At 70.0% G+C, this 96,595-nt stretch carries 93 protein-coding genes (1 of these 93 cut by a window edge); 34 read left to right on the forward strand and 59 right to left on the reverse strand.

The window, feature by feature from the left end; translation table 11 throughout:
• A protein-coding gene (gene aroC / locus AC5Y7V_RS20910; protein ID WP_499881943.1) for a chorismate synthase crosses the window boundary here: on the reverse strand, positions 1 to 933 show its 5' portion. Its footprint begins 273 nt before the window's first position; the window shows 933 of its 1,206 coding nt (coding positions 1–933); its start codon is at positions 931 to 933; the stop codon falls past the left edge of the window.
• 144 nt (positions 934 to 1,077) lie between these two features.
• On the opposite strand from aroC, the gene AC5Y7V_RS20915 reads away from it, so the two are divergent.
• Entirely contained in the window at positions 1,078 to 1,932 is an 855-nt protein-coding gene (locus tag AC5Y7V_RS20915) for a type IV toxin-antitoxin system AbiEi family antitoxin (RefSeq protein ID WP_499881944.1), read from the forward strand.
• 50 nt (positions 1,933 to 1,982) lie between these two features.
• Here AC5Y7V_RS20915 and AC5Y7V_RS20920 read toward each other — a convergent pair whose 3' ends face one another.
• The 6 genes from AC5Y7V_RS20920 to AC5Y7V_RS20945 form a co-directional block, all read right to left on the reverse strand.
• Positions 1,983 to 2,399: an A24 family peptidase gene (locus tag AC5Y7V_RS20920; RefSeq protein ID WP_499881945.1), complete on the reverse strand. Its 417-nt coding sequence runs from the start codon at positions 2,397 to 2,399 to the stop codon at positions 1,983 to 1,985.
• Positions 2,400 to 2,409: 10 nt separating this feature from the next.
• Complete coding sequence (locus AC5Y7V_RS20925; RefSeq protein WP_499881946.1) at positions 2,410 to 3,219, reverse strand: shikimate dehydrogenase; 810 nt, start codon at positions 3,217 to 3,219, stop codon at positions 2,410 to 2,412.
• Complete coding sequence (locus AC5Y7V_RS20930) at positions 3,194 to 4,441, reverse strand: endolytic transglycosylase MltG (protein WP_499881947.1); 1,248 nt, start codon at positions 4,439 to 4,441, stop codon at positions 3,194 to 3,196. Before AC5Y7V_RS20930 ends, AC5Y7V_RS20925 begins: the two co-directional genes overlap by 26 nt.
• Positions 4,434 to 4,937 (reverse strand): Holliday junction resolvase RuvX, encoded by a 504-nt coding sequence (gene ruvX / locus AC5Y7V_RS20935; RefSeq protein WP_499881948.1) that lies wholly within the window; start codon positions 4,935 to 4,937, stop codon positions 4,434 to 4,436. The genes AC5Y7V_RS20930 and ruvX overlap by 8 nt, the downstream gene beginning before the upstream one ends.
• Positions 4,938 to 7,631 carry an alanine--tRNA ligase gene (gene alaS, locus AC5Y7V_RS20940; RefSeq protein WP_499881949.1) on the reverse strand — a complete coding sequence of 898 codons (2,694 nt, stop codon included), beginning with the start codon at positions 7,629 to 7,631 and terminating at the stop codon, positions 4,938 to 4,940.
• Between the two features lie 62 nt (positions 7,632 to 7,693).
• Entirely contained in the window at positions 7,694 to 8,083 is a 390-nt protein-coding gene (locus AC5Y7V_RS20945) for a secondary thiamine-phosphate synthase enzyme YjbQ (RefSeq protein WP_193376520.1), read from the reverse strand.
• Positions 8,084 to 8,252: 169 nt separating this feature from the next.
• Between AC5Y7V_RS20945 and AC5Y7V_RS20950 the strand changes: the two genes are divergently transcribed.
• Entirely contained in the window at positions 8,253 to 8,873 is a 621-nt protein-coding gene (locus tag AC5Y7V_RS20950) for a hypothetical protein (protein WP_499881950.1), read from the forward strand.
• A gap of 115 nt (positions 8,874 to 8,988) precedes the next feature.
• Positions 8,989 to 9,612: a hypothetical protein gene (locus AC5Y7V_RS20955; protein ID WP_499881951.1), complete on the forward strand. Its 624-nt coding sequence runs from the start codon at positions 8,989 to 8,991 to the stop codon at positions 9,610 to 9,612.
• On the opposite strand, the gene AC5Y7V_RS20960 is transcribed toward AC5Y7V_RS20955, so the two are convergent.
• Together AC5Y7V_RS20960 and AC5Y7V_RS20965 are read right to left on the reverse strand one after the other, a co-directional pair.
• On the reverse strand, positions 9,609 to 9,944 hold the full coding sequence (locus AC5Y7V_RS20960; RefSeq protein ID WP_499881952.1) for a YciI family protein: 336 nt from the start codon (positions 9,942 to 9,944) through the stop codon (positions 9,609 to 9,611). The two genes, AC5Y7V_RS20955 and AC5Y7V_RS20960, sit on opposite strands and share 4 nt — an antisense overlap.
• Complete coding sequence (locus AC5Y7V_RS20965) at positions 9,941 to 11,290, reverse strand: replication-associated recombination protein A (protein WP_499881953.1); 1,350 nt, start codon at positions 11,288 to 11,290, stop codon at positions 9,941 to 9,943. Before AC5Y7V_RS20965 ends, AC5Y7V_RS20960 begins: the two co-directional genes overlap by 4 nt.
• Positions 11,291 to 11,428: 138 nt before the next feature.
• Here AC5Y7V_RS20965 and AC5Y7V_RS20970 point away from each other — a divergent pair, with 138 nt between their 5' ends.
• The 3 genes from AC5Y7V_RS20970 to AC5Y7V_RS20980 all read left to right on the forward strand — a co-directional run bounded on the left by AC5Y7V_RS20970 (position 11,429) and on the right by AC5Y7V_RS20980 (position 18,438).
• Positions 11,429 to 12,421, forward strand: coding sequence for a DUF7847 domain-containing protein (locus tag AC5Y7V_RS20970; protein WP_499881954.1), 993 nt, complete (start codon positions 11,429 to 11,431; stop codon positions 12,419 to 12,421).
• 62 nt (positions 12,422 to 12,483) lie between these two features.
• Complete coding sequence (locus tag AC5Y7V_RS20975; protein WP_499881955.1) at positions 12,484 to 15,807, forward strand: transglutaminase family protein; 3,324 nt, start codon at positions 12,484 to 12,486, stop codon at positions 15,805 to 15,807.
• Positions 15,808 to 18,438, forward strand: a complete 2,631-nt coding sequence (locus tag AC5Y7V_RS20980) for a circularly permuted type 2 ATP-grasp protein (RefSeq protein ID WP_499881956.1) — start codon at positions 15,808 to 15,810, stop codon at positions 18,436 to 18,438.
• A gap of 10 nt (positions 18,439 to 18,448) precedes the next feature.
• On the opposite strand, the gene AC5Y7V_RS20985 is transcribed toward AC5Y7V_RS20980, so the two are convergent.
• From AC5Y7V_RS20985 to AC5Y7V_RS20995, 3 genes are all read right to left on the reverse strand, one after another.
• Positions 18,449 to 19,147 carry a hypothetical protein gene (locus tag AC5Y7V_RS20985; protein ID WP_499881957.1) on the reverse strand — a complete coding sequence of 233 codons (699 nt, stop codon included), beginning with the start codon at positions 19,145 to 19,147 and terminating at the stop codon, positions 18,449 to 18,451.
• A gap of 167 nt (positions 19,148 to 19,314) precedes the next feature.
• Positions 19,315 to 20,370, reverse strand: coding sequence for a zinc-binding metallopeptidase family protein (locus tag AC5Y7V_RS20990; protein ID WP_499881958.1), 1,056 nt, complete (start codon positions 20,368 to 20,370; stop codon positions 19,315 to 19,317).
• A complete protein-coding gene (locus AC5Y7V_RS20995) occupies positions 20,363 to 21,295 on the reverse strand; it encodes a transglutaminase family protein (RefSeq protein WP_499881959.1) in 933 nt (310 codons plus the stop codon). The genes AC5Y7V_RS20990 and AC5Y7V_RS20995 overlap by 8 nt, the downstream gene beginning before the upstream one ends.
• Before the next feature lie 71 nt (positions 21,296 to 21,366).
• On the opposite strand from AC5Y7V_RS20995, the gene AC5Y7V_RS21000 reads away from it, so the two are divergent.
• Entirely contained in the window at positions 21,367 to 21,756 is a 390-nt protein-coding gene (locus tag AC5Y7V_RS21000; RefSeq protein ID WP_499881960.1) for an MmcQ/YjbR family DNA-binding protein, read from the forward strand.
• On the opposite strand, the gene AC5Y7V_RS21005 is transcribed toward AC5Y7V_RS21000, so the two are convergent.
• Genes AC5Y7V_RS21005 through aspS form a run of 3 tightly spaced genes read right to left on the reverse strand, consistent with a single transcriptional unit; the run spans position 21,751 to position 24,976 of the window.
• A complete protein-coding gene (locus tag AC5Y7V_RS21005) occupies positions 21,751 to 22,782 on the reverse strand; it encodes an FUSC family protein (RefSeq protein WP_499882037.1) in 1,032 nt (343 codons plus the stop codon). The genes AC5Y7V_RS21000 and AC5Y7V_RS21005 overlap by 6 nt on opposite strands.
• Positions 22,761 to 23,204, reverse strand: a complete 444-nt coding sequence (locus AC5Y7V_RS21010) for a nitroreductase family deazaflavin-dependent oxidoreductase (protein ID WP_499881961.1) — start codon at positions 23,202 to 23,204, stop codon at positions 22,761 to 22,763. Before AC5Y7V_RS21010 ends, AC5Y7V_RS21005 begins: the two co-directional genes overlap by 22 nt.
• A complete protein-coding gene (gene aspS / locus AC5Y7V_RS21015; RefSeq protein ID WP_499881962.1) occupies positions 23,201 to 24,976 on the reverse strand; it encodes an aspartate--tRNA ligase in 1,776 nt (591 codons plus the stop codon). Before aspS ends, AC5Y7V_RS21010 begins: the two co-directional genes overlap by 4 nt.
• A 49-nt stretch (positions 24,977 to 25,025) precedes the next feature.
• Here aspS and AC5Y7V_RS21020 point away from each other — a divergent pair, with 49 nt between their 5' ends.
• The 5 genes from AC5Y7V_RS21020 to AC5Y7V_RS21040 are packed head-to-tail and all read left to right on the forward strand — an operon-like array spanning position 25,026 to position 29,922.
• Entirely contained in the window at positions 25,026 to 26,003 is a 978-nt protein-coding gene (locus tag AC5Y7V_RS21020) for an alpha/beta hydrolase (protein ID WP_499881963.1), read from the forward strand.
• A 13-nt stretch (positions 26,004 to 26,016) separates the two neighbouring features.
• Positions 26,017 to 26,904, forward strand: a complete 888-nt coding sequence (locus tag AC5Y7V_RS21025; RefSeq protein WP_499882038.1) for an oxidoreductase — start codon at positions 26,017 to 26,019, stop codon at positions 26,902 to 26,904.
• 9 nt (positions 26,905 to 26,913) lie between these two features.
• Positions 26,914 to 27,417, forward strand: coding sequence for an SRPBCC family protein (locus tag AC5Y7V_RS21030; RefSeq protein ID WP_499881964.1), 504 nt, complete (start codon positions 26,914 to 26,916; stop codon positions 27,415 to 27,417).
• A gap of 9 nt (positions 27,418 to 27,426) precedes the next feature.
• On the forward strand, positions 27,427 to 28,302 hold the full coding sequence (gene ypfJ, locus AC5Y7V_RS21035; protein WP_499881965.1) for a KPN_02809 family neutral zinc metallopeptidase: 876 nt from the start codon (positions 27,427 to 27,429) through the stop codon (positions 28,300 to 28,302).
• 6 nt (positions 28,303 to 28,308) lie between these two features.
• Positions 28,309 to 29,922 (forward strand): MFS transporter, encoded by a 1,614-nt coding sequence (locus AC5Y7V_RS21040; RefSeq protein ID WP_499881966.1) that lies wholly within the window; start codon positions 28,309 to 28,311, stop codon positions 29,920 to 29,922.
• Between the two features lie 15 nt (positions 29,923 to 29,937).
• Here the strand turns inward: AC5Y7V_RS21040 and AC5Y7V_RS21045 are convergent, their stop codons facing one another.
• Complete coding sequence (locus AC5Y7V_RS21045; RefSeq protein WP_499881967.1) at positions 29,938 to 30,366, reverse strand: Rv2576c family protein; 429 nt, start codon at positions 30,364 to 30,366, stop codon at positions 29,938 to 29,940.
• 48 nt (positions 30,367 to 30,414) lie between these two features.
• Between AC5Y7V_RS21045 and AC5Y7V_RS21050 the strand changes: the two genes are divergently transcribed.
• Positions 30,415 to 31,980: a purple acid phosphatase family protein gene (locus AC5Y7V_RS21050; protein ID WP_499881968.1), complete on the forward strand. Its 1,566-nt coding sequence runs from the start codon at positions 30,415 to 30,417 to the stop codon at positions 31,978 to 31,980.
• 1 nt (position 31,981) lies between these two features.
• On the opposite strand, the gene AC5Y7V_RS21055 is transcribed toward AC5Y7V_RS21050, so the two are convergent.
• Positions 31,982 to 32,986, reverse strand: a complete 1,005-nt coding sequence (locus AC5Y7V_RS21055) for an Rv2578c family radical SAM protein (RefSeq protein ID WP_499881969.1) — start codon at positions 32,984 to 32,986, stop codon at positions 31,982 to 31,984.
• A 52-nt stretch (positions 32,987 to 33,038) separates the two neighbouring features.
• Between AC5Y7V_RS21055 and AC5Y7V_RS21060 the strand changes: the two genes are divergently transcribed.
• Positions 33,039 to 33,911, forward strand: coding sequence for a haloalkane dehalogenase (locus AC5Y7V_RS21060; RefSeq protein WP_499881970.1), 873 nt, complete (start codon positions 33,039 to 33,041; stop codon positions 33,909 to 33,911).
• On the opposite strand, the gene AC5Y7V_RS21065 is transcribed toward AC5Y7V_RS21060, so the two are convergent.
• Together AC5Y7V_RS21065 and AC5Y7V_RS21070 are read right to left on the reverse strand one after the other, a co-directional pair.
• Positions 33,908 to 34,624 (reverse strand): maleylpyruvate isomerase mycothiol-dependent enzyme family protein, encoded by a 717-nt coding sequence (locus tag AC5Y7V_RS21065; RefSeq protein ID WP_499881971.1) that lies wholly within the window; start codon positions 34,622 to 34,624, stop codon positions 33,908 to 33,910. The two genes, AC5Y7V_RS21060 and AC5Y7V_RS21065, sit on opposite strands and share 4 nt — an antisense overlap.
• A 38-nt stretch (positions 34,625 to 34,662) precedes the next feature.
• Positions 34,663 to 36,180, reverse strand: coding sequence for an HNH endonuclease signature motif containing protein (locus AC5Y7V_RS21070; protein WP_499881972.1), 1,518 nt, complete (start codon positions 36,178 to 36,180; stop codon positions 34,663 to 34,665).
• 117 nt (positions 36,181 to 36,297) lie between these two features.
• On the opposite strand from AC5Y7V_RS21070, the gene AC5Y7V_RS21075 reads away from it, so the two are divergent.
• Complete coding sequence (locus AC5Y7V_RS21075) at positions 36,298 to 36,714, forward strand: DUF6636 domain-containing protein (protein ID WP_499881973.1); 417 nt, start codon at positions 36,298 to 36,300, stop codon at positions 36,712 to 36,714.
• 36 nt (positions 36,715 to 36,750) lie between these two features.
• Positions 36,751 to 37,197, forward strand: a complete 447-nt coding sequence (locus tag AC5Y7V_RS21080) for a DUF6636 domain-containing protein (RefSeq protein ID WP_499881974.1) — start codon at positions 36,751 to 36,753, stop codon at positions 37,195 to 37,197.
• 1 nt (position 37,198) lies between these two features.
• Here AC5Y7V_RS21080 and AC5Y7V_RS21085 read toward each other — a convergent pair whose 3' ends face one another.
• From AC5Y7V_RS21085 to AC5Y7V_RS21105, 5 genes are all read right to left on the reverse strand, one after another.
• Complete coding sequence (locus AC5Y7V_RS21085) at positions 37,199 to 37,675, reverse strand: hypothetical protein (protein ID WP_499881975.1); 477 nt, start codon at positions 37,673 to 37,675, stop codon at positions 37,199 to 37,201.
• An 8-nt stretch (positions 37,676 to 37,683) separates the two neighbouring features.
• Positions 37,684 to 37,992: a hypothetical protein gene (locus AC5Y7V_RS21090; protein WP_499881976.1), complete on the reverse strand. Its 309-nt coding sequence runs from the start codon at positions 37,990 to 37,992 to the stop codon at positions 37,684 to 37,686.
• A gap of 74 nt (positions 37,993 to 38,066) precedes the next feature.
• Positions 38,067 to 38,822 carry a hypothetical protein gene (locus AC5Y7V_RS21095; protein WP_499881977.1) on the reverse strand — a complete coding sequence of 252 codons (756 nt, stop codon included), beginning with the start codon at positions 38,820 to 38,822 and terminating at the stop codon, positions 38,067 to 38,069.
• A gap of 114 nt (positions 38,823 to 38,936) precedes the next feature.
• Positions 38,937 to 40,202: a histidine--tRNA ligase gene (hisS, locus tag AC5Y7V_RS21100; RefSeq protein WP_499881978.1), complete on the reverse strand. Its 1,266-nt coding sequence runs from the start codon at positions 40,200 to 40,202 to the stop codon at positions 38,937 to 38,939.
• Positions 40,199 to 40,861 (reverse strand): MBL fold metallo-hydrolase, encoded by a 663-nt coding sequence (locus AC5Y7V_RS21105; RefSeq protein WP_499881979.1) that lies wholly within the window; start codon positions 40,859 to 40,861, stop codon positions 40,199 to 40,201. Before AC5Y7V_RS21105 ends, hisS begins: the two co-directional genes overlap by 4 nt.
• 107 nt (positions 40,862 to 40,968) lie before the next feature.
• Between AC5Y7V_RS21105 and AC5Y7V_RS21110 the strand changes: the two genes are divergently transcribed.
• The 4 genes from AC5Y7V_RS21110 (at position 40,969) to AC5Y7V_RS21125 (ending at position 49,128) form a co-directional block, all read left to right on the forward strand.
• A complete protein-coding gene (locus AC5Y7V_RS21110; RefSeq protein WP_499881980.1) occupies positions 40,969 to 41,865 on the forward strand; it encodes a peptidylprolyl isomerase in 897 nt (298 codons plus the stop codon).
• Positions 41,866 to 41,943: 78 nt separating this feature from the next.
• Positions 41,944 to 43,728, forward strand: a complete 1,785-nt coding sequence (locus tag AC5Y7V_RS21115) for a protein kinase domain-containing protein (RefSeq protein WP_499881981.1) — start codon at positions 41,944 to 41,946, stop codon at positions 43,726 to 43,728.
• An 83-nt stretch (positions 43,729 to 43,811) separates the two neighbouring features.
• Positions 43,812 to 46,439 carry a helix-turn-helix transcriptional regulator gene (locus tag AC5Y7V_RS21120; RefSeq protein WP_499881982.1) on the forward strand — a complete coding sequence of 876 codons (2,628 nt, stop codon included), beginning with the start codon at positions 43,812 to 43,814 and terminating at the stop codon, positions 46,437 to 46,439.
• A gap of 106 nt (positions 46,440 to 46,545) precedes the next feature.
• Complete coding sequence (locus AC5Y7V_RS21125; protein WP_499881983.1) at positions 46,546 to 49,128, forward strand: PE family protein; 2,583 nt, start codon at positions 46,546 to 46,548, stop codon at positions 49,126 to 49,128.
• On the opposite strand, the gene AC5Y7V_RS21130 is transcribed toward AC5Y7V_RS21125, so the two are convergent.
• Complete coding sequence (locus AC5Y7V_RS21130) at positions 49,125 to 52,301, reverse strand: AAA family ATPase (protein ID WP_499881984.1); 3,177 nt, start codon at positions 52,299 to 52,301, stop codon at positions 49,125 to 49,127. The two genes, AC5Y7V_RS21125 and AC5Y7V_RS21130, sit on opposite strands and share 4 nt — an antisense overlap.
• A gap of 219 nt (positions 52,302 to 52,520) precedes the next feature.
• Here AC5Y7V_RS21130 and AC5Y7V_RS21135 point away from each other — a divergent pair, with 219 nt between their 5' ends.
• Positions 52,521 to 52,904 carry a hypothetical protein gene (locus tag AC5Y7V_RS21135; protein WP_499881985.1) on the forward strand — a complete coding sequence of 128 codons (384 nt, stop codon included), beginning with the start codon at positions 52,521 to 52,523 and terminating at the stop codon, positions 52,902 to 52,904.
• Between the two features lie 10 nt (positions 52,905 to 52,914).
• On the opposite strand, the gene AC5Y7V_RS21140 is transcribed toward AC5Y7V_RS21135, so the two are convergent.
• The 6 genes from AC5Y7V_RS21140 to yajC form a co-directional block, all read right to left on the reverse strand.
• Entirely contained in the window at positions 52,915 to 55,275 is a 2,361-nt protein-coding gene (locus tag AC5Y7V_RS21140) for a RelA/SpoT family protein (protein WP_499881986.1), read from the reverse strand.
• Between the two features lie 43 nt (positions 55,276 to 55,318).
• Positions 55,319 to 55,864, reverse strand: coding sequence for an adenine phosphoribosyltransferase (locus AC5Y7V_RS21145; RefSeq protein ID WP_499881987.1), 546 nt, complete (start codon positions 55,862 to 55,864; stop codon positions 55,319 to 55,321).
• Positions 55,846 to 57,504, reverse strand: coding sequence for an ABC transporter substrate-binding protein (locus AC5Y7V_RS21150; RefSeq protein WP_499881988.1), 1,659 nt, complete (start codon positions 57,502 to 57,504; stop codon positions 55,846 to 55,848). The genes AC5Y7V_RS21145 and AC5Y7V_RS21150 overlap by 19 nt, the downstream gene beginning before the upstream one ends.
• Before the next feature lie 5 nt (positions 57,505 to 57,509).
• Positions 57,510 to 58,751 (reverse strand): protein translocase subunit SecF, encoded by a 1,242-nt coding sequence (gene secF, locus AC5Y7V_RS21155; protein WP_499881989.1) that lies wholly within the window; start codon positions 58,749 to 58,751, stop codon positions 57,510 to 57,512.
• 3 nt (positions 58,752 to 58,754) lie between these two features.
• Positions 58,755 to 60,518 (reverse strand): protein translocase subunit SecD, encoded by a 1,764-nt coding sequence (gene secD / locus AC5Y7V_RS21160; RefSeq protein WP_499881990.1) that lies wholly within the window; start codon positions 60,516 to 60,518, stop codon positions 58,755 to 58,757.
• Positions 60,519 to 60,588: 70 nt separating this feature from the next.
• Positions 60,589 to 60,936, reverse strand: coding sequence for a preprotein translocase subunit YajC (gene yajC, locus AC5Y7V_RS21165; protein WP_499881991.1), 348 nt, complete (start codon positions 60,934 to 60,936; stop codon positions 60,589 to 60,591).
• Positions 60,937 to 61,097: 161 nt separating this feature from the next.
• Between yajC and gabT the strand changes: the two genes are divergently transcribed.
• The gene (gene gabT, locus AC5Y7V_RS21170) at positions 61,098 to 62,447 is read left to right on the forward strand and encodes a 4-aminobutyrate--2-oxoglutarate transaminase (RefSeq protein WP_499881992.1); all 1,350 of its coding nucleotides are present in this window, start codon (positions 61,098 to 61,100) and stop codon (positions 62,445 to 62,447) included.
• A gap of 128 nt (positions 62,448 to 62,575) precedes the next feature.
• On the forward strand, positions 62,576 to 66,052 hold the full coding sequence (gene car, locus AC5Y7V_RS21175) for a carboxylic acid reductase (RefSeq protein ID WP_499881993.1): 3,477 nt from the start codon (positions 62,576 to 62,578) through the stop codon (positions 66,050 to 66,052).
• A gap of 58 nt (positions 66,053 to 66,110) precedes the next feature.
• Here the strand turns inward: car and AC5Y7V_RS21180 are convergent, their stop codons facing one another.
• The 6 genes from AC5Y7V_RS21180 to ruvC all read right to left on the reverse strand — a co-directional run bounded on the left by AC5Y7V_RS21180 (position 66,111) and on the right by ruvC (position 70,331).
• Positions 66,111 to 66,785 carry a hypothetical protein gene (locus AC5Y7V_RS21180; RefSeq protein WP_499881994.1) on the reverse strand — a complete coding sequence of 225 codons (675 nt, stop codon included), beginning with the start codon at positions 66,783 to 66,785 and terminating at the stop codon, positions 66,111 to 66,113.
• A gap of 117 nt (positions 66,786 to 66,902) precedes the next feature.
• The gene (locus AC5Y7V_RS21185; protein WP_499881995.1) at positions 66,903 to 67,289 is read right to left on the reverse strand and encodes a DUF1304 domain-containing protein; all 387 of its coding nucleotides are present in this window, start codon (positions 67,287 to 67,289) and stop codon (positions 66,903 to 66,905) included.
• 112 nt (positions 67,290 to 67,401) lie between these two features.
• Positions 67,402 to 68,052, reverse strand: coding sequence for a hypothetical protein (locus AC5Y7V_RS21190; RefSeq protein ID WP_499881996.1), 651 nt, complete (start codon positions 68,050 to 68,052; stop codon positions 67,402 to 67,404).
• A 70-nt stretch (positions 68,053 to 68,122) separates the two neighbouring features.
• A complete protein-coding gene (gene ruvB / locus AC5Y7V_RS21195) occupies positions 68,123 to 69,178 on the reverse strand; it encodes a Holliday junction branch migration DNA helicase RuvB (RefSeq protein WP_499881997.1) in 1,056 nt (351 codons plus the stop codon).
• A complete protein-coding gene (gene ruvA / locus AC5Y7V_RS21200; protein WP_499881998.1) occupies positions 69,175 to 69,765 on the reverse strand; it encodes a Holliday junction branch migration protein RuvA in 591 nt (196 codons plus the stop codon). Before ruvA ends, ruvB begins: the two co-directional genes overlap by 4 nt.
• The gene (gene ruvC / locus AC5Y7V_RS21205) at positions 69,762 to 70,331 is read right to left on the reverse strand and encodes a crossover junction endodeoxyribonuclease RuvC (protein ID WP_499881999.1); all 570 of its coding nucleotides are present in this window, start codon (positions 70,329 to 70,331) and stop codon (positions 69,762 to 69,764) included. Before ruvC ends, ruvA begins: the two co-directional genes overlap by 4 nt.
• Before the next feature lie 154 nt (positions 70,332 to 70,485).
• On the opposite strand from ruvC, the gene AC5Y7V_RS21210 reads away from it, so the two are divergent.
• Genes AC5Y7V_RS21210 through AC5Y7V_RS21230 form a run of 5 tightly spaced genes read left to right on the forward strand, consistent with a single transcriptional unit; the run spans position 70,486 to position 74,064 of the window.
• Positions 70,486 to 71,097, forward strand: a complete 612-nt coding sequence (locus tag AC5Y7V_RS21210) for a DUF4178 domain-containing protein (RefSeq protein WP_499882000.1) — start codon at positions 70,486 to 70,488, stop codon at positions 71,095 to 71,097.
• Between the two features lie 10 nt (positions 71,098 to 71,107).
• Entirely contained in the window at positions 71,108 to 71,614 is a 507-nt protein-coding gene (locus AC5Y7V_RS21215; RefSeq protein ID WP_499882001.1) for a DUF2617 family protein, read from the forward strand.
• Positions 71,611 to 72,042 (forward strand): DUF4247 domain-containing protein, encoded by a 432-nt coding sequence (locus tag AC5Y7V_RS21220; RefSeq protein ID WP_499882002.1) that lies wholly within the window; start codon positions 71,611 to 71,613, stop codon positions 72,040 to 72,042. The genes AC5Y7V_RS21215 and AC5Y7V_RS21220 overlap by 4 nt, the downstream gene beginning before the upstream one ends.
• Before the next feature lie 22 nt (positions 72,043 to 72,064).
• Positions 72,065 to 72,520 carry a DUF350 domain-containing protein gene (locus tag AC5Y7V_RS21225; RefSeq protein ID WP_499882003.1) on the forward strand — a complete coding sequence of 152 codons (456 nt, stop codon included), beginning with the start codon at positions 72,065 to 72,067 and terminating at the stop codon, positions 72,518 to 72,520.
• A complete protein-coding gene (locus AC5Y7V_RS21230) occupies positions 72,517 to 74,064 on the forward strand; it encodes a polyamine aminopropyltransferase (RefSeq protein WP_499882004.1) in 1,548 nt (515 codons plus the stop codon). The genes AC5Y7V_RS21225 and AC5Y7V_RS21230 overlap by 4 nt, the downstream gene beginning before the upstream one ends.
• 51 nt (positions 74,065 to 74,115) lie before the next feature.
• On the opposite strand, the gene AC5Y7V_RS21235 is transcribed toward AC5Y7V_RS21230, so the two are convergent.
• The 5 genes from AC5Y7V_RS21235 to pdxS form a co-directional block, all read right to left on the reverse strand.
• On the reverse strand, positions 74,116 to 74,730 hold the full coding sequence (locus AC5Y7V_RS21235) for a class I SAM-dependent methyltransferase (RefSeq protein ID WP_499882005.1): 615 nt from the start codon (positions 74,728 to 74,730) through the stop codon (positions 74,116 to 74,118).
• Entirely contained in the window at positions 74,727 to 75,482 is a 756-nt protein-coding gene (locus AC5Y7V_RS21240; RefSeq protein ID WP_499882006.1) for a YebC/PmpR family DNA-binding transcriptional regulator, read from the reverse strand. Before AC5Y7V_RS21240 ends, AC5Y7V_RS21235 begins: the two co-directional genes overlap by 4 nt.
• Positions 75,483 to 75,705: 223 nt before the next feature.
• The gene (gene pdxT, locus AC5Y7V_RS21245) at positions 75,706 to 76,302 is read right to left on the reverse strand and encodes a pyridoxal 5'-phosphate synthase glutaminase subunit PdxT (RefSeq protein ID WP_499882007.1); all 597 of its coding nucleotides are present in this window, start codon (positions 76,300 to 76,302) and stop codon (positions 75,706 to 75,708) included.
• 7 nt (positions 76,303 to 76,309) lie between these two features.
• Complete coding sequence (gene tesB, locus AC5Y7V_RS21250) at positions 76,310 to 77,155, reverse strand: acyl-CoA thioesterase II (RefSeq protein WP_499882008.1); 846 nt, start codon at positions 77,153 to 77,155, stop codon at positions 76,310 to 76,312.
• 10 nt (positions 77,156 to 77,165) lie between these two features.
• Entirely contained in the window at positions 77,166 to 78,080 is a 915-nt protein-coding gene (gene pdxS, locus AC5Y7V_RS21255) for a pyridoxal 5'-phosphate synthase lyase subunit PdxS (protein WP_499882009.1), read from the reverse strand.
• A gap of 119 nt (positions 78,081 to 78,199) precedes the next feature.
• On the opposite strand from pdxS, the gene AC5Y7V_RS21260 reads away from it, so the two are divergent.
• On the forward strand, positions 78,200 to 79,861 hold the full coding sequence (locus AC5Y7V_RS21260) for a PE-PPE domain-containing protein (RefSeq protein ID WP_499882010.1): 1,662 nt from the start codon (positions 78,200 to 78,202) through the stop codon (positions 79,859 to 79,861).
• Between the two features lie 4 nt (positions 79,862 to 79,865).
• On the opposite strand, the gene AC5Y7V_RS21265 is transcribed toward AC5Y7V_RS21260, so the two are convergent.
• The 8 genes from AC5Y7V_RS21265 to AC5Y7V_RS21300 form a co-directional block, all read right to left on the reverse strand.
• Positions 79,866 to 80,906, reverse strand: coding sequence for an NUDIX hydrolase (locus AC5Y7V_RS21265; protein WP_499882039.1), 1,041 nt, complete (start codon positions 80,904 to 80,906; stop codon positions 79,866 to 79,868).
• Positions 80,906 to 82,030, reverse strand: a complete 1,125-nt coding sequence (locus tag AC5Y7V_RS21270) for a glycosyltransferase family 4 protein (protein ID WP_499882011.1) — start codon at positions 82,028 to 82,030, stop codon at positions 80,906 to 80,908. The genes AC5Y7V_RS21265 and AC5Y7V_RS21270 overlap by 1 nt, the downstream gene beginning before the upstream one ends.
• Positions 82,030 to 82,947 (reverse strand): phosphatidylinositol mannoside acyltransferase, encoded by a 918-nt coding sequence (locus tag AC5Y7V_RS21275; RefSeq protein WP_499882040.1) that lies wholly within the window; start codon positions 82,945 to 82,947, stop codon positions 82,030 to 82,032. Before AC5Y7V_RS21275 ends, AC5Y7V_RS21270 begins: the two co-directional genes overlap by 1 nt.
• A gap of 2 nt (positions 82,948 to 82,949) precedes the next feature.
• Positions 82,950 to 83,582 (reverse strand): phosphatidylinositol phosphate synthase, encoded by a 633-nt coding sequence (gene pgsA, locus AC5Y7V_RS21280; RefSeq protein WP_499882012.1) that lies wholly within the window; start codon positions 83,580 to 83,582, stop codon positions 82,950 to 82,952.
• 49 nt (positions 83,583 to 83,631) lie between these two features.
• Positions 83,632 to 84,192, reverse strand: coding sequence for an ATP adenylyltransferase (locus tag AC5Y7V_RS21285; protein WP_499882013.1), 561 nt, complete (start codon positions 84,190 to 84,192; stop codon positions 83,632 to 83,634).
• On the reverse strand, positions 84,185 to 86,239 hold the full coding sequence (thrS, locus tag AC5Y7V_RS21290; RefSeq protein ID WP_499882014.1) for a threonine--tRNA ligase: 2,055 nt from the start codon (positions 86,237 to 86,239) through the stop codon (positions 84,185 to 84,187). The genes AC5Y7V_RS21285 and thrS overlap by 8 nt, the downstream gene beginning before the upstream one ends.
• 61 nt (positions 86,240 to 86,300) lie before the next feature.
• Positions 86,301 to 86,924 carry a PaaI family thioesterase gene (locus tag AC5Y7V_RS21295; protein WP_499882015.1) on the reverse strand — a complete coding sequence of 208 codons (624 nt, stop codon included), beginning with the start codon at positions 86,922 to 86,924 and terminating at the stop codon, positions 86,301 to 86,303.
• A gap of 25 nt (positions 86,925 to 86,949) precedes the next feature.
• Entirely contained in the window at positions 86,950 to 87,825 is an 876-nt protein-coding gene (locus AC5Y7V_RS21300) for an aldo/keto reductase (RefSeq protein ID WP_499882016.1), read from the reverse strand.
• 23 nt (positions 87,826 to 87,848) lie between these two features.
• Here AC5Y7V_RS21300 and AC5Y7V_RS21305 point away from each other — a divergent pair, with 23 nt between their 5' ends.
• Positions 87,849 to 88,349 carry a DUF1990 domain-containing protein gene (locus AC5Y7V_RS21305; RefSeq protein WP_499882017.1) on the forward strand — a complete coding sequence of 167 codons (501 nt, stop codon included), beginning with the start codon at positions 87,849 to 87,851 and terminating at the stop codon, positions 88,347 to 88,349.
• Here the strand turns inward: AC5Y7V_RS21305 and AC5Y7V_RS21310 are convergent.
• Positions 88,331 to 88,783, reverse strand: a complete 453-nt coding sequence (locus AC5Y7V_RS21310; RefSeq protein ID WP_499882018.1) for an Rv2617c family stress response/phage resistance protein — start codon at positions 88,781 to 88,783, stop codon at positions 88,331 to 88,333. The two genes, AC5Y7V_RS21305 and AC5Y7V_RS21310, sit on opposite strands and share 19 nt — an antisense overlap.
• Before the next feature lie 91 nt (positions 88,784 to 88,874).
• Here AC5Y7V_RS21310 and AC5Y7V_RS21315 point away from each other — a divergent pair, with 91 nt between their 5' ends.
• On the forward strand, positions 88,875 to 89,579 hold the full coding sequence (locus AC5Y7V_RS21315; RefSeq protein WP_499882019.1) for a helix-turn-helix transcriptional regulator: 705 nt from the start codon (positions 88,875 to 88,877) through the stop codon (positions 89,577 to 89,579).
• Here AC5Y7V_RS21315 and AC5Y7V_RS21320 read toward each other — a convergent pair.
• Genes AC5Y7V_RS21320 through fdxA form a run of 5 tightly spaced genes read right to left on the reverse strand, consistent with a single transcriptional unit; the run spans position 89,554 to position 92,350 of the window.
• Positions 89,554 to 90,510, reverse strand: a complete 957-nt coding sequence (locus tag AC5Y7V_RS21320; protein WP_499882020.1) for an NAD(P)H-dependent flavin oxidoreductase — start codon at positions 90,508 to 90,510, stop codon at positions 89,554 to 89,556. The genes AC5Y7V_RS21315 and AC5Y7V_RS21320 overlap by 26 nt on opposite strands.
• 5 nt (positions 90,511 to 90,515) lie before the next feature.
• Complete coding sequence (locus tag AC5Y7V_RS21325) at positions 90,516 to 90,860, reverse strand: cupin domain-containing protein (protein WP_499882021.1); 345 nt, start codon at positions 90,858 to 90,860, stop codon at positions 90,516 to 90,518.
• A gap of 31 nt (positions 90,861 to 90,891) precedes the next feature.
• Positions 90,892 to 91,326, reverse strand: a complete 435-nt coding sequence (locus AC5Y7V_RS21330; protein WP_499882022.1) for a hypothetical protein — start codon at positions 91,324 to 91,326, stop codon at positions 90,892 to 90,894.
• Positions 91,323 to 91,997 carry a helix-turn-helix transcriptional regulator gene (locus tag AC5Y7V_RS21335; protein WP_499882023.1) on the reverse strand — a complete coding sequence of 225 codons (675 nt, stop codon included), beginning with the start codon at positions 91,995 to 91,997 and terminating at the stop codon, positions 91,323 to 91,325. The genes AC5Y7V_RS21330 and AC5Y7V_RS21335 overlap by 4 nt, the downstream gene beginning before the upstream one ends.
• Positions 91,994 to 92,350 (reverse strand): ferredoxin, encoded by a 357-nt coding sequence (gene fdxA, locus AC5Y7V_RS21340; RefSeq protein WP_499882024.1) that lies wholly within the window; start codon positions 92,348 to 92,350, stop codon positions 91,994 to 91,996. Before fdxA ends, AC5Y7V_RS21335 begins: the two co-directional genes overlap by 4 nt.
• 53 nt (positions 92,351 to 92,403) lie before the next feature.
• Between fdxA and AC5Y7V_RS21345 the strand changes: the two genes are divergently transcribed.
• Positions 92,404 to 92,646 (forward strand): DUF2249 domain-containing protein, encoded by a 243-nt coding sequence (locus AC5Y7V_RS21345; protein WP_499882025.1) that lies wholly within the window; start codon positions 92,404 to 92,406, stop codon positions 92,644 to 92,646.
• 78 nt (positions 92,647 to 92,724) lie between these two features.
• The gene (locus tag AC5Y7V_RS21350; protein ID WP_499882026.1) at positions 92,725 to 93,609 is read left to right on the forward strand and encodes a universal stress protein; all 885 of its coding nucleotides are present in this window, start codon (positions 92,725 to 92,727) and stop codon (positions 93,607 to 93,609) included.
• A gap of 5 nt (positions 93,610 to 93,614) precedes the next feature.
• Here the strand turns inward: AC5Y7V_RS21350 and AC5Y7V_RS21355 are convergent, their stop codons facing one another.
• The 3 genes from AC5Y7V_RS21355 to AC5Y7V_RS21365 are packed head-to-tail and all read right to left on the reverse strand — an operon-like array spanning position 93,615 to position 96,192.
• Positions 93,615 to 94,406 carry a universal stress protein gene (locus AC5Y7V_RS21355; protein ID WP_499882027.1) on the reverse strand — a complete coding sequence of 264 codons (792 nt, stop codon included), beginning with the start codon at positions 94,404 to 94,406 and terminating at the stop codon, positions 93,615 to 93,617.
• Between the two features lie 24 nt (positions 94,407 to 94,430).
• On the reverse strand, positions 94,431 to 95,582 hold the full coding sequence (locus AC5Y7V_RS21360) for a site-2 protease family protein (protein WP_499882028.1): 1,152 nt from the start codon (positions 95,580 to 95,582) through the stop codon (positions 94,431 to 94,433).
• 1 nt (position 95,583) lies between these two features.
• Positions 95,584 to 96,192 carry an SRPBCC family protein gene (locus tag AC5Y7V_RS21365; protein WP_499882029.1) on the reverse strand — a complete coding sequence of 203 codons (609 nt, stop codon included), beginning with the start codon at positions 96,190 to 96,192 and terminating at the stop codon, positions 95,584 to 95,586.
• Between the two features lie 211 nt (positions 96,193 to 96,403).
• On the opposite strand from AC5Y7V_RS21365, the gene AC5Y7V_RS21370 reads away from it, so the two are divergent.
• The coding region (locus AC5Y7V_RS21370; RefSeq protein WP_499882030.1) for a hypothetical protein at positions 96,404 to 96,595 on the forward strand (192 nt) is incomplete at its 3' end.

The following is a 96,595-nucleotide window of genomic DNA, read 5'->3' on the forward strand; positions in this document are numbered from 1 at the left end:
GCGCACCCGCAGCGGCTGGCCGTTGGTCATGCCGCCCTCCAGCCCGCCGGCGCGGTTGGTCGAGCGCACGACGCCGTCGGGCCCGGGGTACATCTCGTCGTGGGCGCGGCTGCCCCGGCGGCGGGCGGTCTCGAAGCCGTCGCCGATCTCGACGCCCTTGATCGCCTGGATGCCCATCACGGCGGCGGCGAGCTGGCTGTCCAGCCGGTTGTCGCCGCTGGTGAACGAGCCCAGCCCGACCGGCAGGCCCAGCGCCACCACCTCGACGACGCCGCCGAGGGTGTCGCCGTCCTTCTTGGCCGCCTCGATCTCGGCGATCATCGCTTCCTCGGCGGCCTTGTCGAACGCGCGGACCGGGCTGTCGTCGATCGCGGCCAGGTCCTCCGGGCAGGGCGGCGGACCGTCGTAGGGCTTGGACGGGCCGATCGCGATGACGTGCGAGAGCACCTCGACGCCGAGCGCTTGACGCAGGAACGAGCGGGCCACGGTCCCGGCCGCTACGCGGGCGGCGGTCTCGCGGGCGCTGGCCCGCTCCAGCACGGGCCGGGCGTCGTCGAAGCCGTACTTGAGCATGCCCGCGTAGTCGGCGTGGCCGGGCCGCGGCCGGGTCAGCGGTTCGTTGCGGGCGCTGTTCGTCAGTTCGGCCGGGTCCACGGGGTCGGTGGCCATCACGGTTTCCCACTTCGGCCACTCGGTGTTGCCGATCTCGATCGCGATCGGCCCGCCCAGGGTGACGCCGTGCCGGATCCCGGACAGGATGGTCACCGCGTCGCGCTCGAACTTCATCCGCGCGCCGCGGCCGTAGCCCAGGCGGCGGCGGGCCAGCTGATCGGCGATTTCGGTGGACGTGACGTCGACGCCGGCGACCATGCCGTCGACCACGGCCACCAGCGCGCGACCATGGGATTCTCCGGCGGTGATCCAGCGCAACACCCGGCCATTCTCCCATGTGGGCCGCCGCGAACTTAAATCCGAGAGGTCACGCCGAGATCGACGCTATCGTCAGGCCTCCTCGAACTTTTCCGCGCTGCTGTCGATCTGGATGGATGTGTCGGTGGACCGGTCCACCCTCTCGGCATGGGCGAAGTATTTGTCGGCAGCGAGGCCGTTTCTGCCGGCGCACTGAACGAGTACCAGTTGCGCCGGTGGTATCGAACGATCTTCCGCGACGTCTATGTATCGAAGTTCAACGAGGCGTCGCTGAATGACCGCACCCTTGGCGCCTGGTTGTGGTCGCGACGACAAGCGGTGATCGCTGGCATCGCGGCGTCCGCGCTACACGGTGCACGCTGGGTTGACGCCGATACGCCTATCGAACTGATCTCGAAAAGCGCGCGGCCTCAACGCGGGCTGATCGTCCGAAACGAGACCCTTGGGGCCGACGAAGTGACAACAAGTAAGCGCCTGCCAGTGACGTCCGTCGCCCGCACCGCATTCGACCTCGGCCGCCACCTGCCACGTCAGCAGGCGCTGGCGCGGCTCGATGCGCTCATGCGAGCCACCCCCTTCTCTCTCGAAGACGTTTCGGTCTTGCACAAGCGATACCGCGGCGCTCGCGGTCTCCGACAGCTAACGGAGCTGCTGCCGCTGGTGGACGGTGGCGCGGCATCGCCCAAGGAAAGCTGGTTGCGGTTGCTTCTCATCGACGGCGGACTGCCCAAACCAACGACGCAAATACCGGTCAACGACGGTTGGCGACCAGTCGGCGTGCTCGATATGGGCTGGGATGACTACATGGTCGCCGCGGAATACGACGGCGATCAACACCGCACCGACCGCAGGCAATACGTGTGGGACCAGCGGCGCCTGGCCAAACTTGCCGACCTAGGTTGGATCGTTATCCGCGTGATTGCCGAGGACCGGCGCGACGAAATCCTCAACCGCGTCTTTCAAGGGCTTACCCGGCGCGGCTACCGCCCAGATCGACGCTAGCGCGGGACCTACTCGCACTTTTGCGCGCTGGCGTCGATTTCGAAATGAGGTCACACGAAAGCCAGGCCCACCGCGCCCGCGGTGGCCAGGCACATCGACGGGCCGTGCGGCACGGTCCGCGCGCCGCGCCACCACGCGACCACGCCGGCCAGCGCCGTGAGCAGCGGTGCCGCCAGCGCCGCGAGGAACCACACGTCGGGCCCGAAACAGCCGGCCAGTCCGCCCAGCCCGACCGCCAGCTTGACGTCACCGGCCCCCATCGCCGCCGGGGCGACGAGGTGGACCGCCAGGTACGCTCCGCTCAGCGCCGCGGCGCCGGCCAGCGCGGGCAGCCCGCGGCCGGTCAGGGCGGCGGCCAGCAGGATGACAACCACCCCCGGCAGCGTCAGCAGGTTGGGCAGCCGGCGCCGCCGGATGTCGCAGACGCTCAACGCCGCCATCCACAGCAACACGATCCCGGCCGCCATGCGCGGCAGGCTAGCGCAGCGCCGCCTCCATCGCCGCTCGCGGCGCGGGCAGCCCGGTGAACTGTTCCACCTGGGAAAACGCCTGGTGCAGCAGCATCTGGAGGCCGTCGATCACCCGGCCGCCCGCCGCGGCCACCGCGGCGGCCAGCGGCGTGGGCCACGGGTCGTAGACGGCGTCCAGCAGCACCGGGATCGGGGCGAACGCGTCGGCGTACCGTGCGGCCACGTCCGCGGGGATGGTGCTGACCAGCACCTCCGCGCCGGCCACCTCGCCGGACAGCCGGGCGCTGTCCAGGCCGCAGAACCGGGTCTCGACGCCGACGCGGGCGCCGAGTTCCACCAGCCGGGCCGCCTTGTCCGCATCCCGCGCCACCACCGTCACCCCGGCGACGCCGAGCGCGGCCAGGCCCACGACGGCCGCCGGCGCGGTGCCCCCCGATCCACAGACCAGCGCCCATCCCGAGGCCGATCCGACGGCGCCGGACACCCCGTCGACGTCGGTGTTGTCGGCCCGCCACCCCGCCGGCGTGCGGACCAGGGTGTTGGCCGAGCCGACCAGGGCCGCGCGCTCGGTGCGCTCATCGGCGAAGCGCAGCGCGGCGAATTTGCCCGGCGCGGTCACCGACGCCCCGACCCATTCGGGCCCGAAACCGCCGACCACGCCGGGCAGTTCCTCGGCGCCGCACTCGATGCGGTCGTAGGTCCAGTCGTCCAGCCCCAGCGCCCGGTACGCGGCCAGGTGCAGTTGCGGGGAGCGCGAATGCGCGATCGGCGAACCGAGGACGGCCGCCTTTCTAGCGGGGCGTGCTGTCGAGGACACCGTTGTGCTTAGCCAGTTCGATGTTGGCCAAATGCTGCTTGTAATCCTGGGTGAACAGCGTCGTGCCCTGGGCATCGATGGTGACGAAGTACAGCCAGTCACCCGGCTCCGGATGCTCGGCCGCGCGTAGCGCGTCCACCCCGGGCGAACAGATCGCCGTGGCCGGCAGCCCCTGGGACACGTAGGTGTTCCACGGCGTCTTCTGGGCGCGGTCGGCGTCGCTGGTGGCGACCTCGCGGCGGTCCAGCGGATAGTTCACGGTCGAGTCGAATTCCAGCGTGTGGTGGGCGTGCAGGCGGTTGTAGATCACCTGCGCCACCTTCGGGAAGTCCTGTGTGTTGGACTCCTGCTGCACCAGCGACGCGACCACCAGGATGTCGTAGGGCGACAGCCCCCTGGCCTGCGCGGAATCCTGCAGGCCCGACTTCATGTACTCGGCGGCGCCCGCGCTGATCAGGCTCGTCAGGATGCTTTCGGCCGACGACGCGGGGTCGACGTTGAAGGTCCCCGGCGCGATCAGGCCCTCGATGCGGCGATGGTCCTTGCCCAGCTCGGTGACCGGCTCGACGGCCCACGGCGGCACCGCCAGCGTCGTGGGCGCGCTGTTGGACGCCGCGGCGCGCAGGTCGCCCACCGAGACGCAGCGCTTGTCGCCGTCGAGGTCCACGCAGGTGGCGCGGGAGATCAGCGAGAAGATGCCGGGGTTGACCACGTTGGTCTTCATGTCGGTGGTGTCGTCGAGCTGCCGGCCCTCGGGGATGACCAGTCGCCCCACCCGGTTGCTGGGGTCGGCCAGCCGCGCCACGGCGTTGGCCGCCGGGATCTCGGTGCGCATCCGGTAGTAGCCGGGCTGGATCGAGTTGATCGCGGCGTTGCCGTGCGCGGCGTTGACGAACGCGCGGACGGTGGCGACCACGCCCTGGCTGTGCAGCGTCTCGCCGACCATGGTGGTCGAGTCGCCGTCCTGCACGTGAATCACGATGTCGCGCTTGCCGTTTCCGCTGTAGTCGTCGCCGGATCCGAACACCGTGTTCCACAGCCGGGTGCCGACGAAGACGACGGTCACCATGACCACGACGGACAGCACCAGCGTGACCCGGCCAACGAAACGCTTGCGCCGCTTGCGCTGTGCTGCCCGGTTGCGGGCAACCCGGCTCGACCTCCGCCGCGGCGGCCCGACCGCCTCCGGCTCGGTGCGCTGGCCGCGGGCGCTGTCAACCATCGCTGACCCCCCCGCTGGCCGCGCGGCGCTGGTCGAGCCAGCTCTGCAGGATCGCCACCGCCGCGGCCTGGTCGATCACCGCGCGCTGCTGCCGGGCCCGCACCCCCGCGGCGCGCAGCGACCGCTGGGCGCTGACGGTGGTCAGCCGCTCGTCGGCCAGGCGCACCGGCGTCGGGGCGATCCGCCGGGCCAGCGCCTCGGCCAGCTCGATCGCGTCCACCGCCGACGGCCCGGTGCGGTCGGCCAGGGTGCGCGGCAACCCGACGATCACCTCGACGGCCTCCAGCTCCGCGGCCAGCTCGGCCAGCCGGCGCACGTGCTTGCCGGAACGGTCGCGGCGCACCGTCTCCACCGGGGTGGCCAGGATGCCGTCCGGGTCACTCGCGGCCACCCCGATGCGCACGCTGCCCACGTCGATGCCGAGCCTGCGTCCGCGCCCGGGGTCCTGGTCGGGATCGCCGGGCCGGTCGGGGAGGCGGTGCTGTGTCAAGACCACTCAACCGACCCGCGCGATCTCGGAACGCACCGCGTCGAGGGCCGCGTCGATGCCGGTCGGGTCCTTCCCCGAACCCTGCGCCAGGTCGGCCTTGCCGCCGCCGCGGCCGTCGACGGCCCCGGCGAGCGGTTTGATCAGCTCGTTGGCGCGAATGCCGAGCTCCTGGGCGGCGGCGTTGGCGGCGACCGCATACGGCACGCTGTTGCCCTCACCCTCGGAGATGAGCGCCACCACCGCCGGATCGCTGCCCAGCTTGCCCCGGATGTCGCCGACCAGCGAGCGCAGGTCGGCCGCCGTCATCCCGCTCGACATCCGTTGCGCCACCACACGCACGTTACCGATGCGCTCGGCGCCGGCGGCGGCGTTGGTCGCGGCGGCCCGCGCGCCGGCGAGCCGGGCGCGTTCGAGTTCCTTCTCGGCGGCCTTGAGGCGCTCCACCAGGTTGGCGACCCGCGCCGGCACCTCCTCGGACGGCACCTTCAGCGACGACGCCAGCCCGGCCATCAGCGCGCGCTCCTTGGCCAGGTGGCGGAACGACTCCAGCCCGACGTAGGCCTCCACCCGGCGGACCCCCGAGCCGATCGACGACTCGCCCAGGAGGGTCACCGGACCGATCTGCGCCGAGTTGTGCACGTGCGTCCCGCCGCACAGCTCCAGGGAGAACGGCCCGCCGATCTCGACCACCCGCACTTCGTCCGGATACGCCTCGCCGAAGAGCGCCATCGCCCCCATCGCCTTGGCCTTCTCCAGCTTCTCGGTGAAGGTGTGCACCTCGAAGTCGGCCTGCACGGCCTGGTTGGTCACCTCTTCGATCTGGGTGCGCTGGTCCTCGCTCAGCGGGCCTTGCCAGTTGAAGTCGAAACGCAGATACCCCGGCCGGTTCAGCGATCCCGCCTGAACGGCGTTGGGCCCCAGCACCTGTCGCAGCGCGGCGTGCACCATGTGGGTGCCCGAGTGGCCCTGCGTGGCGCCGCGGCGCCAATCCGGGTCCACGGCCGCGACGACGGTGTCGCCCTCCACGAACTCCCCCGACTCGACGTTGACCCGGTGCACCCAAAGAGTTTTGGCGATCTTCTGCACGTCGGTGACGGCCGCGCGAGCGCTCTCGTTCGCGCCGGTTCCGCTGATGCTGCCCTCGTCGGCGATCTGCCCGCCCGACTCGGCGTAGAGCGGGGTGCGGTCCAGCACCAACTCGACGCGCTCGGCCCCGTCGGCTCCGTGCGCGACGACCGGCACCCGCCTGCCGTCCACGAAGATACCCAAAATCCTTGCCTCGGAGGCCAACTCGTCGAAGCCGGTGAACTCGGTGGGCCCGGCGTCGACGAGCTCGCGGTAGGCGCTCAGGTCGGCATGCGCGTGCTTGCGCGCGGCGGCGTCGGCCTTGGCGCGCTGGCGCTGCTGCAGCATCAGCTCGTGAAAGCCCGCCTGGTCGACCTTCAAACCGGCCTCGTTCGCCATCTCGAGGGTGAGCTCGATCGGGAACCCGTAGGTGTCGTGCAGGGTGAACGCGTCGGATCCCGAGACCTGTTTGGCGCCCGATGATTTCGTCGCGCTGACCACCTCGTCGAACAATCTCGAACCCGACGACAGCGTCCGGTTGAAGGCCGTCTCCTCGGCCACGGCGATGCGCCGGATCCGGTCGAAGTCGGTGACGAGTTCGGGATACGACGGGCCCATCGAGTCGCGCACGGTGGCCATCAGGTCGCCGACGATCGGGTCCTCGATGCCCAGCAGCTTCGCCGACCGGATCACCCGGCGCAGCAGCCGGCGCAGCACGTAGCCGCGCCCGTCGTTGCCGGGGCTGACGCCGTCGCCGATCAGGATCGCCGCGGTGCGGCTGTGGTCGGCGATGACGCGGTAACGCACGTCGTCGTCGTGGTTGCCCACGTCATAGGGGCGCGGGGCGCGCGCCGCCACCACGTCGATGATCGGCCGCAGCAGGTCGGTTTCGTAGACGTTGTGCACGCCCTGCAGGACCAGCGCGATCCGCTCGACGCCCATGCCGGTGTCGATGTTCTTGCGCGGCAACGGCCCGAGGATGGCGTAGTCCTCCTTGGTGCTGCCCTCGCCGCGCTCGTTGGCCATGAACACCAGGTTCCAAACCTCGAGGTAGCGGTCCTCGTTGGCGACGGGTCCACCCTCGGGGCCGAACTCGGGCCCGCGGTCGTAGTAGATCTCCGACGACGGCCCGCACGGCCCGGGAATGCCCATCGACCAGTAGTTGTCGGCCATGCCGCGGCGCTGGATCCGCTCGGCCGGCAGGCCGGCGATCTCCTGCCACAGCTCGACGGCCTCGTCGTCGTCGTGAAACACGGTGGCCCAGAGCCTTTCGGGGTCCAGGCCGTACCCGCCGTCGGCGATGGGATCGGTCAGCAGCGACCAGGCCAGCTCGATCGCCCCGCGCTTGAAGTAGTCGCCGAAGGAGAAGTTGCCGGCCATCTGGAAGAAGGTGTTGTGCCGGGTGGTGATGCCCACCTCGTCGATATCGGGCGTGCGGATGCACTTTTGGATGCTGGTGGCCGTCGCGTACGGCGGCGTGCGCGCGCCCAGGAAGAACGGCACGAACTGGACCATCCCGGCGTTGACGAACAGCAGGTTGGGGTCGTCGAGGATGACCGATGCGCTCGGCACCTCGGTGTGGCCCGCCTTCACGAAGTGATCGAGGAATCGCTTCCTGATCTCGTGTGTCTGCACTTTTGGTCCGCTTCTTCCTTGTTGCGTTGGTTTGCTTCGATCGGGGTTCCCAGCCTAGACAGCTAGCCCTCCAGGAAGCTCAACCGCACCGACCGCCGCGGATTGTCCCGGTTGAGGTCGACCAGCACGATGCTTTGCCACGTGCCCAGCTGCGGGTCGCCGCTGGCGACCGGCACCGTCACCGACGGCGCGACGATCGCCGGCAGCACGTGGTCGGCGCCGTGGCCGGGCGACCCGTGCGCGTGCCGGTACCTCTCGTCGCGCGGCAGCAGGCGTTCCAGCGTGTCGACCAGGTCGTCGTCGGAGCCGGCGCCGGTCTCGATGATCGCGACCCCGGCCGTCGCGTGCGGGACGAACACGTTGCACAGGCCGTCCCCATAGCTGAAGCAGAACCGGCGCACCGCATCGGTCAGATCGACGATGCGGCGCTGGGCGGTGTCTACCTGCAGCACATCGGTATGCACCCGGTCCAGCCTACGGCGAGGCCGGCGTGACCGGCCAATCGTTTGTGAGGGCGGCCACACCCCCGGGGGGCATTGCCACCGTTAACCACCAGGAGGAAGGTAACTCCTGGACCGGTGGCGCCACCGGGGCGCTGCCCCGACAAAGAGGGGGTGGATCGTGTACGCACGCTCTACCACTATTCAGGCGCAAACCTCTTCCATCGACGGGGGTATCGCGCACGTTCGCGACGAGGTGATGCCCGCGCTGCAGGCGATGGCGGGCTGTGTCGGGGTGTCCCTCTTGGTCGACCGGCAGTCGGGCCGGTGCATTGCCACGAGTGCGTGGGAGACCGAGGACGCGATGCGCGCCAGCGCGGATCAGGTGACGCCGATCCGCGATCGGGCCGCGGAGATGTTCGGCGGCTCGGCAGAAACCAACGAGTGGGAGATCGCGGCGCTCCACCGCGACCACCACGCGCCCGACGGCGCGGGCGTCCGCGCGACCTGGGTCAAGGTGCCGCAGGATCAAATGGACAGCGGCATCGAGTACTTCAAGTCGTCCGTCCTGCCGCAGCTCGAGGACCTCGACGGGTTCTGCAGCGCCAGCCTGCTGGTCGACCGCGCATCCGGGCGGGGGGTGTCGTCGGTGACGTTCGACAGCCTCGACGCGATGGATCGCAACCGGGACCAGGCGACGGCCCTCAAGATCGCGTCGATCCGGGAGGCGGGCGTCGAGGAACTCGACGAGCGCGAGTTCGAGCTGGCGCTGGCGCACCTGCGCGTTCCCGAGATGGCCTGACCTGGGCCAGGTGGCTCCGCCGGGCCCATTGCCACGCCCAGTCCGCAGGAGGAAGGTAGTCGGTGGGACCGGTGGCGCCACCGGGGCGCTGCCCCGACATGAGGAGGGGTCGGTCGTGTACGCACGCTCAACCACCATCCAGGCGCAACCCTTGTCGGTCGACATCGGCATTGCCCACGTTCGCGATGTCGTCATGCCCGCCCTGCAGGAAATGGACGGGTATGTCGGGATGTCGCTGTTGGTTGACCGGCAGGACGGCACCTGCATCGCCACCAGCTCCTGGAACAGCCTGGAGAAGATGCGCGCCAGCGCCGAGCGGGTGGCACCCGTCCGCGACCGCGCCGCCATGATGTTCTCCGGCCAGGCGCGGGTCGAAGAATGGGACATCTCGCTGATGCGCCGCGATCACCGGTCGCATCAGGGGGCGTGCGTGCGGGCCACCTGGCTCAAAGTGGTGCCGGACCATCTCGAGCGGTCCCTCAACTTCTACCGAATGTATGTGCTGCCGGAGTTGGAGACGCTCGACGGCTTCTGCAGCGCCAGCCTGATGGTCGACCACCCGGCGTGCCGGCGGGCGGTGGCGTGCTCGAGCTTCGACAGCATGGAAGCGATGGCGCGCAACCGGGACCGGGCCAGTGAGCTGCGCAGCAGGCGCGCCCGGGACCTGGGGGCCGAGGTGCTCGACGTCGCCGAATTCGAGCTGGCGATCGCCCACCTGCGGGTGCCCGAGCTGGTCTAGGGCAAAGCGTCCCCGGGGAATCCGCGGCACTCGTGCACCTGGTAGGTGAACACCCCCGCCGCCACCCCGGGGTCGTCGGCCATGATCGCGGTGGTCTCCTCGACCGTGGCCGCGAACACCCCGATGCCGCACACGTCGGAGGAGTCCGTGACCGGCAGCACCACCGCCAGCACGCCGTCGTCGCGCAGGCCGAAGTTGCGCCGGCCGTGCTCCCAGATGATCGGCGGCGACGACTCGTCGCCGAACCTGGGGCCGCGCTTGAGGATGACGACGCTGTAGGTCTTGGCGGTGGGCAGCAGCCGGCCCATCTCCTCGTCGGTAAACGTTTTCATGGTCGTCCCCTCTTGCGGATGATCGCGCGCAGCCGGTCCAGTCGGCCGGCCATCTCGCGCTCGCCGCCGCGGCCGGTGGGCCGATAGTAGTCCACGCCCACCAGCTCGTCGGGCGGATATTGTTGGGCGACAACGCCATCCGGGGCGTCGTGCGAGTACTTGTAGCCCTGCGCGTTGCCCAGCGCCGCGGCGCCGGAGTAGTGCCCGTCGCGCAGGTGCGGCGGCACCAGCCCGGCCCGGCCGCCCCTGATGTCGTCCATCGCCGCCGCCAGCGCGGTGGTGACCGCGTTGGACTTCGGCGCGGTGGCCAGGTGGACGGTGGCGTGCGCCAGCGTCAGCTGGGCCTCCGGCATGCCGATCAGGGCCACGGTCTGGGCGGCGGCGACCGCGGTCTGCAGCGCGGTCGGGTCGGCCATCCCGATGTCCTCGCTGGCCAGGATCATCAGCCGGCGCGCGACGAACCGCGGGTCCTCGCCCGCGACCAGCATGCGGGCCAGGTAGTGCAGCGCGGCGTCGACGTCGGAGCCGCGCACCGACTTGATGAAGGCGCTGACGACGTCGTAGTGCTGGTCGCCGTCGCGGTCGTAGCGCACGGCGGCCTTGTCCAGCGACTGCTCGATGGTCTCGACGGTGACCAGGTCACTCGCCTCAGCAGCGACCTCCAGCGCGGTCAGGGCGCGGCGGGCGTCGCCGGCGGCCAGTTGCACCAGGAGGTCGACGGCCCCGGGCTCGACCTCGACCCGGCCGCCCAGGCCCCGCGGGTCGTCGATCGCGCGCCGGACCAGGGCGCGGATGTCGTCGGACGTCAGCGGCCGCAGCGCCAGGATCAGCGAGCGGGACAGCAGCGGCGCCACCACGGAGAACGACGGGTTCTCCGTCGTCGCCGCCACCAGCAGCACCACCCGGTTCTCGACGGCGGACAGCAGCGCGTCCTGCTGGGTCTTGGAGAACCGGTGCACCTCGTCGATGAACAGCACCGTCTGCTCGCCGGAAAGCAGCGCGTGCCGCGCCTTGTCGATCACCGCGCGGACGTCCTTGACGCCGGCCGACAGCGCGGACAACGCCTCGAACCGGCGGCCGGTCGATCCCGAGATCAGCGCGGCCAGCGTGGTCTTGCCGCTGCCCGGGGGGCCGTACAGGATCACCGACGCGACGCCGGAGCCCTCCACCAGGCGGCGCAGCGGCGATCCGGGCGCCAGCAGGTGGCCCTGGCCGACGACTTCGTCCAGCGACGCCGGCCGCATCCGCACGGCCAGCGGCGCACCCGCCGACACGCCGAAGCCCTGGTCGGTTGTCTGCGGGGCGCCGGGAAGGTCGAAGAGACCGTCGGACACGGTTTTAGGCATACCACGTCGGGGCGACGGCATGCGCCGGCGGAAAAGGCCTGAAAACAATCCAAGCGTCCTGGCGACTTATTTGCTAAGTTCCGGTTTGCCAGATTCCGTGCGCGTGGCCACAAGTTGAATCCAACAGCTAGGACGGACATGAGCCAGCCCCCCGAGTACCCCGGCACCCCCCAGAACCCTCCCGGCTACCCGCCACCGCCCGGTTACGGCGCACCCCCGCCACCACCGCCGCAGGGCCCGCCGCCCGGCTACGGCGCACCGCCGCCCGGTCCCCCGCCCGGGTACGGCGCACCCCCGCCACCGCCTCCCGGTTACGGCGCGCCGCCGGCCGGTTACGCGCCGCAGCCCGGCTACGGCGGGGCCCCCGGCGGTCCGCCGGCCTTCAGCATCGGTGAGGCGTTCAGCTGGGCCTGGGGCAAGTTCACCCAAAACGTCGCGCCCCTGGTCGTCTCCGCCCTGATCTACGCGGTGCTGATCGGCGTCGCCTACAGCGCGATCCTGTTCGGCGGCGGCATGGGCTCGACCACGACGACCACCAACGTCGACGGCTACACGACCGCCACGACGAGCATCGGCGCCGGCGGGATGATCGTCATGATCGTCGGCTACGTATTGATCTATGCGGTAAGCATTTTCGCCCAGGCCGCGTTCACGTCCGGATGCCTCGAGATCGCCGACGGCCGGTCGGTGAGCATCGGTTCGTTCTTCAAGCCGCGCAACCTCGGCAACGTGATCCTCGCCGGGATCATCATCGGGATTTTGACCTCGATCGGCTCGGTCTTGTGCTTCATCCCGGGCCTGATCGTGGCCTTCTTCGCGCAGTTCACCATCCCGTTCATCGTCGACCGGTCGCAGGGCGCCATCGACGGGCTGAAGTCCAGCGTCAGCACGGTCCAGGGGAACCTCGTCAACGCCCTGCTGGCGTGGCTGGTGCAGGCGGCGGCCGTCGTCGTCGGCTTCATCGCTTGTGGCCTGGGCATCCTGGTCGGCGGCCCGGTCGCCGCGCTCATCGGGATCTACGCCTACCGCAAGCTGTCCGGCGGCCAGGTCGTCCCGCTGGAGCAGCCGGGCGGTGGTTACCAGGCCGGGCCGCCCCCGGGCGCGCCGCCGCCGGGTCCCCAATACGGGTAGGCCGGGGCGCCAAGGCGGTTCGCCGCGCTGCGACCTTGTGGCGCTTGTGATGCAATCAGCGGGTGAGCATCAAAGTTGCGCTGGAGCACCGCACCAGCTACACCTTTGACCGACTGGTCCGGGTCTTCCCGCACGTGGTGCGGCTGCGCCCGGCCCCCCACTCCCGCACGGCGATCGAGGCGTATTCGCTGCGGGTCGACCCGGGCGAGCATTTCGTCAACTGGCAGCAGGATGCGGTCGGCAATTTCCTTGCCCGGCTGGTGTTTCCGAACCCCATGAGCCGGCTGACCATCACCGTCGGGCTCATCGCCGACCTCAAGGTGATCAACCCGTTCGACTTCTTCATCGAGGACTGGGCCGAGACGTGGCCCTCGGGTGGGTGGACCTACCCCAAGGAGCTGGCCGACGACCTCAAGCCGTACCTGCGGCCCGTCGACGAGGACGGTGAGGGGTCGGGCCCCGGCGAGCTGGTGCAGGCCTGGGTTGCCAACTTCCGGGTGCCGGACGGCACCCGCACCATCGACTTTCTGGTCGCGCTCAACCGCGCCATCAACGCCGACGTCGCGTACAGCCTGCGGATGGAACCCGGCGTGCAGACACCGGATTTCACGCTGCGCAACGGCGTGGGCTCGTGCCGCGACTCGGCGTGGCTGTTGGTGTCGATCCTGCGCCAGCTCGGGCTGGCCGCCCGGTTCGTGTCGGGCTACCTGGTGCAGCTGGCCTCCGACGTCGAGGCGCTCGACGGGCCGTCCGGGCCCGCCGCCGACTTCACCGACCTGCACGCGTGGACCGAGGTGTACATCCCCGGCGCGGGCTGGATCGGGCTGGACCCGACGTCGGGGCTGTTCGCCGGCGAGGGTCACATCCCGTTGGCCGCCACCCCGCACCCGGCGAGCGCGGCGCCCATCAGCGGCGGCACCGAGCCCTGCGAATCGATCCTGGAGTTCTCCAACACCGTCACCCGCGTCCACGAAGATCCGCGCGTCACGCTGCCCTACACTGACCAGGCCTGGCGGACCATCTGCGACGTGGGGCGGGGTGTCGACGAGCGGCTGGCGGCCGCCGACGTCCGGCTGACCGTGGGCGGGGAGCCGACCTTCGTTTCGGTCGACAACCAGGTCGACGAGGAGTGGACGACGGCCGCCGACGGCCCGCACAAGCGGCAGCGGGCCTCCGACCTGGTCGCCCGGCTGAAGTCGGTGTGGGCGCCGCAGGGGCTGATCCAGCGCGGGCAGGGCCGGTGGTATCCGGGAGAACCGTTGCCGCGCTGGCAGATTGCGCTCTACTGGCGCACCGACGGGCGGCCGCTGTGGAACGACGACGCGCTGCTGGCCGATCCCTGGGGCGCCGCGCCGGGCCAGGTCGGCAAGGAGGCGGCCTACGACGTGCTGGCCGAGGTCGCCGCCGGGTTCGGCCTGCCGGCCTCGCAGCTGCGGCCGGCCTACGAGGACCCGCTGGCGCGGCTGGCCGCCAAGGTGCGCAAGCCGCACGGGGATCCCGTCGAACCCGGTGACGACCTCGACGCGGACACCGACACCGCCGAGAACCGTGCCGCGCTGCTGGCGCGCCTCGACGAATCCACCACGGCCCCGGCCGCTTTCGTGCTGCCGCTGCACCGGCGTGAAGACCAGCTCGGCTGGGCCAGCGCGAACTGGCGGCTGCGCCGCGGGCGCATCGTGCTGCTCGAGGGCGACTCCCCGGCGGGCCTGCGGCTGCCGTTGGACTCCATCAACTGGCGGCCGCCCCGCGCCACGTTCGACGCCGATCCCCTGGCCGTCGCGCACGAACTGCCGGCGGAGCCCGAACAGGGCGACGCCGCAGTGGTCGATCCCGGCGGCGCGCCGCCGACCGCGATGGTCGCCGAGGTGCGCCGCGGGCAGCTGTACGTCTTCGTGCCGCCCACCGAGGCGCTCGAGCACTTCGTCGACCTCATCGCCCGGGTCGAGGCCGCGGCGGCCAAGGCCGACTGCCCGGTGGTGATCGAGGGCTACGGCCCGCCGCCGGACCCGCGGCTGACGTCGGTGACCATCACCCCCGACCCCGGGGTCATCGAGGTCAACGTGCCGCCCACCGCCAGCTTCGCCGAACAGACCCGGCTGCTGGAGTCGCTGTACGAACAGGCGCGGCTGGCCCGGCTGTCCACCGAGTCCTTCGACGTCGACGGCACGCACGGCGGCACCGGCGGCGGCAACCACATCACACTTGGCGGCGTCACGCCCGCGGACTCGCCGCTGCTGCGCCGCCCCGACCTGCTGGTTTCGCTGCTGACCTACTGGCAGCGGCACCCGGCGCTGTCCTACCTGTTCGCCGGGCGATTCGTCGGCACCACGTCGCAGGCGCCGCGCGTCGACGAGGGCCGCTCCGAGGCGCTCTACGAACTCGAGATCGCGTTCGCCGAGATCGCGCGCCTCTCCGCCGGCGGCACCCCCAAGCCCTGGGTGACCGACCGCGCGCTGCGCCACCTACTCACCGACATCACCGGCAACACGCATCGCGCCGAGTTCTGCATCGACAAGCTCTACAGCCCCGACAGCCCCCGCGGCCGGCTCGGCCTGCTGGAGCTGCGCGGCTTCGAGATGCCGCCGCACCTGCGCATGGCGATGGTGCAGTCGCTGCTGGTGCGCTCGCTGGTGGCGTGGTTCTGGGACGAACCGCTGCGCGCCCCGCTGATCCGGCACGGCGCCAACCTGCACGGGCGATACTTGTTGCCGCACTTCCTGATTCACGACATCGCCGACGTGGCCGCCGACCTGCGCGCGCACGGCGTGCCCTTCGAGACCAGCTGGCTGGACCCGTTCACCGAGTTCCGCTTCCCGCGCATCGGGACCGCCGTCTTCGACGGCGTTGAGATCGAGCTGCGCGGGGCGATCGAACCGTGGAACACCCTCGGCGAGGAGGCCACCGCGACGGGCACGGCCCGCTACGTCGACTCGTCGGTCGAGCGCATCCAGGTCCGCATCATCGGCGCCGACCGGCACCGCTACGTGGTGACGGCCAACGGCTACCCGGTGCCGCTGCTGGCCACCGACAACCCCGACATCCACGTGGGCGGCGTGCGGTTCAAGGCCTGGCAGCCGCCCAGCGCGCTGCACCCGACCATCAGCACCGACGTGCCGCTGCAGTTCGAGCTGGTCGACCTCACCACCGGGACGTCGCGCGGCGGCTGCACCTATCACGTCGCCCATCCCGGCGGCCGCGCCTACGACGAGCCCCCGGTCAACGCCGTCGAGGCCGAGTCGCGCCGCGCCCGCCGCTTCGAGGCGACCGGCTTCACCCCGGGCAAGCTGGACCTGGCCGCGATCAAGGAGCGGCAAGCCAGGATTCTCACCGACATCGGCGCGCCGGGCATCCTCGACCTGCGGCGCGTGCGTACCGTGCAGCAGTAAATGTCGTCCCTCGAAGTCCCCTCCGCCCACTACGACGCCGACCGGCTGCTGGCCGGATACCGGACCGCGCGGGCCCAGGAAGCGCTGTTCGACCTGCGGCACGGCCCCCGGGTCGGTTACGACGAGTTCGTCGACCGGGACGGCAACGTGCGGCCGGCGTGGTCCGAGCTCGCCGACGCGGTCGCCGAACGCGGCCGGGCCGGGCTGAACCGGCTGCGCTCGGTGGTGAACGGCCTGATCGACAACGACGGCATCACCTACACCGAGGTCGATCCCGACCACGGCGGGGTGGAGCCCCGGCCCTGGCTCCTGGACACCCTGCCGATCGTGCTGTCCGCGGCCGACTGGGACGTGCTGGAGGCCGGGCTGGTGCAGCGTTCGCGGCTGCTCGACGCCGTGCTCGCGGACCTCTACGGGCCCCGCGCGCTGCTCACCGAGGGCATCCTGCCGCCGCAACTGGTGTTCGGTCACCCCGGTTACGTGCGGCCCGCCAACGGCATCGAGGTGCCCGGACACCACCAGCTGTTCATGCACGCCTGCGACGTCAGCCGGGTGCCGGACGGCAGCTTCGCGGTCAACGCCGACTGGACGCAGGCGCCGTCCGGCGCGGGCTACGCGCTGGCCGACAGACGCGTTGTGGCGCACTCGATTCCGGACCTCTACGAACGGATCGCGCCGCGGCCGACGACCCCGTTCGCGCAGGCGCTGCGGCTCGCGCTCATCGACGCCGCCCCCGACGTCGCCCAGGACCCGGTGGTCGTGGTGCTGTCCCCCGGCATCTACTCGGAGACCGCGTTCGACCAGGCGTACCTGGCCACCCTGCTGGGCTTCCCGCTGGTGGAGTCCGCGGACCTGGTGGTGCGCGACGGCAAGCTGTGGATGCGCTCGCTGGGCACGCTCAAACGCGTCGACGTGGTGCTGCGCCGGGTCGACGCGGAGTACACCGACCCGCTGGACCTGCGGGCCGATTCGCACCTCGGCGTCGTCGGGCTGGTGGAGGCGCAGCACCGCGGGACGGTGACCGTGGTCAACACGCTGGGCAGCGGAATCCTGGAAAGCCCTGGGCTGCTTCGGTTTTTGCCGCAGCTGGCCGAGCGGCTGCTCGACGAGGCCCCGCTGCTCGCGACGGCGCCGGTCTACTGGGGCGGCGTCGCCGGCGAACGCTCACACCTGCTGGCCAACCTGTCGTCGCTGCTGATCAAGTCCACGGTCGGCGGGAAAACCCTTGTCGGACCGACGCTTTCGTCGGCGCAGCTGGCCGAGCTGGCCGCTTGCATCGAGCACATGCCGTGGCACTGGGTCGGCCAGGAGCTGCCGCAGTTCTCGTCGGCGCCCACCGATCACACCGGTGTGCTGTCGTCGGCCGGCGTCGGCATGCGGCTCTTCACGGTCGCCCAGCGCGGCGGCTACGCGCCGATGATCGGCGGCTCCGGTTACGTGCTGGCGCCCGGACCCGCCGCGTACACGTTGAAAACCGTTGCGGCGAAAGATGTCTGGGTGCGCCCGACGGAGCGGGCGCGGGCCGAGACGGTCACGCTCCCGTCGGCGCCGGAACCGGCGAAGACCGCGGCGGGCACCTGGGGGGTCAGCTCGCCGCGCGTGCTGTCCGACCTGTTCTGGATGGGGCGCTACGGCGAGCGGGCCGAGGAGATGGCCCGGCTACTCATCGTGGCCCGCGACCGCTTCCACGTCTACCGGCACCAGCAGCACACCGAGGAAAGCGAGTGCGTGCCGGTCCTGATGGCCGCGCTGGGCCGGATCACCGGCAGCGACACCAGCGCGGGCTACGGCGACACCGACGACCACGCGGAAATGATCGCCGTCGCCCCCTCGATGCTGTGGTCGCTGACCCTGGACCCGAATCAGCCCGGCTCGCTGGTGGGATCGGTGGACGGGCTGGCGCTGGCCGCCAGGTCGGTGCGCGACCAGTTGTCCAACGACACGTGGACGGTGCTGGCCGGGGTGGAGCGCGCGCTGGCGTTGCGATCCGATCCGCCGGACTCCCTGGCCGAGGCCGACGCCCTGCTCGCGTCGGCCCAGACCCACACGCTGGCCGGGATGCTGACGCTGGCCGGGGTGGCCGCCGAGTCGATGGTGCGCGACGTGGGCTGGACGATGATGGACATCGGCAAGCGCATCGAACGCGGCCTGTGGCTGACCGCCCTGCTGCGGGCCACGCTGACCGTCGTCCGCGGCGCGGCCGCCGAGCAGACCATCATCGAGGCGGCGCTGGTCGCGTGCGAGTCGTCGGTCATCTACCGGCGCCGCAACGTCGGCAAGGTCAGCGTCGCCGCGGTGGCCGAGCTGATGCTGTTCGACGCCAGCAACCCGCGCTCGCTGCTCTACCAGCTGGAGCGGCTGCGGATCGACCTCAAGGACCTGCCCAGCTCGTCGGGGTCGTCGCGCCCCGAGCGGTTGGTCGACGAGATCAGCACGCTGCTGCGCCGGTCGCACCCCGAGGAGCTCGAGGAGATCGCCGACGGCCGCCGCGCGCAGCTCGACGAACTGCTCGACGCGATCCACGCCGAGCTGCGCAACCTGGCCGAGGTCATCACCGAGACGCAGCTGCGGTTGCCGGGCGGGTTCCAGCCGCTGTGGGGCCCCGACGAACGCCGCGTGATGCCGGCCTAACCGTCCAGTTTCATTGGACCCCAACCGTTTCACGCGTGTCGACGGCCCGGATGGCGTTCCGTAGTACCAATCCCATGGCGATCAGGAAGACCGCATACGCGACGAACGCGAGCCAGAACACGAAGATCCCACGCCAGGCGAACGGTCCGCTGTGGAATAAGAAGGCAAGCACATCGGGCAGGAAAGAGAAGGCGATCCAAAAGTTCAGGTAGCCCACCCACCGGGGCAGGATGGCCCGGTGATCGCTCAGGATCGCGGTGCCGATCGCGATGTTCTGGATGATGAACGGCCCGATTGGCGTGATGAAGAGTAGCCAGGCCACATCGTTCAGCGTGATGGTCAGCTCCGGAGTGCGGTCGGGCCGAAACGGGATCACCGTCATCAACAACAGCGGCATCACAAGGAACACGCCGGTTGCCGCACCGCTGACCAGTTGCAGGAAAGTCAGTATCGGCGTCCGACCCTCCATCCGCGCCAGGAACACGCCGATCAGCGCAATGAGGGGGAGCACCAGGCAGATACCGAGTCCGGCGATGACCAGGCCCGCCGCGACGCGGGTGGTATGGCCGTAGAAGTCGACGACCTCTTGGGTTGTGCTGTTCGGACCGAGCGGCATGGGCAGGACGCCCGCTATGAGGAACCCGATGGAGACGATCAGCACCGTCGCAGGCCCGGACCAAGCGCACGCCAGCTGGATGCGCTTCGACATGGCTACTCCTCGGCGTAGGCGAACGAGCAAGAATTTAATAGCGATAAAATTCTGACACAGACCGGGTCGGACCTCAATAGTCCCACTCCCCCGACTGTCTGCATGAATGCGAGCAGCAACCGCACGGGCGAGCTATTGAACCTCGGATAAAATCGCCGAACGCGGGATCAACCCGCGACGGCCGCGGGCCCCCGCAACTCCGAGCTCACCTCGTCGATCACGTCGTGGACGAACTGCATCTTGTCCAGGACGGCGACCGGCAACACGAACGGGTACAGGTCGTCGTGGCCCATCGAGCGGTTCACCATGTTCAGCGACCACGACAGCGGCAGCCACAGCTCGATGATGTTGGGAAAGGCGCTGGGCCCCAGGTTCGGCCGGTCGAAGGTGGCCGACGCCGGCGCCAGGCCGCACCACGCCGATGTGTCCAGCGTGTCCCGGATGTGCAGGTAGTGGGCGAAGGTCTCGGCCCAGTCCTCGGCGGCGTGCATGGTCGCGTACGACGAGACAAAGCTCTCCTGCCAGCCCTCCGGCGCGCCGTCGCGGTAGTGCCGGTCGAGCGCCTCGGAGTAGTCGGCGTCGGGATCGCCGAAAAGCTCGTTGAATCGCGCCAGGTTGTCTTGCGACGGGGTGATCAGCCGGTAGAAGTAGTAGTGCCCGACCTCGTGGCGGAAGTGCCCGAGCAGGGTCCGGTACGGCTCGTCCATCTCGACCCGCAGCTGCTCGCGGTGCACGTCGTCGCCCTCGGCGAGATCCAGTGTGATGACGCCGTTTTCGTGGCCGGTGAAGACCTTCTCGTGCGCGCTGGACAGCAGGCGGAAGCCCAGCCCGTAGTCGGGGTCGCGGTCACGTCCGACGATCGGCAGCTTCAGCTCGTGCAGCTCGGCGATCAGCCGTCGCTTGGCCGCCTCGGCGCGCGCGAACGCGACCAGGCCGTCGGTGTCGTTGTCGTTGGGCCGCTCCACCGTCAGCGCGCACGACGTGCAGAGCCCGCCGCGGTCGCTCTTGGGGACCAACCAATTGCATTCCGCCAGATGTAGATTCGCACACAGCTGGTAGTCGTCAGCATCGACTGCGCCGGCGTGCTCGCTGTCGTCGCCCCTGGCGATCACCAGCAGGGCCATCTGATCGAGGGAGAATCCGAGTGCGCTGCCGCACGACAGGCATTCGGAGTTCTCGAACGCCAGGCGCTGGCCGCAGTTGGGGCAGTGGAAGTCACGCATGCAGCACGTCACCCCCAAAGGGCACGACGTCGACCGCGACGTCGATCACGCTGTGCTCGGAGTTGGTGTAGATGATGCCGCGCAGCGGTGGCACGTCGGCGTAGTCGCGCCCGCGGCCGACGATGATGTAGCGCTCGTCGACCAGCTGGTCGTTCGTCGGGTCGAGCCCCAGCCACTCGAACCGGCCGGGCTCCTGCGGGGTCCACACTCCCGCCCAGGCGTGCGTGGCGTCGATGCCGATCATCCGATCCTTCCCCGGTGGTGGGTCGGTGGCCAGATAGCCGGACACGTAGCTGGCCGCCAACCCGTTGGCGCGCAGGCAGGCGATCGCGAGCCTCGCAAAGTCCTGACATACCCCTTCCCGGGCCGCCAGAACCTCGTTGACCCCGGTGGAAATCGTCGTCGACCCGGATCGGTAGGTGAAGTCGGTGAAGATCCGCGACGCCAGGTCACGCATCACCTCGACCAGGGGGCGCCCCGGCTCGAAGCTGGGGGCGGCGTAGTCGCGGACCGCGTCGGTGATCTCGGGCGGGTCCAGGTCCAGGGTGAACTCGGTCGCCAGCGCTCCCCTGCGCCCGGCCGGCCGGGCCGCCTCCCACGGCTGCACCGCCGGCCCGCTGGTGTAGCGCTCCGGCGGCGGCGGATACACGTCGACGATGGAGTCGCCGGTGATCGTCAGCGACTGGTGCGGCTCGGTGACGTGGAAATAGGAGCTGACATTGCCGTAGCTGTCGCTGCTGGTGGAGCTGTCCGCGGGGGCCGGGTCGATGGTCAGCCGGTGCGCGATGCAGCGCTGCCGCGCGGAGTCCCTCGGCGTGAGGAAGGCCCGGCCATAAGAGCTGGTCACGACGTCGGAGTAGCGGTACTGGGTGCGGTGGGTGACCCGGTGCCGGCGGGCCTGATTTCCCTCCAAGGCTTCTGACACACGCTGATCCCATCACACCCCGTTTGCCGATCGCGAGCCAAGCGCGCCATATCGGGAGCACAATCGAAAGCGTGGCCACGTGGAACGACGTCGCCCGCATCGTTGGTGAGCTGGCACTTACCTCCGAGCCGTCACCGCACGAGTGGCGGGTCGGCAAGAAGTTGCTGGCGTGGGAACGGCCGCTGCGCCCGTCGGACCGCGAGGCACTGGCGGACAACGGGGTCGATCCGCCGGAGGGCGACATCCTCGGCGTCCGGGTTTCCGACGAGGGCGTCAAGTTCGCGTTGATCGCCGACGAGCCGGGCGTCTACTTCACCACCCCGCACTTCGACGGCTACCCGGCGGTGCTGCTGCGGCTGGAGCAGATCGCGCCGCGCGACCTGGCAGAGGTGATCACCGAGGCGTGGCTGACGCAGGCGCCCAAGAAACTGGTGCAGGAGTTCCTGGCCGACTCGCTATGACCTCAGGTCGATGACCCGCTGCAGGTCGTCGACGCAGGCCTGCACGGCGTCGGCGAGCACCACCTGGTCTCTCTCGCGGGCCCCCGCGTGCAACTGCGACGCGTGGTGGCGCGCCGCCGCGGTGTACGCGCAGGCCCCGGCGGGGTCGGAGTCGGCCAGCGCAGTGGCGGCCGCCAGCACCACGAGCGCGCTGTGCACGTCCTGCGGCGCCGCGACCCCGCCAACTCCCGGGGCGACGGCGCGCGCGAGCTCCAGCACCGAGCCGGCGAGCAGGGCCACGTGCACGGCCTGGTGATCGGCGGCCCGCACGGCACCGCGCAGGCCCCAGCGCCGCGGCGCGACCGCCACGACCTGACGGGCGGTGGTGCGCGCCTCGATGAGCCCGCCGAGCTGGGCGTGCACCCGGTCGACGGCAGCCAGCGGCCAGTCGGGCGGGGCCTCCCGGCGCCCGGCGGCCAGGTCCGCGGCGCGCGTCAGGATGCCCTGCAGCACGCCCAACACGCCGACGCGGGCGCTGCGCAGCAGCGTCAAGGGGTCCGCCGGGAACAGCAGCACGGCGAAGACGATCGCCAGGAGGCCGCCGATCAGCGCGTCGTAGGTGCGCTCGAAGCCGACGTTGCTGCGGTACAGGGCCAGCACCAGGATCGCGGAGATGGCGGTCTGGTTGGCGAACATCATCCCCTGTCCGATGAAGCCGTGACCGATGAACACCGCGATGCACAGCGCGAGGAACGCGGCGACCCCGATGGCCAGCGCACCCGGTCCGAGCAGACCCTGCACCGCGATGCCCACGCCGATGCCCAGAACCACGCCGAAGATCATCTGCACGGCGCGCATGGCGCGCAGCACGTTGCTGATCGACAGCGATACCGCGGCGGCGATCGGCGCGAAGAACGGCTGCGGGTGGCTCAGCAGGTCGTGCGCGATGTACCAGGACAGCCCCGCGGCCACCGACGTCTGCACGAGGTAGAACCACACCCCGCGCAGCCGCTTGAGGCCCGCGCTTACGCCGGCTGCAACTCGAATAGCGGAATCACCCTGCTGGTCTTGGACTGGTACTCGGCGAAGCCGGGCGCCGCGGCCGCGACCTTGTCGAAGAGCGCGTCGCGCTCGTCGCGCGGCAGCTCGTGGGCGGTCACGTCGAACGCGTCGATACCTGAGGGGGCGCCGATCTCCACGTGCGCCGCCGGGTTGGCCCGCAGGTTGTGCACCCAGGCCGGGCTGACGGGCGCACCGGCGAACGAGCCGATGATGATCAGCTTGCCGTCGATGCGGAAGTACGCCAGCGGCGAGATGCGGGGCTGCCCGGACTTGGCTCCCGTCGTGCGCAGCAGCAGCAGGTTGGCGCCCTCGAACTGGCCACCGACCTTGCCCTCGTTGGAACGGAACTCGTCGATGATGCTCGTGTTGAACGCGTTGATGGTGGCGGTGTCAGGGATTTCGGTCATGCCCGGTCAACCTTCTCCGGCTTGGCGTCTATTCCGGATTCCTTGCGCTGCTGCGCCGTGATCGGCGCCGGCGCGTCGGTGAGCGGGTCGACGCCGCCGCCGGTCTTGGGGAACGCGATCACCTCGCGGATCGAGTCGACCCCGGACAGCAGCGCATTGATCCGGTCCCAGCCGAACGCGATGCCGCCGTGCGGCGGCGCGCCAAACATGAACGCCTCCAACAGGAATCCGAACTTCTCCTCCGCCTCGGCCTTGTCCAGGCCCATCACGGCGAACACCCGTTCCTGGATGTCGCGACGGTGGATACGGATCGAGCCGCCGCCGATCTCGTTGCCGTTGCAGACGATGTCGTAGGCGTCGGCCAGCACGCCGCCGGGATCTTTGTCGACGGCGTCGGAGAATTCGGGCTTGGGCGAGGTGAACGCGTGGTGCACCGCGGTCCACGCCCCGGTGCCGACCGCGACGTCGCCGGCGGCGGTCGCGTCCTCGGCGGGCTCGAACAGCGGCGGGTCGACCACCCACACGAACGCCCACGCGTCCAGGTCGATGAGGCCGAGCCGCTTGGCGATCTCGCCGCGGGCCGCGCCCAGCAGCGCCCGGGACGACTTCGCCGGGCCCGCCGAGAAGAAGATGCAGTCCCCCGGGTTGGCGCCGACGTGGCCGGCCAGGCCGGCGCGTTCGGCGTCGGACAGGTTCTTGGCCACCGGGCCGCCCAGCTCGCCGTCCTCGCCGACCAGGACGTAGGCCAGCCCGCGGTGTCCGCGCTGCTTGGCCCACTCCTGCCAGCCGTCCAGGGTGCGCCGAGGCTGGGAGGCCCCGCCGGGCATCACGACCGCGCCGACGTAGGGCGCCTGGAAGACGCGAAACGTGGTGTCTTTGAAGAACTCCGCGCACTCGACGAGCTCCAGCCCGAACCGCATGTCGGGCTTGTCGGAGCCGAACCGGCGCATGGCGTCGGCGTAGCTGATCCGCGGGATCGGCGTCGGGATCTGCACACCGATCAGCTGCCACAGCGCGGCCAGGATCTCCTCGGAGACGGCGATGATGTCCTCGGCGTCGACGAAGCTCATCTCCATGTCGAGCTGGGTGAACTCGGGCTGACGGTCGGCGCGGAAATCCTCGTCGCGGTAGCAGCGGGCGATCTGGTAGTAGCGCTCCATCCCGGCCACCATCAGCAGCTGCTTGAACAGCTGCGGGCTCTGCGGCAGCGCGTAGAACGAGCCCGGGTGCAGGCGCGCCGGCACCAGGAAATCGCGCGCGCCCTCCGGCGTCGACCGGGTGATCGTCGGGGTCTCGATCTCGACGAAGTCGTGCCGCGCCAGCACCCCGCGCGCGGCGGCGTTGACCTTGGAGCGCAGCCGCATTGCCGCGGCCGGGCCGTCGCGCCGCAGGTCGAGGTAGCGGTACTTCAGCCGCAGCTCCTCGCCGGCAGGCTCGTCGAGCTGGAACGGCAGCGGCGCGCTCTCGCCTAGCACCGTCAGCGAGCTGACGTTGACCTCGATGTCGCCCGTGGCGATCTCCGGGTTGGCGTTGCCCTCCGGCCGGATCTCCACGACCCCGGTCAAAGCGACGCAGAACTCGGCGCGCAACCGGTGCGCCTGGGCCAGCACGTCCGCTTCGCGGAACACCACCTGCGCGACGCCCGACGCGTCCCGCAGGTCGATGAAGATGACACCGCCGTGATCGCGGCGGCGCGCCACCCAACCGGCCAACGTCACCTGCTGGCCGGCGTCGCTGCTCCTCAGCGCACCGGCGGCATGGCTGCGCAGCACGAATTACTCCCCTTTTGCCCGATTTGAACGACTGCCCAGTCTAGAGTGCATGAGCGACGTCGCCGCGGACGGATCAGGAGTGCACATGACCACGTATGCGTTCGATCCGGAAATCGCCGCCGTCGTCCCGCTGCTGCCCGATCTCCCAGGCGACGACCCGTTGGCCATCCGGACGGCGCTGTCGGAGATGATCGCCCAGTTTCCGCCGCCGGACACCACCGGGGTGCGGATCGAGGACCGTCAGATCCCGGGCCGCGACGGCGATCCCGCGGTGCCGATCCGCATCTACCAACCCGACCGGCGCAGCGCGCCGGCCGCGATCTACCACGTGCACGGCGGCGGCTTCATCGCCGGCGATCTCGAGACCGAACACGCCTCCAATGTCGCGCTGGCCCGCGAACTCGGCGTGGTCGTGGTGTCGGTCGACTACCGGCTCGCGCCGGAAACCCCGTTCCCCGGCGGCCTGGAAGACGTCTACGCCGGGCTGGTCTGGACGGCGGCGCACGCGGACGAACTGGGCGTCGACCCGCAGCGCATCGCGATTCAGGGCACCAGCGCCGGCGGCGGGCTGGGCGCCGCGCTGGCGCTGCTGGCGCGCGACCGCGGCGGGCCGCACATCGCCTTCCAGTTCCTGTCCGTGCCCGAACTCGACGACCGCCTGGCCACCGCGAGCATGGTCGCGTTCACCGACACCCCTTTTTGGAGTCGCCCGCGGGCGATCGTCAGCTGGGACTGCTACCTGGGACCCGGCCGCGCGGGCGCCGATGACGTGTCGATCTATGCCGCGCCGGCCCGCGCCACCGATCTGGCGGGCCTGCCGCCCGCCTACGTCTCGGTCATGCACTTCGACCCGCTGCGCGACGAGGGCGTCGCCTACGCGCTGGCCATGCTCGCCGCCGGCGTGAGCGTCGAATTGCATTTGTTCCCCGGCACTTTCCACGGCTCGATGCTGATCCAGGACGCGGCGATCTCGAAGCGCGAGCAGGCCGAAACCGTCGCGGTGCTGCGCCAGGCGCTCGCGCTCTAGTAATTTCGGAGCTATCGCCACCAACATCGCACTCGTCGGTCCCGGCGCCGTCGGCACGACGGTCGCCGCGCTGCTGCACAAGGCCGGGCATTCCGTGCTGGTGTGCGGCCGCACCCCCCGTGACGCCATCGAGCTGCGGCCCGACGGCGCCGAACCGATCGTGGTGCCCGGCCCGGTCTGCACGGATCCCGGCGCGGTCGACGGGCCCGTCGACGTGGTGATCCTGGCGGTCAAGGCCACCCAGAACGACGAGGCGGCCGGCTGGCTGGGCCGGCTGTGCGACGAGCACACCGTCGTCGTCGTGCTGCAGAACGGTGTCGAGCAGGTCGAGCAGGTGCAGCCGCACTGCCCGTCGTCGGCGGTGGTGCCGGGGATCGTCTGGTACGGCGCCGAGACGCAGCCACAGGGGTGGGTGCGGCTGCGAACCGAGCCGCGGCTGGTGCTGCCGTCCGGGCCCTCGGCGGAAACGGTGGCCGAGCTGCTGCGCGGCGCCGGCTGCCAGGTCGAGTGCGACCCCGACTTCGTCACCGCCGCCTGGCGCAAGCTGCTCGTCAACGCGCTGGCCGGGTTCATGGTGCTGACCGGTCGGCGGTCCGGGATGTTCCATCGCGACGACGTCGCCGCGCTGTCGCGCCGCTACGTGGCCGAATGCCTGGCCGTCGCCCGCGCCGAGGGCGCCCGGTTGCCCGACGACGTGGTCGACGAGCTCGTCGACATGTTCCGCAAGGCGCCGGAGGACATGGGCACCTCGATGCTGTTCGACCGGGAAAACCACCGGCGGTTCGAGTGGGACATCCGCAACGGCGTGATCGTCCGCAAGGCCCGCGACCACGACCTGACGACACCGATCAGCGACATCCTGGTGCCGCTGCTGGCGGCGGCGAGCGACGGGCCGGGTTAGGTTAGGGCCATGTTCCCGTGCGAGCGTGTCGACCTGGGCTTCGTAGATAACGCGCCGTTTCGTTTCCGCAACAGCGTCGACCTCGCGATCACGCCCGAGCAGCTGTTCGAGGTGCTCGGCGACGCCGAGTCCTGGCCGCGCTGGGCGCCGGTCATCACGAAGGTGACCTGGACCAGTCCCGAGCCGCGCGGCGTCGGCACCACCCGCATCGTCGAGATGCGCGGCGGCATCGTCGGCGACGAAGAGTTCCTCGCGTGGGAACCGTTCACCCGCATGGCATTCCGCTTCAACGAGTGCTCGACGAAGGCGGTCGCGGCGTTCGCCGAGGACTACCGGGTCGAGGTCATCCCCGGCGGCTGCCGGCTGACGTGGACCATGGCGCAGAAACCGGCCGGCCCCGCGCGGCTGGTGATGCCGCTGTTCGGGCCGCTGCTCAACCTGGGGCTCCGCCGGTTCCTGCGCAACCTGCGCGGCTACACCGACGCCCGGTTCCCCGTCACCCGGCAACCTTAGGAGCGTGCGATGACCTTCAACGAGGGCATGCAGATCGACACCAGCACCGCGTCGTCGTCCGGCGGCGGGATGGGGATGGCCATCGGGGGCGGTGGCCTGGGGCTGCTGATCCTGCTCGGGGCGTTGTTCTTCGGCATCGACCCGGGCCGCATCATGAACCAGCAGCAGACCAACACCGGCGGCTATTCAGCGCCCGGTTTCGACCTGAGCCAGTGCAAGACCGGGGCCGACGCCAACAAGTACGTGCAGTGCCGCGTGGTGGCCACCGGCAATTCCGTGGACGCCGTCTGGCATCAGCTGATGCGCAACTACACCCGCCCGCACGTGCGCCTGTTCACCGGGTCCGTGGACACCGGGTGCGGCCCGGCCACCACCGAGGTGGGACCGTTCTACTGCCCGGTGGACCAGACGGCCTACTTCGACACCGACTTCTTCCGGGAACTGGTCGACCGATTCGGTTCCAGCGGTGGGCCGTTCGCGCAGGAGTACGTCGTCGCGCACGAATACGGCCACCACGTGCAACAGCTGCAGGGCGTCCTGGGCCGCGCCCAGCAGGGGGCGCAGGGCGCCGGGGGCAACGGGGTGCGCACGGAGCTGCAGGCCGACTGCTACGCCGGCATCTGGGCCCACTACGCGTCGACCGTCAAGCAGCAGAGCACCGGCGTCCCATACCTGGAACCCCTGAGCGACAAGGACATTGCCGACGCCCTTTCGGCCGCCGCGTCGGTGGGTGACGACCGCATCCAGAAGCAGGCGACCGGACGCGTCAACCCGGAGTCGTGGACGCACGGCTCGTCGGCTGAGCGCCAGAAGTGGTTCACCATCGGCTACCAGACCGGTGATCCCAACCAGTGCAACACGTTCGCCGCGACCGATCTGGGCTGAGCGCACATGGTGGTCCAGGCTCAGGAGCTCGCCGACGATGGGCAGGCGTCGGCGTGGGCGCCGTTGCGCAATCGCATCTTTCGCAGCCTGTTCATCGCGCAGTTCGTCTCCAACATCGGGACCTGGATGCAGAGCGTGGCGGCGCAATGGTTCCTGATCGAGGACCACAGCAGCGCCACCGTCGTGGCGCTGGTCCAGACCGCCAGCCTGGGACCGACCCTGCTGCTGGGGCTGTTCGCCGGGGTGCTCGCCGACCTGTTCGACCGGCGGCGCCTGCTGATCGTGTTGCAGTCGTACGCGGTGGTGGTCGCGCTGGCCCTGGCAGCGGTGACCTACCTCGGCAGGCTCACCCCGACCGCGCTGTTGCTGTTCACCGTCGCGATCGGCCTGGCCTCCGCGCTGACCGCGCCGGCCTGGCAGGCGATTCAGCCCGAAGTCGTTACGCGCGAGGAGATCCCGTCGGCCGCGAGTTTGTCCAGCGTCTCGGCGAGCATCGGCCGGGTGATCGGGCCGGCGATCGGCGGCATCGTGGTGGCAATCGCCGGTCCGGCAGCGGTATTCGCGATCAACGCCGTGTCGTTCACCGGGATCATCTTCGCCCTGACCGCGTGGCAGCGGCCCACGCAACTCGCGCCGCTCGAACGGGAACGCCTCGGCCAGGCCATGGTGAGCGGATGGCTGTATGTCGTCAACAGCCCGATTTTCCGTCGGATCTTGCTGCGCACAGCCCTTTTCGTGTTTCCCGCCTCGGCCGTGCTGGCCCTGTTGCCGGTGGCCGCCGCGCGCAGCTGGCATATGGGAGCCAGCGGCTACGGTGTGACGCTGGGGGCCATCGGCATTGGCTCGGCGCTCGCCCTCGCGGTACCCCCGACGTGGCGCGAGAAGGTGCCGCCCAACGTGTTGCTCGCGGCGTGCGCCGCCGACTACGGTCTTGCGGCGCTCGCGGTGGCCCGGCTGTCGTTCATCGCGGCGGCGCCGTTACTGGTGTTGTCGGGGACCGCCTGGCTGCTCACGCTGACGACGTTGAACGCGGCGGCGCAGCTGCATCTGCCGCGCTGGGTGCGGGCGCGCGGGTTGGCGATGTACCTCCTGGTCTTCACCGGATCGCAGGCGATCGGCGCCTACCTCTGGGGTCTCATTGCCACGCGGGACGGGCTCGACGTGGCGCTGACCTGGTCGGCGGTACTCCTGGGGGTCGCCGCTCTCAGCGTCGCGGTGTTTCCGTTGCGGGCGGCAACCGGCAAGCTGAGCCGCGCCATCTCGACTTGTTGGGTGTCGCCGAGCATCATGTTCGAACCGCGTCCCAACGACGGGCCCGTGCTGATCACCGTCCGCTACCGGGTCTCGACGGAGAACCTCAACGCATTCGTCGACGCGATGAGCGCGGTCCGGCGCTCACGCCTGCGAACGGGTGGCCACAGCTGGCGGCTCTACCGAAACCTGGAAGAACCCGACATGGTCCTGGAGCGGTTCACCGTGCCGTCGTGGACCGAATTCGAACGCCAGCACACCGAGCGCTGGCTGGAGTCCGACCACGACGGCGCGGCCAAGGCGGCCAGCTACACCGTCGACGACACCCGGCGACACGAGTACTACCTGGCCCTGCGCGTGGCGCATTGAGCCGGCGCCGGTCGGCTAGCCGGGCCGGCAGGTGACCGTGGTGGTGGCGTCCGCGTGGGCGACGACCTGGCCGTCCACGGCGATCTCGCAGTGGAACTGGGCCGGGCCGTTGCCCGAATCCGGCCAGTGCAGCATGCCGCTGGCGGTGATGGTCGCGAACTGGTTCGGGTTCGCCAGCGTGGCGGTGTAGGTGACCGGCGCGCCCCCGCTGAGGGGCGCCTGGACGCTCGTCATGAACTTCGACGGGTCCGCGCTGTAGGCCGCCTGGCTGGGCGGATCGGAACTCACATAGCCGACCGTGGCGGTCAGGTTGTTCGGGCTCGTGACGGTGTAGGTCACCTGGTGGCCGTCCGCGTGTGAGATCGCGGGCGTGAAAGCCAGTCCTGCGGCCGCTGCAAGAGTTGCCGGCGCGACCGCGCTGATCACTTTTCGCACGTTCCTCATATCGAAAACGCTACCGGATTTGTTACTTGCGTCGGGTATGAAGCAGGCATGACCGACGTTCCGGGGATCAGCCGGCGCAGGCTGTTGACCACGAGCGCGGTCTCGGCCGCCCTGGGGGCGGGCATCGGGGGTGGGGCGGCGCTGCTGTGGTCGCAGGTGCGCGGCCCGGCCGTCTGGTATCAGCCGGACCGCGGCGGTGCTCCGCCGGTGACCGGCCTGCACCTACAGTTCGGCGCGAACGCCGCGACCGAGGTGGTGGTGTCATGGCACACCACCGAGGCCGTCCGCAATCCCCGCGTCATGCTGGGCACCCCGTCCTCCGGGTTCGGGCGCAGCGTCGCCGCCGAGACCCGCACCTACCGGGATGCCAAGTCCAACAACGAAGTTCGCGTCAACCACGCGCGCCTGACGGGCCTGATCCCCGACACCGACTACGTGTACGCCGCGGTGCACGACGGCGCCGAGCCGGGCGGTGGGACGGTACGCACCGCGCCGTCCGGACGAAAACCGCTGCGCTTCACCAGCTTTGGCGACCAGTCCACCCCGACGCTGGCCCGGCTGCCCGACGGCAGGTACGCCACCGACAACATCGGGTCGCCCGCGGCCGCGGACACCACGCTGGCGGTCGAGCGGCTCGGCCCGCTGTTCAACCTCGTCAACGGCGACCTGTGCTACGCCAACCTCGCCCAGGACCGCATCCGGACCTGGTCGAACTGGTTCGAGAACAACACGCGCTCGGCGCGGTTCCGGCCGTGGATGCCGGCCGCGGGCAACCACGAGAACGAATTGGGCAACGGGCCAATCGGTTACGGCGCGTACCAGACCTACTTCGCGGTGCCCGACTCGGGCTCCAGCCCGGAAACCCGCGGCCTGTGGTATTCGTTCACCGCCGGCTCGGTGCGGGTGATCAGCCTGAACAACGACGACGTGGCCTACCAGGACGGCGGCAACTTCTACGTGCACGGCTACTCCGGCGGGGAGCAAAGGCGCTGGCTCGCGGGCGAACTCGCCGCCGCGCGGCGCGACCCGGATGTCGACTGGATCGTCGTCTGCATGCATCAGACGGCGATCTCGACCGCCGACCGGACCAACGGCGCCGACCTGGGCATCCGCCAGGAGTGGCTGCCGCTGTTCGACCAGTACCAGGTCGATCTGGTGCTGTGCGGCCACGAACACCACTACGAGCGGTCGCATCCGCTGCGCGGGTCGCTGGGCACCGACACCCGGACGCCGATACCCGTCGAGACCCGCAACGACGTCATCGACTCGACCAAGGGCGCGGTGCACCTCGTCATCGGCGGCGGCGGCACCTCCGCGCCGTCCAACGGGATGTTCTTTCCCGAGCCGCGGTGCCGCGTGGTGACCGGCGTCGGCGCGTTCGATCCCGGAATCGGCCGCAAGGCGCCGATCTACGTGTTGGAGGACGCGCCGTGGTCGGCGTTTCGCGACCGCGACAACCCTTACGGCTTAGCGGCTTTCGACGTCGATCCGGGTCAGCCCGGGGGCAACACCTCGATCAAGGCGACGCACTACGCGCTGAGCGGGCCGTTCGGCGCGGTCACCGTGGTGGACCAGTTCACGCTCACCAAGCCGCGACGCGACCGGACTGCCTGACTCAAAACAGCGTCGGCTGTGGCGGTTCCGGGGTGGCTATTGCCGATGGGATCGGGCGGGGGGCGCCGCCCAGCCGGTGCTTGGCGATCAGCGGCGCGGCCCGTTCGCGCAGCATGTCGCGGTAGCTCGGCGGCAGATAGGCGCCGCGGCGGTACAGCTCGCGGTACCGGCCGACCAGCTCCGGGTGCGAGCGGGCCAGCCAGGACAGGAACCAGCCGCGCGTCGACCCGCGCAGGTGCAGCCCGAAGACGGTGACCCCGGTGGCGCCGGCCGCGGCGATCTGGCCGAGCAGGCCGTCGAGGTGCTCGACGGAATCCGTGAGGTGCGGCAGCACGGGCGCGACCATCACGTGGCACCCCAGGCCGGTGTCCCGGATGGCGGTGATCAGGCCCAGGCGGGCCTGCGGTGTCGGCGTTCCCGGCTCGACGTCGCGGTGCAGCTCCGGGTCGGCGACGGCCAGCGAGACGGAGACCGATACCGGAACCTGTTGTGCCGCATCGGCTATCAGCGGCAGGTCGCGCCTGAGCAGGGTGCCCTTGGTGAGGATCGACAGCGGCGTGCCGGATCCGGCGAGCGCGCCGATGATGCCCGGCATCAGCGCGTAGCGCCCCTCGGCGCGCTGGTAGGGGTCGGTGTTGGTGCCCAGCGCGACCGTCTCCCGCTGCCACGACCGCCGGCGCAGCTCGCGGTTGAGGACCTCGGCGACGTTGGTCTTGACCACCACCTGGGTGTCGAAGTCGGTGCCGCAGTCGAAGTCCAGGTATTCGTGGGTGGGGCGCGCGAAGCAGTAGCGGCAGGCGTGCGAGCAGCCGCGGTAGCCGTTGACGGTGTAGCGAAACGGCAGCGCAGACGCGTTGGGCACCTTGTTGAGCGCCGACTTGCACAGCACCTCGTGGAAGGTGATCCCCTCGAATTGCGGCGCGCGGACGCTTCGGACCAGGCCGATCCTGGCCAGCCCCGGGAGCGCCCCGTCGTCGAGCGCGACGGCCTGATTAGCCCAGCGCATACCCCCTATTCGAACTGTTGTTCGATCCGATGTCAAGTGACAGGATGGCGCCATGGAACCGCGATACCGGGAGATCGCCGGCAGGCGAATGGCCTACATCGACGAGGGCGAGGGCGACGCGATCGTCTTTGCGCACGGCAACCCGACGTCGTCCTATCTGTGGCGCAATGTCATGCCGCACCTGGAGGGGCTGGGCCGGCTGGTGGCGTGCGACCTGATCGGGATGGGCGCGTCGGACAAACTCAGCCCGTCGGGTCCCGACCGCTACAACTATGCCGAGCAACGAGAGTTCCTGTTCGCGCTCTGGGACGCGCTCGACCTGGGCGACCGCGTCGTGCTGGTGCTGCACGACTGGGGCTCGGCGCTGGGCTTCGACTGGGCCAACCAGCATCGCGATCGCGTGCAGGGGATCGCCTTCATGGAGGCGATCGTCACCCCGATGACATGGGCGGATTGGCATCCCAGTGTGCGCGGCGTCTTCCAGGGGTTCCGGTCGCCGGAGGGTGAGCGAATGGTGTTGGAGGAAAACATCTTTGTCGAAGCGGTGCTGCCCGGCGCTATTCTGCGGAAACTCGCCGACGAGGAGATGGACCATTACCGGCAGCCGTTCGTCAACCCCGGCGAGGACCGTCGGCCCACGCTGTCGTGGCCGCGCAACATCCCCATCGATGGCGAGCCGGCCGACGTTGTCGCCATCGTCGACGAGTACCGCGCCTGGCTCGAAACGGCCGACGTGCCAAAGCTGTTCGTCAACGCCAACCCCGGCGCCATCATCACCGGCCGCATCCGTGATTACGTCCGGACCTGGGCCAATCTCAGCGAAGTCACGGTCCCCGGCGCGCATTTCATCCAGGAAGACAGCCCCGACGAGATCGGTTCGGCCGTGGCGCAATTCGTGAGACGGCTACGGTCCGCCGCTACCTAGAGGGGCGGCAGTTCGGCGACTACCGCCGCCAAACGTGGATCCGATACTTCGATCCTTCGGAAGTAAGCCAGGAGGAACTCATCCGGTTCTACGTGGATCGCGTCGTCACCGGCGGCCGGGGGTCCCGAGGATGCGACGAATTCGACTGTGTCGTCTTGTCCCAGACGGATCCGGTGCCGGGTAGGGCTCTTGCTCTCAACCAGCCGATTCATCGACTCGGCAGGGCCACGAATCGCGATGGACGCCTCTGTCGCCGGTATCGCCCACTCGTTTCCGGTTGCAGCGGCGATGTCGTAGCCGTGGACGAGTAGCTCGCACAAGATCCATCGAGCCCCACCACCGCCAGAGATCGTTGATCCACCGTGGAAGGGATACTGACGGTCGAAGTCGACTTTGGCGTAGACGCGGTCGATCACCGTTCGCAGATTTGCCTCGAGCCTGTCGGCGATGTCGTTGATATCTCGGTCGGTGTACTCGGTGAGGCAGGTCTCGTTCAGCCCGGCAACCCCTTCGCCCGTGGCGGCGCGTCGACGATCGCCAAGCAGCCTGCCCAGCACCGTTACGACGTGCGCCGCAGTCTCCACGGCCGTCCAGGTGAGCCCAGGCACCGTTCGCGCGGCGCGATCCGGATCGAGCCCTCGGACCATCGACACGAACCGCTTCCCACTGTCGTCTAGCGCGGCGAGAATGTCGGCTTTGGTTGCGTCTTCCACTGACTAAGCGTAAGGCGGCCCGGCCGCACGACCCACCGTCAAAATGGGGGCGGATCGTCGTCGCCGTCGGCGGGTGGGGCGGGCAGGGTGTAGCTCCAGGCCTCGGCCCGGCGGGCGGTGCGGGCGTCGCGGTTGTGTCGGCGTTCGGCGGCCACCCGGTAGGCGCGGTCTTGGGCGCGGGTGCGCCGGCGTTTGGGCATCATCGCGGTGCGCTCGCCGCAGTAATCCGGGGCCGGGTCGGCCTCGGGCGTCGGGAAGACGCCGCCGACCCCGCGACACAAGCTGGGGAACAGCAGCGCGCTGCCCGGGGTCGTCACGTAGGTGTGCCCGGCCGGGGAAGTCAGGATCAGGGTGCCATCGGCCAGTTGCTGTTCGGCCCAGCCGAAGAAGGTCTTGATCAAATGATGAGTTCTGCAGTAGCACTTCAGATTTGACGCGTGCGTGGCCCCGCCCTGGGCATAGGGGATCGTATGATCCAGGTCGCAGCCGATGGCCGGGGCATCGCAGCCCGGCCAGCGGCACGTCAGATCCCGGCAGCGCACGAAATCGGCCAACGCCTTCGACGGCACATAGCCGTTTTCCGGGGGCGCGTCGCCGGGGTTTATCAGCGGCACCCGCTTGGCCGACTTGGCCAACTCGGCGAGCAGTTCGGGCGGAATCAGCCCATCGGCGCCCACCTCGGAACCCGGGGCCGAGCTGCGTCCATCGAGCGTGGCCTGCTCGGCGATCACATGAATCACCACCGGGGAGGCGGCCGGACGCTTCCCGGCCGCGCAATCCGGCCGTCCGCAGCGACACCCCAGCCGATCCGCCCCGGCGGCCAGCGCACCTAAGGCGTCGGCGCGGCGCTGCTCGCGGGTGCGCGGATCGTGCGCACACACCGTGGCCGCTAACGCATTCAGCCGCTTCTCCAACGCATGCGCATCCGGGGACAACAGCACCCCACCGAACTCCGCCCGGCCGTCCTGATCCGGGCCGACCCACACCTCCCGATCCCGCTGAGCCTTCGCGCGCCGACGCACCGCATCCCCATCGACCTTGGCGACAATCTTGTCCACCTGGGCACTTAGCCGGCCCCGGCTCATCGAGGGCCAGCGCGCCACATTGGCCGCCAACCGCGCATCCACGCCCGCCAACACCTCGCGATCCTCGATCAGATCCGTGCGGTACACGATCGTCCGAAACAGCCGGTAATCGATGTCGCCGCCGCGAAACACCTCAGCCACCAGGGGCAGGCGCTCGCGCATGGCACGGGCGTAGCGCACCCGGCTGGCCGCCAGCCCCTGGCTGATCCGCAACGCCGCCCCCACCTCGGCCGCCACCGCCTCCATCGTGTCGATCGCCCAATCCTCGGTGTCCGAACACCGCGAAAGCCGATAGCCGAACAACCGCCCGATCGCATCCAACTGCGCGGCCGCCTGACGGTTCTCGGTCCGCGCCGCCGAGCAGATCTCCTCGATCAACGCGGCAGACTCCGCCGTCTTCGACGGATAGCACCGCTCGATCTCTTCGTCGAACCGGGCAATCACCTCCGCACGAGCGGCTTCATCGAACATGTGTTCGAGTATAGCGCGACCCTGCGACAATCCGCCGACGCCTAGAAGGCCGCGCAAGAATCGCACAAGGATCAAGGACGCACCCCTATGACAATCACAAAGCTCGCCCTGGTCGCGATGACGGCGGTCGCGGCAGCCATCGGCCTTCCGGCCGCCGCACACGCGGATGAGGGCTACGACTTTCAGTCCCCGTCGGGCAACATCCACTGCAAGATGGGCTATGCCCAGGGGACCGACCCGGGAGTCGTTTGCACCATCGCGAACGCCACCTACGCGGAACAATGCCGATCGGGCGGCTTGGTCGCATGGCCGCAATTCGCGCTGTGGCAGGGCGGATCGCCGTCGTCGCCGAAGGACGCGCCGTGTGTTGTCGGTGCCAACAAAACGCAGATATCGCCCACGCTCGACTATGGGCAAAAGACGCGCTCGTTGGGCGCGATCAGTTGTGCCAGTGAGCAATCCGGCGTGACATGCACCGACAGCAGCACCGGTCATTTCTTCCAGGCGTCATCAGAGTCCTACCAGGTGGGCTGATCGAGTCCCCGGGGCACGTTTCAAAAAGGAGCAGCTATGAAAAGCAAAATGATCGCGGCCTTGTCGATCGCGAGTGCTGCGGCGGCGGTCGGCCTGGCCGCGACCGCACACGCCGACAACGATGAGATCGAATTTCAAACACCGTCGGGAAACATCGCGTGCACGATGTTGTTGGTGCCGGGCGCCAACGGCAATAACAATGTGCAGTGCGATCTTGCCGACCACACCTTTCAGACACCGGGAACGTGCAAAACGTCGGCAACCGGTGTTGCGGCGATTCTGAACACCTCAAGGCCCCTGCCAGACGTGGGCTGCGACGCATACGCGTCCCTACTTCCGTCCTCCTGGCCCGTACTCGACTATGGCCAGTCGCGAACGCTCGGCGTGCTCACCTGCGCTAGCGAACCCTCGGGGGTGACTTGCACCAACACCAAAACCGGGCACTTCTTCCGCCTCTCGCGCGACTCCTACCAGGTCGGCTGATTCAGGCGCCACAGAAGTGGCTGTAGCCATACTTCTGTGAGCACCAGATGTCACCTGCGTTGGCATCGGTCAGTTCGGCATCGTTGTGGGCCAAGTGGAGGACGGTGACACCGTCGGGGGCCACCACGAGCTCGGCCTTCCACGCGGTCTGCTCGTTGATGTCGCCGCCGAGTCCGTCGCCCCAGGCACCGATGCGCTGCTCCAGCCTGATGCCGAGACCCGGGCCGTCGCCCTGCGTCCAGCGCATCGTCCACCTCTCGCCGTCGCGGGCGCTGGACCCGAGCAGGATCGTCCCGGTGCCGTCGGGCGCGATCGTCAGCATGCTCAGGTGTCTCTGCCAGTCTCCGACGTAGTCGCCGCGTGCCGTCTGCATCGGCGTGTTATCCGCCGGATCGGCGTTGGCGACCGCGGCATGCGCAATCACGGCGGCGGCTGTCGCGGTGAGCGCCGCGATCGAGCGGGCAGCAAATTTGGGCATGGCGAATTTTACAACCCGGGTAAGCAGATGGGCGCCCCGTAGCACGGCGGCGGTCCGAGCGGCTGCCGGGGAGCGTCGCCCTCCCAGACGAACTGGCCGACGTTGCCCATGCCGCCGACGGGGACCCAGTACCAGTGGTGGCAGACGTTCATGTCCCACCGGACATCCGGCATCGGCAGCGGCTTCCCCGGACACCAGTCGTGCGGCACGGTGAAGTTGTCGGCGTGGGCGGTTCCTGGGGTCAACCCTAAACCAGCCACCGCGACGCCGCCCGAAAACAGCGCCGCCGCAACCACTTTCTTCAGGGCGGTAGCCATGACCGCAATGTAACGCCGGCCGCTTGCGAAATTCTTGCACCGGATCGATTCGCTGAGATCGGCGCCTACCCGGACTAGGTGGCCGCCTCGGCCGGCGAAGTTGAATCCAGGGCCTCGTAGCAGTGTTTCTCCGCGCGAATCGCCCGATAGAACTGGATGAACGTGACGACGAGAAACGGGACGTACGACCCGACGGGCAGCCAGAATCCGATGATGCCGTTCCAGGTCAACGGTCCGGAGAAGAAGAAAATGCACGCGAGCCCAGTCCCACCGATCGTTGCCATCCAGAGATTCAGATACAGGAACCAGCGGGGGAACACCTGCGGCCCCTGCCGCTGCGTCAGGCCGGCCATAGCGAGACAGAACAGCTGCATGCTGAAGGTCGGAAAGAACATCAGGAACTCGAGCCACGTCATGTCGTTGATGAGCTGAACCAGCTCGGGCGAGCGGTCGGGGCGGTAGAAGGCGCCGGCCCAGAAGATGAACGGCAGGATGAAGGCCACCGCATTCACGCAGCCGGCGCCGAACGCGAAGATGGCCCAGAGCGGAACGCGGCGACCCTGCTCCATACGAGAGATCTGCAGGGCGACCATCGCCGACCAGGGGACCAACAGGGTGCTGCCCAGCAGCCCCACGACGATTCCGAGCTTGACCCACACCAGCCTGGGGCCGAACTCCGCCATCAATTGGGCGCCGGACAGCTGGGGCGACGGCGGCGGAATGAAGCCCGACAACGGCATCAGTCCGACGAAGAACAACACCCCGAACGCGATGCCGCAGCCCCAGAGCGCCAGCTGAAGCTTTTCGTGGACGTACTGCGATGGCGTCATGACTTTGCGCGCCCCTCACGTCGACATGGAATTGAGATCGTTTGTATCATAAAAACCGATCTATGTGCAGGGCCCTCCGCCGATCACGTTGTCCGGCCTCGCCGCCGCGCTCCCCTAGTTCTGTCGCAGCCGCGAACGCACCTCGGCGACAACGGAATCCAGCGGCACCGACACCTGGTCGCCCGAGCCGAGGTCCTTCACCCCGACGGTCCCGGACTCGAGGTCCCGGTCGCCCGCCACCAACGCGATCCGCGCGCCGGAGCGGTCGGCGGCGCGCATCGCGCCCTTGAGCCCGCGGTCGCCGTAAGCCATGTCGACGCGGACGCCGGCGGCCCGCAGCTGCCCGGCGAGCACCGCCAGCGACAGCTTCGCCGGCTCCGAAAGCGGCACCGCGAACACGTCGCAGCGCGTGGTCTCCCCCACGGTCTTGCCCTCGGCGCGCAGCGCCAGCATCGTCCGGTCCACGCCCAACCCAAAGCCGATGCCCGACAGGTCTTGTCCGCCGAGCTGGCTCATCAGGCCGTCGTAGCGGCCGCCGCCGCCGATCCCGGACTGCGCGCCCAGACCGTCGTGCACGAACTCGAACGTGGTCTTCGTGTAGTAGTCCAGCCCGCGCACCATCCGCGGGTTGATCACGTACGGCACCCCGAGCGCGTCGAGGTGGGCCAGCACCGTGTCGAAGTGTTGCTTGGCGCCGTCGGACAGGTGGTCGAGCAGGACCGGCGCGCCGGCCGTCATGGCCCGCACCTCGGGCCGCTTGTCGTCGAGGACACGTAAGGGATTCAGTCGCGCGCGTCGCCGCGTCTCCTCGTCGAGGTCGAGGCCGAACAGGAACTCCTGCAACAGTTCCCGGTACTGCGGGCGGCAGCTCTCGTCGCCGAGGGAGGTGATCTCCAGCCGGAAGCCGTCGAGGCCCAGCGAGCGGAAGCCGCCGTCGGCGACGGCGATCACCTCGGCGTCCAGCGCCGGGTCGTCGACGCCGATCGCCTCGACGCCGACCTGCTGCAGCTGGCGATACCGGCCGGCTTGCGGACGCTCGTAGCGGAAGAACGGGCCCGCATAGCAAAGCTTCACCGGCAGCGCGCCGCGATCCAGGCCGTGCTCGATCACCGCGCGCACCACCCCGGCGGTCCCCTCCGGCCGCAGCGTCACCGAGCGATCGCCGCGGTCGGCGAACGTGTACATCTCCTTGGAGACGACGTCGGTGGATTCGCCGACTCCGCGGGCGAACAGCGCGGTGTCCTCGAAGATGGGCAGCTCGACGTCGCCGTAGCCGGCCCGGCGGGCCGCGGCCAGCAACCCGTCGCGCACCGCGACGAACTGCGCCGAATCGGGCGGCAGGTAGTCCGGCACACCCTTGGGGGCAGAGAACTCCGTCACCGGCTCAGGCCCTCGAGGAACGGATTGAACCGCCGCTCCGCGCCGATGGTGGTCGACGGGCCGTGCCCCGGCAGCACGACGGTCTTGTCGTCCAGCACCAACAGCTTGTCGATGATCGAGGTCAGCAGGTCGCGCCCGCTGCCGCCGAACAGGTCCGTGCGGCCCACCGACCGCTCGAACAGCGTGTCGCCGGTGAAAACGACGTCCTTGTCGGACGACACTCGGAAGACCACCGATCCGCGCGTGTGCCCGGGCGTGTGATCGACGTTGACGGTCACGCTGCCCAGGTCCAGCTTGTCGCCGTCGCGGTCCAGCTCCACCACCTGCTTGGGCTCGCGGAAGAACGCGCCAGTCACCAGCTGCGCCAGCTTCGGGCCGTAGCCGTGGATCGGGTCGGTCAGCATGAAGCGGTCTTCGGGGTGGATGTAGGTGGGGCAGCCGAAGGTGTCGGAAACCTTCTGCGCCGACCACATGTGGTCGATGTGCCCGTGGGTCAGCAGGACCGCGGCGGGGGTCAGCCGGTTCTCGTCCAGGATTCGGCGCAGCGCGCCCATCGCCCGCTGACCGGGATCGACGATGACGGCGTCGCTTCCGGGCCGGTCAGCCAGCACATAGCAGTTGCACTGCAACATGCCGGCGGGGAATCCAGTGATCAACACGGTTCCCAGTTTCCCACGGGACCCGATTGACACCGGTCACCGCGCCCACATTAGCCTGGGCTGGCAATCTCGGGCCCCGACCTATCAACCATGGAGGCATTCCGGCCGTGCCGACCAATGAACAGCGACGTGCCAACGCCAAGCGCAAACTCGAACGCCAGCTCGAGAAGCGCCAGAAGCAGGCCAAGAGGCGCCGGATCGTGGTGATCGCCGGGGGTTCGGTCGCGGCGGTGACCGTGATCGTCGCCGTGGTGATCGCAATCGTGAACACCAAGCACGAGAACAAGACCAACACCGCGGCGCCGACCAGCAGCACCGCCGCCAGTAGCTCCCCGGAGAGCACGACGCCCGGCCCGACGCCGGCCGTTCCGCCGCTGCCGCCGTTCAAGCCGTCGGCCAACCTGGGCGCCAACTGCCAATACCCGGCGTCGTCGGACGCGGCCGCCAAGCAGGTCAAGCCGCCACGCACCGGGAAGGTCCCGACGGACCCGGCCCAGGTGAGCGCGAGCATGTCGACCAGTCAGGGCAACATCGGGCTGATGCTGGCGAACAACGAATCACCTTGCACGGTAAACAGTTTCGCCAGCCTCATCGGCCAGAAGTACTTCGACGGCACCAAGTGCCACCGGCTGACCACCTCGGACTCGCTGGGCGTGCTGCAATGCGGCGACCCAAAGGGTGACGGCACCGGTGGCCCCGGCTACCAATTCGCCAACGAGTACCCGACCGATCAGTACCCGCCCAACGACCCCAAGGCGCAACAGCCGGTCGTCTATCCGCGCGGCACCCTGGCGATGGCCAACGCCGGACCCGGCACCAACGGCAGCCAGTTCTTCATGGTCTACAAGGACTCCCAGCTGCCGCCGCAGTACACCGTGTTCGGCACCATCCAGGCCGACGGGCTGGCCATCCTGGACAAGGTCGCCAAGGCCGGCGTCGCCGGCGGCGGCGAGGACGGGGCGCCGGCCAGCGAGGTCACCATCAAGTCGCTGCTGCTCGACTAAAGCCGCAAGGCCGCAACACCGGCCGCGGATTAGTGAGAATCACCAGACTCACTTGCTCCACCGTTTAGGGTTCGTGGGGTGAGTGTGGATCCGGAGACGTTCGGCCGCTACCAAATAATGGGGTTGCTGGGCCGGGGCGGCATGGGACGCGTGTACCGCGCCTACGATCCCGCCACCGATCGGGTCGTGGCACTCAAAGTGCTCCCGCCGCATCTGGCCGAGGACAATCAGTTCCAGCAAAGGTTCCGCCGCGAGGCACGCATCGCGGCCGGCCTCAACGATCCGCACATCGTGCCCATCCACGGCTACGGCGAGATCGACGGCCAGCTCTATGTCGACATGCGGCTGATCGAGGGGCGCGACCTAGCGGAGTACATCGTGCAAAGCGGTGGGCGCCTGTCCCCCGAGCGCACCGTCGCGGTGATCGAACAGGTTGCGGCGGCGCTGGATACGGCCCACTCGGTGGGCTTGATCCACCGTGACATCAAGCCGAAAAACATCCTGGTGACCGCCGCGCGAGATTTCGTCTACCTGATCGATTTCGGCCTCGCCCGCGCGCAGACCGACACCGAGCTCACCGGCACCGGCGCCACGATGGGCACCGTGGCGTACCTGGCGCCCGAACGGTTCAGGGGCACAACGGATCACCGCGCCGACGTGTATTCGTTGGCCTGCGTGCTCTACGAGTGCCTCACCGGTAGCCGGCCCTTCCCCGGCGACAGCCTCGAGGAGCAGCTCAACGCGCACGTGAACACGCCGCCACCGCGAGCGTCGATCATCGTGCCCGGCGTCCCGCCGGCCCTTGACGCGGTGATCGCGCGGGGCATGGCGAAGGACGTCAACGCTCGCTACCAGTCGGCGATGGAGCTCGCCGAGGCCGCCAGGGCAGCGCTGACCGCCACCGACGCGCCGCCCGTCATGCCACTCGTGGCGCCACTCGTCGCGCCGCCCTCCGCTGTGGAACCGGCGTCGCAGCCGCAGCCGGCGCCGCAGCCGCAACCGGTGCCGCAGCCGATCCCGGCGAAGAGCTTCAACAGGCGGCTGGCCCTGGGCATCGTCGGCGGGTCGCTCGTCGCGCTCGCGGCGGTGGTGGCCCTGGTCATTTCGCTGGTGACCCAGACCCACGGCTCGACGAACAACGCGGCCTCCCCCACCCCGAGCCGCGCCAGGGTCCCCGCCCGCCCGGGGTCGGCCCAGGGGCCGACGTCGGCGGCGGGCGCGACCGTGCCGCCCCTGCCGGCGTTCGCGGCCCCGCCCGACCTCGGCGCCAATTGCCAATACCCGCCGTCGCCGGATCCGGCGAGCAAGTCCGCAAACCTGCCGCCGACGGGCCGGGTCGCCACCGAACCGTCCCCGATCCACGCCGTCATCTCGACCAACTTCGGCGACATCGGCGTCCAGCTCGCCAACAACGAGTCCCCGTGCACGGTGAACAGCTTCGTCAGCCTGGCCAAGCAGGGCTTCTACGACAACACCGTGTGCGGGCGGATGATCGACGAGCCGGAGGGCGGGACCCTGCTGTTCGGCGGCCCCGACGCCGACGGCGGCGGCGGCGCCGGTTACGAATTCGCCGACGAATACCCCACCGACCAATACAAAGCCGATGACCCGGCGCTCAAGGCAACCGTGATCTATCCGCGCGGGACCCTCGCGACGGCCACCAACGGGCCCAACACCAACGGAAGCCAGTTCTTCGTGGTCTTCCGCGACGCCGAGATCGAGCCGACGTCCACCGTGTTCGGCTCCGTCGACGAGGCGGGCCTGGCCACCCTCGACAAGATCGCCAAGGTGGGGGTGGCCGGCAACCGCACCAGGGGCATGCCCACGAGCACCGTCACGATCACGTCCGTGCGCGTGGGCTAGACCACCCCCCGACTGGCTCTCCGGCGTTCCCATATTCGGCAAAGTCGCCCCATTCACTCTTCCGGCGCTCTTAGGCTTTGCGCGTGCGCTTGTCGTGGCCGCTGACCGGCCGCTCGGAGGAGACCGCAGACATCGAGGCCGCCATCTCGGCCCCGGACGCTTCCGGCATCATCGTTTACGGCGCGGCGGGCGTGGGCAAGAGCCGGCTCGCGCGTGAGGCGCTGGCCGCCGCCGAGTCGCGTGGATGCGAATGCCGCTGGGCCGCCGGGACATCTACGGCGCGCTCGATTCCGCTTGGCGCATTCTCGGCCTGGGCGCCCTCGGGTGTCACCGACACCATCCAGTTGTTGCAAGGGGTGATCGAGTCGCTGACTTCCGCATCCCGGGGCGCCACGGTGGTGTTGTGTGTCGACGACTCGCATTTCCTTGATGATCTGTCCGCATTCGTTGTGCACCAGATCGTGCAGCGCGGCGCGGCGAAAGCAATACTCACCGTCCTCGACGGTGAACCGATTCCCGCGGCGGTACAAGAAATCTGGAGGGTCGGTCAGCTCGAGCGGCTCGACCTGCGCCCGCTGTCGTTAGAAGACACCACCGCGCTCGTGTCGGCGACCCTGGGCGGACCACTGGATCCGGCTGCGGCTCAACGGCTGTGGAAGCTCACTCGCGGCAACCCTTTATATTTGCGCAACATCGTTGAGCAAGAGGTCGCCGACGGCCGGATCGTGCAGCAGCAAGGCTACTGGCGGTGGATCGGCGATCCGATAATGCCCCCGGGGCTGGTCGAATTGATCGAATCGCGCATCGGGGCCCTGCCGGCGCCGGTCGGCGATGTGATTGACGTCCTGGCCGTCGGGGAGCCGATCGAGCTGGCGGTGCTGGAGCGGCTGAGCGATCCTGCCGCTGTCGAGGAGGCCGACAGCCGCGGGCTCATCACGCTTGAGGCCGTCGCCGGAGGCATGGAAGCGCGCGTGGCGCATCCGCTCTACGGTGAGGTACGCCGCAGGCGAGGCGCGCCCACCCGGCTGCGGCGATTGCGCGGGCTGGTCGCCGCCGAGCTCGCCGCGGCCGCCGACCGCAACGACATTCAGGTCTTGGTGCGCCGCGCCGCATTGAGTCTCGACTCCGACCTCGCGCCGGACACAGATCTGCTGGTAAGGGCGGCCCACGGCGCGGTGTGGCTGGCGGATCTGCCCCTTGCCGATCGGCTTGCGGCGGCGGCCATCCGGGGCGGAGCGGGACCAGAACCGAACTTCGTTCGCGCGCACGCGCTTTCGTGGATGGGGCGTGGCGATGACGCCGAAGCGGTATTCGCCGGCATTCGCACCGGCGAGTTGACCGAAGTCGACCGTGCCAGATATGCCTTCCTACGGGCCAGCAACATGCTCTGGGCGCTGGGCGACCCGGCGCGCGCGAAAGACATCATCGACGAGGCATCCGACACCGCCTCGCCGCACGCCCGCGGCTACATCGACGCCTTCCTCACGGTGTACTGGTTTGCGACGGACCAACCGGAGCTGGCCGCGCAAGCGTCGAAAACGCTTGTGTTGGAAGACCTACCGGCCGTCGTCGGCGCCGAGATCGCCTGGGCGCTAGCCGCCATGGCCGCAGATGCGGGACGCACCACCGAGGCCGTGACAGTCGCGCAGAAGGGCTACGACCTTGCGACGCGCTTGTTCGACGCTCCGCACATGAGGTTCAACATCGGCGACGCCCATGTCGGCTCCCTACTGCTGTCGGGAGACGTCGCCGAAGCCCTGCGGGTGGCCGAGCGAGTGCGCCGCGAGGCTTCGGACCTTCCGGGAGCGGCCCAACTGCTCGGTGCGGCCGTGGCGGGCCGGGCCGCCCTGGGCGCCGGTCACCTACATTCGGCCTGTGCGTTGCTCGAGCATGCGGCGGTGGGACTGTCCGCCTCGCACGCTTCGGGCTGGGGATACCGCTATAACGTCGCGCGCGCGATGGCGCTCGCGATGTGCGGTTCGACCGCGGAGGCGGCCACCGCGCTCGCCGCCCTCGATGAACAGCGACGCCCCTTCCGATCGCTCGACTTTGAACGGAGCCTGGCGCGAGCGTGGGTGACCGCCAACCAGGGTGCCGTCAGCGCGGCCATCGCGATCGTGTTGTCGGCGGCCGAAAGATCCTCGGCCGAGGGCCGATTCGCCGAGGAGGCGGTCTGCCTGCAGACCGCTACTCAGTTCGGCGACTGTTCGGGCTTGCTCCGATTGCGCGAGCTCGAAACGCTCGTCGAGGGACCGCGCGCCCAGGTCGCCGCGAGGTTCTCGGCCGCGCTGAACGATGGCGACGCCGCCGGCTTGTCCGCGGCGTCAGAAGAATTCGAACGAATGGGTGACCTTGTTGCGGCCGTCGACGCCGCCGCCCAGGCTGCCCTCGCGTTTCGCAGCCGGGGCATGCGGGGATCGGCGCTCGCATGTGCGGCACGCGCGGGCGCACTGGCCGAAAGGTGTGGCGGTGCGTGGACTCCGGCGCTCCGTGAAGCCGACCTGCCCCTGCCGCTGACGGATCGCGAAAGGGAGATCGTCATGCTGATCGGTGAGGGGTTATCCAACCGCGAAGTCGCCGAGCGACTGACCCTTTCCGTGCGCACGGTCGAAAGTCACATCTACCGGGCCATGTCGAAGACCGGGAGCGGCAGCCGCGAGGAACTCGCATCGTTGTTGACGAGGCGCGGCGCGCACGAGGAAGTGCAGTAGTCAGCTGCTCGAAGTGCAGTAGTCGGTTACTGAGTGCCGCGACACGGCCCAGTCGCAGAGTTAAGCGATCGTGTTCCGACCGGGCGTGCTGGTAGGTGAAATCGACATGTCGTATGTTATCGCAGCGCCAGAGCTAATGACCTCGGCGGCAACGGATTTGGCAACACTCGGCTCGAACCTAAGTACGGCCCGCGCGGCCGCCGCCACCCAAACCACGAGCGTGCTGGCCGCCGCGGAGGATGAGGTGTCGGCGGCTATCGCCGTTGTGTTCTCCGCCCAAGGTCAACGGTTTCAGGCACTCGGTGCGCAGGCGGCCGCGTTTCACGAGCAGTTTGTCCAGGTGTTGAACGCGGGTGCGAGCTCCTATGTCAGCGCGGAGGCTGCGAATGTCGCCGCGTTCGGCGCCAATCCGGCGCAGACGGTTGAGCAGGATGTGCTCAACGCGATCAATGCACCCAGCCTGGCGCTGACTGGGCGCCCGCTGATCGGCAACGGCGCCAACGGGGCCCCGGGAACGGGACAGGACGGCGCCCCCGGCGGGTGGCTGCTCGGCATCGGCGGCGCCGGCGGCTCCGGCGCGCCCGGCCAAAACGGCGGTAATGGCGGCCCCTCCGGGCTGCTGGGCTTCGGCGGGCCCGGCGGGGCCGGCGGCCCGGGCACAGCGACCATGGCCGCCGGAGCCGGCGGGGCCGGCGGTAATTCCTTCGACCCGGGGTTCGGCTACGGCGGGGCCGGCGGCGCGGGTGGATTCAACGCGTTCGGGGCCGGCGGGCCCGGCGGACCTGGTGGCAACGGCGGCGGCGGCGGTCACGGTGGGGCCGGCGGCGCTGGTGGAAACGGCCTCACCGTTGGTGGGGCCGGCGGGGCCGGCGGGAACGGCGGGCTGTTTAGCGGGTTGATCGGTGCGGGCGGCGGGAACGGCGGGGCCGGCGGGTTCAGCGATGCCGGCGCCGGGGGTGCCGGCGGCGCTGGCGGCAATGCGGGTCTGCTCGCCGGTGGCGGTGGCGCCGGCGGCGCCGGCGGATCGAGCCACACCGGTACCGGCGGGGTGGGCGGGGCCGGCGGCAATGGCGCCCTGCTGTTGGGCGACGGCGGGGCAGGCGGGGCCGGCGGTACCAGCCAAACCGGGACCGGTGGCGGCGGCGGACACGGCGGCACCGGCTACCTAGTCGGCGACGGTGGCTTCGGCGGGACCGGCGGCGCCGGCGGCGCGCACGGCGGTAACGGCGGGGCCGGCGGCAACGCCGGCCTGCTTGGCCCAGGCGGGGCAGGCGGGGCCGGTGGCGCCAGCGACCTCGGCACCGGCGGGAACGGCGGAGCCGGCGGGATGTCTCTGGTGTTTAATGGCGGGCCGGGCGGCGCCGGCGGATCGAGCTTGAGTGGCGCCGGTGGGCCCGGCGGGGCCGGCGGCAACGCCCTAATGATCGGCAACGGCGGCAACGGCGGCAACGGCGGGTTCGGCACGGCGCTGGGCACCGCTGGCGCCGGTGGTGCAGGCGGGCTACTTCTGGGTGTCGACGGCTTCAACGCTCCGGCCAGCACTTCGCCCCTGCACAACCTGCAGCAGCAGGTGCTCCACGCAATCGACGCGCCCATCCAGGCAGTTACCGGGCGCCCGCTGTTCGCCAACGGCGCCCCCGGGGCGCCGGGCACCGGGGAGCCCGGCGCGCCAGGCGGGTGGCTGCTCGGCGACGGCGGTGCCGGCGGCTCGGGTGGGCCGGGTCTTCCCGGTGGTGACGGCGGTAATGGCGGGCTGTTGGCTGTGGGCGGCGCCGGCGGCGCCGGCGGAAACTCATCGACCGGCAACGGCGGGGCCGGCGGGGCCGGCGGGACCGCCGGGACCGGCAATGGCGGCGTTGGCGGCAATGGCGGGCTCACCACGGCAGCAAACGCGGTCGGCGGGGCCGGCGGGGCCGGCGGGAATAGCGGACTGACCGCGTACGGCGGGACCGGCGGGGCCGGCGGGGCCGCACTGGGCATCGGCGGGGCCGGCGGGGCTGGCGGGGCCGGCGGGACCGGTGGTCTGATCGGCGGGCTGATCACTGCGGGCGGAGGGGCCGGTGGCGTCGGCGGATACGGCACCGGCACCGGCGGTGCCGGCGGGCCCGGCGGCTACGCCAGCCCGCTCTTCGGCCATGCCGGCGCCGGCGGGGACGGCGGGGCCAGCGCGGCCGGCGCCGGCGGAGCCGGCGGAACCGGAGGGAACGCCGGCCTGGTGACAGGCGCCGGCGGAGACGGCGGGGCCGGGGGATTCGGCGCGACCGGCGGGGGCGCCGGCGGGACCGGCGGCAATGGGGCCCTGATCGGCAACGGCGGCGGCGCCGGCGGCGCCGGCGGAGACAGCTCTACCGGCACCGGCGGTGCCGGGGGGGCGGGCGGCGGCACCGGCATGCTTTTGGGGCCCGGCGGGGCCGGCGGGGCCGGCGGATTGAGCTCAACCGGCACCGGCGGGGCCGGCGGGGCCGGCGGCCAGGCCGGTCCACTACTCGTGGGCGGCGGCGGGGCCGGCGGCGCCGGCGGAGAGGGCCTAACGACCGGCGGCAACGGAGGCAACGGCGGCAACGCCGTAGCGATCCTCGGCGCCGGCGGCAACGGCGGCAACGCCGGGCTTGGCACGACCGCGGGCACCCCCGGCAGCGGCGGCACCATCGCGCTGCTCGGCGCACCCGGGCTGAACGGCTTGCCCTAGCCGCACATCTGCTGAGCCCAGGCGATGTGTCCTTCGTAGCCAAGCGATTCCGCCATGGCGCGATAGCGATCCCGGTAACCGCAGTAGGCGAAATCGTCGCCGCGAGCGCGGGCCAGCAGCGCGCGCAGCCGCAGCAGCAAGACGTCCCGTATCACCAAACCCTCGTCGGCCGGCGCCGACGCCAACCGTTCGATCGCGGTCTCAGCTTCGGCCACGTCCCCGTTGGCGGCGCGATCGAGCAGGGTCTCCACCAGAACACCGGTCGTTGGAATGCTATGCAGCAACAGTCGTCCTTCGCTAAACAGATGGTCGACGGCGGCACGCATCAGCGGTATGGCCTGATCGCGGTCCCCAGCCCGGGCCAGCTCGCGTGCCGAATAGACATTGACGAGCCAGAGGTCGCATAACGCCTGTCCCCGGGGTTGGCACAGGTCTTTGACGTCGGCCAAAAACTGCAGCCCGCGACTACGGTCGGCGGCCGTGGGGCGGTGTACCAGCGCTAGACCCAGCGTTATCTTGGCTTGGGACAACGCGAAGTCATCACCGGCGCGTTCCGCATTCTGCAGGGCATTCTCAATGTCACGCACTGCGCGATCGTCGGGGTTGAGCAGGCCGAAAATCGTGCCCGTGGAATAAGTCCAGCCGACGACCGTGGCGGCCGACATTGGATCGAATTCGGCAGCAATGGCCAGGCCGTCCCGCAGGTCGTCGCGCCACCCGAGCTGACCCAGGAACGACCGGGCCACACCACGCGCCGTAATCGCGATCGCTAGCGGCGCTCCGAAGAGGAAGTTGCCCTTAGTCGGGTCGCCGTCGGCCAGGTCGATCACTCGCTGCGACCAGCGGAGCGCGTCAACAAAGTCGACGGTCTCGGCCTTCGCATAGAGCAACGGCATAGACAGTCCCACCGCGAGGATCGGATCACCGATTGACTCGATCAACGTCCAGGCTTGCGACGCCGCCTGCGACGCTTCGCACACACGGTCCGCAAACGCGTAATCGATTATCAACCCGGCCATCCCGATGGCCAGCGACGCCTTATCCCCGGCGGCGTCGCACAACTCCCGCAATTCCTCGAACCGGGTTCCGGCCACACGTTCATAGACTCGGTAAGCGATCCCGCACAACATGGTGCGCGGAGCAATACGCATCGCTGTTCGGTTTGGGTCATCGGCCGGTAGCCCGTCGGCGATCTTCTGGGCGCGGTCCCAGCTCAGTCGCGCAGCGTTGACATCGCGGTAGGTCGCCCAGGTTGCCGCCCGCATGTGCCAGCCATAGGCGGCGTGCGAATCACCGGCGGCCTCTAGATGCGCCGCAATTAGGGCTGAATTTTCGTCAACCGCTGCGGGGTCGAGTGATTCGATCGCTGCCGCGACGCGCCGGTGCAACTCGGCACGGTCCGATTTGAGCTGTGATTCGTAGGCCACCGCACGGATCAGCGGGTGGCGGAAAGCGTACTCGGCGGTTGGGGTGAGCCGTACCTGATCGATGAGCTCCGCGCCTAGCGGCTCGTCGAGCACCGCATCGATGCCCAACGCGTCAAGCAGGTCCGCGCCGAAACGGGCGCCGATCACCGACGCCGCGTGCACGGTCCGCTTGGCCGGTGTGCTCAGGCGGTCGATGCGCGCCTCGATGGCCGTGTGCACTGTGGCCGGCACGCTCACCTCGGCCACATCGACCTGGCGCACGTAGCCACCGCGCTCGCCTGCCAACGCCCCGCTTTGGTCCAACTCGCGCACCATCTCCTCGGCGAAAAACGGGTTCCCGGCGGCCCGTTCCGCGAGCGCATCCGCCAGCTCGCCGACCGACGGATCCGAGCCCAGCAGCTCACCGATCAGCGCTGCCGTGTCCGAATCACCCAGGGGGGCAAGCGTGATCGTCTGCGCGGCGGGCACGCGGGTCAAGGCTCCCTGGTATTCGGGGCGGGCGGTGAGCAACACCATCGACGAGGTTTGCGGGATGACTGTGAGGAAGTCGGCCAGCATCGACTCGCTGACCGTGTCTATCCACTGGGCATCCTCGATGATCACCAGCGCCGGTCGGGTGCTGGCCAGCGACGCGGCGTTGATCAAGGCGGTCAACCGGCGGCGCCGCGCATCCGGGTCGATGGCGGGCAGCGGCACGTCGGGATCGGCGATGCCGAGGAGATCCTCAAGCAGCAGCAGATCCTGGGGGTCGGCGTCCGGGAGCTGCTCCCGCACCCGGGCGCGGGCGGCCTCGGCGCCGAGGTCGGCCACTCCCGTGCGCGAGCGCAGCAGCTGGGCCACCACCCGGAAGGGAACATCACCGGCGAGGGATTCGCAGTAGGTCCAAAACACCCCGACACCGCGACCGGCCGCCACGGCCGCGGTCTCGCGGGCCGTCCGGCTCTTGCCGATGCCCGGCGGCCCCACCACACCCACCACACCACCGTGGCCGCTGATCGCGCGGTCCACCAGCGCGCAAAGAGCCGCCATCTCTTGGCTGCGACCCACCAGCCTGGCCTCGGCGCGCCCGATCGGCCCATGCCGCGGACCGATTCCGATGAGCCGGCGCGTGCGAACCGGTTGGTCGATGCCCTTGACGTGCACCCACTCGGGTTCGGTCAGCGTGGCGGCATGCTCGACCAGCCGTGCTGTCGACTCCGACAGCATCACCCCACCCGGCGGCGCCACCGACTGCATCCGCTCGGCGAACCCGACCGGCTGGCCGGTCGCGGCGTACCTCGGCGACCCCGAGCCGACTTCACCGGCGATCACGCGCCCCGAATTCAGGCCCACCCGCAACCGCAGCGGCACGCCATCGCGGCGGGCCACCTCCTCAGCCAGCAGGTTCACCTCGTCCTGGATCGCCAGCGCGGCCAAACACGCCCGAAAAGCGTGATCTTCCAACGCAACTGGCGCCCCGAACAAGGCCATCAGCCCGTCACCGTAGTATTCGACCGTGCCGCCGTAGCGGCGCACGGCCGCGGCCGAGCGCTCGACGGCTTCGGTCATGATCTCTCGCCACCGCTCCATGTCCAGCGCGGTCGCGATGTCCATCGAGCGCACCATGTCGGCGAACAGCACCGTCACCTGCTTGTACTCCGCCGTTGTGCCGGGCACGGCGACCGGCGACCCGCACGCATTGCAAAACTTCGAATTCGGCGGCATTTCGATACCGCACGCACCGCAAGCCAATCCCGCCGCCGTCATGCCAGTACCACCTATCGCGGTCAAACCCCGATCCGCCAAGAATAGGGGCGTTTGGCGGCGAACAAAACGCTGAACTCCGCCCCGAGGCCCCGTTTGCAGAAATGGGTGATTCCGAATACCCGCATTCGCTGTCACGCTTGTGGTACCGCGGTGAGAACCCGAGCTCGCAAAAGGGAGGTACCACTCGTGAGGACGACGCGCGGAATTGCCGTATTCGCAATGCTCGCCGGTTTGGCGGTCGGTACAGCGGGCGCGGCCTGGGCCGACCAAACGATGATCGGCGTCTACAAAGCGAGTTGGAAGAGTTACACGCACACCCTGACATTCACTTCATGCGGCGACGGATGCGCCAATGTCGCCTGGGACAGCGGGTCCGACAGCCGGGCGACCCTGGCCAATGGCACCTGGACCATCGATGACCCGCTGATGCCCAACTCGGTCACCTGCCCGGACGGCAGTTCGGCCGCCGGAGCTGCCCACTATTCCTGGGACGCAAGCACTTTGCGCGGCGAGATGTGGAACAACTTACCGGCGGGGACGTGCGGGATACCGGAGGCCGGGGAATCCCACCACGACGTGTTCACCCTGACGAAGATCAGTTGACCCCGAAAACCTAAGCGGCGGAAGTCACCCGGTAGACGTCGTACACGCCCTCGACGTTGCGCACGACGTTGAGCAGGTGCCCGAGGTGCTTGGGGTCGCCCATCTCGAAGGTGAACCGGCTGATCGCCACGCGGTCACCCGAGGTGGTGACCGACGCCGACAGGATGTTGACCTTCTCGTCGGCCAGCACCCGCGTGATGTCCGACAGCAGCCGGTGCCGGTCGAGCGCCTCGACCTGGATGGCCACCAGAAACACCGACGACGCCGACGGCGCCCACAGCACCTCGATGATGCGTTCGGCCTGCTGTTGCAGCGACGCGGCGTTGGTGCAGTCGGTGCGGTGCACGCTGACCCCGCCGCCGCGGGTGACGAAGCCCATGATCTGGTCGCCGGGCACCGGCGTGCAGCACTTGGCCAGCTTGGTCAGCACGCCGGGCGCCCCGGGAACCGAGACGCCGACGTCGTCGCTGCTACGCGGGCGGCGCAGCATGGTGGTCGGCGTGGACCGCTCGGCGAGTTCCTCCTCGGCCTGGTCGATGCCGCCGAGCTCGGCCAGCAGCCGCTGCACGACGTGGCGGGCCGACACATGCCCCTCACCGATCGCGGTGTAGAGCGCGGACACGTCGGCGTAGTGCAGCTCGCGGGCCACCGCTGCCATCGACTCGCCGTTTACCAAGCGCTGCAACGGAAGTCCGCCGCGGCGCACCTCGCGCGCCATCGCGTCCTTGCCCGCCTCCAGCGCCTCCTCGCGGCGTTCTTTCGCGAACCATTGGCGGATCTTCGTCTTGGCGCGCGGGGACACCACGAACTGCTGCCAGTCCCGCGACGGCCCCGCGTTGGGCGCCTTGGACGTGAAAACCTCGACGACTTCCCCGTTTTCGAGCTTGCGTTCCAGCGCCACCAGCCGGCCGTTGACGCGGGCGCCGATGCAGCGGTGGCCGACCTCGGTGTGCACGGCGTAGGCGAAGTCCACCGGCGTCGACCCGGTCGGCAGCGTGATCACATCCCCCTTGGGGGTGAAGACGAAGAGCTCCTGGACCGCAAGGTCATAACGCAGCGACTCGAGGAACTCGCCGGGGTCGGCGGCCTCCCGCTGCCAGTCGAGCAGCTGGCGCATCCAGGCCATGTCGTCGATCTCGGCGGTGGCGTGCGGGTGCGGAAGCCCGTTGCGGCCCTTGGCCTCCTTGTAGCGCCAGTGCGCGGCGATGCCGTACTCGGCGGTGCGGTGCATGTCGCGGGTGCGGATCTGGATTTCCAGCGGCTTGCCCTCCGGCCCGACGACGGTGGTGTGCAGCGACTGGTACACTCCGTAGCGCGGCTGGGCGATGTAATCCTTGAACCGGCCCGCCATCGGCTGCCAAAGCGAGTGGACCACGCCGACCGCGGCGTAGCAGTCGCGGATCTCATCGCACAGGATGCGGATGCCGACCAGGTCGTGGATGTCGTCGAAGTCGCGGCCCTTGACGATCATCTTCTGATAGATCGACCAGTAGTGCTTGGGCCGGCCCTCGACCGTCGCCTTGATCTTCGACGCGTTCAGGGTGTTGACGATCTCGGTGCGGACCTTGGCCAGGTAGGTGTCGCGCGACGGAGCGCGCCCGGCGACCAGCCGCACGATCTCCTCGTACTTCTTGGGGTGCAGGATCGCGAACGACAGGTCTTCCAGTTCCCACTTGACGCTGGCCATACCCAGCCGATGTGCAAGTGGCGCAATGACTTCCAGTGTTTCGCGGGCCTTTCGGGCCTGCTTCTCCGGCGGCAGGAAGCGCATGGTGCGCATGTTGTGCAGTCGGTCGGCGACCTTGATCACCAGCACCCGCGGGTCGCGGGCCATGGCGGTGATCATCTTGCGGATGGTCTCGCCCTCGGCGGCGCTGCCCAGCACCACCCGGTCCAGCTTGGTCACGCCGTCGACGAGGTGGCCCACCTCCTCGCCGAATTCCTCGCTCAACGCCTCGATCGTGTAGCCGGTGTCCTCGACGGTGTCGTGCAGCAGCGCGGCCACCAAAGTGGTGGTGTCCATGCCCAATTCGGCCAGGATGTTCGCGACGGCCAGCGGGTGGGTGATGTAGGGGTCACCGGAGTGGCGCAGCTGGGTGGCGTGCCGCTCGTCGGCGACCTCGAACGCCCGCTGTAGCAGCTGCAGGTTCGCCTTGGGATAGATCTCCCGGTGCACCGCCACCAAGGGCTCGAGCACCGGGTTCAGCGTGCTGCGCTGGGCGGTCATGCGCCGCGCCAGCCGGGCCCGGACCCGGCGGGAGGCGCTGCTGGAGGTCTTCAGCGTCTCGGTCGGCGCCTCTGAGGGCTCGACGACCGGCGTCTCGTCGATGGGCGGCGCGACGGCCTGCGTCGTGCTCTGGTCGTCCGCCACGATTGTCACCTCCGAGGTCGAGGATATCGCTTATATCCCCGGGTTAGGCGCGGCTCAGGCTGTACACCGGCAGCGGCGCCACGGCCTCGCGGCCGCCCAGCGCGACGAGCTCCACCACCACCGCGGCCGCGGTCACGCGCCCCCCGGCGCGCCGCACCAGCCGGGCGGCCGCGCCGAGGGTGCCGCCGGTGGCGAGCACGTCGTCGATGACCACAACGTCTCGGCCGCGCAGTTCGATCCCGTCGGCCGGGATTTCCAGGGTCGCGCTGCCGTATTCCAGGTCGTAGCGCTCGGCGTGCACCGGCGGCGGCAGCTTGCCGGCCTTGCGGATCGCCAGCACGCCGGTGCCCAGTCGGCCGGCGACGGCCGCGGCGACCAGGAACCCGCGGGAGTCGATGCCGGCGACCAGGTCGGCGCCGGACGCGACGTCGGCCAGCGCGTCGACGACCGCGTTCATCCCGTCCCGGTCGGCGAACAACGGGGTGAGGTCCTTGAACTGCACGCCGGGCTGCGGGAAATCGGCGACGTCGCGGGTCAGCGACGCGATCAGGTCGGCCAACGGGACGCCCGTCACTCGACCAGCGCCCATCGATCCATGTTCCAGCCCGCCCCCCACCGCGTCGGATTCCTGCTCACGGCGTACATCTTCTTCGATGTCAGCAGCGTGCGCTGCTGCCGGTACAGCGGCAGGGTCGGCATGTCGGCCCACAGCAGGGGGGCCGCCTGCGCCAGCAGCCTGACCCGCTCGGCCGGGTCGGCCGACACCACCAGCGCGCTGATCGCCCCGTCGACCTGGGGATTGCTGTAGCCGGACAGGTTGTTGCCGTTGCCGCTGTGCAGGGCGTAGGCGTCCATGGCCGACGAGCCCGTCGACCCGCTGCCGGTGGCCCCGCCGGTGCTGGCCAGCAGCACGTCGATCTTGCCGTCGCGCAGCGCCTGGGGCCCGGAGGTGTCCAGCGGGACGCCGGTGACGGTGATGCCGGCCGCCTCGCAGGACTTGGTGATCGTCCCGACGGTGACCGCCAGCCGCGCGTTGGGCCCCTGGTAGCCGATCCGCACCGGCAGCGGCGCGCCGCCCAGCGCGTCGCGGGCGGCGGCGGGGTCGGCCTTGCCGAACGGGCCGGCTTCGGCGGCGCCCTCCCCGGCCGCGATCGCGTCCTCGGTGGCCGGCTGCAGGCGGGAATTGGCGATCGCCGCCCCGGCGTCGTGCGCGATCGTGTCGCGCGGCGTGCAGAACGCGAACGCGCGGCGGGCCTTTTGCTGCGCCAGCGGCCCCTGCGGCGCGAAGATCAGCTGCTCGATGCCGTCCGACGGCGAGTCGGCGCGTTCGTAGTTGTCCGGGGTGGCCAGCGCGCCGGAGGAACCGGCCGCGACGTCGACGACGTCGACGCTGCGGCCGTTGACCCGGTCCTGGATGTCAGGCCCCTGCGGCCACACCGTGATCCGCTTGGTGACCGGCTTGGGGCCCCACCACCGGTCGTTGGCGACGAGCACCACCGCGCCGCCGTCCAGGATTCGCTCGATCTTGTACGGCCCCGACGACGGGAAGCGCTTGACGTCGGCTCCGGGCTTGAGGTCCCAGCCGGTGTTCCACAGCTTGGCGATCTGCGCCACCAGCGGCCCGTTGTTGCTGAGCAGCGCCGCGGTGACGTCGACGTTGAGCTGGTCGGCGATCACGTGCGACGGCATCATCGAGGTCGCGGCGAACAGTTGGGCGTAGTCGACGACGGCGCGGTCGGGGGCGAAGGACACCCGGGCCTTCTTCTGGCCGGGGATGCACTCGACGTTGGCGATGTCGACGTAGCCGGCCTGGCTGGCGGCGTCGAAGCCGGGAAACCGGCCGGACTGGGCCGCCCACGCCAGCACCAGGTCGTCGCAGGTCACCGGCTTGCCGTCGCTGTAGACGGCGTTGTCGGCGATCTGGTAGTCCAGCACCAGCGGCGACCCGCCCACGACCGAGACGGAGCCGAAGTCGCGGTCGGCGACCACCTGGCCGTCGGGGCCGTGATACCCGAAGCCGGTGAGGGTGCGGGCGAAGGCCTGCGCTCCCGCCGACGCGGCGCCGACGACGGTGTTGGTGTTGTAGCTGGCCAGCGGGCCGTCGACCACGTAGTCGACGTTCGAGGCGGCGCTGCCCGAGCACCCCGTCAGCGCGAAGGCCACCAGCAGCGTCGCCGCCAACGCAGCCGCCGCGGTTCCCCTCAGGTTCCCCCGGCCGGCCCGCACCATCCGGCCTACCGCCGGCCCGCGTTTCGCTTGCCGGTCGGGCGCCGGGTCCCGGTGGGGCGCACCGGGCGCGCGCCGGGCGCCGGCTTGCTCGGGGCGGCCTTGGCGGGGGCCTCGGGGGCCTCCGCGGCCTCGGGCGCCTCCGAAGCCTCCTCTTCGGCCGTGGGCTCTTCGCCGGACGACTCGGAGATCTCGACCGCCGAGTCGTCGGAGCGGGTGCGCCGCTTGAGGACCCGGCGGGTGTGGGTGCGCACCAGCTCGGTGCGTTCGCGCAGGGTGACCAGCAGCGGGGTGGCGAAGAAGATCGACGAGTAGGTGCCGACCAGGATGCCGACCAGCTGGACCAGCGCCAGGTCCTTCAGCGTGCCGACGCCCAGCAGCCACACCGCCACGACCATCAGCGCCAGCACCGGCAGCACGCTGATCAGGCTGGTGTTGATCGAGCGCATGAACGTCTGGTTGATCGCCAGGTTGGCGTGCTCGGCGAAGGTGCGCCGGTTGGTGTGCTGGAAGTCGCGGGTGTTCTCCTCGACCTTGTCGAACACGATGACGGTGTCGTAGAGCGAGAAACCCAGAATGGTCAGCAGCCCGATGACGGTTGCCGGGCTGACCTCGAAGCCGACCAGTGAGTAGATGCCCGCGGTGACGGTCAGGTCGAAGACCATGGTGGTCAGCGCGGAGATCGCCATGTAGCGCTCGTAGCGGATCGTGATGTACAAGCTGACCAGCGTCAGGAACACCACGAGCGCGATCAGCGCCTTCTTGGTGATCTGGTCGCCCCAGGTCTCCGACACCGCCGAGTCGCTGATGGCCTGCTTGCTCGGCTTGCCGTCGGCGCCCTTCGGCTGGAAGGCGTCGAACAGGGCGTTGCGCAGCTTGGTGGTCTGGTCGTTGGTCAGGGTCTCCGAACGGATCTGCACCGTCGCCGAGGCGCCGTTGCCGACGATGACGACCGACTCCGCGTCCTTGCCGATGGTCTTCGCGAAGACCTCGGACACCTGCGCGGTCTGCGCGTTACCCCGCGGCATCGAGACGGTGGTGCCGCCCTTGAAGTCGATCCCGAAGATAAAGCCGCGCAGCACAATGCTGAGGACCGCGACCGCGACGATCGCGCCGCTGATCCCGTACCACAGCCGGCGCCGCCCGATGACCTCGAACGCGCCCGTGCCCGTGTAGAGCCGGGAGATGAAATTGTGGTGCGGCAGCTGGGCGCTGTCGGCCAGCGCGGTCGCGTCCTTGGCGGCGCTCATGCCCTATCCCCGTCCCGTCTTCACGTCCGCGGCCCGGCGTTCGCGCGCGACCTGCTGCACGGCGCCCAGGCCGTTGTAGGCCGGCTTGGCCAGCGTCGCCGACTGGGACGCCAGGTAGACCAGCGGCCAGGTCACCAGGAACACCACCACGGTGTCCAGCAGCGTGGTGAGGCCCAGGGTGAAGGCGAAGCCCCGCACCTGCCCGATCGCCAGGGCGTAGAGCACCGCGGCGGCCAGGAAGGTGACGGCGTTGCCCGACAGGATCGTCCGGCGCGCCCGCACCCAGCCCCGCGGCACCGCCGACCGGAACGAACGGCCCTCGCGGATCTCGTCTTTGATGCGTTCGAAGAACACCACGAACGAGTCGGCGGTGGTGCCGATGCCGATGATCAGGCCGGCGATGCCCGCCAGATCCAGGGTGTAGTTGATCTGGCGGCCCAGGATCACCAGGATCGCGAAAACCATTGCACCGGAAGCGGCTAGCGACAAGGCGGTGAGCAAACCCAACACCCGGTAGTAGAGCAACGAGTACAGCAGAACCAGGACCAGGCCGATCGCACCGGCGAGCAGACCGGCCCGCAGCGAGGTCAATCCCAGTGTCGCCGAAACGGTTTGGGCCTCCGAGGATTCGAAGGACAGCGGCAGCGACCCGTACTTCAGGACGTTGGCCAGCTGCTTGGCGGTGGAGGCGTTGAACGGCGGCTGGCCGCCGGAGATCTGGGTGCGCCCGCCGGGGATGGCCTCCTGGATCATCGGGGCGCTGACCACCTGGGAGTCCAGCGTGAACGCGGTCTGGGTGCCCACGTGGGCGGCGGTGAAGTCCGCCCAGGTGTTGGCCGCCGCCGGCTTGAACTGCAGGTCGACGACGTAGCCGATGCCGCGCTGGTTCTGGCTCGACGTGGCGTCCGCGATCTGGTCGCCGCTGATGATCGACGGCCCCAGCAGGTAGGCGACCTTGTGGTCGGTCGAGCAGGTCACCAGCGGCAGCGCCGGGTCGTCGTTGCCGGCCAGGATGTCGTCTTTATCGCATTGGGTCGCCTGGAACTGCAGCGCGAGGAACTGGATGCCCTGGCGGGTGCTCTGCCGCCACGTCTTCTCCTCGGAGATGCGCTCGGCCAGGTCCTTGCGCGGGTCCGGCGGCGCGGGCGCCTCCGGCGGCGGTGCGGGCGCCTCGGGCGCCGGTGCCGGTGCCGGGCTGGGCGGCGGGGGCGGGTCCTGCGGATAGGGCCGCGGTTGCGGGCGCGGCGCCGGCTGCCCAGGCGGCGCCGGCTGCGCCGGTTGCGCGGGCTGCTGGCCGGGCGCCGGCTGGGGCTGCGCCCCGCCGGGCTGGCCGGGCGCCGGCCCGCCCGGAGCACCCTGGGCAGGCGGCTTGGGCTGCGCGGGCTGCGCCGGCATCGAGTTGAGCACCGGCCGGATGTAGAGGCGAGCGGTTTGGCCCAGGTTGCGGGCCTCGTTGCCCTCGTTGCCGGGCACCGTGATGACCAGGTTGTCGCCGTCCACCACGACTTCCGAACCGGACACGCCCAGCCCGTTGACCCGCGCGCTGATGATCTGCTGCGCCTGCGCCAGCGCCTCCCGGCTGGGCCGGGAACCGTCGGGCGTGCGGGCGGTCAGCGTCACCCGGGTGCCGCCCCTCAGGTCGATGCCGAGCTTGGGCGCGGCCCGCTTGTCACCCGTGAGAAACACCGCAAGGTAGACGCCGACCAGCAGCAACAGAAACACCGACAGGTAGCGGACAGGGTGCACCGGCGCCGATGACGATGCCACTTTCCTCGTATCTCCTCGCGAATCGGTTTCTTGCCCCGGCCGAGCCTAGAAAAGCCTACGTGCCTGTCGCCTACCGGCCCGGGTCGGTCAGCCCGTCGGATTCCTCCAAGTCGTCGGCGCCGTCGTCGTCGCCGAACTCGTGGGCCCCGGTGGGCTCCTCGGGCAGGATCTTGTCGCGCACGGCCAGCTTCATCCACGTGGTGACTACGCCGGAGGCGATCTCCAGGTCGACGGTGTCGTCGGTGATGGCGACGACGGTGGCTTCCAGCCCGGACGTGGTGTGCACCCGGTCCCCGGGGCGCAACGAGTCGTGCAGGTCGATGGTGGCCTGCATCGCCTTCTTCTGCCGGCGCCCCTGCAAATAAATGAAGCCGACCATGATGAGCACGAACGGCAAAAACATGACCAAACTATTCATCGCGCCTTATCTCTCTTATGCGGCATTCCGGGGCTCGAAACGACCAGTAACGGCCAGTGTGCCAGCACCCCGGGTGGCCAATGACTGGCCCCGCTGAGTCGCGGTGAACCAGATAGGCTTGACGCGCGACGTGACACTCGCGCCGCGGTGAGGAGGACGTCGTGGCCAGCCTCGAGCAGACTCGCCAGCTGGTCACCGAAATCCCCGGTCCCACATCGCTGGAACTCAACAAGCGCCGGGCCGCGGCGGTGTCCCACGGCGTCAACGTCTCGCTGCCGGTCTACGTCACGCGCGCCGGCGGCGGCATCGTCGAGGACGTCGACGGCAACCGGCTCATCGACCTTGGCTCCGGCATCGCGGTCACCACGATCGGCAACTCGTCGCCGCGGGTGGTGGACGCGGTGCGCGCGCAGGTCGACGACTTCACGCACACCTGCTTCATGGTGACGCCGTACGAGGAGTACGTCGCCGTCGCCGAGGAGCTCAACCGGATCACCCCGGGCTCCGGCGAAAAGCGCTCGGTGTTGTTCAACTCCGGCGCCGAGGCGGTCGAGAACGCCGTCAAGACCGCGCGCGCCTACACCCGCAAGCCGGCCGTGGTGGCGTTCAACCACGCCTACCACGGGCGCACCAACCTGGCGATGGCGCTCACCGCCAAGTCCATGCCCTACAAGAGCGGCTTCGGGCCGTTCGCCCCGGAGATCTACCGCGCCCCGCTGTCCTATCCCTATCGGGACGGCCTGCTCGACAAGGAACTGGCCACCGACGGCGCGAAGGCCGCCGCGCGGACGATCCGGGTGATCGAGGGCCAGGTCGGCGCGGAGAGCCTGGCCGCCGTCCTGATCGAGCCGATCCAGGGCGAGGGCGGGTTCATCGTTCCGGCCGAGGGATTCCTGCCCACGTTGCTGGATTGGTGCCGCCGCAACGACGTGGTGTTCATCGCCGACGAGGTGCAAACCGGGTTCGCGCGCACCGGCGCGATGTTCGCCTGCGAGCACGAGGGCGCGGCCGGCCTGGAGCCCGACCTGATCTGCACGGCCAAGGGCATCGCCGACGGGCTGCCGCTGTCGGCGGTGACCGGCCGGGCCGAAATCGTGGACGCACCCCACGTCGGCGGTTTGGGCGGCACGTTCGGCGGCAACCCGATCGCTTGTGCTGCTGCACTGGCCACCATCGAGACCATCGAGAGCGACGGCCTGATCGAGCGGGCGCGGCAGTTGGAACGGCTGATCACCGAACCGCTGCTGCGGCTGCAGGCGTCCGACGACCGGATCGGTGACGTTCGTGGTCGCGGCGCGATGATCGCCGTGGAGCTGGTGAACTCGGGGACGTCGGACCCCGATCCCGAACTGACCCAAGCGCTTTCGAAGGCGGCCGCCGCGGCCGGGGTCATCGTGCTGACGTGCGGGATGTACGGCAACGTGATCCGGCTGCTGCCGCCGCTGACCATCAGCGACGAGCTGCTGACCGAGGGCCTCGACACCCTGACCGGTCTCCTCGCCGACCTCTAGCGCGTGTGCAAGGTCACACCGCCAACGGGATCATTGAGGAATACCGTTAGTTTTGCTAACGTTTTAGACATCAGCGCAACGTCGCGCGACCCAATCATTTAGTGCTTACGCGTTAAAAGGGAACCTTTATGTCGACTACCACCACCCAGGAACAATGGCTCGCCCGCCGCGTCGACGACCTCACCGCCAACGACGCACAGTTCGCCGCCGCCCGACCGGACCCGGCCGTCGCCGAGGCCCTTGAGCAGCCTGGACTGCGACTGCCGCAGATCATCCAGACCGTGCTCGAGGGTTACGCCGACCGCCCGGCCCTCGGGCAGCGCACCGTCGAGTTCGTCAAGGACGTCAAGACCGGGCGCACCTCGCTCGAGCTGCTCCCCCGCTACGAGACCGTCACCTACGGCGAGCTGCGCGACCGCGTCGGCGCGCTGACCCGCGCGCTGGCCCACGACTCGGTCCGGCCCGGCGACCGGGTGTGCGTGCTCGGCTTCAACAGCGTCGACTACGCCACCATCGACATCGCGCTCGGCATGATCGGCGCCGTGTCGGTGCCGCTGCAGACCAGCGCGGCGATCACCCAGCTGCAGCCGATCGTCACCGAGACCGAGCCCAGCGTGATCGCGGCCGGCGTGAACCAGCTGCCCGACGCCGTCGAGCTGATCCTGGGCGGGCAAGCGCCGGCCAAACTGGTCGTGTTCGACTACCACCCCGAGGCCGACGACGAGCGCGAGGCCGTCGAGGCCGCCCGCGCGCGGCTGGCCGACACCACCGTCACCGTCGAGGCCCTGGCCGACCTCCTGGTGCGCGGCAGCGAGCTGCCCGCGGCGCCGACGTCGGCACCCGCGGACACGGACCCGCTGGCCCTGTTGATCTACACCTCCGGCAGCACCGGCGCGCCCAAGGGCGCGATGTACCCGGCGAGCAACGTCGGGAAGATGTGGTGCCGGTCGGCCAGGAACTGGTTCGGACCCAGCGCCGCGTCGATCACCCTCAACTTCATGCCGATGAGCCACGTCATGGGGCGCGGCATCCTCTACGGCACCCTCGGCAACGGCGGCACCGCCTACTTCGCGGCCCGCAGCGACCTCTCGACGCTGCTGGAGGACCTCGAGCTGGTCCGGCCCACCGAGATGAACTTCGTGCCCCGGATCTGGGAGACGATCTACGCGGAGTACCAGCGCCGGGTCGACCGCGGGGACGGTGAGGCCGAGGTGATGGACGAGCTGCGCCAGTACCTGCTGGGCGGGCGATTCATCTTCGCGATGACCGGCTCGGCCCCCACCTCCCCGGAGCTGCGCGAGTGGGTCGAGTCACTGCTCGAGATGCATCTGCTGGACGGCTACGGCTCCACCGAGGCGGGGATGGTCCTGTTCGACGGCGAAGTGCAGCGCCCGCCGGTGATCGACTACAAGCTGGTCGACGTCCCGGACCTGGGCTACTTCGCCACCGACCGGCCGTACCCGCGCGGCGAGCTGCTGCTCAAGACCAACAACATGTTCCCCGGCTACTACAAGCGGCCCGAGGTCACCGCCGGCGTGTTCGACGAGGACGGCTACTACCGCACCGGCGACGTCGTCGCCGAGGTCGCCCCCGACAAGCTGGTCTACGTCGACCGCCGCAACAACGTGCTCAAGCTCGCGCAGGGCGAGTTTGTCACCGTCGCGAAGCTGGAGGCGGTTTTCGGCAACAGCCCGCTGGTGCGCCAGATCTACGTCTACGGCAACAGCGCCCACCCGTACCTGCTGGCCGTCGTGGTGCCGACCGAAGAAGCGTTGGTGGCCAACGATATTGAGACGTTGAAGCCGCTGATCGCCGACTCGCTGCAGAACGTCGCGAAGGACGCCGGCCTGCAGTCCTACGAGGTGCCGCGCGACTTCATCATCGAGACAACGCCTTTCACGCTGGAGAACGGTCTGCTGACCGGCATCCGCAAGCTGGCGTGGCCGAAGCTGAAGCAGCACTACGGCGAGCGGCTGGAACAGCTGTACACCGAGCTGGCCGAGGGCCAGGCCCACGAGCTCGGCGAGCTGCGCCGCAGCGGCGCCGACGCCCCGGTGCTGCAGACGGTCACCCGGGCCGCCGGGGCGCTGCTGGGCAGCGGGGCCGGCGACCTGTCGGCGGACGCGCACTTCACCGATCTGGGCGGAGACTCGTTGTCGGCGTTGACATTCGGCAACCTGCTGCACGAGATCTTCGACGTCGACGTGCCGGTCGGCGTGATCGTCAGCCCGGCCAACGACCTGGCGGCGATCGCCACCTACATCGAGGGCGAGCGCAAGGGCACCAAGCGGCCCAGCTTCGCCTCGGTGCACGGTCGCGACGCGACCGAGGTGCACGCCGCCGAGCTGACGCTGGACAAGTTCCTCGAGCCCTCGACGCTGACCGCGGCGCCCGAGCTGCCCAAGCCCACCTCCGAGGTGCGGACGGTCCTGCTGACCGGCGCGACCGGCTTCCTGGGCCGCTACCTGGCGCTGGAATGGCTCGAGCGGATGGACCTGGTCGACGGCAAGGTGATCGCCCTGGTGCGGGCCCGCTCCGACGAGGAGGCCCGCGCGCGGCTCGACCAGACCTTCGACAGCGGAGACCCCGAGCTGCTGGCCCACTACCGGGCGCTGGCGGCCGACCACCTGGAGGTCGTCGCCGGCGACAAGGGCGAGGCAGACCTCGGCCTGGACCGGCAGACCTGGCAGCGGCTGGCCGACACGGTCGACCTGATCGTCGACCCCGCGGCGCTGGTCAACCACGTGCTGCCGTACAGCGAGCTGTTCGGGCCCAACGCGCTGGGCACCGCCGAGCTGATCCGGCTGGCGCTGACCACGAGGCAGAAGCCGTACGTCTACGTGTCGACGATCGGTGTGGGCGACCAGATCGAGCCGGGCAAGTTCGTCGAGGACGCCGACATCCGGCAGATCAGCCCGACGCGGGCGATCAACGACGCCTACGCCAACGGCTACGGCAACAGCAAGTGGGCCGGCGAGGTGCTGCTGCGCGAGGCGCACGACCTGTGCGGCCTGCCCGTGGCGGTGTTCCGGTGCGACATGATCCTGGCCGACACCACCTACGCGGGCCAGCTGAACCTGCCGGACATGTTCACCAGGATGATGCTGAGCCTGGTCGCCACCGGCGTCGCGCCCGGTTCGTTCTACGAGCTGGACGCCGAGGGCAACCGGCAGCGCGCGCATTACGACGGACTGCCCGTCGAGTTCATCGCCGCGGCGATCGCCACCTTGGTGGAGACGGAAGGGTTCGAGACGTACCACGTGATGAACCCCTACGACGACGGCATCGGCCTCGACGAGTACGTCGACTGGCTCGTCGACGCCGGTTACCCGATCCAGCGCATCGCCGACCACGGCGAGTGGCTGCGCCGGTTCGAGGGGTCGATGCGGGCCTTGCCGGAACGGCAGCGCCAGTACTCGCTGCTGCCGTTGCTGCACAACTACCAGAAGCCGGAGAAGCCGATGCGCGGTTCGCTGGCTCCGACCGACCGGTTCCGCGCCGCCGTGCAGGAGGCGAAAATCGGCCCGGACAAAGACATTCCGCATGTCTCCGCGCCGATCATCGTCAAGTACGCCACCGATCTGCAGCTGCTCGGATTGCTGTAAACACCAATGCGATCGCCCAGCCCCCTTCGGGGCTGGGCGATTCGCTTTATCCGCAGACTCAGCCCTGAGGGTGGGGCCAGCGCAGGTACGCCGCGTTCGGCGACCCCGCTTCGCGCTGGCGGCGCCAGCCCCGCTCCATCCGCGGCTTGGTCACCGCGCCCGACGACACCGCGGGCGATTCGTCGAGCCCGGACATGTACGCCGGCTCCCCGACCGGCGCAGCCGCCTCCGACTCCACCGACCCCAAGGGTTCCACGTCGCGCGCCAGCCGGACCGCGGTGCGCGCCAGGACCACCCCGCCCACGAAGATGATCAGCGCGCCGAGGCCCGAGAAGTAGGAAACCTCGAGCGCGGCCCGCTTGCGTTCGGTCGCGGCGATCGGGTCGCCGGCGGACCCGATGCCCAGCAGCGGTGCGATCTGCCCGCCGACGACGAACCAGGCGCCGGACAGGACCGCGAGCCAGCCGCCCAGCATCGCGGCGATGCGGTTGCCGGCGACGATCAGCAGCAGTCCCCCCACCACCGTGGCGGCGCCCGGCAGCACCTCGAGCCAGCCGCGCGCGGTCGTCCAGGCCCAGTCGCGGTCGGGCGTGTAGGCGAAGTTGAAGTGGGGGCCGACGAACGGGATCAACGCACCCCAGGCGCCAAGGATCACCAGGATCAATCCGCTGATCGCGCCGCGCGAGCGCGGCATGGTCAACGCGCCTGGATGGTCCCTATCTGCGTATTTCATTCCATCTCCTCAATTGAAGCCGGGCCGATTTCCGGCCCCCCGGGAATACCCGACCCGGCCGCGATGTAACACCCCGCGGGCAGAAGGAGCGGCGTTGCGTGACCAGTGAGGCTGGTGTTACCAGGACAGGCCGAGGACCAGCAGCACGATGGCGATCACCGGCAATGTGCCCTGGATCACAGCGGCGCGCGCCTTGTCCCGCGCGGAGAACAGCAGCACGATCGCGGCGGCGGCCATGGATCCCACGCCGGCGAGAACGAGCGCGACGCCGACGGCCTTGTCGCCCATGATCACGGGGGGAATGCCGAGGATCGTGACGATCGCCAGGAACAGGTTGTAGAAGCCCTGGTTGAACGCGAGCAGCCGGGTGGTCTCGGCCTCCTCGGGCGTCGTGCCGAAGACGGCGCGGGTGCGCGCCGAGGTCCAGGTCAGCGACTCCATCGTGAAGATGTACACGTGCAGTAGGGCTGCCAGCCCCGCGAACACCAACCCGACGGTGAGCATCGCTCCTCCTCGCTAGTCGAAGACCCAAGAACCATACCGAGCCGCCGTCGCCCCGGCGCGCAAAAGCACCGGCGGCCCATTTGGAACTACCGGTGCTCTCGCGCGTCAGTCGCTAGACGCCGGCGTGGTGGTGCCGGCGGAACAAGCCGCCCCGGTGGAAGAAGCCACCGCGCGCCGGCTCGTCGCTCCGCACGTCGCGAGGTGATTCGTCGTGCACGGCCGGTTCCTGTGCCGGCGTGGCGGCCACAGGCGCCGGTTCGGCCACTGCGACGTCCCGGACGTCGCGCGCATGCCGGACCGCGACGCGCGCCAGGGCGGCGCCGCCGAGGAACACGATCAGCGCGCCCAGGCCGGTGAAGTAGGTGACCTCGAGCAGGGCCCGCTTCAGGTCCGTCGCCGCCACCGGCTGGCCGACGTCGCCGATGTTCAGCGTCGAGGCGAACGCCCGGCCGACCACGAACCAGGCGCCGGCGAACACCGCCAGCCAGCCACCGAGCATGGCGCTGGACCGGCTGCCCGCGACGAGCAGGATCAGGCCGCCCACCGCGGCGACAACGCCGGGCAATACCTCCAGCCAGCCTTTGGCGGCCGTCCACGTCCAGGCCGGGTCGACGGAATACGTCCACCTGATCAGGGGTCCGATGAACGGGGCCAGCGCCCCCCACGCACCCAAGAGGATCAGGAGCAGCCCGGACACCGCACCGCGGGTGCGTGGCATGTATGCCGTGCGTGGGCTTTCATAGTCAGGACCAGTGCGCCTCATCAGAATCTCCTCCGCCGAGCGGTTTGCTGATGCTGACCGGGTACCCGGGTCGGCGGTGGCGTAACCGGCGCTAGTCGAAGAGGCCCGGTTGCCCGAGGCCGGCCGCCCCGGCGGGCGGGGTCAGGCCGAGGTGCGTCCAGGCCTGGGCGGTGGCCACCCGGCCGCGCGGGGTGCGCGCGACCATGCCCGCCCGCACCAGGAAGGGCTCGCACACCTCCTCGACGGTCGCGGACTCCTCACCCACCGCCACCGCCAGCGTCGAAACCCCGACCGGGCCGCCGCCGAAGCCGCGGGTCAACGCCGACAGCACCGCCCGGTCCAGCCGGTCCAGGCCGAGCTCGTCGACGTCGTAGACCGCCAGCGCGGACTTGGCGACGTCGCGGGTGATGACGCCGTCCGCGCGCACCTCGGCGAAGTCGCGCACGCGGCGCAGCAGCCGGTTGGCGATCCGCGGGGTTCCGCGCGAGCGGCGCGCGATCTCGGTGCCCGCGTCGGCGCCCAGCTCGATGCCGAGGATCCCGGCGGACCGGGCCAGCACCCGCTCCAGCTCGGCGGGCTCGTAGAAGTCCATGTGCGCGGTGAATCCGAACCGGTCGCGCAGCGGGCCGGTCAGCGCGCCGGACCGGGTGGTGGCGCCGACCAGCGTGAAGGGCGCCACCTCCAGCGGAATCGACGTCGCCCCAGGCCCTTTGCCGACCACCACGTCGACCCGGAAGTCCTCCATGGCCAGGTAGAGCATCTCCTCGGCGGGCCGCGCGATGCGGTGGATCTCGTCGATGAACAGCACGTCGTGCTCGACCAGGTTGGACAGCATCGCGGCCAGGTCGCCGGCGCGTTCCAGCGCCGGGCCGGACGTCACCCGCAGCGACGAGCCGAGCTCCGCCGCGATGATCATCGCCAGCGACGTCTTGCCCAGCCCCGGCGGGCCGGACAGCAGGATGTGATCCGGTGTGCCGCCGCGGTTCTTGGCCCCCTCGATGACCAGCTGCAGCTGCTCGCGCACCCGCGACTGCCCGATGAACTCGCGCAGCGAGCGGGGCCGCAGGCTGACGTCGATGTCGCCCTCGCCGACGGTCAGCGCCGGCGAGACGTCGCGTTCGGAATAGTCGGAAAACTCGTCGGTCATCGGGACTTACCCAGCAGGGACAGGGCGGCCCGCAGCGCGCTGGACGTCGTCGCGTCGTGATCGCCGGCCAGCACCTTGTCGGTGGCCTCCTCGGCCTGCTTGGCGGCGAAACCGAGGCCGACCAGCGCCTCCACCACGGGGCTGCGCACCGCGTGGCCGTTGACCAGCGGCGCTTCGCCGGCCACGACGCCGCCCACTTTGTCGCGCAGCTCCAGCACCATCCGCTCGGCGCCGCGTTTGCCGATGCCGGGCACCCGGGTCAGCGCCGTGACGTCGCCGTCGTGCAGCACCTGGCGCAGCGCGGCAGCGTCGTGCACCGCCAGCGTCGCCATCGCCAGCCGGGGCCCGACCCCCGATACCGACAGCAGCGTCAGGAACAGGTCGCGGGTCTGCGCGTCGGTGAACCCGTACAACGTCATCGAGTCCTCGCGCACGATCATCGCGGTGATCAGCCTGGCCTCGGTCCCCTGCCGCAGCGTCGCCAGCGTCGACGGCGTCGCGTTGACCCGGTAGCCGACCCCTGCCGCCTCGATGACGACGTGGTCGAGCGCCACCTCGAGCACCTCACCGCGCACCGACGCGATCATCGGGCGACCGCCTTGCGCTTCGCCGCCAGCTTGGCCCGGTAGGCGTGCCGCTGCTGAGCCGCCAACGCCTCGGCCGCGGCCATCCGGGCGATCATCGGCGCGCGCCAGCTGTGGCAGATCGCCAGCGCCAGCGCGTCGGCCGCGTCGGCCGGCGTCGGTTTCGTCTGCAGCGCAAGGATTTTGGTGACCATCGTGGTGACCTGCGCCTTGTCGGCGAGCCCGTTGCCGGTGACCGCTGCCTTCACCTCGGTGGGGGTGTGGAAGTGAACGTCGATGCCGCGCCTGGCCGCCGCAAGCGCGACTACGCCGCCGGCCTGCGCGGTGCCCATCACCGTCGACACGTTGTGCTGAGCGAACACCCGCTCGATGGCCACCACGTCCGGCCGGTGGGTGTCCAGCCAGTGCTCGACGGCATCGCTGACGGCCAGCAACCGCTTGGTCAGCGGCGCGTCCGACGCGGTGCGCACCACATCGACGTCGAGCGCGACGACCTTGCGCCCGCCGCCGCTCTCCACGACCGCCAGACCGCATCGGGTCAGCCCGGGGTCGACGCCCATCACGCGCATTGCCGGCTCCTTCGTACGAACAGCTGTTCGATAGCCTAACCGGCGCCACCGACGGCACCCGGCAGGACACGCTGCCGCCGGGCAAAAGCTGTTAACTTATAGCCTCACGTTCGCTCTGGCACTGTGGCTAGCACTGTGGGATGGAAGGTTTGGCGTGGGAACACTCCTGCTCGTCCTCGCGGCGGTGCTGTTCATCGCGTCGGTCGTGGTGCTGGTCATCGCATTGCGGCGGCCCAAGAAGCCGGCCCGGCCGGCCGGGCGTTCCGATCCGCTGTCGTTCAACGCCATGCCGCAGTTCGGGCCCCGCCAGCTCGGGCCCGGGGCCATCGTCAGCTACGGCGGAGTCGACCTGGTGGTCCGCGGGTCGGTGACGTTCCGCGAGGGCCCGTTCGTGTGGTGGGAGCACCTGCTGGAGGGCGGCGACCAGCCGATCTGGCTGAGCGTCGAGGAGGACGACGGGCGCCTGGAGCTGGCGATGTGGCTGACCCGCAAGGATCTTTCGTTGCAGCCGGGCGACCAGTACGTCATCGACGGCGTGGCGTTCCACGAAACCGAGCGCGGCCGGGCGTCCTACACCACCGAGGGCACCACCGGCCTGCCGGCCGGCGGTGAGATGGAATTCCTCGACTGCACCAACGCCGACGAGACGGCCCTGCTGTCCTTCGAGCGCTGGGCCCCGGACATGCCGTGGGAGGTTTCGACGGGCAAGTCCGTGGTGCCCGGCGAGTTGACCGTCTACCCAGCGCCCCCACCCTCCTCCCCATAGGAGCGCGTCGGTGCCCCTTCATCAGCTCGCCGTGACTCCGGCGGACGTATCCGGGGAAAGGCTGGGGCTCGCGCTCAACGCGCCCGCGCCGGCGCCGCTGGCCACCTGTTCCCTGCGGCATCCCGGCGGCGGCGCGCTGCTGCTCGGCGTGCTCGGGGCCTCGCATGTCGTCGCGGTCGAGCACGCGAAAGGCCGCTTCTCCGAACAGGTTTCGTGCACCGCCCGCGGCATCGGCGGCGACCTGCCGCGGCGCACCGACGCGCCCGGCTACCGCCTGCGGTCGCGCACCGAGACGCACGACGAGGCCAGCTTCCGCCGGCTGGCCGGCGAGCTTCGCGAACACTGCGCGCGGCGGCCGGGCTGGCTCGGGGGCACGTTCCCCGGCGACGACGCCGCACTGACCGCCCTGGCGGCCGAGCCCGACGGCGCCGGATGGCGTTGGCAGACTTGGCATCTGTACCCGCGGCCGGGCTCCGGCGGCGTGGTGGTGCACACCGACAGCCGGTGGCGCCCGTGAGCCGCAACCGCCTGTTCCTGATCTCCGGGGCCCTGGCCGTCGCCGCCGTCGTGTCCCTGGTCTTCGGAATCATCTTGCAGCAGAAGGACATCGGGTCCTACATCGCGAGCCACTATCACCAGTACTCCCACGACGTGAACGGAACGCGCTACCAGTGCAGCGGATCTCCCGATCAGGTGGCCGACACCCTCGCCGACTATCAGGCCCCCGAGGCGCGCGCCTCCAACGGCGACAGCGAGTACCTGCGCTACAGCAACAACATCGTGATCGTCGGGCCCGACGGCAACAATCCGTGCAGCATCCGCGTCGAACCGCTGAGCGCCGGATACAGCCACGGCGCGTTCATCTTCCTCGGCCCCGGGTTCTCCCCCGGATCCCCGTCGGGCGGCGCCGGCGGCACCCCGGGCGGCCCGGGCGGGACCAAGTGATCCAACCGCAAAGGAGACAACCATGAACCTCGCCGTCGAGATCGGAAACGTGGACATCAACCCCGTCTTCAGGGGCGCGGTCGCAACGATCCTGTACTTCGCCGTCGGGATGGCGGTGCTGCTCGTCGGGTTCTACATGGTCGACTGGCTGACCCCGGGAAACCTGCGCCGACTGGTATTCATCGATCGCCGCCCCAACGCCGTCATCGTCGCGGGCGCGATGTACATCTCGCTCACCGTCGTCATCATCACCGCGATCGCCAACAGCTACAGCCAGCTGGGCCAGGGGCTGCTCGGCGTGGCGGTGTACGGGCTGATGGGCGTGATCCTGCTGGGCATAGCGCTGCTGGCGATGCACCTGCTGATCCCGGGCGACTTCCACGAGCACATCGACGAGCCCACGCTGCATCCCGGGTCCTTCGCGGTCGCCCTGATATTGCTGGCCGTGGGAGGGGTGACCGCCGCGGCGGTGTCATGACGTCCCAGGGCCGCTGGCGCGCCGTCCTGTTGGCCGCCGTGGCGGCCTGCGCGGCCTGCGGCATCATCTACGAACTCGCGCTGCTGACGCTGTCGGCCAGCCTCAACGGCGGCGGCATCGTCGCGACATCGCTGATCGTCGCGGGCTACATCGCGGCGCTGGGCGCCGGCGCGCTGCTGGCCAAGCCGCTGCTGGCGCACGCGGCGATCGCCTTCATCGCCGTCGAGGCGCTGTTGGGCATCATCGGCGGCCTGTCGGCGGCCGCGCTCTACACGGTGTTCGCTTTCCTGGACGGTTCGGTCGGCTCGACATGGGTGCTGGCGGCGGGCACGGCCCTGATCGGCGGCCTGGTCGGCGCCGAGGTGCCGCTGCTGATGACGCTGCTGCACAGCGGCCAGACGGCCGCTGAAAAAAACGCAGGCGCCGACGCCGGCCGCACCCTGGCCAACCTCAACGCCGCCGACTACCTCGGCGCGTTGCTGGGCGGGCTCGTCTGGCCGTTCCTGCTGCTGCCGCACCTCGGGATGATCCGCGGCGCGGCGGCCACGGGCATCATCAACCTCGCCGCGGCGGCCGTCGTGGCGGTCTTCCTGCTGCGCCGCATCGTTTCCGGGCGGCAGCTGGCAACCGCGCTGTGCGCGCTCGCCGCCGCGCTCGGGCTGCTGACCACGCTGCTGGTGCGCTCGGCCGACATCGAAACCACAAGCAGGCAAAGGCTTTACGCCGACCCGATCGTCGCCTACCGGCACACGGCCTATCAGGAGATCGTCGTCACCCGGCGCGGCAACGACATGCGCCTCTACCTCGACGGCGGGCTGCAGTTCTCCACCCGCGACGAGTACCGCTACACCGAAAGCCTGGTCTACCCGGCGCTCGGTGCCGGCGCCCACTCGGTGCTGGTGCTCGGCGGCGGCGACGGCCTGGCCGCGCGCGAGCTGCTGCGCCAGCCCGGTGTCGGCAAGATCGTGCAGGTCGAGCTCGACCCCGCCGTCATCGAGCTGGCGCGCACCACCATGCGCGACGCCAACGGCGGCGCGCTGGACAACCCGCGCGTCAAGATCGTCATCGGCGACGCGATGACCTGGCTGCGCGGGGCCTCGGACACCGGATTCGACGCCGTGATCGTCGACCTGCCCGACCCCGACACGCCCGTGCTGGGCCGGCTGTACTCCACCGAGTTCTACGCGCTGGCCGCCCGCGCGCTGGCCCCCGGCGGGCTGATGGTCGTACAGGCGGGCAGCCCGTTTTCCACGCGGACCGCGTTCTGGCGCACGGTCTCGACGATCCGGTCCGCCGGTTATGCGGTGACCCCGTATCACGTGCACGTGCCGACCTTCGGGGACTGGGGATTCGCGTTGGCGCAGCGCACTGCCGCCGCGCCGGTGCCGAGGATGCCGCCCGACGCTCCCCCGCTGCGTTTCCTCAACCAGCCGGTGCTCGACGCGGCCACCGTCTTCGCCGGCGACATCGGGGCCCGCCCGCTCGAGCCGTCGACCCTGGACAACCCGCGCGTCGTCGAGGACATGCGGCACGGCTACGACTAGGACGATGGTGGCGACCCGCCGCGCCCGGCTCCGCCGCGCTTGCGATCGCCACTAGGCGGGTTGCTCCGCCCGCACCACCCACACCGCGCCCCGTCCCTTGGGACGCTGGTCGACGCGCACATCGACGAAGCCAGCCGCCCGGCACTGCTCTGCGAACGACTCGGCCTGCCGCTCGGTCCAGCCGTGGCTGGCCAGGCCCGTGGCCCCGGGTTCCACGCGGCGCTCCATCACCAGCAACCGGCCCGACGGCGCGAGCGCGCGACGCAGCTCGGTGAGCCCGGCGGTGACGTCCTTCCAGTGGTGCACCGTCTTGAGCGACCAGGCGAGGGTCGCCCACCCGTCGGGGACGGGCAGGGCTTCGGCACCGCCCGCCGACCAGGTGACGCTCGGATTGTCACGCGTCGCCGCCCGGGCCAGGCGCAACATCACCGGGGACGGGTCCACTCCGACGACCCGCGCACCCCGCGCGGCGGCGGCTCGCGCGGCATTGCCTGGGCCACAACCGATGTCGACGACGCGGTCGGCGCCCGACACTCCGGCCAGGTCGACTGCCAGGCGCGCGTTACCGCGACCCATGACGAGCATGCCGAGGGCGGTCACCACGCCGATCGGGCCGCCGAAGCCCGGGTGGTCGGCGTGATGGTTGACGACGGGTGGCTCGGTCACTCGTCGTCGAGGGCGGCCAACACCTCGTCGGAGAGGTCGACGTTGGTGTAGACGTTCTGCACGTCGTCGCTGTCCTCCAGGGCGTCGACGAGCTTGAACACCTTGCGGGCGCCGTCGAGGTCGACGGGGACGCTGACCGACGGCTGGAAGCTGGCCTCGGCCGACTCGTAGTCGATGCCGGCGTCCTGCAGCGCGGTGCGCACCGCGACCAGGTCGGTCGGCTCGGAGATGACCTCGAAGCTCTCGCCGAGGTCGTTGACGTCCTCGGCGCCCGCGTCGAGCACCGCGGTCAGCACGTCGTCCTCGGTCAGGCCGTTCTTCTCCAGCGTGACCACGCCCTTGCGGGAGAACAGGTAGGCCACCGACCCGGGGTCCGCCATGGTGCCGCCGTTGCGGGTCATCGCGACCCGCACCTCACTGGCGGCCCGGTTGCGGTTGTCGGTCAGGCACTCGATCAGCACCGCCACGCCGTTGGGCGCGTAGCCCTCGTAGGTGATCGTTTGCCAATCCGCGCCGCCGGCCTCCTCGCCCGCGCCGCGCTTGCGGGCGCGCTCGATGTTGTCGTTGGGCACCGAGGTCTTCTTGGCCTTCTGGATCGCGTCGTAGAGCGTCGGGTTGCCGGCCGGGTCACCGCCGCCGGTGCGGGCCGCGACCTCGATGTTCTTGATCAGCCGGGCGAACTCCTTGCCGCGGCGGGCGTCCTTGACGGCCTTCTGGTGCTTGGTGGTGGCCCACTTGGAATGGCCGCTCATCGGTGTCTCTTACCTCTTCTTTTGCATTCTGGTGCTCGATAACTCGCCCAACGAGTCTACGTGGGCGGCTGACGTGGATTGCCCCGGTGCACCCCGCAGTCACAGGGGTCACAAGAATGCGACCACCACCCTTTGTGCCCGCCTCACAGCGACAACGGTTGTCGCTATGCGGTGGGCAAAAATCCTCGTGCCACCCGCCGCGGGGCGAAAGTGACGGATGTGACTACGCCTCGCCCCGGACGATGTCGACGAACATGTGGTGGATGCGACGGTCGCCGGTCATCTCGGGGTGAAACGCGGTGGCCAGCATCGAGCCCTGCCGCACCGCGACGACGTGCCCGGCCGCGCGGGCCAGCACCTGCACCCCGTCGCCGGTCCGCTCGACCCACGGCGCGCGGATGAACACCGCGCGCACCGGTCCGTCGAGGCCCGCGAACGGTATGTCGCCCTCGAACGAGTCGACCTGTCGCCCAAAGGCGTTGCGCCGCACCGTCATATCGATCGCGCGCAGCGGCAGCGCCTGCCGGCCCCGGGCGCCGGCGTCCAGAATGTCGGTGGCCAGCAGGATCATGCCGGCGCACGCGCCGTAGGCGGGCAGCCCGTCGGCCAGCCGCCGCCGCAGCGGCTCGAGCAGCTCGAAATCCAGCAACAGGTGGCTCATCGTGGTGGATTCGCCGCCGGGAATGACCAGCCCGTCCACCGCGTCCAGCTCGTCGCGGCGACGGACCGGCATCGACTCGGCCCCGGCCTCGCGCAGCGCCGCCAGATGCTCGCGGGTGTCGCCCTGCAGCGCGAGGACCCCGATCTTCGGCGCGCTCACGGGGAAATCATTGCTTGTGCGGCTGGTATCCGCGCGGGAAGCGGGTCAGGCCCTCCTGCATGACCGCGGCGACCATCTCGCCGTACTGGTTGAAGATCTTGCCCTGGCACAGCGACCGACCGCCGCAGGCCGAGGGCGAGGACTGGTCGTAGAGCAGCCACTCGTCGGCCCGGAACACCCGCATGAACCACATCGCGTGGTCGAGCGAGGCCACCTGCAGGTGCTCGCGCTCGTCGAGGTGCGTGACCTGCGCCGAGCCCAACAACGTGAGATCGCTCATGTAGGCCAGCGCGCAGATGTGCAGCACCGGGTCGTCGGGCAACGGGTCGCGGTGGCGAAACCACACCTGCTGCTGGGAGGCCTTGCCGGGCAGCCGCTCCACGCGCTCGCGCGGCACGATGCGCACGTCCCACTCCTCGAACTGGCGAAACCCGGCATCGTCGAACACCTTCATGGAGCTCAACCCCGGCAGGCCGTCGGGCGGCGGCGCCACCGGCATCGCGTCCTGGTGGTTGATGCCCTCCTGGTCGGCCTGGAACGACGCCGACATGGAGAAGATGGTCTCGCCGTGCTGGATGGCGTTGACGCGGCGGGTGCAGAACGAGCCGCCGTCGCGGATGCGTTCGACGATGAAGACCGTCGACGCCTGGGCGTCCCCGGGCCGCAGGAAGTAGCCGTGCAGCGAGTGCACCAGGAAATGCGGGTCGACGGTGCGCACCGCCGAGACCAGCGACTGCCCCGCGACGTGGCCGCCAAACGTGCGCTGAAAATATCCCGAGTCCGGGCTGAACACGTTTCCGCGATAGATGTTGACCTCGAGTTGCTCGAGATCAAGGATCTTCTCGATCGACACCAGAACGTTCTTACCAGCCGCGTTCGGCCAGGCGATGCGGCTGCGGGATCTGCTCCACGTTGATGCCCACCATCGCCTCGCCCAGCCCGCGCGACACCTTGGCCAGCACGTCGGGGTCGTCGTAGAAGGTGGTGGCCTTGACGATCGCGGCGGCGCGGTGCTCGGGCGCCCCGGACTTGAAGATGCCCGAGCCCACGAACACCCCCTCGGCGCCGAGCTGCATCATCATCGCCGCGTCGGCCGGGGTGGCGATGCCGCCGGCGGTGAACAGGGTGACCGGCAGCTTGCCCGCCCGGGCCACCTCGACGACCAGCTCGTAGGGAGCCTGCAATTCCTTTGCGGCAACGAACAATTCGTCCTCGGACAGCGACGTCAGGCGGCGGATCTCGCCGCTGATCGCCCGCATGTGCGTGGTGGCGTTGGACACGTCGCCGGTGCCGGCCTCGCCCTTGGAGCGGATCATCGCCGCGCCCTCGCCGATGCGGCGCAGCGCCTCGCCGAGGTTGGTCGCGCCGCACACGAACGGCACGGTGAACTTCCACTTGTCGATGTGGTGGGTGTAGTCGGCGGGGGTCAGCACCTCCGACTCGTCGATGTAGTCCACCCCGAGGCTCTGCAGGATCTGCGCCTCGACGAAGTGCCCGATGCGCACCTTGGCCATCACCGGGATGGTCACGGCGGCGATGATGCCCTCGATCATGTCGGGGTCGCTCATCCGCGACACCCCGCCCTGGGCGCGGATGTCGGCGGGCACCCGCTCCAGCGCCATCACCGCGACGGCGCCGGCGCCCTCGGCGATGCGGGCCTGCTCGGGCGTGACGACGTCCATGATGACGCCGCCCTTGAGCATCTCGGCCATGCCGCGCTTGACGCGCGCGGTGCCGGTCTGGTTGGCCTGGCCACCATTTGCCTGGGCGGTGTCCACTTCTCTCCTTCGCTCCGTCGATGCCTCCACCAGTCTAGTGGTGGCCAACAAACCGGTTTTTCCAGCTCGGGGGCCGGACCTGTTCTAGGGTCGGTTACTTAGCGAGAAAGAACCTAGCGATGAATTTCGCCCTGCTGCCACCGGAACTGAATTCGGCGCAAATGTTCGCCGGCCCGGGCCAGGGCCCGATGCTGGCGGTGGCGTCGGCCTGGGACGGGCTGGCCGAGGAACTGCGCGCGGCGGCGGGCTCCTTCGCGTCGGCGACCTCCGAGCTGGCCGGCGACGCGTGGGCGGGCCCCGCGGCGGCGGCGATGACGCGCGCGGCCGGCCCGTACGCGGCGTGGCTGAGCGCGGCGGCGGCTCAGGCCGAGCAGACGGCCGCCCAGGCCCGGGTGGCCGCCGGCACCTTCGAGGCGGCGCTGGCGGCCACCGTGCATCCGATCGCGGTGGCCGCCAACCGGACCCGGCTGGTGTCGCTGATCGGATACAACCTGCTGGGCCAGAACGCCCCCGCGATCGCGGCCGCCGAGGCCGAATACGAACAGATGTGGGCCCAGGACGCGGCCGCCCTGTCGGAGTATTACGCCGGCGCATCGGCGGCGGTCGCGCAACTGCTGCCGTGGCAGGGCCTGCCGCAGAACCTGGGCAGCGGAAACGTCGGCGTCGGCAACATCGGCATCAACAACGTCGGCAACGGCAACATCGGCGTCGGAAACCTCGGCAACGCGAACTTCGGGATCCAGAACACGGGCAATCAGAACATCGGCATCGGGAACACCGGCAGCTGGAACATCGGCTTCGGGAACCCGGGCAACGGCAGCGTCGGGGTCCTGGTCGTCAACGAAAACCAGGTGGGCGCCGGCGGGGCGACGGCGCTGATCATGGGCGGCACCGGCCTCGGCCCGCTGCCCCGGCCCATCAGTGTGCTGACCGCGGAGCAGTTCATCTCGCACACCCATCCCGACTACCTCGCGCAGTTCGTGGTGACCCCCTCGAAGTTGTTTCCTTTCACCGGGCTGGACAGCCTGACGCTGGACCAGTCCGTGGCCCAAGGGGTGCAGAACCTGAACACGGCGATCGCGGCGCAACAGGCCCTCGGAAACCACGTCATCGTCTTCGGCGGCTCACAAAGCGCCGTGGTAGCCACCCTCGAAATGCGCTATCTGGAAACCCTGCCGGTCGGCGTTCGCCCGGCAATGGACCAACTGTCGTTCGTGCTGATCGCCAACCCCGACCGGCCCGACGGCGGGTTGCTGGCGCGGCTGCCCGGTTTCTCCATCCCGGGCATCGGCTTCACGTTCTACGGCGCGACCCCCACCAACGCCTACCCCACCATCGATTACGCGGTCCAATACGACGGCGCCGCCGACTTCCCGCAGTTCCCGATCGACATCCTCGCCGACGCCAACGCCGTCGCGGGGTTCCTGTTCGTTCATCCCGCCTACGACATGGTGACGGCCGGCCAGATCGCGTCGGGCGTGGTCCAGCCGGTGTCGCCGGCGGACACGCAGACCACCTACATCCTCATTCCCAGTCACAATTTGCCGCTGCTGGACCCGCTGCGCGCCATTCCCCTGGTGGGAAACCCGCTGGCCGACCTGGTCCAGCCCGACCTGCGGGTGCTCGTCGAGCTGGGCTACGACCGCACCGCCTATCAGGACGTGCCCACAGCGTTCGGGCTGTTCCCGCAGATCGATCCCGCGACGGTCGGCGCCGAGCTGCAGCAGGGGGCGGTGCAGGGCATCACCGACGCGCTGGCCGACGTGGGGTTGCGGCTCTAAGACGTCAGAGAATGGGCTGCGGCATCGCGGCGGTGGGGGCGGCGCCGTCGGCCAGCCGATTCGCCGCGGCCAGCAGCTCGCCCAGTTGCCGCGGGTACACCTGCTCGCCGGCGGCGGTCAGCTCAGCGATGTCGTTCGCGTCACACCAGCGGGCGCCGTGAATGTAGCTGCGTTCCAGCTCGGTTCGCCCCGCCAGGGACGGCTCGAACCGGCGGGTGCGGTGCAGCAGGTAGAACTCCTCGCTCTCGATCAGCGAGCCGTTGAACTCGAAGACCTCGTCGCGCCGCCAGACGGGTCCGATCATGTCGGCCGGCTCGACCCGCAGCCCGGTCTCCTCGGCCAGTTCCCGCGCGGCGGCCTCGACCAGCCGCTCGCCGCTGCCCACCTCGCCGCCCACGGTGAACCACCACCGGGGCGCGGCGCCGTCGCCAAACGCCGGGTTGGCCGGGTCTGAGCCGCACAGCAACAGCACGGCGCCGGACTCGTCGAGCAGCACCACCCGCGCCGAGGTGCGGTGGTTGGGTACGCCGCGCTCGCCGTGAGCCAGCGCGTGCGGGCGCTCCAGGATCTCGAAATAGCTTGGCAGCGCGGCGGTTCCGCCCAGCCGAAGGGCGCGGACCAGGAATCGCTCGCGCAGCGCGAGGGTGTCGCGAACGGCGTCGTTGTGGAAGCGGCGGGCCAGCACCACGCGGGCCTCGGCGTCGGCCAGCTCGGCGATCAGACCCGCGGGCAGCGACGCGGGATCTACCGTCGCCAGCGCCGCCGAGAGCTCGTTCTCCGCGTTCTCGCGGGCCGGGCGCGGCGCGCGTTCGGCGGCGTCGGCCAGCGCCGCCAGTCGCCTGCCCTCGGTCGAACCGCCATACCCGTCGATCGCCACGGCCCGCGCCACCACCGCGCGTCGCGCCAGCGCCCCGTCGAGCGCCTGCCACGACAGGTCGTAGCGGACGTGCAGCCGGTCGAGCCGGTGGGCGGTGCGGTATGCCCAGCCGCCGGCGAAGGCGACCAGCGCCACCAACGCCACGACGGCGATGGCGAGCCACGTGATCAACTGGCCACCTGGACCTTGGCGCCCGACCCGGCGACCGTCTCGTACACCCGCATGATCTGGCTGGCCACCACCGACCAGTCGTAGCGGCGCACCGCCTTCGAGCCGGCCGCCACGTAGCGTGCGCGCAGCGCGTCGTCGGCCAGCACCTCGATCAGCGCGTCGGCCAGGGCGGCCCCGTCGTCGACGGGCACCAGGCGCCCGCAGTCGCCGTCGCACAGCACGCGCCGGAAGGCGTCCAGGTCGCTGGCCACCACGGGCGTGCCGGCGGCCATCGCCTCGACCAGGACGATCCCGAAGCTCTCCCCGCCCGTGTTGGGCGCGCAGTAGACGTCGGCGCTGCGCATCGCTGACGCCTTGCCGGCGTCGTCCACCTGGCCGAGGAAGCGTATGTGGCTCACCAATTCGCCTGCCTGCTCGCGCAATTCGTCCTCGTCGCCGCGCCCCACGATCAGCAACTCCATGTCCGGGTTGCGCTCGACCACGCGGGGCAGCGCCTCGAGCAGCACCGTCATCCCCTTGCGGGGCTCGCCGTAGCGGCCCAGGAACAGCACCGTCTTGCCCGGCCGCGGGTATCCGTCCAGCGGCGGCGCCGAGGCGAACGACTCCACGTCGACCCCGTTGGGGATCTCCACCGCGTCGGTTCCCAGTGCCTCCATCTGCCAGCGCCGGGCCAGGTCGGACACCGCGATCCGCCCGACGATCTTTTCGTGCATCGGCCGCAGGAAGCCCTGAAAGACCGTCAGGGTAAGCGATTTGGTGGTCGACGTGTGAAACGTCGCGACGATCGGGCCCTCGGCGATGTTGAGGGCCAGCATCGACAGGCTGGGCGCGTTGGGCTCGTGCAGGTGCAGCACGTCGAAATCGCCATCGGCGAGCCACTTTTTGACCTTGCGGTGGGTGGCCGGACCGAACCGCAGCCGGGCCACCGACCCGTTGTAGGGAATCGGGACGGCCTTGCCGGCGGAGACGACGTAGTCGGGCAGCGAGGCGTGCGGCGAAACGGGGGCCAGCACGCTGACCTCGTGCCCGCGGGCGCGCATCACCTCGGCCAGCTGCAGGACATGGGACTGCACCCCGCCCGGCACGTCGAACGAATACGGACAGACCATCCCGATTCGCATCAGGATTCCCTCAGCCTCGCCTGCTTCGCGTCCGACAGGTCCGCCAGCCACTGGGGCTGCATCATGTGCCAGTCCTCGGGGTGCGCGGCGATGTTCTCGGCGAACTGATCGGCCAGCGCCTGGGTAATGGCCTGGACGTCGCCGCTGGAGGTGTCCAGGGGCGGGTGTATCTCGACGCGCCAGCCGTCGGGCTCGTTCCAGCAGTGCGCCGGGCACAGGGCCGCCCCGGTTTCGATCGCGAGCTTCGCCGGTCCGGCCGGCATCCGGGTGGGTTCGCCGAAGAACTTCACCTCCACACCGGTTCGGGTGAGGTCGCGCTCGGCCATCAGGCACACCGCCCGGTTCGCCCGCAGCCGCTCGCACAACGTCTCGAACGGCGGTCGCTCGCCGCCGGAGTGCGGAATCACCTCAAAGCCAAGGCTTTCCCGGTATCCGATGAAACGCCGGTACAGCGATTCGGGTTCGAGGCGCTCCGCGACGGTGGTGAAGGTGCCGCGCGTCTGCGCCAGCCAGACCCCGGCCATGTCCCAGTTGCCGCTGTGCGGCAGCGCGAGCACAACTCCCCGGCCGGCGGCCAGGGCCGCGTCGATATGGTTGGCCCCGCGGAACGTCTCGTCGATGCGACGCGCCAACTCGCGGTGGTCCATCGTCGGCAGCCGGAACGCCTCCCGCCAGTACCGGGCATACGACGCCAGTGAGGCCCGCATCAGCTGGTCGGGCACCCGCTCCGGCGTCACGCCGATCACGCGGGCCAGGTTCTTGCGCAGCTGATCGGGCCCGCCACCGCGGGCCGCGTAGCGTGCGCCGGCGTCAAAAGCGTTGCGGGCGGCGAACTCCGGCATCGCCCGCACGGCCATCCACCCGGTCGCGTACGCCCAGTCGGCTGCCGTACCGCGAGCCAGGCGGCCCAGATCCATGATCACGGCATGGGCTCCGTCGCGCCGGGGGAAGTGCGCACCGTGCGCAGTCGCTGCACGCAGGTGACCACGCTGGCCGCCGCCAGCAGCCACATCGCCACCGGCAGCGCGGGCGGCCAGGCGATGTACGGGAAGTCGGACACGCCGGCGCCGACCAGCACGATGATCAGCCGTTCCGGGCGTTCGATGATGCCGCCGTCGCCGCGCAGCCCGCTGGCCTCGGCCCGGGCTTTGATGTAGGAGATCACCTGCGAGGTGACCAGGCAGATCAGGGTCGCCACCACCAGCGGCTTGTCGTGCAGGCCGAAGGCGGCCCACCACAGCAGCCCGCAGAACACCGCGCCGTCGCTGATCCGGTCGCACGTCGCGTCCAGCACCGCGCCAAAACGCGTGCCGCCGCCCCGTTCCCGGGCCATCGCCCCGTCGAGCATGTCAAAGAGCACGAAGAACCAGACCACCAACGTGCCGGCGAACAGCTTGCCCATCGGGAACAGCGTCAGCGCCCCCGCGACCGCGACGACGGTGCCCAGGATGGTGACGGCGTCCGGCGTCAGCCCGAGCCGGAGGCAGGCCCGGGCGGTCGGGGTGGTAAGCCGCGCGAACGCCGCCCGCGACAGGAACGGCACCTTACTCATGCGCGGCGCTCCTACTCATCGCTTCGCTCTGCATCGTCGCCGCCGCGACTCATTTCTGGTTCGCCCACTCCGTGGCCAGCAGCCGGCGGGTGTCGCGCAGCAACTGCGGGATCACCTTGGAACCCCCGACGATGGTGATGAAGTTCGCGTCGCCGCCCCAGCGCGGCACGACGTGCACGTGCAGGTGCTCGGCCAGCGAGCCCCCGGCCGAGGTGCCCAGGTTCATCCCGACGTTGAATCCGTGCGGGCGGGAGACGTTCTTGATGACGCGAATCGCCTTCTGGGTGAAGGCCATCAGCTCCGCACTCTCGGCCTCGGTCAGGTCCTCGAGCTCGGAGACCCGCCGGTAGGGCACCACCATCAGGTGCCCGGGGTTGTAGGGGTAGAGGTTGAGTACCGCGTACACGAGTTCGCCGCGCGCGACCACCAGGCCGTCTTCGTCGGAGAGCTGCGGGATGTCGGTGAACGGCTGCTCGGTCTTGCCGTTATCGCGCTTCATCGGCGCCTCGGCCAGGTAGTTCATCCGGTACGGCGTCCACAGCCGTTGCAGGTGGTCCTGCTCACCGACGCCCCGGTCGAGGATGGTGTCGTCGCGCTCGGAGTCACTCACCGCCGGTTACCTTTACGAGTTCGGCGGTGGGAGTGGCGTTTTCGCGATCGGCGATCCACTTCACGATCGCGTCGACGGCGCTGTCCCGGTCCACGCCGTTGATCTGGGAGCGGTCACCGAAGCGGAAGCTGACGGCATCGGCATGCACGTCGCGGTCACCTGCCAACAACATGAACGGCACTTTTTGATTGGTGTGGTGGACGATCTTCTTGGCCATCCGGTCGTCGCTGCCGTCCACCTCGACCCGGACACCGTGGGACTTCAGCTGTGCGGCAACGCTTTCCAGGTATTCCACGTGCTCGTCGGCGACCGGGATGCCGACCACCTGAACCGGCGCCAGCCACGCCGGGAACGCGCCCGCGTAGTGCTCGGTCAGGATGCCGAAGAACCGCTCGATCGACCCGAAGAGCGCGCGGTGGATCATCACCGGGCGCTGCCGGCTCCCGTCCGGGGCGGTGTATTCCAGCTCGAAACGCTCGGGGAAGTTGAAGTCCAGCTGAATGGTCGACATCTGCCAGGTGCGGCCCAGCGCGTCTTTGACCTGGACGGAGATCTTCGGGCCGTAGAACGCCGCGCCGCCCGGGTCCGGCACCAGGTCCAGCCCGGATTCGGCACCCACCTCGGCGAGCACGTTGGTGGCCTCCTCCCAGACCTCGTCGGAGCCGACGAACTTCTCCGGGTCCTTGGTGGACAGCTCTAGGTAGAAGTCGGTGAGGCCGTAGTCGCCGAGCAGGTCGAGCACGAAGCGCAGCAGCGAACGCAGTTCGTCACGCATCTGTTCGCGGCTGCAGAAGATGTGTGCGTCGTCCATCGTCAGCCCGCGCACCCGGGTCAGCCCGTGGATCACGCCGGACTTCTCTAGGCGATAGACCGTGCCGAACTCGAAGAGCCGCAACGGCAATTCACGGTAGGACCGCCCGCGTGCCCGGAAGATCAGGCAGTGCATGGGGCAGTTCATCGGCTTGAGGTAGTAGTCCTGGCCCGGTTTGCGCAGCGACCCGTCCTCGTTGTGCTCGGCGTCGATGTGCATCGGCGGGAACATGCCGTCGGCGTACCAGTCCAGGTGGCCCGACGTGTGGAACAGCTGGGCCTTGGTGATGTGCGGGGTGTTGACGAACTGGTAGCCGGCCTCGGTGTGCTTGCGCCGCGAGTAGTCCTCGAGCTCGCGGCGCACGATCCCGCCCTTGGGGTGGAAAACCGCCAGGCCCGAACCGATTTCGTCGGGGAAGCTGAACAGGTCGAGTTCCGCGCCGAGCTTGCGGTGGTCGCGGCGCTGGGCCTCCTCGATCAGCTCCAGGTGCTTCTCGAGCGCCTCCTGCGACTCCCACGCGGTGCCGTAGATGCGTTGCAGGCTCGCGTTTTTCTGGTCGCCGCGCCAGTACGCCGCCGAGCTTCGGGTCAGCTTGAACGCGGGGATGTGCTTGGTGGTGGGGATATGCGGCCCGCGACACAGGTCGCCCCAAACGCGTTCGCGGGTGCGGGGATTGAGGTTGTCGTACGCGGTGAGTTCGTCGCCGCCCACCTCCATGATCTCCGCGTCACCGGATTTGTCGTCGACGAGTTCGAGCTTGTAGGGCTCGTCGGCCAGCTCGGCGCGCGCGGCGTCCTTGGATTCGTAGACGCGGCGGTCGAACAGCTGGCCGTCCTTGACGATCTGGCGCATCCGCTTTTCCAGCTTGTCCAGGTCCTCCGGCGTGAACGGCTCCGGCACGTCGAAGTCGTAGTAGAAGCCGTCGGTGATGGGCGGCCCGATGCCCAATTTGGCTTGCGGGAACAGGTCTTGGACGGCCTGGGCCAACACGTGCGCGGCCGAGTGCCGGATCACGCTGCGGCCCTCGTCGGTGTTGGCGGCGACGGGGACAACCTCGGCGTCGGCGTCGGGCACCCAGCTCAGGTCGCGCAGCTTGCCGGCGGCGTCGCGCACCACCACGATCGCGTCGGGGGCGCCGCGCCTGGGCAGCCCGGCCTCACCGACCGCCGCGGCCGCGGTGGTCCCGGCGGGCACCCGGATCGGGGTAACCGGGGCAGGGCTGGCGGCGGCGCTCATCGGGTCGGTTCTCCAACGTCTAGGTGATTAGTCGTTGCAATGCTATCGGGGTCGACGACCCTCAGGGCTGGCCAGGCTTGAGCCGCACGAACAGGGCGTCGGCCTCGGTCAGCAGGGTGTCGCCGTCGCTCAGCCGGCCCGACACGAAGATCTTGCGCCCGTCCACCCGGTCGATGCCGGCCTCGAACCGTAATTCCTTCTCGATCGGCACGATGTGGCGGTAGTCGATCTTGAGGTAGGCGGTGCGTTGGCGCGGACCGCCGGTGATCACCGAGGACGTCAGCCCGAGCACGCTGTCGAACAGCATCCCCAGCGCCCCGCCGTGCACGGCGCCGTTGCGCCCCAGGTGGAACCGGGTGAAGCGCGCCCAGCCGTGGATGCGGCCGTCAGCGCCTTTGGTCGCTTTCATCGGGATGCTCAAGATGTTGCCCCGCATGGGCAGGTCCATCCGGCGCCCGGACGGCGACTCCCACTCGTCGGCGTCGTAGGGGCTGAGCAGCGCCGAGAGCTTCTCCAGCTGGTCCGCGGCCTCGGTGATCACCGCGTCGGGCGCATCGACGGCGCGGGCGTGGTCCTGCAGCCTGCGCACCGCGTCGATGAACCGGCCGTAATCAGGGCCGCCCTTGGTCGTCGGCTCGGGCGGGTTGAAGCCGCCACCGGGATGTTGGTCATGGTCGCCGGCCACCAGGACACCGTATTGGGCGCCGCCGCTAGACCGTCCGCTGGGCTCCCGCGGCCGCCAGGGTCTCGAACTCGTCGTCGGTCAGCGTGATCTCGGCGGCCGCCACGTTCTCCTCCAGGTGCGCAACGCTGGACGTGCCCGGGATCGGCAGCATCACCGGCGAGCGCTTCAGCAGCCAGGCCAGCGCCAGCTGCGACGGGCTCGCGTCGTGCTCGGCGGCGATGCGCTGCAGCGGCCCGTCGGGCGCCGCGAGCGGCCCGGCGGCCAGCGGGAACCACGGGATGAACCCGATGCCCAGTTTGGTGGCGGCGTCCAGCAGCGGCTCGGCGCCCCGCGACGCCAGGTTGTACATGTTCTGCACCGACACGATCTCGGTGACCTGCTGGGCCGCGGAGAGCTGGTCGACGTCGATCTCCGACAAGCCGATGTGGCGGATCTTGCCCTCGTTCTTCAGCTTGAGCAGCTCGCCCACCTGGTCGGCCAGCGGGAAGTTCGGGTCGATGCGGTGCAGCTGGAACAGGTCGATGGTCTCGACGCCGAGGCGACGCAGGCTCATCTCACATTCCTGGCGCAGGTAGCTGGGATTGCCCAGCGGGACCCAGACGTCCGGGCCGGTGCGCAGCAGCCCCGCCTTGGTGGCGATCACCAGGCCGTCGTAGGGATGCAGCGCGTCGTGGATGATCTCCTCGGAAAAGTAGGGCCCGTAGGAGTCCGCGGTGTCGATGAAGTTCACCCCGAGCTCGGCGGCGCGGCGCAGGACCCGCACGCACTCGTCACGGTCGGCGGGCGGCCCCCACACGCCCTTGCCGGTCAGGCGCATGGCACCGAATCCGAGTCGGTTGACGGTCAGGTCGCCGCCGAGGGTGAACGTTCCGGATGCTTGGGCAACAGTCTGAGTGGTCACTTCCCCGACCGTACGCTGAACACGTGGACCTAGCAGCACTCGAAGAACTTCCGCTCACTTACCCCGAGGTGGGCGCCACCTCCGACGGCGAGCTGCCCGCGGGATACGACCACCAACACGTCGAACGCCAAATCGGCACGGGCCGAGAGCGTTTCGAGCGGGCCGGCGACGCGGTCCTGCGCTGGGGCATGCAACGCGGGTCCGGCCTGCGCGTGCAGGCCAGCTCCGACGTCGCCGTCGTCGACGCGGTGTTGGTGGTGCGGCTGGGTTTTCTGCCCGCGCCGTGCCGGGTCGTCTACGTCGTCGACGAGCCCGACATCCGCGGGTTCGCGTACGGCACGCTGCCGGGCCACCCGGAGTCGGGCGAGGAACGCTTCGTCGTGCGCCGCGACCCGGCCACCGACGCGGTGTTCGCGGAGGTGTCGGCGTTCTCCCGGCCCGCGGCCTGGTGGAGCAAGGCCGGCGGGCCGGTCGTCAGGCTGGCCCAGCGCGTCATCGCCCGGCGCTACCTGCGCGCGGTGTAGCCGATGCTGCCGTCGTGCACGCCCTGCGCCAGCCGGGCCAGCGCGACGGCGCCGACCAGCAGACCGAAGTCGCGCAGCGCGATGTCGTAGAAGCCGGGCACGGTGACCAGGTCGAGGATGATGCCGGCCAGCCAGGCGGCCACCACCCAGGCGCCGAACCGCGGCGCCACCGCCACCAGAACACCGGCCGCGATCTCGATCACGCCCACGGCGTACATGAGCTGGTCGGCGGTGCCCGGCACCACGCCGTCGATCCAGCCGGCCAGGTACATGCTCCAGTGATGCGGATGGGTCAGCACGTTGAAGAACTTGTCCAGCCCCATCACGATCGGCGCGATCGTGAAGACCGTGCGCAGCGCGAGGTACGCCGAGTAGGCCGGGTCCCTCAGTTGGTCGGCGAGGGCCGGGGTGGCGGAGTCGTGCGTGGTGCTCATGGTTGCCTCCATTACTAACAGATAATAATATGTACGTTAGATCCGTTACACTGTAGCGTCAAGCATTTTGTCTGTTAGAGACGAAGGTCGGATGAACGACGGGAACGCGCTGCAGCGGGACGCGGCCGGCATCGGCGCGCTCGCCGATCCGGTCCGCCGCCGGCTCTACGAGTTCGTGTGCTCCCAGCCGGCGCCGGTCAGCCGCGATCAGGCGGCCGACGCCGTGGGCGTCCCGCACCACCAGGCCAAATTCCACTTGGACCGGCTCACCGCCGAGGGCCTGCTGGAAACCGACTACGCGCGATTGACGGGCCGCTCCGGCCCCGGCGCGGGGCGCACGTCCAAGCTGTATCGCCGCGCGGCCCGCGACATCGCGGTCAGCCTGCCGCAGCGCGAGTACGAGCTGGCCGGTCGCCTGATGGCGACGGCGATCGCGCGGTCGGCCGACACCGGCCAGCCCGTCGTCGAGGAGCTGAACCGGGTCGCCCGCGATTACGGCCGGACGATCGCAGCCACCGAACGCCCGCCGGGGGACGCCTCGGCGGCGATGGACCTGGCGCTGCGGGTGCTGCGCCGATACGGCTACGAACCCCGGCGCGCCGACGGGGAGGTGGAGCTCGCCAATTGCCCCTTCCACGCGCTGGCGCAGGAGCAGACGGAGCTGGCCTGCAACATGAACCACGCGCTGATCACCGGCGTGGCCGACGCGCTGACGCCGCACGGCCCCGACGCCCGACTGTGCCCGGGGCCGGATCGGTGTTGTGTGGTGCTCAGGGCCGCTGCGTCCACGCGGTGAGCAATCGCTCCGCGCCCGCGCACATCTGCTCGACGACCTCCGCCACCGACGCGTCGTCGCGGATCATCCCGACGCCCTCGCCGGCGTCGACGGGGGCCACGCGGCGGTCGTCGTCGGCGGTCGCGGCGGCCAGCTGGTCGCATGCCGACACATCGAGCGCGTCCTCGTGGCCCGTCCAGCGCGCGACGAAGTCGTTGGCCAACACGCGCGACGGGAACCGCGCCGGCCAGGGCAGCCCCCTGGCGACGTCGAAGGCCCGCGTGACGGCCGTGTCGGTGGCCCGGGCGGCGATCAGGGCGCGGCGGCTGCCGTCGCCGGTGAGCGCCTCCGGGCAGGCGGCCAGCCGGGTGCCCACCCACGCCCCGCCGGCCCCGGCGGCCAGCACGGCGGCCAGGCTTCGCGCCGAGGCGACGCCACCGCCCGCCAGGACGGGCACCGCTGCGCCGTCCACGGCGTCCAACACGTCGTCGAGCAACGGCAGCGTCGCGAGTTTGACCTCGCCATGTCCGCCGCCCTCGGCACCCCGCGCGACCAGGATGTCGACGCCGGCGTCGACGGCCTTGCGGGCGCCCAGACCGTCGTAAACCTGTGTGACGGTGGGTATTCCGGCCTCACGCGCCTTCGCGACCCACGACCAGTCGGTGCCGAAGCTGACCGACAGCAGCGCGGGCCCGGCGGCCAGCGCATCGTCGAGCAGCCCCTCCTGGGTGCGAATCACCCAGTCCACCAAGCCGATTCCGAATCGTTCCGGCACGTGCCGCAGCTGGGCGCGCAGCAGTTCCCTGCTGCCGTCGCTGCCCATGCCGACCATGCCCAGCCCACCGGCCGCGGTGACGGCGGCGGCTAGCCGGCCACCGGCGACCCCGCCCATCGGGGCGTTGACGATCGGCACCCGTAGCCCGAAACCCCTTGACCAGGGCGTGGATAGCATCGGCGCTAGTGGGCCCCGGGCTGGCTCTTCAGCACGGTCAGCATGACCACCGAATCCTCGACGGCGTGCAGGGCGTGCCGCTCGGCGGGGATCGCCACGTAGTCGCCGGCCTTGCCGTCCCAGGCGTCGCCGCCGGTCGTCAGGCGCACGTGACCCTGCAGCACCTGCAGCGTCGCCTCGCCGGGGCTGTCGTGTTCCGACAGGTCGTGGCCGGCGAGCAGGGCCAGCACGGTCTGCCGAAGCTCGTGGGTGTGACCACCGTGGATGGTGTGGGCGGCGCGTCCGCTGTGCGATCTCCGGGCCTCGTCCAGCTTTTCGGACGCCAGTGCGGTCAGCGAGATGGATTCCATGGTCGTCCCCTTCCGTCGGGCAAGCCCGCGATCAGACGGTCAATAGCAGTATCCCCGCCACGAGCAAGGCCACGGTCTTGACCGCCTCCAGGCCGACGTAGGCGTAATGCGCGCGGGATCGCGGTCCCTCCGATCCGGCGAGCACCGCATCGGAGCGGCGGGTCAGCCGGGGGCGCACCGCGATCAGCTGGATCGCCAAGGCGGCGATGGCGACGGCGAACGCCACGACGATGCGCGGCGGGGTGGACCCCCCGGTTCCCGATGCCACGATCGCGACGATGACGAGGGCGAAGGCGACCTCGACGGTGTTGAGCGCGCGAAACACCAGGCGCCCGATGCCCAGCCCGATCTGCAACGTCACGTCGGGCGCGCGGAACTTCAGCGGCGCCTCGAGGAACGAGATGGCCAGCACCATGCCGAGCCAGACGAAGGTGACCGCGACCGCGATCGCCGGTCCGGTGCTCACCGGGCGGACCCGGCCGGCGAGATGTGGGCCAGGCACAGATCCGGTTCGACGAACGCGTCGAGACGGTCGACGGAAATCGGCGCCCCCCAGGTCTCCAGGGCTCCCTGCATCAGCCCGAGGTGGATGGGGCACACGACCGCGCCCCGGGTTTCGGCCAGTTCGAGGAACGGGCAGTGCCGCAGGCCGACCACCTGCTCCCCGTCGGACGTCCGGCGCTCCGGGGCGAACCCCAGGTCGTCGAGCACCCCGACCAGCCGGTCGACCGCCTCCTCGGCGCTGCGGGCCTTCGGCGCCTTGGCGCGCGATTCGACGCTGCGTCCCCACGCCTTCCCCGCGGCCACCGCCTTCGCGTGCGGGTTCCGGTCGGCGGCAAGCGCCTCGGTCAGGACCTCGGCGAGCATGCGGTAGTGCCGCGTCCCGCCGCGATCCATCTGCCGCACCGCCTGGAACATCAGCGGTGGGCGCCCGGGGCCCTTGGGGTCGTGCTCGACCTGCTCCACCTGGCGGCTCGCGAGCAGGCTGTCGAGGTGGAACCGCACGGTATTCGGGTGCACGCCAAGCTGTTCGGCGATCGCAACAATGCTGAGCGGAACGGGCGACGACCGCAATAGCCGCAGCACCTCACGGCGGCGGCGACCGGTGTTTTCTCCGACTGACGTAATGCCGCTCACGCTCCTTTGGTCTCGTCGGCCCTGGCTTGGGCGGCGACCAGCGGTGTGTCGACACCGAGCGGCCCGACCTTGGCCGCCCCGCCCGGCGATCCCAACGGCTCGTCGCGACCGGGCAGGACTTCGGTGAAGAACGCCTCATTATCGGCCAGGTAAGGCTTGAGCTCCGCAGGCAGGTCGTCTTCGTAGTAGATCGCGTCCACCGGGCACACCGGCTCGCACGCGCCGCAGTCCACGCATTCGTCCGGGTGGATGTAGAGCGCCCTGCCGCCCTCGTAGATGCAGTCGACGGGACATTCGTCGACGCAGGCCCGGTCCATCACGTCGATGCACGGCTTTCCGATCACGTACGTCATGGGCTACAGTTTACACAATATCTATTGTAGAAACCAAGGAGTTGCGGAAACCCATGGCCGACACCGAACTTGACGTGCGCGGGCTGCGCAAGCCGGACAAGCACCCGACGATCTTCGCGGCCTACGCCGCGCTGGGGGTCGGCGAATCCTTCGTGCTGGTGAACAACCACGACCCCAAGCACCTGCGGGCCGAGTTCGACGCCGACCTGCCCGGCAGCTACGGCTGGGAATACGTCGAGAAGGGCCCGCAGGCCTGGCGGATCCGGATCAGTAAGCTCTGCTCGCCGGATCGGTGACAAACGCCCCTCCTGGAACCCACCCGGCCCCGATACGGTCGTGCGTGAACGGCCACGCCGACGAATCGAGGACTGGTGATGTCATCGCAGCACGCACGTTTGGGAATCGTCGTCGGAATCGACGACTCGCCGGCCGCCAGGACGGCGGTGCAGTGGGCGGCGCGCGACGCCGAGCTGCGCAACGTTCCGCTGACCCTGGTGCACGCGGTTTCCCCGGAGGTTTCGACCTGGCTGAGGACTCCCGTGCCCGCCGGCGTGCTGCGCTGGCAACAGGAGCACGGGCGCAGGCTGGTCGACGAGGCGCTCAAGGTCGTCGAAGCGGCCTCGCGGAACGGCGGTCCGGCCGGCATCCACACCGAAATCCTTTCCTCGGGAGCGGTTCCCACGCTGATCGACTTGTCCAAGGACGCGGACATGTTGGTCACGGGGGCGCAGGGCAGCGGCCGGTGGCCCGGCCGGCTGCTCGGCTCGGTCAGTTCGGCCCTGCTGCGTCACGCGCATTGCCCGGTCGCGATCATTCACGACGACCCGGCGGGCGCCGGTCAAGGACCGGTGTTGCTCGGCGTCGACGGCTCACCGGCATCCGAGCCGGCGACCGCGATCGCCTTCGACGAGGCCTCCCGCCGGAACGCGGACTTGGTGGCCCTGCACGCGTGGAGCGATCTCGACATCTCGGAATGGCCCGAACTTGATTGGCCCGCAACACAATCCGCGGCCGAAGAGGTATTGGCCGAGCGGTTGGCGGGCTGGCACGAGCAGTACCCCGACGTGGGGGTAACGCGTGCCGTCGTGCAGGCGCAGCCGGCGCGCCAGCTCGTCGCGCAGTCCGCGGGGGCGCAGCTGGTCGTGGTCGGCAGCCGGGGCCGCGGTGGTTTCGCCGGGATGCTGGTCGGATCGGTCGGTGAGGCCGTCGCCCAGATGGCGCAGGCGCCCGTGATCGTGGCGCGGGACGCGCCGGCCTAGTCGCTTCAGCGGACGACGAGCACCGAGCATTCGGGGTGCCGGAAAAGCGGGTGCCCGTGCGGCCCGACCAGCCGGGCCAACTGGCCGGCCTCGGCGCCACTGATGACCGCGAGCAGGACTCGCTCGTCGTTGGCGGCCAAAAAACCGGCGATGGCTTCCTGGGTGGCGACCGGGTAGACGCGCACCTCGGGGTGGCGTTGGCGGCAGTCGGACACCCGGCGTTCGAACCCGCCGTCGGCGTGCTCGGCGAGGTCCGCCGGGCTCCCGCCGAGGACGAGCATGGGCGCCCGGCGCAATTTCGCTTCCCCCACAGCGTGTTTGACGACGACGTCGTTGTCGGGTGCGTCGGTCATCCGCACCACGATCCAGTTGATGTCCGGCGGCGGCTGCTCGGCGTCCGTGCGCAGGATCACCACCGGGCACCGCGCCTTCTCGGCCAGCTCGGTCGCCGTCGAACCCAGGATCGAGCGGGCGTAGCGCCCGATTCCGGTGGACCCGACGCAGACCATTTCGGCATTCGAGGAGGCCTCGACCAGCAGCGCGCCAGCCGGCCCGCGAGCGATCTCGGTTTCGACGGTGACGGGTCTTCCGCTGGCCTCGACCGCGGACCGCGCCTCCCGCAGCGAATGCTCGGCATGGGTGAGGTCGCGGGCGTAGTCGTCCGGGGACGGGTGCTGCGGCTTCATGACCACGACCAGCCGCAGCGGCACGTGGCGGCTGATGGCCTCGTCGACGCCCCACAGCGCGGCCGCGATCGCCGCCGGCGAGCCGTCGATGCCAACGATGATCGGTTTCATAAGCGTCCCAAAACCTTTCGGCCGCTAGACGGGAGAGGTCACGGCCGGCCCATGGTGGGCGAGCCGGTAGACATCCATCAGCTTGGTGAGGTCGCTCGGCGTGACGATTCCGACCACCTCGCCGCCGTCGCGGACCAGGGCGCGGCTGCGGGGACCCGCCGGTGCCATGCGCTCGAGCAGCGCGGTCAGCGGCTCTTGCGGCGCGGCCGTGGGCACCGCGTCCAGCGGCAGCGCGATGTCGGCCACCCGGGTGGTGTCACGCGCGCCCGGCGCGACGTGACGCAGCTGGCCCAGCGTGACCAGCCCCACGATCGATCCGTCGGGGTCCACCACGGGGTACGCCGAGTGACGGTCGCCCAGGACGTAGCGCTGGATGAAGTCCTCGACCGTGAGCCAGCCGGGCGCGGTGTGTGGCCGGGCGGTCATCGCGTCGGAGACGCGCACCCCGGCGAAGAGCTCGCGCGTCGAGATCCGGGCCTCTTCGTCGCGGCTGGCGGCGAAGATGAACCAGCCGATGAAGGCCAGCCAGACACCGCCGACCATGCCGCCCGCGACGAACTCGGCCAGGCCCAGGGCGATCAGGACGAACGCGACCACCCGCCCGGCGTGCGCCGCGCCGATGCCGGCGCGCACGATGTCGCCGTGGCGGCGCCACAGGTAGGCGCGCAGGACGCGGCCCCCGTCCAGCGGCGCCCCCGGCAACAGGTTGAACAGACCCAGCAGCAGGTTGATGCCGGCCAGCCACGAGGCGACGCCGACGACGATAGGGGCGGCCCGAACGCCGTGCAAAGCCACCACCAACCCACCGAACATCGCCGCGAGCGCCAGGCTGGTGGCCGGGCCCGCGATCGCGATCCGGAAGGCCGCCTTGGGCGTCTTGGCCTCGCCCCCGAGGTTGGTCACGCCGCCGAAAAGCCACAGCGTGACGCTTTCCACGGCCACCCCGGCCCGGCGGGCGACGACGGCATGCGCCAGCTCGTGGGCTAACAGCGAAGCCAGCAGCACCAGCGCGCCGCACGCTCCGGCGAGCCAATAGGCCGGGGCCGGATACCCTTTGGCGGTGCCGGGCAGCGTGCTCGCCAGGCTCCAGGTGAACAGCCACAGGATGACCAGCACGCTCCAGTTCACGTGCACCGGAAAGCCGGCGACCCGGCCCAGGGGGATCGCGTCGCGCACGTCAGTGCCCCGCCGGCGCCGACGCCGTCATGAGCGGCCGCTCGACCCGGTGCTTGATGCGGAGCAACAAACCGCGGGTGCCCAGGGCGAGCGCCGGCCTGACCGATTCCATGGCGAAGACCTCGCCGGGGTGGCGCAGGGCGACCCGGGCGCGGGTCAGCAGCCGCACCCGGTCTTCCCAGTGCGGCTGGATGTGGAACGACCACACCGCATTCCAGCGCGCGCCCGATCGGGTGGCATTGAGCACGAGGTACTTCTCGGGCACGATCTCGGCGACGGTGAACGTCATCCCGTCGGGCAGGCCCAGCCAGCCTTCGGGGGCCAGGCGCAGGACGTCCCCGACCGCGAGGTGCTCCGGTGACGACGGCGAGTCGCCCTCGCGGCGGCCATGGGCCATCCGCAGCAGCGCGGGCCACACCGCGGAGACCGGCGCGTCGATGTACACCGCCTCGGTGGTCTGTATCGCCGGGTCGGCCACCAGCGTGTCGCCGGGCAGCTGCATCCGGCATTCCGCCTTGGTGGCGCCCCAGTTCCGGTAGTACCGCCGCGCGCCGTACAGCATCGCGAGCAGCGCCGCCGTCTCGGTGATCCGCTTGGTCGCGTTGCCCATGGCGACAGTGTGGGCGGGCGGTCGCGGCGTCCGCCAGGGTCGATGGTCCCCGCAGCCGTGCCGATGTGCCCTCGCCGCGGGCTCGGGACTTTGGGCCCTATCCGGTATCGGCGCGTGACGAAATAATGACTTCGTCTGACGTAACTTGGCTGCGGCGGTTGCGGCTGAACAAAGGAGATTGACGGTTATGGGTGGTGGCCCACCGTTGTTATTGTCCGATTCTGACGTTGACGCCCTCGCGGGTGAATTCTTGCGCTCGCGCTACCTCGGCCCCATCTATGCCGACTGGTCACCCGACCGGCGCCTGGACACGTTCCTGCGGCGCAGCGGCCTGCCCCGCATCGCCGACGACGGCGACCTCGCCAGGACGGTGCTGGATCGCATCATGGCCCGCGTGAGTGGC

The organism is Mycobacterium sp. NGS34, assembly GCF_059812845.1.

Bases quoted from the DNA above. Each gene is read 5' to 3' on its own strand.
- AC5Y7V_RS20915 (WP_499881944.1), top strand. From the start codon at position 1,078: ATGGGCGAAGTATTTGTCGGCAGCGAGGCCGTTTCTGCCGGCGCACTG.
- AC5Y7V_RS20920 (WP_499881945.1), bottom strand. From the start codon at position 2,399: ATGGCGGCCGGGATCGTGTTGCTGTGGATGGCGGCGTTGAGCGTCTGC.
- AC5Y7V_RS20930 (WP_499881947.1), bottom strand. From the start codon at position 4,441: ATGGTTGACAGCGCCCGCGGCCAGCGCACCGAGCCGGAGGCGGTCGGG.
- AC5Y7V_RS20960 (WP_499881952.1), bottom strand. From the start codon at position 9,944: ATGAAAACGTTTACCGACGAGGAGATGGGCCGGCTGCTGCCCACCGCC.
- AC5Y7V_RS20965 (WP_499881953.1), bottom strand. From the start codon at position 11,290: ATGCCTAAAACCGTGTCCGACGGTCTCTTCGACCTTCCCGGCGCCCCG.
- AC5Y7V_RS20970 (WP_499881954.1), top strand. From the start codon at position 11,429: ATGAGCCAGCCCCCCGAGTACCCCGGCACCCCCCAGAACCCTCCCGGC.
- AC5Y7V_RS20980 (WP_499881956.1), top strand. From the start codon at position 15,808: ATGTCGTCCCTCGAAGTCCCCTCCGCCCACTACGACGCCGACCGGCTG.
- AC5Y7V_RS20985 (WP_499881957.1), bottom strand. From the start codon at position 19,147: ATGTCGAAGCGCATCCAGCTGGCGTGCGCTTGGTCCGGGCCTGCGACG.
- AC5Y7V_RS20990 (WP_499881958.1), bottom strand. From the start codon at position 20,370: ATGCGTGACTTCCACTGCCCCAACTGCGGCCAGCGCCTGGCGTTCGAG.
- AC5Y7V_RS21010 (WP_499881961.1), bottom strand. From the start codon at position 23,204: ATGACCGAAATCCCTGACACCGCCACCATCAACGCGTTCAACACGAGC.
- AC5Y7V_RS21020 (WP_499881963.1), top strand. From the start codon at position 25,026: ATGAGCGACGTCGCCGCGGACGGATCAGGAGTGCACATGACCACGTAT.
- AC5Y7V_RS21030 (WP_499881964.1), top strand. From the start codon at position 26,914: ATGTTCCCGTGCGAGCGTGTCGACCTGGGCTTCGTAGATAACGCGCCG.
- ypfJ (WP_499881965.1), top strand. From the start codon at position 27,427: ATGACCTTCAACGAGGGCATGCAGATCGACACCAGCACCGCGTCGTCG.
- AC5Y7V_RS21040 (WP_499881966.1), top strand. From the start codon at position 28,309: ATGGTGGTCCAGGCTCAGGAGCTCGCCGACGATGGGCAGGCGTCGGCG.
- AC5Y7V_RS21045 (WP_499881967.1), bottom strand. From the start codon at position 30,366: ATGAGGAACGTGCGAAAAGTGATCAGCGCGGTCGCGCCGGCAACTCTT.
- AC5Y7V_RS21050 (WP_499881968.1), top strand. From the start codon at position 30,415: ATGACCGACGTTCCGGGGATCAGCCGGCGCAGGCTGTTGACCACGAGC.
- AC5Y7V_RS21055 (WP_499881969.1), bottom strand. From the start codon at position 32,986: ATGCGCTGGGCTAATCAGGCCGTCGCGCTCGACGACGGGGCGCTCCCG.
- AC5Y7V_RS21060 (WP_499881970.1), top strand. From the start codon at position 33,039: ATGGAACCGCGATACCGGGAGATCGCCGGCAGGCGAATGGCCTACATC.
- AC5Y7V_RS21070 (WP_499881972.1), bottom strand. From the start codon at position 36,180: ATGTTCGATGAAGCCGCTCGTGCGGAGGTGATTGCCCGGTTCGACGAA.
- AC5Y7V_RS21075 (WP_499881973.1), top strand. From the start codon at position 36,298: ATGACGGCGGTCGCGGCAGCCATCGGCCTTCCGGCCGCCGCACACGCG.
- AC5Y7V_RS21080 (WP_499881974.1), top strand. From the start codon at position 36,751: ATGAAAAGCAAAATGATCGCGGCCTTGTCGATCGCGAGTGCTGCGGCG.
- AC5Y7V_RS21085 (WP_499881975.1), bottom strand. From the start codon at position 37,675: ATGCCCAAATTTGCTGCCCGCTCGATCGCGGCGCTCACCGCGACAGCC.
- AC5Y7V_RS21090 (WP_499881976.1), bottom strand. From the start codon at position 37,992: ATGGCTACCGCCCTGAAGAAAGTGGTTGCGGCGGCGCTGTTTTCGGGC.
- AC5Y7V_RS21095 (WP_499881977.1), bottom strand. From the start codon at position 38,822: ATGACGCCATCGCAGTACGTCCACGAAAAGCTTCAGCTGGCGCTCTGG.
- AC5Y7V_RS21125 (WP_499881983.1), top strand. From the start codon at position 46,546: ATGTCGTATGTTATCGCAGCGCCAGAGCTAATGACCTCGGCGGCAACG.
- AC5Y7V_RS21130 (WP_499881984.1), bottom strand. From the start codon at position 52,301: ATGACGGCGGCGGGATTGGCTTGCGGTGCGTGCGGTATCGAAATGCCG.
- AC5Y7V_RS21135 (WP_499881985.1), top strand. From the start codon at position 52,521: ATGCTCGCCGGTTTGGCGGTCGGTACAGCGGGCGCGGCCTGGGCCGAC.
- AC5Y7V_RS21145 (WP_499881987.1), bottom strand. From the start codon at position 55,864: ATGGGCGCTGGTCGAGTGACGGGCGTCCCGTTGGCCGACCTGATCGCG.
- AC5Y7V_RS21150 (WP_499881988.1), bottom strand. From the start codon at position 57,504: ATGGTGCGGGCCGGCCGGGGGAACCTGAGGGGAACCGCGGCGGCTGCG.
- secF (WP_499881989.1), bottom strand. From the start codon at position 58,751: ATGAGCGCCGCCAAGGACGCGACCGCGCTGGCCGACAGCGCCCAGCTG.
- yajC (WP_499881991.1), bottom strand. From the start codon at position 60,936: ATGAATAGTTTGGTCATGTTTTTGCCGTTCGTGCTCATCATGGTCGGC.
- car (WP_499881993.1), top strand. From the start codon at position 62,576: ATGTCGACTACCACCACCCAGGAACAATGGCTCGCCCGCCGCGTCGAC.
- AC5Y7V_RS21180 (WP_499881994.1), bottom strand. From the start codon at position 66,785: ATGAAATACGCAGATAGGGACCATCCAGGCGCGTTGACCATGCCGCGC.
- AC5Y7V_RS21185 (WP_499881995.1), bottom strand. From the start codon at position 67,289: ATGCTCACCGTCGGGTTGGTGTTCGCGGGGCTGGCAGCCCTACTGCAC.
- AC5Y7V_RS21190 (WP_499881996.1), bottom strand. From the start codon at position 68,052: ATGAGGCGCACTGGTCCTGACTATGAAAGCCCACGCACGGCATACATG.
- ruvB (WP_499881997.1), bottom strand. From the start codon at position 69,178: ATGACCGACGAGTTTTCCGACTATTCCGAACGCGACGTCTCGCCGGCG.
- ruvA (WP_499881998.1), bottom strand. From the start codon at position 69,765: ATGATCGCGTCGGTGCGCGGTGAGGTGCTCGAGGTGGCGCTCGACCAC.
- ruvC (WP_499881999.1), bottom strand. From the start codon at position 70,331: ATGCGCGTGATGGGCGTCGACCCCGGGCTGACCCGATGCGGTCTGGCG.
- AC5Y7V_RS21225 (WP_499882003.1), top strand. From the start codon at position 72,065: ATGAACCTCGCCGTCGAGATCGGAAACGTGGACATCAACCCCGTCTTC.
- AC5Y7V_RS21230 (WP_499882004.1), top strand. From the start codon at position 72,517: ATGACGTCCCAGGGCCGCTGGCGCGCCGTCCTGTTGGCCGCCGTGGCG.
- AC5Y7V_RS21240 (WP_499882006.1), bottom strand. From the start codon at position 75,482: ATGAGCGGCCATTCCAAGTGGGCCACCACCAAGCACCAGAAGGCCGTC.
- AC5Y7V_RS21260 (WP_499882010.1), top strand. From the start codon at position 78,200: ATGAATTTCGCCCTGCTGCCACCGGAACTGAATTCGGCGCAAATGTTC.
- AC5Y7V_RS21270 (WP_499882011.1), bottom strand. From the start codon at position 82,030: ATGCGAATCGGGATGGTCTGTCCGTATTCGTTCGACGTGCCGGGCGGG.
- AC5Y7V_RS21275 (WP_499882040.1), bottom strand. From the start codon at position 82,947: ATGGATCTGGGCCGCCTGGCTCGCGGTACGGCAGCCGACTGGGCGTAC.
- pgsA (WP_499882012.1), bottom strand. From the start codon at position 83,582: ATGAGTAAGGTGCCGTTCCTGTCGCGGGCGGCGTTCGCGCGGCTTACC.
- thrS (WP_499882014.1), bottom strand. From the start codon at position 86,239: ATGAGCGCCGCCGCCAGCCCTGCCCCGGTTACCCCGATCCGGGTGCCC.
- AC5Y7V_RS21310 (WP_499882018.1), bottom strand. From the start codon at position 88,783: ATGAGCACCACGCACGACTCCGCCACCCCGGCCCTCGCCGACCAACTG.
- AC5Y7V_RS21315 (WP_499882019.1), top strand. From the start codon at position 88,875: ATGAACGACGGGAACGCGCTGCAGCGGGACGCGGCCGGCATCGGCGCG.
- AC5Y7V_RS21320 (WP_499882020.1), bottom strand. From the start codon at position 90,510: ATGCTATCCACGCCCTGGTCAAGGGGTTTCGGGCTACGGGTGCCGATC.
- AC5Y7V_RS21325 (WP_499882021.1), bottom strand. From the start codon at position 90,860: ATGGAATCCATCTCGCTGACCGCACTGGCGTCCGAAAAGCTGGACGAG.
- fdxA (WP_499882024.1), bottom strand. From the start codon at position 92,350: ATGACGTACGTGATCGGAAAGCCGTGCATCGACGTGATGGACCGGGCC.
- AC5Y7V_RS21345 (WP_499882025.1), top strand. From the start codon at position 92,404: ATGGCCGACACCGAACTTGACGTGCGCGGGCTGCGCAAGCCGGACAAG.
- AC5Y7V_RS21350 (WP_499882026.1), top strand. From the start codon at position 92,725: ATGTCATCGCAGCACGCACGTTTGGGAATCGTCGTCGGAATCGACGAC.
- AC5Y7V_RS21355 (WP_499882027.1), bottom strand. From the start codon at position 94,406: ATGAAACCGATCATCGTTGGCATCGACGGCTCGCCGGCGGCGATCGCG.
- AC5Y7V_RS21365 (WP_499882029.1), bottom strand. From the start codon at position 96,192: ATGGGCAACGCGACCAAGCGGATCACCGAGACGGCGGCGCTGCTCGCG.